Annotated in this window: 101 protein-coding genes and 3 pseudogenes (2 of these 104 only partly in view); 59 read left to right on the forward strand and 45 right to left on the reverse strand. The window is 58.6% G+C overall.

Annotation, left to right across the window (positions count from 1 at the left end; all coding sequences use genetic code 11):
- A protein-coding gene (locus ACA074_RS05055; RefSeq protein ID WP_497678207.1) for an IS3 family transposase occupies positions 1-927 on the forward strand; the annotation gives its coding sequence in 2 pieces (ribosomal slippage) (positions 1-68 and positions 68-927; 1212 coding nt in all); it begins 284 nt to the left of the window's first position.
- A gap of 47 nt (positions 928-974) precedes the next feature.
- Here ACA074_RS05055 and ACA074_RS05060 read toward each other — a convergent pair.
- The 4 genes from ACA074_RS05060 to ACA074_RS05075 all read right to left on the reverse strand — a co-directional run bounded on the left by ACA074_RS05060 (position 975) and on the right by ACA074_RS05075 (position 6407).
- Positions 975-3821 (reverse strand): valine--tRNA ligase, encoded by a 2847-nt coding sequence (locus tag ACA074_RS05060; protein ID WP_497678546.1) that lies wholly within the window; start codon positions 3819-3821, stop codon positions 975-977.
- A gap of 202 nt (positions 3822-4023) precedes the next feature.
- Positions 4024-4419: a DNA polymerase III subunit chi gene (locus tag ACA074_RS05065; RefSeq protein ID WP_187680038.1), complete on the reverse strand. Its 396-nt coding sequence runs from the start codon at positions 4417-4419 to the stop codon at positions 4024-4026.
- An 8-nt stretch (positions 4420-4427) separates the two neighbouring features.
- A complete protein-coding gene (locus tag ACA074_RS05070) occupies positions 4428-4856 on the reverse strand; it encodes a DNA polymerase III subunit chi (RefSeq protein WP_489879174.1) in 429 nt (142 codons plus the stop codon).
- Positions 4857-4916: 60 nt separating this feature from the next.
- Complete coding sequence (locus ACA074_RS05075; protein ID WP_187680036.1) at positions 4917-6407, reverse strand: leucyl aminopeptidase; 1491 nt, start codon at positions 6405-6407, stop codon at positions 4917-4919.
- 576 nt (positions 6408-6983) lie between these two features.
- Here ACA074_RS05075 and lptF (ACA074_RS05080) point away from each other — a divergent pair.
- From lptF (ACA074_RS05080) to pdxJ, 8 genes are all read left to right on the forward strand, one after another.
- Complete coding sequence (lptF, locus tag ACA074_RS05080; RefSeq protein ID WP_401271857.1) at positions 6984-8105, forward strand: LPS export ABC transporter permease LptF; 1122 nt, start codon at positions 6984-6986, stop codon at positions 8103-8105.
- Positions 8098-9159: an LPS export ABC transporter permease LptG gene (gene lptG / locus ACA074_RS05085; protein ID WP_187680034.1), complete on the forward strand. Its 1062-nt coding sequence runs from the start codon at positions 8098-8100 to the stop codon at positions 9157-9159. Before lptF (ACA074_RS05080) ends, lptG begins: the two co-directional genes overlap by 8 nt.
- A gap of 172 nt (positions 9160-9331) precedes the next feature.
- The gene (gene lepA / locus ACA074_RS05090; RefSeq protein WP_187680033.1) at positions 9332-11131 is read left to right on the forward strand and encodes a translation elongation factor 4; all 1800 of its coding nucleotides are present in this window, start codon (positions 9332-9334) and stop codon (positions 11129-11131) included.
- Between the two features lie 5 nt (positions 11132-11136).
- Positions 11137-11991, forward strand: coding sequence for a signal peptidase I (gene lepB / locus ACA074_RS05095; protein ID WP_187680032.1), 855 nt, complete (start codon positions 11137-11139; stop codon positions 11989-11991).
- Between the two features lie 181 nt (positions 11992-12172).
- Positions 12173-12862 (forward strand): ribonuclease III, encoded by a 690-nt coding sequence (gene rnc, locus ACA074_RS05100; protein WP_187680031.1) that lies wholly within the window; start codon positions 12173-12175, stop codon positions 12860-12862.
- A complete protein-coding gene (gene era / locus ACA074_RS05105) occupies positions 12855-13757 on the forward strand; it encodes a GTPase Era (protein WP_489879172.1) in 903 nt (300 codons plus the stop codon). Before rnc ends, era begins: the two co-directional genes overlap by 8 nt.
- 119 nt (positions 13758-13876) lie before the next feature.
- Positions 13877-14566 (forward strand): DNA repair protein RecO, encoded by a 690-nt coding sequence (gene recO, locus ACA074_RS05110; RefSeq protein WP_489879171.1) that lies wholly within the window; start codon positions 13877-13879, stop codon positions 14564-14566.
- A 47-nt stretch (positions 14567-14613) separates the two neighbouring features.
- A complete protein-coding gene (gene pdxJ / locus ACA074_RS05115; protein WP_489879170.1) occupies positions 14614-15360 on the forward strand; it encodes a pyridoxine 5'-phosphate synthase in 747 nt (248 codons plus the stop codon).
- 114 nt (positions 15361-15474) lie between these two features.
- On the opposite strand, the gene mltF is transcribed toward pdxJ, so the two are convergent.
- Positions 15475-16935, reverse strand: a complete 1461-nt coding sequence (gene mltF / locus ACA074_RS05120; RefSeq protein WP_489879169.1) for a membrane-bound lytic murein transglycosylase MltF — start codon at positions 16933-16935, stop codon at positions 15475-15477.
- Positions 16936-17220: 285 nt separating this feature from the next.
- Between mltF and purL the strand changes: the two genes are divergently transcribed.
- Complete coding sequence (purL, locus tag ACA074_RS05125) at positions 17221-21117, forward strand: phosphoribosylformylglycinamidine synthase (protein WP_497678547.1); 3897 nt, start codon at positions 17221-17223, stop codon at positions 21115-21117.
- 5 nt (positions 21118-21122) lie between these two features.
- Positions 21123-21434 carry a YqfO family protein gene (locus ACA074_RS05130; protein ID WP_102356444.1) on the forward strand — a complete coding sequence of 104 codons (312 nt, stop codon included), beginning with the start codon at positions 21123-21125 and terminating at the stop codon, positions 21432-21434.
- Positions 21435-21993: 559 nt separating this feature from the next.
- Here the strand turns inward: ACA074_RS05130 and ACA074_RS05135 are convergent.
- Positions 21994-22212, reverse strand: coding sequence for an EF-hand domain-containing protein (locus ACA074_RS05135; protein ID WP_489879167.1), 219 nt, complete (start codon positions 22210-22212; stop codon positions 21994-21996).
- A gap of 610 nt (positions 22213-22822) precedes the next feature.
- On the opposite strand from ACA074_RS05135, the gene ACA074_RS05140 reads away from it, so the two are divergent.
- A complete protein-coding gene (locus tag ACA074_RS05140) occupies positions 22823-23182 on the forward strand; it encodes a DUF6124 family protein (protein WP_489879166.1) in 360 nt (119 codons plus the stop codon).
- 106 nt (positions 23183-23288) lie between these two features.
- On the opposite strand, the gene nagE is transcribed toward ACA074_RS05140, so the two are convergent.
- From nagE to ACA074_RS05175, 7 genes are all read right to left on the reverse strand, one after another.
- Positions 23289-25004: an N-acetylglucosamine-specific PTS transporter subunit IIBC gene (gene nagE, locus ACA074_RS05145; RefSeq protein WP_489879165.1), complete on the reverse strand. Its 1716-nt coding sequence runs from the start codon at positions 25002-25004 to the stop codon at positions 23289-23291.
- 37 nt (positions 25005-25041) lie between these two features.
- A complete protein-coding gene (ptsP, locus tag ACA074_RS05150) occupies positions 25042-27555 on the reverse strand; it encodes a phosphoenolpyruvate--protein phosphotransferase (RefSeq protein ID WP_497678548.1) in 2514 nt (837 codons plus the stop codon).
- A gap of 136 nt (positions 27556-27691) precedes the next feature.
- A complete protein-coding gene (locus ACA074_RS05155; RefSeq protein ID WP_187680019.1) occupies positions 27692-28714 on the reverse strand; it encodes an SIS domain-containing protein in 1023 nt (340 codons plus the stop codon).
- Positions 28695-29801: an N-acetylglucosamine-6-phosphate deacetylase gene (gene nagA, locus ACA074_RS05160; protein WP_187680018.1), complete on the reverse strand. Its 1107-nt coding sequence runs from the start codon at positions 29799-29801 to the stop codon at positions 28695-28697. Before nagA ends, ACA074_RS05155 begins: the two co-directional genes overlap by 20 nt.
- Before the next feature lie 32 nt (positions 29802-29833).
- Positions 29834-30565 carry a GntR family transcriptional regulator gene (locus tag ACA074_RS05165; RefSeq protein WP_370872606.1) on the reverse strand — a complete coding sequence of 244 codons (732 nt, stop codon included), beginning with the start codon at positions 30563-30565 and terminating at the stop codon, positions 29834-29836.
- A 283-nt stretch (positions 30566-30848) separates the two neighbouring features.
- Entirely contained in the window at positions 30849-31364 is a 516-nt protein-coding gene (locus ACA074_RS05170) for a L,D-transpeptidase family protein (protein ID WP_187680016.1), read from the reverse strand.
- A 49-nt stretch (positions 31365-31413) separates the two neighbouring features.
- The gene (locus ACA074_RS05175) at positions 31414-31965 is read right to left on the reverse strand and encodes an NUDIX hydrolase (RefSeq protein ID WP_497678549.1); all 552 of its coding nucleotides are present in this window, start codon (positions 31963-31965) and stop codon (positions 31414-31416) included.
- 147 nt (positions 31966-32112) lie between these two features.
- On the opposite strand from ACA074_RS05175, the gene ACA074_RS05180 reads away from it, so the two are divergent.
- From ACA074_RS05180 to purT, 5 genes are all read left to right on the forward strand, one after another.
- The gene (locus ACA074_RS05180) at positions 32113-32712 is read left to right on the forward strand and encodes a CoA pyrophosphatase (RefSeq protein ID WP_187680014.1); all 600 of its coding nucleotides are present in this window, start codon (positions 32113-32115) and stop codon (positions 32710-32712) included.
- A gap of 48 nt (positions 32713-32760) precedes the next feature.
- On the forward strand, positions 32761-33285 hold the full coding sequence (locus ACA074_RS05185) for a gamma carbonic anhydrase family protein (RefSeq protein WP_034154816.1): 525 nt from the start codon (positions 32761-32763) through the stop codon (positions 33283-33285).
- Positions 33282-33500 (forward strand): DUF1289 domain-containing protein, encoded by a 219-nt coding sequence (locus tag ACA074_RS05190; RefSeq protein ID WP_497678550.1) that lies wholly within the window; start codon positions 33282-33284, stop codon positions 33498-33500. The genes ACA074_RS05185 and ACA074_RS05190 overlap by 4 nt, the downstream gene beginning before the upstream one ends.
- 219 nt (positions 33501-33719) lie before the next feature.
- On the forward strand, positions 33720-34187 hold the full coding sequence (locus ACA074_RS05195; protein WP_187680012.1) for a preQ0 transporter: 468 nt from the start codon (positions 33720-33722) through the stop codon (positions 34185-34187).
- A 100-nt stretch (positions 34188-34287) separates the two neighbouring features.
- Positions 34288-35469, forward strand: coding sequence for a formate-dependent phosphoribosylglycinamide formyltransferase (gene purT, locus ACA074_RS05200; RefSeq protein WP_187680011.1), 1182 nt, complete (start codon positions 34288-34290; stop codon positions 35467-35469).
- A gap of 94 nt (positions 35470-35563) precedes the next feature.
- On the opposite strand, the gene ACA074_RS05205 is transcribed toward purT, so the two are convergent.
- From ACA074_RS05205 to ACA074_RS05215, 3 genes are all read right to left on the reverse strand, one after another.
- Positions 35564-36880, reverse strand: coding sequence for an MFS transporter (locus ACA074_RS05205; RefSeq protein ID WP_497678551.1), 1317 nt, complete (start codon positions 36878-36880; stop codon positions 35564-35566).
- A 310-nt stretch (positions 36881-37190) separates the two neighbouring features.
- Positions 37191-38432: a transporter associated domain-containing protein gene (locus ACA074_RS05210; RefSeq protein ID WP_489879158.1), complete on the reverse strand. Its 1242-nt coding sequence runs from the start codon at positions 38430-38432 to the stop codon at positions 37191-37193.
- Positions 38433-38445: 13 nt separating this feature from the next.
- Positions 38446-39258, reverse strand: coding sequence for a cytochrome C assembly family protein (locus ACA074_RS05215; RefSeq protein ID WP_187680008.1), 813 nt, complete (start codon positions 39256-39258; stop codon positions 38446-38448).
- Between the two features lie 195 nt (positions 39259-39453).
- On the opposite strand from ACA074_RS05215, the gene ffh reads away from it, so the two are divergent.
- The 13 genes from ffh (at position 39454) to ACA074_RS05280 (ending at position 50822) form a co-directional block, all read left to right on the forward strand.
- The gene (ffh, locus tag ACA074_RS05220) at positions 39454-40830 is read left to right on the forward strand and encodes a signal recognition particle protein (protein ID WP_008081630.1); all 1377 of its coding nucleotides are present in this window, start codon (positions 39454-39456) and stop codon (positions 40828-40830) included.
- 249 nt (positions 40831-41079) lie between these two features.
- Positions 41080-41331 (forward strand): 30S ribosomal protein S16, encoded by a 252-nt coding sequence (rpsP, locus tag ACA074_RS05225; protein WP_016986371.1) that lies wholly within the window; start codon positions 41080-41082, stop codon positions 41329-41331.
- 5 nt (positions 41332-41336) lie between these two features.
- The gene (gene rimM, locus ACA074_RS05230) at positions 41337-41873 is read left to right on the forward strand and encodes a ribosome maturation factor RimM (RefSeq protein ID WP_497678552.1); all 537 of its coding nucleotides are present in this window, start codon (positions 41337-41339) and stop codon (positions 41871-41873) included.
- Positions 41874-41875: 2 nt separating this feature from the next.
- Entirely contained in the window at positions 41876-42628 is a 753-nt protein-coding gene (gene trmD / locus ACA074_RS05235; RefSeq protein WP_187680007.1) for a tRNA (guanosine(37)-N1)-methyltransferase TrmD, read from the forward strand.
- A 45-nt stretch (positions 42629-42673) separates the two neighbouring features.
- Entirely contained in the window at positions 42674-43024 is a 351-nt protein-coding gene (gene rplS / locus ACA074_RS05240; RefSeq protein ID WP_003175895.1) for a 50S ribosomal protein L19, read from the forward strand.
- Positions 43025-43172: 148 nt separating this feature from the next.
- A complete protein-coding gene (locus ACA074_RS05245) occupies positions 43173-43586 on the forward strand; it encodes an acyl-CoA thioesterase (RefSeq protein WP_187680006.1) in 414 nt (137 codons plus the stop codon).
- A 67-nt stretch (positions 43587-43653) separates the two neighbouring features.
- The gene (gene xerD, locus ACA074_RS05250) at positions 43654-44550 is read left to right on the forward strand and encodes a site-specific tyrosine recombinase XerD (protein WP_497678553.1); all 897 of its coding nucleotides are present in this window, start codon (positions 43654-43656) and stop codon (positions 44548-44550) included.
- A 163-nt stretch (positions 44551-44713) separates the two neighbouring features.
- The gene (dsbC, locus tag ACA074_RS05255) at positions 44714-45445 is read left to right on the forward strand and encodes a bifunctional protein-disulfide isomerase/oxidoreductase DsbC (RefSeq protein ID WP_489879157.1); all 732 of its coding nucleotides are present in this window, start codon (positions 44714-44716) and stop codon (positions 45443-45445) included.
- Between the two features lie 131 nt (positions 45446-45576).
- On the forward strand, positions 45577-46881 hold the full coding sequence (locus ACA074_RS05260; RefSeq protein WP_489879156.1) for a homoserine dehydrogenase: 1305 nt from the start codon (positions 45577-45579) through the stop codon (positions 46879-46881).
- Between the two features lie 66 nt (positions 46882-46947).
- Complete coding sequence (gene thrC / locus ACA074_RS05265; protein WP_187680002.1) at positions 46948-48357, forward strand: threonine synthase; 1410 nt, start codon at positions 46948-46950, stop codon at positions 48355-48357.
- A gap of 120 nt (positions 48358-48477) precedes the next feature.
- Positions 48478-49851, forward strand: a complete 1374-nt coding sequence (locus tag ACA074_RS05270) for a transporter substrate-binding domain-containing protein (RefSeq protein ID WP_187680001.1) — start codon at positions 48478-48480, stop codon at positions 49849-49851.
- A gap of 117 nt (positions 49852-49968) precedes the next feature.
- On the forward strand, positions 49969-50376 hold the full coding sequence (locus ACA074_RS05275; RefSeq protein WP_187680000.1) for a response regulator: 408 nt from the start codon (positions 49969-49971) through the stop codon (positions 50374-50376).
- A gap of 164 nt (positions 50377-50540) precedes the next feature.
- Positions 50541-50822, forward strand: coding sequence for a DUF3509 domain-containing protein (locus tag ACA074_RS05280; protein WP_401270681.1), 282 nt, complete (start codon positions 50541-50543; stop codon positions 50820-50822).
- A gap of 178 nt (positions 50823-51000) precedes the next feature.
- On the opposite strand, the gene ACA074_RS05285 is transcribed toward ACA074_RS05280, so the two are convergent.
- Together ACA074_RS05285 and ACA074_RS05290 are read right to left on the reverse strand one after the other, a co-directional pair.
- On the reverse strand, positions 51001-51960 hold the full coding sequence (locus tag ACA074_RS05285; RefSeq protein ID WP_497678554.1) for a TIGR02285 family protein: 960 nt from the start codon (positions 51958-51960) through the stop codon (positions 51001-51003).
- Entirely contained in the window at positions 51908-53107 is a 1200-nt protein-coding gene (locus ACA074_RS05290) for a CaiB/BaiF CoA transferase family protein (RefSeq protein WP_401270686.1), read from the reverse strand. The genes ACA074_RS05285 and ACA074_RS05290 overlap by 53 nt, the downstream gene beginning before the upstream one ends.
- A 146-nt stretch (positions 53108-53253) precedes the next feature.
- Here ACA074_RS05290 and ACA074_RS05295 point away from each other — a divergent pair, with 146 nt between their 5' ends.
- The 3 genes from ACA074_RS05295 (at position 53254) to ACA074_RS05305 (ending at position 56936) form a co-directional block, all read left to right on the forward strand.
- Positions 53254-53796: a YaeQ family protein gene (locus tag ACA074_RS05295; protein WP_007908961.1), complete on the forward strand. Its 543-nt coding sequence runs from the start codon at positions 53254-53256 to the stop codon at positions 53794-53796.
- A gap of 55 nt (positions 53797-53851) precedes the next feature.
- On the forward strand, positions 53852-55561 hold the full coding sequence (recJ, locus tag ACA074_RS05300; RefSeq protein ID WP_187679996.1) for a single-stranded-DNA-specific exonuclease RecJ: 1710 nt from the start codon (positions 53852-53854) through the stop codon (positions 55559-55561).
- A gap of 268 nt (positions 55562-55829) precedes the next feature.
- A complete protein-coding gene (locus ACA074_RS05305) occupies positions 55830-56936 on the forward strand; it encodes an NADH:flavin oxidoreductase/NADH oxidase (protein WP_489879151.1) in 1107 nt (368 codons plus the stop codon).
- Positions 56937-57071: 135 nt separating this feature from the next.
- Here the strand turns inward: ACA074_RS05305 and ACA074_RS05310 are convergent, their stop codons facing one another.
- Entirely contained in the window at positions 57072-58700 is a 1629-nt protein-coding gene (locus ACA074_RS05310) for a glucan biosynthesis protein D (protein WP_497678555.1), read from the reverse strand.
- 403 nt (positions 58701-59103) lie between these two features.
- Between ACA074_RS05310 and ACA074_RS05315 the strand changes: the two genes are divergently transcribed.
- The gene (locus tag ACA074_RS05315) at positions 59104-59289 is read left to right on the forward strand and encodes a hypothetical protein (RefSeq protein WP_102357616.1); all 186 of its coding nucleotides are present in this window, start codon (positions 59104-59106) and stop codon (positions 59287-59289) included.
- Here ACA074_RS05315 and ACA074_RS05320 read toward each other — a convergent pair.
- Both ACA074_RS05320 and ACA074_RS05325 read right to left on the reverse strand, forming a co-directional pair.
- The gene (locus ACA074_RS05320; RefSeq protein ID WP_497658730.1) at positions 59286-59492 is read right to left on the reverse strand and encodes a hypothetical protein; all 207 of its coding nucleotides are present in this window, start codon (positions 59490-59492) and stop codon (positions 59286-59288) included. The two genes, ACA074_RS05315 and ACA074_RS05320, sit on opposite strands and share 4 nt — an antisense overlap.
- Before the next feature lie 88 nt (positions 59493-59580).
- On the reverse strand, positions 59581-60093 hold the full coding sequence (locus ACA074_RS05325) for a BRO-N domain-containing protein (RefSeq protein WP_497678556.1): 513 nt from the start codon (positions 60091-60093) through the stop codon (positions 59581-59583).
- A gap of 374 nt (positions 60094-60467) precedes the next feature.
- Here ACA074_RS05325 and ACA074_RS05330 point away from each other — a divergent pair.
- A pseudogene (locus tag ACA074_RS05330) lies at positions 60468-60611 on the forward strand (RloB family protein); the annotation flags it as partial.
- Between the two features lie 44 nt (positions 60612-60655).
- On the opposite strand, the gene ACA074_RS05335 reads toward ACA074_RS05330, so the two are convergent.
- The 8 genes from ACA074_RS05335 to ACA074_RS05370 form a co-directional block, all read right to left on the reverse strand.
- Positions 60656-62140, reverse strand: a complete 1485-nt coding sequence (locus tag ACA074_RS05335) for an APC family permease (RefSeq protein ID WP_497678557.1) — start codon at positions 62138-62140, stop codon at positions 60656-60658.
- 158 nt (positions 62141-62298) lie between these two features.
- A complete protein-coding gene (locus ACA074_RS05340) occupies positions 62299-63723 on the reverse strand; it encodes a gamma-aminobutyraldehyde dehydrogenase (protein ID WP_497658733.1) in 1425 nt (474 codons plus the stop codon).
- A gap of 147 nt (positions 63724-63870) precedes the next feature.
- On the reverse strand, positions 63871-64695 hold the full coding sequence (locus ACA074_RS05345) for an ABC transporter permease (RefSeq protein WP_497616621.1): 825 nt from the start codon (positions 64693-64695) through the stop codon (positions 63871-63873).
- Positions 64685-65620: an ABC transporter permease gene (locus tag ACA074_RS05350; RefSeq protein ID WP_497678558.1), complete on the reverse strand. Its 936-nt coding sequence runs from the start codon at positions 65618-65620 to the stop codon at positions 64685-64687. Before ACA074_RS05350 ends, ACA074_RS05345 begins: the two co-directional genes overlap by 11 nt.
- A 1-nt stretch (position 65621) precedes the next feature.
- Positions 65622-66659, reverse strand: a complete 1038-nt coding sequence (locus tag ACA074_RS05355) for an ABC transporter ATP-binding protein (RefSeq protein WP_497678559.1) — start codon at positions 66657-66659, stop codon at positions 65622-65624.
- Between the two features lie 168 nt (positions 66660-66827).
- On the reverse strand, positions 66828-67979 hold the full coding sequence (gene ydcS / locus ACA074_RS05360) for a putative ABC transporter substrate-binding protein YdcS (RefSeq protein WP_497678560.1): 1152 nt from the start codon (positions 67977-67979) through the stop codon (positions 66828-66830).
- An 83-nt stretch (positions 67980-68062) separates the two neighbouring features.
- On the reverse strand, positions 68063-69520 hold the full coding sequence (locus ACA074_RS05365) for a gamma-aminobutyraldehyde dehydrogenase (protein WP_401270739.1): 1458 nt from the start codon (positions 69518-69520) through the stop codon (positions 68063-68065).
- Between the two features lie 132 nt (positions 69521-69652).
- Positions 69653-70567 (reverse strand): LysR family transcriptional regulator, encoded by a 915-nt coding sequence (locus ACA074_RS05370; RefSeq protein WP_497678561.1) that lies wholly within the window; start codon positions 70565-70567, stop codon positions 69653-69655.
- Positions 70568-70742: 175 nt separating this feature from the next.
- On the opposite strand from ACA074_RS05370, the gene ACA074_RS05375 reads away from it, so the two are divergent.
- Both ACA074_RS05375 and ACA074_RS05380 read left to right on the forward strand, forming a co-directional pair.
- A complete protein-coding gene (locus ACA074_RS05375; protein WP_497678562.1) occupies positions 70743-71465 on the forward strand; it encodes a tellurite resistance TerB family protein in 723 nt (240 codons plus the stop codon).
- Positions 71466-71970: 505 nt separating this feature from the next.
- Positions 71971-73164: pseudogene (locus tag ACA074_RS05380) on the forward strand (IS4 family transposase).
- Between the two features lie 212 nt (positions 73165-73376).
- Here the strand turns inward: ACA074_RS05380 and ACA074_RS05385 are convergent.
- From ACA074_RS05385 to ACA074_RS05440, 12 genes and pseudogenes are all read right to left on the reverse strand, one after another.
- Positions 73377-73592 (reverse strand): hypothetical protein, encoded by a 216-nt coding sequence (locus tag ACA074_RS05385; protein WP_497678563.1) that lies wholly within the window; start codon positions 73590-73592, stop codon positions 73377-73379.
- Between the two features lie 496 nt (positions 73593-74088).
- Positions 74089-74448, reverse strand: coding sequence for a hypothetical protein (locus ACA074_RS05390; protein WP_497678564.1), 360 nt, complete (start codon positions 74446-74448; stop codon positions 74089-74091).
- 267 nt (positions 74449-74715) lie between these two features.
- On the reverse strand, positions 74716-75342 hold the full coding sequence (locus tag ACA074_RS05395; RefSeq protein ID WP_497678565.1) for a DUF2247 family protein: 627 nt from the start codon (positions 75340-75342) through the stop codon (positions 74716-74718).
- Positions 75343-75555: 213 nt separating this feature from the next.
- On the reverse strand, positions 75556-75999 hold the full coding sequence (locus tag ACA074_RS05400) for a hypothetical protein (protein ID WP_497678566.1): 444 nt from the start codon (positions 75997-75999) through the stop codon (positions 75556-75558).
- Positions 75996-78512, reverse strand: a pseudogene (locus tag ACA074_RS05405) (RHS repeat-associated core domain-containing protein); the annotation flags it as partial. The gene ACA074_RS05400 and the pseudogene ACA074_RS05405, both read right to left, overlap by 4 nt.
- A gap of 270 nt (positions 78513-78782) precedes the next feature.
- Complete coding sequence (locus ACA074_RS05410; protein ID WP_497678567.1) at positions 78783-79229, reverse strand: SMI1/KNR4 family protein; 447 nt, start codon at positions 79227-79229, stop codon at positions 78783-78785.
- A gap of 199 nt (positions 79230-79428) precedes the next feature.
- On the reverse strand, positions 79429-79740 hold the full coding sequence (locus ACA074_RS05415; RefSeq protein WP_497658738.1) for a hypothetical protein: 312 nt from the start codon (positions 79738-79740) through the stop codon (positions 79429-79431).
- Positions 79741-80205: 465 nt separating this feature from the next.
- Positions 80206-80529 carry a DUF7716 domain-containing protein gene (locus tag ACA074_RS05420; protein WP_497658739.1) on the reverse strand — a complete coding sequence of 108 codons (324 nt, stop codon included), beginning with the start codon at positions 80527-80529 and terminating at the stop codon, positions 80206-80208.
- A gap of 12 nt (positions 80530-80541) precedes the next feature.
- Positions 80542-85398 (reverse strand): RHS repeat-associated core domain-containing protein, encoded by a 4857-nt coding sequence (locus tag ACA074_RS05425; protein WP_497678568.1) that lies wholly within the window; start codon positions 85396-85398, stop codon positions 80542-80544.
- Positions 85395-86135 (reverse strand): DUF4123 domain-containing protein, encoded by a 741-nt coding sequence (locus ACA074_RS05430; RefSeq protein ID WP_497678569.1) that lies wholly within the window; start codon positions 86133-86135, stop codon positions 85395-85397. The genes ACA074_RS05425 and ACA074_RS05430 overlap by 4 nt, the downstream gene beginning before the upstream one ends.
- Entirely contained in the window at positions 86125-88167 is a 2043-nt protein-coding gene (locus ACA074_RS05435; RefSeq protein ID WP_497678570.1) for a type VI secretion system Vgr family protein, read from the reverse strand. The genes ACA074_RS05430 and ACA074_RS05435 overlap by 11 nt, the downstream gene beginning before the upstream one ends.
- Positions 88168-88299: 132 nt before the next feature.
- Entirely contained in the window at positions 88300-88815 is a 516-nt protein-coding gene (locus tag ACA074_RS05440) for an Hcp family type VI secretion system effector (protein ID WP_007919523.1), read from the reverse strand.
- Positions 88816-89341: 526 nt separating this feature from the next.
- Between ACA074_RS05440 and ACA074_RS05445 the strand changes: the two genes are divergently transcribed.
- The 14 genes from ACA074_RS05445 (at position 89342) to ACA074_RS05510 (ending at position 104653) form a co-directional block, all read left to right on the forward strand.
- The gene (locus ACA074_RS05445; RefSeq protein ID WP_497678571.1) at positions 89342-90964 is read left to right on the forward strand and encodes a methyl-accepting chemotaxis protein; all 1623 of its coding nucleotides are present in this window, start codon (positions 89342-89344) and stop codon (positions 90962-90964) included.
- Positions 90964-91500, forward strand: coding sequence for a chemotaxis protein CheW (locus ACA074_RS05450; protein WP_497678572.1), 537 nt, complete (start codon positions 90964-90966; stop codon positions 91498-91500). The genes ACA074_RS05445 and ACA074_RS05450 overlap by 1 nt, the downstream gene beginning before the upstream one ends.
- Positions 91497-92768, forward strand: a complete 1272-nt coding sequence (locus ACA074_RS05455; RefSeq protein WP_497678573.1) for a CheR family methyltransferase — start codon at positions 91497-91499, stop codon at positions 92766-92768. Before ACA074_RS05450 ends, ACA074_RS05455 begins: the two co-directional genes overlap by 4 nt.
- Positions 92765-93448: a chemotaxis protein CheW gene (locus tag ACA074_RS05460; protein WP_305441605.1), complete on the forward strand. Its 684-nt coding sequence runs from the start codon at positions 92765-92767 to the stop codon at positions 93446-93448. The genes ACA074_RS05455 and ACA074_RS05460 overlap by 4 nt, the downstream gene beginning before the upstream one ends.
- Positions 93445-95721, forward strand: a complete 2277-nt coding sequence (locus tag ACA074_RS05465; RefSeq protein ID WP_497678574.1) for a hybrid sensor histidine kinase/response regulator — start codon at positions 93445-93447, stop codon at positions 95719-95721. Before ACA074_RS05460 ends, ACA074_RS05465 begins: the two co-directional genes overlap by 4 nt.
- The gene (locus ACA074_RS05470) at positions 95718-96728 is read left to right on the forward strand and encodes a chemotaxis response regulator protein-glutamate methylesterase (protein WP_401272107.1); all 1011 of its coding nucleotides are present in this window, start codon (positions 95718-95720) and stop codon (positions 96726-96728) included. Before ACA074_RS05465 ends, ACA074_RS05470 begins: the two co-directional genes overlap by 4 nt.
- Before the next feature lie 48 nt (positions 96729-96776).
- Positions 96777-97778: a diguanylate cyclase domain-containing protein gene (locus ACA074_RS05475; RefSeq protein WP_497658749.1), complete on the forward strand. Its 1002-nt coding sequence runs from the start codon at positions 96777-96779 to the stop codon at positions 97776-97778.
- Between the two features lie 140 nt (positions 97779-97918).
- Positions 97919-99014 (forward strand): peptide chain release factor 2 gene (prfB, locus tag ACA074_RS05480; protein ID WP_099758102.1). Its coding sequence is split into 2 segments (ribosomal slippage): positions 97919-97990 and positions 97992-99014, totalling 1095 coding nucleotides; the frame shifts between segments, so codons are not numbered across the junction.
- Positions 99015-99085: 71 nt separating this feature from the next.
- Positions 99086-100588, forward strand: a complete 1503-nt coding sequence (gene lysS / locus ACA074_RS05485; RefSeq protein WP_489880849.1) for a lysine--tRNA ligase — start codon at positions 99086-99088, stop codon at positions 100586-100588.
- Positions 100589-100693: 105 nt separating this feature from the next.
- Entirely contained in the window at positions 100694-101407 is a 714-nt protein-coding gene (locus tag ACA074_RS05490; protein ID WP_187680886.1) for a TetR/AcrR family transcriptional regulator, read from the forward strand.
- Positions 101408-101489: 82 nt separating this feature from the next.
- Positions 101490-102044 (forward strand): hypothetical protein, encoded by a 555-nt coding sequence (locus tag ACA074_RS05495; protein ID WP_489880850.1) that lies wholly within the window; start codon positions 101490-101492, stop codon positions 102042-102044.
- Between the two features lie 33 nt (positions 102045-102077).
- Complete coding sequence (locus ACA074_RS05500) at positions 102078-103355, forward strand: flavohemoglobin expression-modulating QEGLA motif protein (protein ID WP_187680881.1); 1278 nt, start codon at positions 102078-102080, stop codon at positions 103353-103355.
- 66 nt (positions 103356-103421) lie between these two features.
- Positions 103422-104327: an alpha/beta hydrolase gene (locus ACA074_RS05505; protein WP_497678575.1), complete on the forward strand. Its 906-nt coding sequence runs from the start codon at positions 103422-103424 to the stop codon at positions 104325-104327.
- Positions 104324-104653: a PA3694 family proteiin gene (locus ACA074_RS05510; protein WP_187680879.1), complete on the forward strand. Its 330-nt coding sequence runs from the start codon at positions 104324-104326 to the stop codon at positions 104651-104653. Before ACA074_RS05505 ends, ACA074_RS05510 begins: the two co-directional genes overlap by 4 nt.
- A 138-nt stretch (positions 104654-104791) precedes the next feature.
- Here ACA074_RS05510 and lptF (ACA074_RS05515) read toward each other — a convergent pair whose 3' ends face one another.
- From lptF (ACA074_RS05515) to ACA074_RS05525, 3 genes are all read right to left on the reverse strand, one after another.
- Positions 104792-105580 carry a lipotoxin F family OmpA-related lipoprotein LptF gene (gene lptF / locus ACA074_RS05515; protein ID WP_497678576.1) on the reverse strand — a complete coding sequence of 263 codons (789 nt, stop codon included), beginning with the start codon at positions 105578-105580 and terminating at the stop codon, positions 104792-104794.
- A 55-nt stretch (positions 105581-105635) separates the two neighbouring features.
- The gene (locus ACA074_RS05520; RefSeq protein WP_187680877.1) at positions 105636-106040 is read right to left on the reverse strand and encodes a DUF4398 domain-containing protein; all 405 of its coding nucleotides are present in this window, start codon (positions 106038-106040) and stop codon (positions 105636-105638) included.
- 365 nt (positions 106041-106405) lie between these two features.
- Positions 106406-106750, reverse strand: a complete 345-nt coding sequence (locus ACA074_RS05525) for a pilin assembly protein (RefSeq protein ID WP_187680876.1) — start codon at positions 106748-106750, stop codon at positions 106406-106408.
- A 213-nt stretch (positions 106751-106963) separates the two neighbouring features.
- On the opposite strand from ACA074_RS05525, the gene ppc reads away from it, so the two are divergent.
- The 7 genes from ppc to ACA074_RS05560 all read left to right on the forward strand — a co-directional run bounded on the left by ppc (position 106964) and on the right by ACA074_RS05560 (position 114352).
- The gene (ppc, locus tag ACA074_RS05530; protein WP_401270612.1) at positions 106964-109594 is read left to right on the forward strand and encodes a phosphoenolpyruvate carboxylase; all 2631 of its coding nucleotides are present in this window, start codon (positions 106964-106966) and stop codon (positions 109592-109594) included.
- A 301-nt stretch (positions 109595-109895) separates the two neighbouring features.
- The gene (adk, locus tag ACA074_RS05535) at positions 109896-110543 is read left to right on the forward strand and encodes an adenylate kinase (RefSeq protein WP_497678577.1); all 648 of its coding nucleotides are present in this window, start codon (positions 109896-109898) and stop codon (positions 110541-110543) included.
- A 93-nt stretch (positions 110544-110636) separates the two neighbouring features.
- Complete coding sequence (gene tsaB, locus ACA074_RS05540) at positions 110637-111311, forward strand: tRNA (adenosine(37)-N6)-threonylcarbamoyltransferase complex dimerization subunit type 1 TsaB (protein WP_305441618.1); 675 nt, start codon at positions 110637-110639, stop codon at positions 111309-111311.
- Between the two features lie 307 nt (positions 111312-111618).
- Positions 111619-111927 (forward strand): hypothetical protein, encoded by a 309-nt coding sequence (locus ACA074_RS05545; RefSeq protein WP_007908889.1) that lies wholly within the window; start codon positions 111619-111621, stop codon positions 111925-111927.
- The gene (locus ACA074_RS05550; protein ID WP_497678578.1) at positions 111927-112787 is read left to right on the forward strand and encodes a DUF72 domain-containing protein; all 861 of its coding nucleotides are present in this window, start codon (positions 111927-111929) and stop codon (positions 112785-112787) included. Before ACA074_RS05545 ends, ACA074_RS05550 begins: the two co-directional genes overlap by 1 nt.
- 33 nt (positions 112788-112820) lie before the next feature.
- On the forward strand, positions 112821-113657 hold the full coding sequence (locus tag ACA074_RS05555; protein ID WP_489880854.1) for an isocitrate lyase/PEP mutase family protein: 837 nt from the start codon (positions 112821-112823) through the stop codon (positions 113655-113657).
- Between the two features lie 2 nt (positions 113658-113659).
- The gene (locus tag ACA074_RS05560) at positions 113660-114352 is read left to right on the forward strand and encodes an extensin-like domain-containing protein (RefSeq protein ID WP_401270623.1); all 693 of its coding nucleotides are present in this window, start codon (positions 113660-113662) and stop codon (positions 114350-114352) included.
- Between the two features lie 3 nt (positions 114353-114355).
- On the opposite strand, the gene ACA074_RS05565 is transcribed toward ACA074_RS05560, so the two are convergent.
- The gene (locus tag ACA074_RS05565; protein ID WP_305443882.1) at positions 114356-114976 is read right to left on the reverse strand and encodes an energy transducer TonB; all 621 of its coding nucleotides are present in this window, start codon (positions 114974-114976) and stop codon (positions 114356-114358) included.
- Between the two features lie 93 nt (positions 114977-115069).
- On the opposite strand from ACA074_RS05565, the gene ACA074_RS05570 reads away from it, so the two are divergent.
- Positions 115070-115343: the 5' portion of a class I SAM-dependent methyltransferase gene (locus ACA074_RS05570; RefSeq protein ID WP_222944280.1), read on the forward strand. It continues 509 nt past the right edge of the window; only the first 274 of its 783 coding nucleotides appear in the window; its start codon is at positions 115070-115072; its stop codon lies beyond the right edge, outside the window.

Raw genomic sequence — 115343 nt, forward strand, 5'->3', positions numbered from 1 at the left:
CAACCAGAAAGCTCAGTTTTTCGAGGCCGTCGTTGACGTTTTGAAGAACGACTTCGGTGTTTCTGTCGTAAAAAAGCGATCCGGCAAGTCCTCTCCCAAGGGCAGATCCAAGGCCTGAGCATCAGTAGGGCTTGCCAGTTCATTCAGGCGTATTACAAGCGCAACCGGGCGTGTGATGCCCGGGCCCGTCATGCCCAGGAAGTGATGGGATTCGTGAGGGAAAAGCGACTTAGGCAACCGCGCCTTGGCACCCGAAAACTTCACAATCTAATGCGCACTGAGCCAGAAGTGTCCGTAAAGGTTGGTCGAGACCGTTTATTCGATATCTTGCGAGATCGGCGCGAACTGGTTCCCCGCAGACGGGCCTATCACAAAACGACAGACAGCCATCATCGCTTTCGCCGGCATCCAAACCTGCTCAAAGATGGACCGATTCAGGTAGTCGCCAAGGCGCCAGAGCAAGTATGGGTTGCGGACATCACCTACTTACCGACGCAAACGGGTGTGGCTTATCTGAGTTTGGTCACCGATGCGTACTCCCGAAAAATCGTGGGGCACCATGTCCATGAAAGCTTGCACACCGAATCGGTGATCCAGGCGTTCAACAAAGCCCTCAGGCAGCGGAAAACGGAGCAACGCCTGGTGCATCACTCGGATAGAGGCGTCCAATACTGCTCCGAGCTTTATCAGCGGCTGCATGCCAAATACGGCATCACCTGCTCAATGACCGATGGCTACGACTGCTACCAAAATGCGTTGGCTGAGCGTGTGAACGGGATTTTGAAAAACGAGTTATTGCTGCATCGCCCCAAAGATTTTGCAGAGGCCATCCGGATGGTGGACGAGTCGGTGCAGATCTATAACAACGAGCGGCCTCATCTGTCGCTGAAATACAAAACGCCCGATGCGGTGCATCGGGCGTTTTGAGGCTGAAACAGGTGTAAACCTATTTCAGGACTAGACACGGCTTGCCCTTACAGGCTGGAAATCCGCGCGTGCTGCTCGGCCAGTTTGCCCAGGGCCTGTTCAGCCTCGGCCAGTTTGGCGCGTTCCTTCTCGATGACTTCGGCCGGGGCCTTGTCAACGAAACCGGCGTTGGACAGCTTGCCGCCAACACGCTGGACTTCGCCTTGCAGACGCAGGATTTCCTTGTCCAGACGCGCCAGTTCGGCGCCCTTGTCGATCAGACCGGCCATCGGCACCAGCACTTCCATCTCGCCAACCAGTGCGGTGGCGGACAGCGGTGCTTCTTCGCCAGCAGCCAGCACGGTGATCGATTCCAGGCGCGCCAGCTTCTTCAGCAGTGCTTCGTTCTCGGTCAGGCGACGCTGGTCTTCCGCGCTGACGTTCTTCAGGTAGATCGGCAGGGGCTTGCCCGGGCCAATGTTCATTTCGCCACGAATGTTACGCGTGCCGAGCATCAGCTCTTTGAGCCATTCGATGTCGTCTTCGGCGGCCGGATCGATGCGCTCTTCGTTGGCCACTGGCCAAGGTTGCAGCATGATCGTCTTGCCCTGAATGCCGGCCAGCGGCGCGATGCGCTGCCAGATTTCTTCAGTGATGAACGGCATGAACGGATGCGCCAGACGCAACGCCACTTCCAGTACGCGAACCAGCGTGCGACGGGTGCCGCGCTGACGTTCAACCGGGGCGTTTTCGTCCCACAGCACAGGCTTGGACAGCTCCAGGTACCAGTCGCAGTACTGGTTCCAGATGAACTCGTACAGCGCTTGCGCGGCGAGGTCGAAACGGAACTGATCCAGTTGACGGGTCACTTCGGCTTCGGTGCGTTGCAGTTGCGAGATGATCCAGCGATCCGCCAGCGACAGCTCGTAGGCTTCGCCGTTCTGGCCGCAGTCTTCGCCCTTGTCCAGAACATAACGCGCAGCGTTCCAGATCTTGTTGCAGAAGTTGCGATAGCCTTCGACGCGGCCCATGTCGAACTTGATGTCGCGACCGGTGGACGCCAGCGAGCAGAAGGTGAAGCGCAGGGCGTCGGTGCCATAGCTGGCGATACCGTCGGCGAATTCGTCGCGGGTCTGCTTCTCGATCTTCTTCGCCAGTTTCGGCTGCATCATGCCGGAGGTGCGTTTTTGCACCAGTTCTTCCAGCTCGATGCCGTCGATGATGTCCAGCGGGTCAAGGACGTTGCCCTTGGACTTGGACATCTTCTGGCCCTGGCCATCACGTACCAGACCGTGCACATAAACAGTCTTGAACGGAACCTGCGGCGTGCCATCCTCGTTCTTGATCAGGTGCATCGTCAGCATGATCATCCGGGCAACCCAGAAGAAGATGATGTCGAAACCGGTCACCAGCACGTCGGTGGAGTGGAATTTCTTCAGGAACTCGGTCTGCTCAGGCCAGCCGAGGGTGGAGAACGTCCACAGACCGGAACTGAACCAGGTGTCGAGTACGTCGTTGTCCTGTTGCAGTGCAACGTCCGGGCCGAGGTTGTGCTTGGCACGTACTTCGGCTTCATCACGGCCGACATAGACCTTGCCCGACTCGTCGTACCAGGCCGGAATCCGGTGGCCCCACCAGAGTTGACGGCTGATGCACCAATCCTGGATGTCGCGCATCCACGAGAAGTACATGTTTTCGTACTGTTTCGGCACGAACTGGATGCGGCCATCTTCAACGGCAGCAATCGCAGGTTCAGCCAACGGCTTGGTGGAGACGTACCATTGGTCGGTCAGCCACGGCTCGATGATGGTGCCGGAGCGATCGCCTTTCGGCACTTTCAGGTTGTGATCGTCAACGCTGACCAGCAGGCCGGCAGCGTCGAACGCAGCGACGATCTGCTTGCGTGCTTCGAAGCGCTCAAGGCCGGCGTACTCGGCCGGGATCTTGCCGTCGATGCTGTCGTTCAGCGTGCCGTCGAGGTTGAACACCTGAGCGGCAGGCAGCACGTTGGCGTTCTTGTCGAAGATGTTCAGCAGCGGCAGGTTGTGGCGCTTGCCGACTTCGTAGTCGTTGAAATCGTGGGCCGGGGTGATTTTCACGCAACCGGTGCCGAATTCAGGATCGCAGTAATCGTCGGCGATGATCGGGATGCGACGGCCAACCAGTGGCAGCTCGACAAACTTGCCGATCAGGGCTTTGTAGCGTTCGTCGTTCGGGTTTACCGCGACGGCGGAGTCGCCGAGCATGGTTTCCGGACGGGTGGTCGCGACGATCAGGAAATCGTTACCTTCAGCGGTTTTCGCGCCGTCAGCCAGCGGGTACTTCAGGTTCCACAGGAAACCCTTCTCGTCGTGGTTTTCCACTTCGAGGTCGGAAATCGCCGTGTGCAGCTTGGTGTCCCAGTTGACCAGACGCTTGCCGCGATAGATCAGGCCGTCCTCGTGCAGACGCACGAAGGCTTCTTTAACGGCTTCCGAGAGGCCGTCGTCCATGGTGAAGCGCTCGCGGCTCCAGTCTACGGACGAGCCGAGGCGGCGGATCTGACGGCTGATGTTGCCACCGGACTGATCCTTCCATTCCCAGACTTTTTCGAGGAATTTTTCGCGGCCCAGATCGTGGCGATTCTGGCCCTGGGCTTCAAGTTGACGCTCCACCAGCATCTGCGTAGCGATACCGGCGTGGTCGGTACCTGGCTGCCACAGGGTGTTGCGACCCTGCATGCGGCGGAAACGGATCAGGGCGTCCATGATCGCGTTGTTGAAACCGTGACCCATGTGCAGGCTGCCGGTGACGTTCGGCGGCGGGATCATGATGGTGTAGGAATCGCCCGCGCCTTGCGGTGCGAAATAGTTCTCGGACTCCCAGGTGTTGTACCAGGAAGTTTCAATGGCGTGCGGCTGGTAGGTCTTATCCATGCGCGGCGGGACCCTATTGGCATTTATTCAGGAAAAGCCGGGAAGTATAGCGGGGCATGGGGCCGAGGGCGAGCGGGGGAGGGGCGGGTGGACGCAAGCTTTCTGTAGGAGCTGCCGAAGGCTGCGATCTTTTGACTTTGTTTTTTAAGGTCAAGATCAACAGATTGCAGCCTGCGGCAGCTCCTGCAGGGGATCGTGGGGGTTATTCGTACTGGCTGAGCAACCGTTCCATCCGCGCATCGAGGCGGCGTTTGATTTCAGTTTCGATGTGCGGCGCGAAGTCGTCAATCACGTCTTGCATGATCAATTGCGCGGCGGCGCGCAGTTCGCTGTCCAGGTGCAGCAGGGCGTCCGGGCCTTTATCGACGGTCGCAGCAGGTTGCGCGGCAGGCGTCGGGGGCGGAGCCGGTGGCGGCTCGACGGCAGGCGCCTCGGCGCCGACCGAATCGAACAACATCGGAATCTGTTCCTGTTCACCGTCATCGACCGTGTCGGTCAGCAGTGGCGGTTGCAGGTTGTCATCGCCGAGCAACTGGCGGATCGATTCGAGATCGTCCAGCAGGTGTGCGGACTTTTGCTGCGGTTTCGGAGTGTCCATTGGAGTGCTCAGAGTCGCTGTAAACGGTGATCTTGCAGAGGATAGCCCTGTTCGCGGTAGAAACGGAAACTCTCCCGCGCAGCCGCGCGAATGGTCGGATCTTCCACCACCACTTCCGCCACACGGGCGAATTTGTTGGCGAAGCCCGGGACTTTCAGGTCGAGATTGACCAGTAAGTCCTGATGCTGACCGCAGTCATCGCCCACCCCCAACACAATCAACCCCTCGGGTTCACTGTCGGCGGGGCCGTGGGGCACGAAGCTTTCGCCCTTGAACGCCCACAGCCGAGCATCGAGATCTTCGCGCTGAGCGGCATCGCTGCAATGCAGGTAGATGCGGTGGCCCATGCGCCAGGCTTTCTCGGTGAGCTTGCAGGCAAAGTCCAGGCGTGCCGAGGGATCGGCGCTGGGCAGGATATAGAAGTCGACTTTGGTCATTGCGGTTCCTGAGCTGAAAGCGGCGCCTCAAAAAAGAAGCGCCGCCCGCAGTCATCGGTTTCAGGCTTTGGCGCGATCCAGCAGGTATTGGGTCAGCAGTGGCACCGGACGGCCAGTGGCGCCCTTGTCCTTGCCGCCGCTGGTCCACGCGGTGCCCGCGATGTCCAGGTGCGCCCAGTTGAGGTTCTTGGTGAAGCGCGACAGGAAGCATGCGGCGGTGATGGTGCCGGCCTTCGGCCCGCCAATGTTGGCGATATCGGCGAACGGGCTGTCCAGCTGTTCCTGGTACTCATCGAACAGCGGCAGTTGCCAGGCGCGGTCATCAGCAGCCTTGCCGGCGCTGAGCAGTTGGCCGATCAGTTCGTCGTTGTTACCCAGCAGGCCCGAGGTGTGGGCGCCCAGTGCTACGACGCAAGCGCCGGTCAGGGTGGCGATATCGATCACCGCTTGTGGCTTGAAACGCTCGGAGTAGGTCAGGGCATCGCACAGCACCAGACGGCCTTCGGCGTCGGTGTTGAGGATTTCCACGGTCTGGCCACTCATGGTGGTGACGATGTCGCCCGGACGGGTCGCATTGCCGCTCGGCATGTTTTCGGCGCAGGCGAGGATACACACCAGGTTGATCGGCAGCTTCAGTTCGAGGACCGCACGCAGGGTGCCGAACACACTGGCAGCGCCGCCCATGTCGTACTTCATTTCGTCCATGCCGGCGCCCGGCTTCAGGCTGATGCCGCCGGTGTCGAAGGTGATGCCTTTGCCAACCAGTGCGTATGGCTTCTCGGATTTCTTGCCACCGTTGTATTGCATGACGATCAGGCGCGGCGGTTGTTCGCTGCCCTGGCCAACGGCGTAGAAGGAGCCCATGCCCAGCGACTTGATCTTCTTCTCGTCGAGCACTTCGACTTTCAGATCCTTGAACTCTTTGCCGAGGTTCTTGGCTTGTTCGCCAAGGAAAGTCGGGTGGCAGATGTTCGGCGGCAGGTTGCCCAGATCACGGGTGAAGGCCATGCCATTGGCAATCGCGGTAGCGTGATTCACGGCGCGCTGAACTTCGGCTTGTGCAGCCTTGATGGTCAGCAGGGTGATTTTCTTCAGGGCGCGCGGTTCGGCCTTCTGGCTCTTGAACTGGTCGAAGGTGTATTCGCCGTCCACCAGGGTTTCCGCCAGCAGGCGGGTCTTGCCGTAACTGTCGCGGCCCTTGACGATGACTTCGTCGAGCGCCAGCACGGCATCGCTGCCGCCCAGGCCTTTGAGGGTGTTGAGGATGCCGGCAACGATTTTGCGGAACGGACGGTCGCCCAGTTCCTCGTCCTTGCCCACGCCGACCAGCAGCACGCGCTCGGCTTTGAGGTTTGGCAGGCTGTGCAGCAGCAGGCTTTGACCAACCTTGCCGGCCAGATCGCCACGCTTGAGTACGGCGCTGATCGCGCCACCGCTCAGCTCGTCGACCTGTTTGGCGGCGACACCGAGTTTGCGGCCTTCGCCGACGGCAACCACCAGGGTGGCGGTTTTCAACGTTTCTGGGCTAACGCTTTTTACAACCAGTTCCATGTCCGGATCCCTGAATGAATGGTCAACACGCAGGCGTTCGACGGTGTCCGCAGTCGCCTGCTTATAGATAGAAGAGGCGCAGGCCAAAGCCTGCGACAAGGGCCGCAGTTTGAACCTCGCTCCCCGCGCCTGACAACCCTAGGGAGCATTCTCAATTAGTTTTCACACAGCGTTGTCGCCTTAAAGCCAGCCAGGCAAGGCGCAGGCCGCTGGGAATGGTTGTTCCCTTTCCAAGGCCTGCAACGCAGACTGGCCGGCTTTAAGGCACAACCCGAAGGGCCGGGCCTGCTGTTGTGCAGGGCTGCGTTGCTCGAAGCTTATTTGGAATGACCAAACCACGCTTCTCGCGCCTTGCCCTGCGCAACAGCAGACCCGGCGCGGTGTGAAAACTAATTGAGAACGCCCCCTAGGTTGTACGATCTTCAACGGATTGCGTGCGAGGATGAGTGTGCGCAGTGACAGGCGCTCTCAATCACAGGATAATGCCGCATCTTTTTTCGACGGCTCTGCGTTGCGGGCCGGTCGATGTGTTTGCTTGTTTGGCCGCCTTAGCCTGACAATCCTGGAGTGTCTGGTTTGATCGTCTTCCGTTATCTGTCCCGCGAAGTCCTGTTGACCCTCAGCGCCGTGAGTGCGGTGTTGCTGGTCATCATCATGAGCGGTCGCTTCATCAAATACCTCGCTCAGGCCGCTGCCGGCCAGCTCGATCCGGGTTCGCTGTTCCTGATCATGGGCTTTCGTCTGCCGGGCTTCCTGCAACTGATTCTGCCGCTGGGTCTGTTCCTCGGGATCCTGCTGGCCTACGGTCGCCTGTACCTGGAAAGCGAAATGACCGTGCTCTCGGCCACCGGCATGAGTCAGCAGAAGCTGTTTCGCATGACCCTGTTCCCGGCAACGCTGGTGGCACTGGTCGTGGCATGGCTGAGCCTGGGCCTGGCCCCGCAGGGTGCCAATCAGTTCCAGTTGCTGCTGAACAAGCAAGACGCCCTGACCGAGTTCGATACCCTCGAACCGGGTCGCTTCCAGGCCCTGCGTGACGGCACCCGAGTGACCTACACCGAAACGTTGAGCGACGATCGCGTCAACCTGGGCGGCGTGTTCATCTCGCAGAAGAACCTCGGCGCCGATCAGAAGGATCGCGGGATTTCCGTGCTTGTGGCCGAAAAGGGCCGTCAGGAAGTCCGCCCCGACGGCAATCGCTACCTGATTCTCGACAATGGTTATCGCTATGACGGCAGTCCGGGTCAGGCGGATTACCGCGCCATTCACTACGAAAACTATGGTGTGCTGCTGCCCAAACCGGACGTCAGCGAAGAAGTCACCGATCGTGACGCCATGCCGACTTCGTCTCTGCTGGGCAGTGACGACATCCGCTCCAAAACCGAACTGCAATGGCGTCTGTCCCTGCCGTTGCTGGTGTTCATCGTGACCCTGATGGCGGTGCCGCTGTCGCGAGTCAATCCGCGTCAAGGGCGTTTCCTCAAGCTGCTGCCGGCGATTCTTCTTTATATGGCTTACCTGACCATCCTGATTGCCGCCCGCGGCGCCCTTGAAAAAGGCAAGATTCCACCGGCGCTCGGCTTGTGGTGGGTGCATGCGATCTTCCTGGTCATCGGCCTCGGCCTGCTGTATTGGGAGCCGCTGCGTCTGAAGATGGCCAGCCGTCGCGCTGCTGCGCTGGAGGTGGCCCGTGGTTAAACTCGACCGCTACATCGGCAGCAGCGTGTTCATGGCTATCATTGCCGTGCTGGCAATCATTCTCGGTCTGGCGACCCTGTTCGCCTTTATCGATGAGATGGGTGACGTCAGCGAAACCTACACATTGGTAGACGTGCTGAGTTTCGTCCTGCTGACCGCGCCGCGCCGGCTCTACGAAATGTTGCCGATGGCCGCGTTGATTGGCTGCCTGATCGGCCTCGGCAGTCTGGCCAGCAGCAGCGAACTGACCGTCATGCGCGCCGCTGGCGTGTCGATCGGCCGGATCGTCTGGGCGGTGATGAAGCCGATGCTGGTGCTGATGCTCGCAGGCGTGCTGATTGGCGAATACGTCGCCCCGGCCACCGAAAGCATGGCCCAGGCCAATCGCTCTCTGGCTCAGGGCAGCGGCGACGCGCAAAGCGCCAAGCACGGTATGTGGCACCGTCAGGGTGAAGAATTCATCCACATCAACGCCGTGCAACCCAACGGCCTGTTGTATGGCGTGACTCGCTATCACTTCGACAAGGAACGCCACCTGCTGAGCTCCAGCTTCGCCAAGAAGGCCGAGTTCGATGGCACTCAATGGCAACTGACCGACGTGGCCACCACCTTGTTCCATGAGCGCAGCACCGAAGTCGTTAACACGCCGAGCGAACGTTGGGACGTGGCCTTGAGCCCGCAACTGCTGAGCACTGTGGTGATGGCCCCGGAATCACTGTCGATCAGCGGACTTTGGGGCTACATCCACTATCTGTCGGAGCAGGGCCTGAGCAACGGCCGTTACTGGCTGGCATTTTGGGTCAAGGTGTTGCAGCCGTTGGTGACAGCCGCGCTGGTGTTGATGGCGATTTCCTTCATCTTCGGCCCGCTGCGTTCGGTAACCCTCGGCCAGCGTGTGTTCACCGGTGTGCTGGTCGGCTTCACCTTCCGCATCGTCCAGGATTTGCTCGGTCCGTCGAGCCTGGTGTTCGGTTTCTCGCCGCTGTTTGCGGTGCTGGTGCCGGCCGGTGTCTGCGCGCTGGCAGGTGTCTGGCTGCTTAGGCGAGCCGGTTGATGAACAAGCTTTCATCCTCTGCTTAGCCCCGGAAACGCCTCGATCAACCGATCGGGGCGTTTTTGCATGGAATCCGGGTGACAGGCGAACGTGACGCTTGCGCCGTGTATCAGGTACAATTCCCGGCTATTTTTCGGCGGGCCATGCCTGCAGCCTTTTTGAGTGTTGATCCGTGAGTGATTTGAGTCATATCCGCAATTTCTCCATCATCGCCCACATTGACCATGGCAAGTCGACGCTGGCCGATCGCTTCATCCAGATGTGCGGCGGCCTGGCCGAGCGTGAAATGGAAGCCCAGGTACTGGATTCCATGGATCTTGAGCGTGAGCGCGGGATCACCATCAAGGCCCACAGCGTTACCCTTTATTACAAAGCCAAAGATGGCGTCACCTACCAGCTGAACTTCATTGACACCCCGGGCCACGTAGACTTCACCTATGAAGTCAGCCGTTCCCTGGCCGCGTGTGAAGGTGCCTTGCTGGTGGTCGACGCCGGTCAGGGCGTCGAAGCCCAGTCCGTGGCCAACTGCTACACCGCGATTGAGCAGGGCCTTGAGGTCATGCCGGTCCTGAACAAGATCGACCTGCCACAGGCTGATCCTGATCGCGTCAAAGACGAAATCGAAAAGATCATTGGCATTGACGCCACTGACGCCGTCACCTGCAGTGCCAAGACCGGCCTGGGTGTCGACGAAGTGCTTGAGCGTCTGGTGCACACTATTCCTGCGCCAACCGGCAACATCGAAGATCCGCTGCAAGCGTTGATCATCGATTCCTGGTTCGACAACTACCTGGGCGTTGTCTCCCTGGTGCGCGTGCGTCACGGCCGCGTGAAGAAGGGTGACAAGATCCTGGTGAAATCCACCGGCAAGATCCATCTGGTCGACAGCGTCGGTGTTTTCAATCCGAAACACACCGCCACCGTAGACCTCAAGGCCGGCGAAGTGGGCTTCATCATCGCCAGCATCAAGGACATTCACGGTGCGCCGGTCGGTGACACCCTGACCCTGAGCTCGACCCCGGATGTTCCGGTACTGCCGGGTTTCAAACGCATCCAGCCACAGGTTTACGCCGGTCTGTTCCCGGTCAGCTCCGACGACTTCGAAGATTTCCGCGAAGCGCTGCAGAAGCTGACACTGAACGACTCGTCGCTGCAGTACACCCCGGAAAGTTCCGACGCCTTGGGCTTCGGCTTCCGTTGCGGCTTCCTCGGCATGCTGCACATGGAAATCATCCAGGAGCGCCTCGAGCGCGAGTACGATCTGGATCTGATCACCACGGCGCCGACGGTAATCTTCGAACTGGTGCTGAAAACCGGTGAAACGATTTACGTCGATAACCCGTCCAAGCTTCCGGATGTCTCGGCCGTCGAAGACATGCGCGAGCCGATCGTGCGCGCCAATATCCTGGTGCCGCAAGAACACTTGGGCAACGTCATCACCCTGTGCATCGAGAAACGCGGCGTTCAAGTCGACATGCTGTTCCTCGGCAATCAGGTGCAAGTCACTTACGACTTGCCGATGAACGAAGTGGTTCTGGACTTCTTCGACCGTCTCAAATCCACCAGCCGCGGCTATGCTTCGCTGGACTACCATTTCGATCGTTACCAATCGGCTAATCTGGTGAAACTGGACGTGCTGATCAACGGCGACAAGGTCGATGCCCTGGCGTTGATCGTGCACCGTGACAACTCGCACTTCAAAGGTCGCCAGTTGACCGAGAAGATGAAAGAACTGATTCCTCGTCAGATGTTCGACGTGGCCATCCAGGCCGCCATTGGCGGTCAGATTGTCGCCCGGACAACCGTCAAGGCTCTCAGAAAGAACGTATTGGCCAAATGCTACGGTGGTGACGTCAGCCGTAAGAAGAAACTGCTCGAGAAGCAAAAGGCCGGTAAGAAACGCATGAAGCAGGTCGGCAACGTGGAAATTCCACAAGAAGCCTTCCTTGCAGTGCTCAGGTTGGATAGTTAGGTCCTATGTCGCTAAATTTCCCGCTGTTGCTGGTCATCGCCGTGTTCGTCTGCGGCCTGTTGGCGTTGCTCGATCTGCTGATTCTGGCGCCCCGCCGGCGTGCTGCCATTGCCTCTTATCAAGGCAGTGTCAGCCAGCCCGACGTCGTGGTGGTCGAGAAGCTGAACAAAGAGCCGCTGCTGGTCGAATACGGCAAGTCGTTCTTCCCGGTGTTGTTCATCGTGCTGGTGCTGCGTTCGTTCCTGGTGGAGCCGTTCCAGATTCCGTCCGGCTCGATGAAACCGACCCTGGACGTCGGCGACTTCATTCTGGTGAACAAGTTTTCTTACGGGATCCGCTTGCCGGTGATCGACAAGAAAATCATCGAAGTCGGTGATCCGCAGCGCGGCGATGTGATGGTGTTCCGCTACCCGAGCGACCCGAACGTCAACTACATCAAGCGTGTGGTCGGTCTGCCGGGCGACACGGTGCGTTACACCGCTGACAAGCGTCTGTTCGTCAACGGTGAGTCGATTGCCGAGCAAATGGTCGGTTCCGAGCCGGGCACGCTGGGCAGCGCAGAGCTCTACAAGGAAAAACTCGGCGCTGCCGAACACCTGATCCGCAAGGAAATGAGCCGTTACCGCGCCACGCCGGACCATACCTGGACCGTGCCAGCCGGGCACTTCTTCATGATGGGCGACAACCGCGACAACTCGAACGACAGTCGCTACTGGGATGATCCGAACATTCCCAAGGATCTGCTGGGCATGGTTCCCGACCGGAATATCGTCGGCAAGGCCTTCGCGGTCTGGATGAGCTGGCCGGAACCGAAACTCAGCCACCTGCCGAATTTCTCGCGGGTTGGCCTGATCAAGTAATCACCACGGCGCTGTTGAACACAGCGCCGAATGCATTTCTGGAGTCGCTACAATCGACACCAGGGCATGAAGCCACGATATTCAGGACGTAATTTTTGAACACAGCGTTAATTGTCCCAGGCCTGCGCCGTATCCCGGCGATGGCGGTGGAATCCAGCTTTGATCTCAGCGTGGGTAAACCGTGAGCGCCTCTTTAAGCCGTCTCGAGCGTCAGCTCGGTTACACCTTCAAGGATCAGGAACTCATGGTCCTGGCCCTCACGCACCGCAGTTTTGCCGGGCGCAACAACGAACGCCTGGAATTTCTCGGCGATGCCATCCTCAACTTCGTCGCTGGCGAGGCGTTGTTCGATCGCTTCCCGCTGGCTCGCGAAGGCCAGTTGTCGCGTTTGCGCGCACGCCTGGTGAAAGGTGAGACCCTGGCCGTACTGGCGCGTGGTTTCGACCTGGGTGATTACCTGCGTCTGGGTTCCGGTGAACTGAAAAGCGGCGGTTTCCGTCGCGAGTCGATTCTGGCCGATGCCCTTGAGGCGTTGATCGGTGCGATCTACCTCGACGCGGGCATGGACATGGCCCGCGAGCGCGTCCTGGCCTGGCTGGCCGGCGAGTTCGAAGGCCTGACGCTGGTGGACACCAACAAGGATCCCAAGACCCGTCTGCAGGAACATCTGCAATCGCGCGGTTGCGAGCTGCCTCGTTACGAGGTGGTAGATATCCAGGGCGAGCCGCACTGCCGAACCTTCTTCGTCGAGTGCGAAGTTGTCTTACTGAATGAAAAAAGCCGAGGTCAGGGTGTGAGTCGTCGTATTGCCGAACAGGTAGCGGCCGCCGCAGCACTGATTGCCCTGGGCGTGGAGAATGGCAATGACTGATACAAACGCAACTCGCTGTGGCTACGTTGCCATCGTCGGCCGTCCCAACGTGGGCAAGTCCACGCTGCTGAACCATATCCTCGGTCAGAAACTGGCGATCACCTCGCGCAAGCCGCAGACCACCCGTCACAACATGCTCGGGATCAAGACCGAGGGTGACGTACAGGCGATCTACGTCGACACCCCCGGCATGCACAAGGGTGGCGAAAAGGCTCTCAACCGTTACATGAACAAGACCGCTTCGGCGGCGTTGAAAGACGTCGACGTCGTGATCTTCGTGGTCGATCGCACCAAGTGGACCGAAGAAGACCAGATGGTGTTGGAGCGCGTGCAGTACGTGACCGGCCCGCTGATCGTCGCACTGAACAAGACCGACCGCATCGAAGACAAAGCTGAACTGATGCCGCACCTGAGCTGGTTGCAGGAACAGCTGCCGAACGCGCAGATCATCCCTATCTCCGCGCAGCACGGGCACAACCTTGAGGCGCTGGAAAAGGTGATTGCCAATCACCTGCCGGAAAACGATCACTTCTTCCCGGAAGACCAGATCACCGACCGCAGCAGCCGTTTCCTCGCCGCTGAACTGGTGCGCGAAAAAATCATGCGCCAGATGGGCGCCGAGTTGCCGTACCAGATCACCGTCGAGATCGAAGAGTTCAAGCAGCAGGGCAAAACCCTGCATATCCATGCGCTGATTCTCGTCGAACGTGATGGCCAGAAGAAGATCATCATTGGCGACAAGGGCGAGCGCATCAAACGCATCGGCACCGAAGCGCGCAAGGACATGGAGCTGCTGTTCGACTCCAAGATCATGCTCAACCTGTGGGTCAAGGTGAAGGGCGGTTGGTCCGACGACGAGCGTGCATTGCGTTCGCTGGGTTACGGCGACCTGTAAGCGGTACCAAGATCAAAAGATCGCAGCCTTCGGCAGCTCCTACAGAGTTTTGTGTATACCTGTAGGAGCTGCCGAAGGCTGCGATCTTTTTTGTAATCTCCGACCGGGAAACAGCTCTCATGTCGCAAAACCCGCCTCCCGCCCAACCCGCCTACGTTCTCCACTCTCGCGCCTACCGCGAAACCAGCGCGTTGGTGGACTTCCTCACGCCGCAAGGTCGGCTGCGGGCGGTGTTGCGCAGTGCGCGGGGCAAGGCCGGAACGTTGGCGCGGCCATTCGTGCCGCTGGAAGTCGAGTTTCGCGGCAAGGGCGAGTTGAAGAATGTCGGGCGCATGGAAAGTGCCGGTAACTCGACGTGGATGGTCGGCGAGGCGTTGTTCAGCGGTCTCTACCTCAATGAGCTGTTGATCCGTTTGCTGCCTGCCGAAGATCCGCACCCGGCGGTGTTCGATCACTACGCCGCGACCTTGCTGGCCTTGGCCGAAGGTCGGCCGCTGGAGCCCTTGTTGCGCTCCTTCGAATGGCGCCTGCTGGATGATCTCGGTTATGGCTTCTCCATGAGCACCGACATCCACGGCGAAGCGGTGGCACCGGACGGTCTCTATCGTCTGCAAGTGGACGCTGGCCTTGAGCGCGTTTACCTGCTGCAACCTGGCCTGTTCAACGGTGTTGAATTGTTGGCCATGGCCGAAGCTGACTGGTCAGCCCCCGGCGCACTCTCAGCCGCCAAACGTCTGATGCGTCAAGCATTGGCTGTTCACTTGGGCGGTCGTCCGCTTGTCAGTCGCGAACTGTTTCGCAAGCCCTGATCACCCCGTATGCTGTGCGCCGAATCTCTAAATTCAGGAGCGCATCCGTGACCACCAGCAATCGCATTCTTCTTGGCGTGAACATCGACCACGTCGCCACCCTGCGTCAGGCCCGTGGCACGCGCTACCCGGATCCGGTCAAGGCGGCGCTGGACGCGGAAGAGGCGGGCGCCGACGGCATCACCGTGCACCTGCGCGAGGACCGTCGACACATTCAGGAGCGCGACGTGCTCTTGCTCAAGGATGTGCTGCAAACCCGCATGAACTTCGAAATGGGCGTCACCGAAGAAATGATGGCGTTCGCCGAGCTCATCCGTCCGGCGCACATCTGCCTGGTCCCGGAAACCCGTCAGGAACTGACTACCGAAGGCGGTCTGGATGTCGCGGGGCAGGAAGCGCGGATCAAGGCTGCGGTCGAGCGTCTGTCGAAGATCGGCAGCGAAGTGTCGCTGTTCATCGATGCCGACGAGCGCCAGATTGCTGCCTCGAAGCGTGTTGGTGCGCCGGCCATCGAACTGCACACCGGGCGTTATGCCGACGCCGAGACCCCGACCGAAGTCGCTGAAGAATTGAAGCGTGTGGCGGACGGTGTAGCGTTTGGTCTGGCTCAGGGGCTGATCATCAACGCCGGCCATGGTCTGCATTACCACAACGTCGAAGCCGTCGCGGCGATCAAGGGCATCAACGAACTGAACATCGGTCATGCGCTGGTGGCGCATGCGTTGTTCGTGGGTTTCAAGTCTGCAGTGTCTGAGATGAAGGCGCTGATTCTGGCGGCTGCCTTGAAGGGCTGAAGATCAAAAGATCGCAGCCTGCGGCAGCTCCTACAGGGGGATCATGCTAACCCCGCAATTTTGCGGCGCATGTGATCACCTGTAGGAGCTGCCGAAGGCTGCGATCTTTTGCTTTTAAAGCGGAGCAGGCTCTTGGGTCGGCTTGGACTTGTCGATCGCCGGCACATGCAGATTGCCCTCGGCCACTTGATCGCCTTCAAGCTGCGGTTGGGTTACCCAAGTGAGGATGTCGTAATAACGACGGATGTTCGCCACGAAATGCACCGGCTCGCCGCCCCGGGCGTAGCCGTAGCGGGTCTTGCTGTACCACTGCTTCTGCGACAGGCGCGGCAGGATCTTCTTCACGTCCAGCCACTTGTCCGGGTTCAACCCTTCCTTGGCGGTCAGTTTGCGCGCGTCGTCCAGATGGCCGCTGCCGACGTTATAGGCGGCCAGAGCAAACCAGGTGCGATCTGGCTCCTTGATCGAATCGTCGAGCTGATCCTTCATATAGGCCAGGTACTTGGCGCCGCCCATGATGCTCTGCTTCGGATCGAGGCGATTGGACACGCCCATCGCCCGAGCGGTGTTCTGGGTCAGCATCATCAAGCCGCGCACGCCGGTTTTCGAGGTGACTGTCGGTTGCCACAACGATTCCTGATAACCGATGGCAGCCAGTAGACGCCAGTCGACTTTCTCTTTCTTGGCGTAACTCTTGAAGTGTTGTTCGTACTTGGGCAGGCGCTGCTGCAAGTGCTGGGCGAACGTGGTGGCGCCCATGTAGCCGAGAACGTCGACGTGCCCGTAATAGCGGTCTTTGAGGCGTTGCAGGGTGCCATTCTTCTGCACCTTGTCGAGATAGCTGTTGATCTCGTTGAGAAGGCTGTTGTCTTCGCCCGGGCCCACCGCCCAGCTCTGGCTGCGCGCATCGCCGAGGTCGAAGGCCACGCGAATGTTGGTGAAGTACACCTGGTTCATCGCCACTTCGTTGGAGTCGACCAGCGTCAGGTCGATCTGGCCTTCGTCGACCATGCGCAGCAAGTCGACCACCTCAACGGCGTCAGATTCTTCGTACTCGATGCCCGGGTTTTTCTTTTTCAGCTCGGCCAGTTGCTCGGCATGGGTGCTGCCCTTGAGCACCATGATCTTCTTGCCGACCAGATCACCAGCGTCGGTCGGCCGTGACTGGCCATTGCGATAGATGATCTGCGGGGTGACTTCGAGGTAGGAGTGGGAGAAACGCACCTGCGTCTTGCGTTGTTCGCTGCTGACCAGACCTGCGGCTGCCAATACCGGGCCGTTCGGCTTGCCAATCTGGTTGAAGAGATCGTCGAGGTTGTCGGCAGTTTCGATTTTCAGTTCGACGCCCAAATCGTCGGCGAAGCGCTTCACCAGCTCGTATTCGAAGCCGGTTTCACCGCTGCGATCCTGAAAGTAGGTGGCGGGGCTGTTTCGGGTAATCACCCGCAGCACACCATCCTCCTTTACGCGCTCGAGTGTGTTGGGTTTATCAACACAGCCACCGAGCATCAGGAAGAGTCCGGTTGCGATCAGCCATTTGGCGTACCGCGGACGCAAAGCCGTTGGGAAAAACATTTGCGCAGTATACGCAAAGGACTGCGGGCGCCATATCTCGACAGCGCAGGGCAGGTCTGCTAGAGATCACAAAACCGGACAAAACCCCGCAGAAATGGGGCCGAAGGGTATTTTGTTACAGTAAAAATAAGCCGTCTTCACAGGCCGGTTAAATTTGACTCACGAATCAGAAACACAGATCGACATGCGAGTGCAACCGTGCGTAGCGTTTCGGGTGATGTTGAAGGCGGTTTAGGCTAGAATGCACGGCCTCAAAGCACACCCCTTCCCGAGGCTGTCCCGAAGATGTTGATCCTGCGCGGCGCTCCTGCCCTTTCTGCCTTTCGCCACAGCAAACTCCTTGAGCAACTGAGCCAGAAGGTTCCGGCTGTCAGTGGCTTGTATGCTGAATTCGCTCACTTCGCCGAAGTCACCGGCGTCCTGACCGGCGACGAACAGCAGGTGCTTGCGCGCCTTCTGAAGTACGGTCCAAGCGTTCCGGTACAAGAGCCGACCGGCCGTCTGTTCCTGGTGTTGCCGCGTTTCGGCACCATCTCGCCATGGTCGAGCAAGGCCAGCGACATCGCCCGCAACTGCGGCCTGAGCAAGATCCAGCGTCTGGAGCGCGGCATCGCGTTCTACGTGGCCGGTCAGTTCAGCGAAGCCGAAGCGCAGCAGATTGCCGATGTCCTGCATGACCGCATGACCCAGATCGTTCTGGCCAACCTCGAACAGGCTGCCGGTCTGTTCAGCCACGCCGAACCGAAGCCGCTGACCGCGATCGACATCCTCGGCGGCGGTCGCGCCGCGCTGGAAAAGGCCAACACCGAGCTGGGCCTGGCCCTGGCCGAAGACGAGATCGACTATCTGGTCGATGCCTTCAATGGCCTCAAGCGTAATCCGCACGACATCGAACTGATGATGTTCGCTCAGGCCAACTCCGAGCACTGCCGCCACAAGATCTTCAACGCCAGTTGGGATATTGATGGTGAGAACCAGGAAAAAAGCCTGTTCGGCATGATCAAGAACACCTACGTGATGCACAGCGAAGGCGTTCTGTCGGCTTATAAGGACAACGCCTCGGTGATCGTCGGCAACGTTGCCGGCCGTTTCTTCCCGAACCCTGAAACCCGCCAGTACGGCGCGGTGCAGGAGCCGGTGCACATCCTGATGAAGGTTGAAACCCACAACCACCCGACCGCGATTGCCCCGTTCCCGGGCGCATCCACCGGTTCCGGTGGCGAGATCCGCGACGAAGGTGCAACCGGTCGTGGCGCCAAGCCAAAGGCTGGCCTGACCGGTTTCACCGTGTCTAACCTGCAAATCCCTGGCTTCGAACAGCCGTGGGAAGTGCCGTACGGCAAGCCTGAGCGCATCGTCACTGCGCTGGACATCATGATCGAAGGTCCGCTGGGCGGTGCCGCGTTCAACAACGAATTCGGTCGTCCGGCCCTGACCGGCTACTTCCGTACCTTCGAACAATCGATCACCACCCCGCACGGTGACGAAGTTCGCGGTTACCACAAGCCGATCATGTTGGCCGGCGGCATGGGCAACATCCGCGAAGAACACGTCAAGAAAGGCGAGATCGTCGTTGGCTCCAAGCTGATCGTGCTCGGTGGCCCGGCGATGCTGATCGGCCTGGGTGGCGGCGCCGCTTCCTCCATGGCCACCGGCACCAGCTCGGCGGATCTGGACTTCGCTTCCGTGCAGCGTGAAAACCCTGAAATGGAGCGTCGTTGCCAGGAAGTCATCGACCGTTGCTGGCAACTGGGTGACAAGAACCCGATCAGCTTCATCCACGACGTTGGCGCGGGCGGTCTGTCCAACGCCTTCCCGGAACTGGTCAACGACGGCGACCGCGGTGGTCGTTTCGAACTGCGCAACATTCCAAACGACGAGCCGGGCATGGCCCCGCACGAAATCTGGTCCAACGAATCCCAGGAACGTTACGTGCTGGCCGTTGGCCCGGAAGACTTCGAGCGCTTCCAGGCGATCTGCGAACGTGAGCGTTGCCCGTTTGCCGTCGTCGGTGAAGCCACCGCCGAACCGCAGCTTACTGTCACGGATAGCCACTTCGGCAACAACCCGGTGGACATGCCACTGGAAGTGTTGCTGGGCAAGGCGCCACGCATGCACCGTTCGGTGGTTCGTGAAGCCGAGCTGGGCGATGACTTCGATCCGTCCAACCTCGACATCACTGAAAGCATCGAGCGCGTTTTGCATCACCCGGCCGTGGCGAGCAAGAGCTTCCTGATCACCATTGGCGACCGCACCATCACCGGCCTTGTGGCCCGTGACCAAATGGTCGGCCCATGGCAGGTTCCGGTGGCCGACGTTGCCGTGACCGCCACCAGTTTCGACGTTTACACCGGTGAAGCGATGGCGATGGGCGAGCGTACTCCGCTGGCTCTGCTGGACGCCCCGGCGTCGGGCCGCATGGCCATCGGCGAAACCCTGACCAACATTGCCGCTTCGCGCATCAACAAGCTCTCCGACATCAAACTGTCGGCGAACTGGATGTCTGCTGCCGGCCACCCGGGCGAAGACGCGCGTCTGTACGACACCGTGAAAGCGGTCGGCATGGAGCTGTGCCCTGAGCTGGGCATTACCATTCCGGTCGGCAAGGACTCGATGTCCATGGCCACTCGCTGGAACGATGACGGCGAAGAAAAAACCGTGACCTCGCCGATGTCGCTGATCGTGACCGGTTTCGCGCCAGTGGCTGACATCCGTCAGACCCTGACCCCGGAGCTGCGCATGGACAAGGGCACCACCGACCTGATCCTGATCGACCTCGGTCGCGGTCAGAACCGGATGGGCGCCTCGATCCTTGCTCAGGTTCACGGCAAGCTCGGCAAGCACGCGCCGGACGTCGATGACGCCGAAGACTTGAAAGCCTTCTTCGCGGTGATCCAGGGGCTCAACGCCGACGGTCACCTGCTGGCTTACCACGACCGTTCCGACGGTGGTCTGCTGACCTCCGTGGTGGAAATGGCCTTCGCCGGCCACTGCGGTCTGAGCCTGAACCTCGACAGCGTTGCCGAATCCTCGGCCGAAATCGCCGCCATCCTGTTCAACGAAGAACTGGGTGCGGTGATTCAGGTTCGTCAGGACGCCACGCCAGACATCCTCGCGCAGTTCAGCGCTGCCGGTCTGGGCGACTGTGTTTCCGTGATCGGTCAGCCGATGAACAATGGCCAGATCAACATCACCTTCAACGGTGACACCGTGTTCGAAGGTCAGCGTCGTCTGCTGCAACGTCAGTGGGCTGAAACCAGCTACCAGATCCAGCGTCTGCGCGATAACGCCGACTGCGCCGAGCAAGAGTTCGACGTGCTGCTGGAAGAAGACAATCCGGGCCTGAGCGTCAAGCTCAGCTACGACGTCAACCAGGACGTCGCCGCGCCTTACATCAAGAAAGGCATTCGCCCACAGGTTGCCGTGCTGCGTGAGCAGGGCGTCAACGGTCAGGTGGAAATGGCGGCCGCGTTCGACCGCGCCGGTTTCAACGCGATCGACGTGCACATGAGCGATATTCTGGCCGGCCGTGTCGATCTGAACGAGTTCAAAGGTCTGGTGGCGTGCGGTGGTTTCTCCTACGGCGACGTACTCGGCGCCGGTGAAGGCTGGGCCAAGTCGGCGCTGTTCAACAGCCGCGCTCGCGATGCGTTCCAGGGCTTCTTCGAACGTAACGACAGCTTCACCCTCGGCGTGTGCAACGGTTGCCAGATGATGTCCAACCTGCACGAGCTGATTCCGGGCAGCGAGTTCTGGCCGCACTTCGTGCGCAACCGCTCCGAGCAGTTCGAAGCGCGTGTGGCGATGGTTCAGGTTCAGGAGTCGAACTCGATCTTCCTGCAGGGCATGGCCGGTTCGCGTATGCCGATCGCCATCGCTCACGGTGAAGGTCATGCCGAGTTCTCCAGCGAAGAAGCATTGCTGGAAGCGGATCTGTCGGGTTGTGTGGCGATGCGTTTTGTCGACAACCATGGCAAGGTCACTGAATCGTATCCGGCCAACCCGAACGGTTCGCCGCGCGGGATTACCGGTCTCACCAGCCGTGATGGCCGTGTGACGATCATGATGCCGCACCCGGAGCGTGTGTTCCGCGCCGTGCAGAACTCGTGGCGTTCGGAAGACTGGAACGAAGACGCACCTTGGATGCGTATGTTCCGTAATGCTCGTGTGTGGGTTAACTAAGCGTCGTGTACAAGCTTGGGTTTTTTGTTCCTGACAGTCATGTCGAGGTGGTCAAAGGGGCCGTGTTCGCTGCCGGTGGTGGGCGGATCGGTGACTATGACCACTGTGCCTGGCAGGTGCTTGGGTCTGGCCAGTTTCGGCCTTTGGATGGCAGTCAGCCGTTTATTGGTGAGGCGGGGCAGGTCGAGCGGGTTGAGGAATGGAAGGTTGAGCTTGTGGTGGCGGATGAGTTGATCGTGGCTGTTGTGGCGGCGTTGAAGCTCAGTCATCCGTATGAGACGCCGGCTTATGAAGTGTGGCGGCTGGAAGATTTCTGATCTTTCTGCCGCTGGAATGAAAAACCCGCTGAGAGTGATTTCAGCGGGTTTTTTGTTGCCCCCGATTTGAGGGGTTAGCTCATTCAAATGTGGGAGCCAGCCTGCTGGCGATGGCGCCCTGACAGGCGACCATGTTCTGGCTGACTGGGTGAATATCCATTTCTTCGGGTGCTGCCGCTGGCGGTTTCGCTCTTACAGCGAGTCACTTTGGCAAACGCCCCAAAGTAACCAAAGGTCTGTGCCCCAACGTTCGGCCCACTCGCTAACGCTCGGGGTTCCTTCGCTCCGGGTTTCATCCGGGGGCATCGCCTCCGGTTTGCTTCGCTGCACCTCCTCTCGATGTGTTCGACTTCGTCGAACGGCGCTGCGCGCCTACCCCCCGGATGAATCCCTCCACTCAGCCTGCCGACGGGGCCCGTGAAGCAAGATCAAGAGCTGCAGCCGAGCTAACGCTCATCCTGTTGAGTGGGGCGGCTTTGCCGCATGGTTTGTGCGCAAATCAAAACTGTGGGAGCTTGCCAGCGATGACCGCCTGGTAGTGACGAAACTATTTAGCAGGTTATGGGTTTTGGCTGGCCAGGTACTCTTCCAGGGTCAAGTCTTTGTCCCCGTCCTTGTTGTACTCATTCCAAACAAACTCTCTCATCGTTTTGGCATAGCCTTCGGTGCCTTTGGCGAACTCTTCGATAGTAAGGATTCCGTCCTTGTTTGCGTCCAGATTTTTGTAGGTTTCTTTCAGATGCTCGAGTTGTTCTGCGTCCGTCATTTTCTTTGCCATGTCGCAGCCATCCTTTATGAATTAAGTGCAGGGTTATCGAGGCTACGACATAAAAACTGCCTGATTCAGTCAACGTAATAACGTCGGTCGAGGCGGTCAACTGTCAGACCTGACAGTTGACAGTGCCGACAATGTGGGGGCGATTTCATTCCTGAATGCACCGGCTCACGTGTAGGAGCTGCCGAAGGCTGCGATCTGTTGATCCTGCTTTTGATGTTGAAACGTCAAAGTCAAAAGATCGCAGCCTTCGGCAGCTCCTACACGAGGGAGGCGATTCGCGTTGTTTAACTGGATGTGAGATCACCAGAACCTTCCCACAAGGTTTTCAGGTTGTCCGTCGGACGTCGGATCTCTAGTCTTTGGCTGTCACCGCAAATCGGTGATCGGGTGTGAGAACCCGGTAAGAGGTTTTAATCAAACGTCAGTAGCACCATAATCGCCGCCAGCTTATTTGCTGCCGGCAATGTTCTATGGCGGCTGTGTGCGGGCGGACTTCGGTTCGGCCGGGTTGATCTCTTACCGGTTTCTCACTCCGCACATAGCTGCCACCTCTTCGTCGCGTGAGAAACGACCAGTGATGGCTTCAATCATTTGATTAGAGATCATTGCAATGACCAAGCCCGTACCCGATCCACCCGAAACCAAAACCCCACTCGAAGAAGCCCTCCGTGCCGAAGACCAGGCCCGAAACCGCGAAGCCATCAAACGCGCTCTCGACTTCTACCTGTGCCCCGAACCCGCAAAGCCGCGCCGACCGAGCTCCATGTTCATGGTCTGCCCCCAGGTGGACACCGAAAGCCTGCTCGCCCATGCCTGTGAGTCATTAGCCTCGGCAAGCACCGCCGCCAGCAACTTTGCCAATGAGCTAAGCGGTTCTCAGCGCAGCACGGTATTAGGCATCCAGCAAATCGTCATGCTCGCCGAACTGGCGGTAAACCGAGCACTGGATCGAGTCGACCCACAAACCTGACGACCGCGTCATCGTTCATTGCCAGCAGGCTGGCTCCCACAGTTGAAACGCACTCCCTTGTGGGAGCTAGCCTGCTAGCGATGAGGCCAGCCCAGACACCAGACTTTTAAACCTTGGCACTGACCTCACTGCGATTGACCAGCGCCTCAAGTGCGCCACTCAAACCCGCAGCCTTATCCCCCACCAGCAAATGCCAAACCCCACCTTCCAACTGGCTGACACCCTGACAACCCAGCTCTTTCAACTGCGCCTCGGACAGCGCCTTGCCATCCGCCAGCAGCAAGCGAATCCGGCTCATGGCGATGCAATCGAGTTGCAGCACGTTGTCGCCGCCGCCCAGCGCATTCAGCCATTGCTGAGCTTCCGAACCCGCGACCACAACCGCTTTCGGTTCATCGGCAACCGCCACAGGCTCGGCAAGAACCGCACGCCCCAACGCCGGCATCGCCAGGCGAATCTCATCTGCAATGCTGTCAGCCATCGGCCCGACCACCACCTGCAAACTGCCACCCTTGCCCGGGCGCACGACTGCCATTGCGCCGAGCGCTTTCAGATCTGCATCGGATGCTTTGTTGCGATCGACCATCTCCAGTCGCAGACGGGTAGTGCAAGCGCCAACGGTCAGCAGATTCTCCGCACCACCGAGGGCTTTGATGTAAGCCCCGGCTCGTTGGTTTTCGGTGAGGACGGCTTTCTCAGCGGTCGCCACATCCTCACGCCCCGGCGTTTTCAGATTGAAGCGACGAATACAGAAATCAAACACCACGTAATACACAACCGCGTACGCCAGCCCGACAGGGACCACCAGCCAGCCATTGGTGGACTTGCCCCAGCCAAGCACCATGTCGATAAACCCACCAGAAAACGTAAAGCCCAAATGGATGTTCAGCGCATTGGTAATCGCCATCGACAACCCGGTCAGCAGCGCGTGCAGCAGGAACAGCAGTGGCGCCAGAAACATGAAGGCGAATTCGATTGGCTCGGTCACGCCGGTCAGGAATGAAGTCAGGGCCATCGACAGGAAGATCCCGCCCATGACCTTGCGCCGCTCCGGCAGGGCGTTGCGGTACATCGCCAGGCATGCGGCAGGCAGGCCGAAGATCATCATCGGGAACATGCCGGTCATGAACTGGCCGCCTTTCGGATCGCCAGCGAAGTAGCGCGACAGGTCGCCGGTCACCAGTGCGCCTGTAGTCGGATCGGTGAAGTTACCGAACACGAACCACGCCATGTTGTTGAGGATGTGGTGCAGGCCGGTGACGATCAACAAGCGGTTGAACACGCCGAAGACGAAGGCACCGAGGCTGCCGCTTTCCATCATCAGGCTGCCGAAGCTGTTGATGCCGTGCTGGATCGGCGGCCAGATGTAGCCGAATACCACGCCCAGACCGACTGCAGCGAAACCCGTGACAATCGGCACAAACCGCCGGCCACCGAAGAACGCCAGATACTCCGGCAGTTTGATGTCCTTGAAGCGGTTGTACAGCGCGCCGGCCATCAGGCCGCTGACAATGCCGGCGAGCATGCCCATGTTGATGCTCGCGTCGAGCACTTTGAGGGTGGAGATCATCACCAGATAACCGATCACCCCGGCCAGGCCTGCGGTGCCGTTGTTGTCCTTGGCGAACCCGACGGCGATGCCGATGGCGAAGATCATCGCCAGGTTGGCGAAGATCACTTGGCCGGCATCGTGGATGATCGCGATGTTCAGCAGGTCGGTGTCACCCAGACGCAGCAGCAGACCGGCAATCGGCAGGATCGCGATCGGCAGCATCAGCGCGCGGCCGAGGCGTTGCAGGCCTTCGATGAAGAGTTGGTACATGGTGGTTCTCCCTGCTCTTTTATAGAGCGCTTTTTTGTTAGCGCAGAGGCCAATGTTGATGGCAGGCGTGACGCACCGCCGCAGCGCTGCTCAGCTTGAGCAGGTCACGGGCGAGGCGTTGGCATTCGGCTTCGTGCAACTGGCGCACGCGATCTTTGATTTCACCGATCTGCACCGGGCTGACCGACAGTTCGGTTACGCCGAGGCCGATCAATACCGGCGTTGCCAGTGGATCAGAGGCCAACGCACCGCACACGCCGACCCACCGTTTGTGCACCGCCGCGCCTTCGCAGGTCATGGCGATCAGGCGCAGCAGCGCCGGGTGCAAAGCGTCGACTCGTGCGGCGAGGCCGGCGTGGTCGCGATCCATGGCGAGGGTGTATTGGGAGAGATCGTTGGTGCCGATCGACAGGAAGTCTGCGTGCTCAGCCAGTTGTTCGGCTTGCAGTGCGGCGGCCGGGACTTCGATCATCACGCCGATTTCCGGGCGTTGCGTGATGTTCAGTTCCAGGCACAACGCATCGACGCGTTCGCGAATGTGCAGCAATTCGTCGACTTCGGTGACCATCGGCAACAGGATTCGGCAACGCTGCAACGGGCTGACTTGCAGCAGCGCGCGCAGTTGCTGATCGAGGATTTCCGGGCGGGCCTGAGCCAGACGAATACCGCGCAGGCCGAGCACCGGGTTGGCTTCGGCGGGCAGTGGCAGGTAGTCGAGTTGTTTGTCGCCGCCAACGTCGATGGTGCGGATGATCACTGACTTGTCGCCCATCGCATCGATGACGGCTTGATAGGCGGCGCGCTGTTCTTCGACGTCTGGCGCGGTCTGGCGATCGACGAACAGGAATTCGGTGCGTAGCAGACCGACGCCGTCGGCACCGTTGGCAAAGGCGTCCGTTGCTTCAGCGCTGGAGGCGACGTTGGCGACCACTTCGATGGCCACGCCATTGCGTGTTTCGGCCGGCAGGTGCGCCTTGGCTTGTTGCGCGTCGCGGCGTTGTTGACGGTCGATTTGCGCTTGTTGAACTTCGGCCAGTCGTTCTGCATTGGGTGTCAGTTCAAGGCGACCGTTATCGGCGTCGAGCACCACCGCTTGGCCTTGTGGTTGATCAAGCAATGCCGACCCCAAAGCAACCATGCACGGCAAACCTTTGCCCCGCGCCAGAATCGCCACGTGCGACGTCGCGCCGCCCTCGGCCATGCACAACCCGGCGACACTTTGCGCGCTGAGTTGCAGCAGATCCGACGGGGTCAGTTCATGCGCGGCGACAATGGCGCCGGCCGGCACGTCGTAATGCCAGGCTTCGCCGAGCAGGGCACGCAGCACGCGTTGCTTGAGGTCGCGCAGGTCGTTGGCGCGTTCGGCCAGCAGCGCGCTGCCGGTTTGCTGGAGCACTTCGCACTGCACATCAATCGACTGGCTCCAGGCGTGAGTCGCGGCAGAGCCTTGCTCGATGGATTGTTGCGCAGCGTCGAGCAGAGCCGGGTCTTCCAGCAGCGCCATGTGTGCGGCGAAGATTGCTTCTTCGTCGGTGTTCTTGTGCTTTTTCGCCTGAGCGAGGGTGCCGTCGATTTCGCTGCGCACCTGATTCAACGCGGCTTCAAGTTTCTCCAGTTGCTCAAGCGAATCATGATTGCCTGCATCCGCCGGCAAGTTGATCGCGTTCAAGCGAAACAGCGGCCCACCGATCAATCCCGGCGCAGCACAAACACCGTGTAACACCCCAGCCTCGGCCGGACGTTTGCGTGGTGCAACACTGACCGGCGCAGCGGCGTGATGATCATCCGGTAGCGCAGTGGCCAAAGCCGTGAGCAAGGCTTGCAGCGCAGCTTCGGCGTCCGGGCCCTGACAACTGACTTGCACTTCGTCCTGCTCGCCGACCGCCAGCCCCATCAACCCGATCAGGCTGTTGCACGGCGCCGTTTTGCCGGCGAAGTGCAGGTGCGACTGGCTCTTGAAACCTTGTGCGGTCTGGCGAATCAGTGCGGCGGGGCGCGCATGCAGACCGCCGCGATGCGCGACCCGCACATGCCCGTGAACCTTAGGCCCGCCGATTTCTTCTGCATTGGTCGCCGCACTGTGGCGCGCGATGATGTGCAACAACGGCTCGCCAACCTTCACCGCTTTGAGGGTGATTGGCCGCACTTGAAAATCCTGGCTGTTGGTCAGGATCAACAGGCTGACCAGGCTTTTGCACTGCCGGCCGACCTTGTCCAGGTCGTAGCGCAACAGCGGCTGACCCTGGGTGACGCGCAAACCTTCCTTGACCAGCATCGAGAAGCCTTCGCCGTTCAATTCAACGGTGTCGAGACCCAGGTGCAGGAGGATTTCCGCGCCATTGTCGGCACGCACGGTGAGGGCGTGTCCGGTGCGCGCGACATGGATGATCACCCCGGCACACGGTGAATACAGGGTGTCGTTCAACGGGTCGATGGCAATGCCATCGCCCATCGCGCCGCTGGCGAACACCGCGTCCGGGACTTTGGCGAGCGTGAGCACCGGGCCGCTGAGCGGGGCGCTGAGGGTCAGCTCTTTATTGTTGTTGTGCATGGCTCGGTCTCATCAGGAAATTCGCTGGCCCCTGTAGGAGCTGCCGAAGGCTGCGATCTTTTGATCTTGTTTTTCGGTACGTCAAAATCAAAAGATCGCAGCCTGCGGCAGCTCCTACAGAGTTGTGTATCTGTGGTTAATGCGTGCGGGTCACTTTGCTCAAGTGGCGCGGCTGATCCGGGTCCATGCCTCGGGCTACGGCGAGTCCGGCAGCCATCACGTAGAAACTCTGGATCGCCAGAATCGGGTCGAGGACCGGGTGTTCGGCGCGGCTCAGGGTCAGGTCGCGTTCGCTGACGTCGTCCGGCGCGGCCAGCAAGACGCGGGCGCCGCGTTGGCGCATTTCTGCCGCCAGACTCAAGAGCCCGGCCTGTTCGGCGCCGCGTGGTGCGAAGACCAGCAGCGGGTAGTGTTCGTCGATCAGCGCCATCGGGCCGTGACGGACTTCGGCGCTGCTGAAGGCTTCGGCCTGGATCGCCGAGGTTTCTTTGAACTTCAGCGCCGCTTCCTGAGCGATGGCAAAACCGGCACCGCGACCGATCACCATCAGGCGTTCGCAATCGCGCAGGGCATCAATGGCCACGCTCCAGTCCTGTTGCGCCGCTTCGCGCAGGCCTTCGGGCAGTGCGTTGTGGGCTTGCAGCAATTCGTTGTCCTCTTTCCAGTGCGCGATCAAACGAGCGCTGGCGCTGAGGGTGGCGATAAAACTCTTGGTCGCGGCGACGCTGCTTTCGGTACCGGCGAGCAGCGGCACGCTGAATTCACACGCGGCTTCCAGCGGCGAATCGGCGGCGTTGACCATGGAAACGCTGAGCGCCCCACGCTTGCGCAGCAGACGCAGACTGTTGACCAGATCCGGGCTCTGACCGGACTGCGAGAACGCGAAGGCGACCTGTCCGCTAACCTTCAGCGGCGCCTGCTGCATGGTCACCACCGACATCGGCAACGACGCCACCGGCACGCCCAATTGTTGCATGGTCAGGTAGGCGAAGTAGCTCGCCGCGTGGTCTGAACTGCCGCGCGCGACAGTCATCGCCACTTGCGGCGGCTGACGGCGCAGACGCCCGGCGATCTCGATCAGTTGCGGGTCGAGTTGTTGCAGTTGGGCCTGCACGGCCTCGAACGAGGACAGCGCCTCTTCAAGCATTTTTGAAGTCAATGTCTTCTCCTTCGACCATGACGGCGGTCAGTGTGAGTGAGCGATCCAGCCGCACGCAGTCGGCCCAGGCGCCTGGTTCAAGGCGCCCGCGTTCGGTGATGCCGAGGTAGTCGGCGGGGAATTGCGAAAGTCGTTGCGAGGCTTCGGCGATGGGCAAACCGATCTTCACCAGGTTGCGCAGGGCCTGATCCATGGTCAGGGTGCTGCCGGCCAGCGTGCCGTCGGGCAGGCGCACGCCGCCCAGGCATTTGGTCACGGTGTGGCTGCCGAGCTTGTATTCACCGTCGGGCATGCCAGCGGCGGCGGTCGAGTCGGTGACGCAGTACAGGCACGGGATCGAGCGCAGGGCCACGCGGATGGCGCCGGGGTGTACGTGGAGCAAATCCGGAATCAGCTCGGCGTACTTGGCATGGGCCAGTGCCGCGCCGACGATCCCCGGCTCGCGGTGATGCAGCGGGCTCATGGCGTTGTACAAATGGGTGAAACTGGTGGCGCCGGCGTCGAGCGCGGCGACACCTTCCTCGTAACTGCCGAGGGTGTGGCCGATCTGCATGCGGATGCCACGGCGGCTGAGTTCACGGATCAAAGCGTCGTGGCCGGCGATTTCCGGGGCGATGGTGATGACCCGGATCGGCGCCAGCGCCAGATATTCTTCGACTTCGGCCATCAACGCGGTGTGGGCGAAGTTTGGTTGCGCGCCGAGTTTGCCGGGGTTGATGTAGGGGCCTTCGAGGTGGACGCCCAGGACTCGGGCACTGTTGGCCGGGCGCTGTTCGCAGAATTCGCCGACTGCCTTGAGTACGCTGGAGATCTCGGCACTCGGTGCGGTCATGGTGGTGGCCAGCAGCGAAGTGGTGCCGAAGCGCACGTGGGTTCTGGTGATGGTCTCGAAAGCGCTGGCGCCTTCCATGATGTCTTTGCCGCCACCGCCGTGAACGTGCAGGTCGATGAAGCCCGGCAGCAGATAAGGCAGATCGTTGTCCGCCGGATCGCAAGGCACGCCTTCGATCGACACGACTTTGCCGTGTTCGTGAATCAGCCGGCCGCGAACCCAGCCGTGAGCGGTGAGGATGTTGTCTTCAGACATTTCGGTTCTCGCTGTTTGACGTCTGCGCCCGGTTAGCGGCGCAGCTCTGCAACAAAGTCGTAGTAGTCGTTGCGGCAATAGGTGTCGGTGACTTCGATCGGCGTGTTGTCTTCCAGATAGCCGACCCGGGTCATCAGCAGCATGGCGGTGCCGGGGGCGATGCCGACCAGCGCGGCGAACTCGTCCGAGGCGTTGATCGCCTGGATGTGCTGCAAGGCGCGGACGATCGGTTTGCCGATGCCGTCGAGGTATTCGTAGAGCGAATCGCCCACCGCTTGCGGTTTGGGCATGATCGAGGCGGGCAGGGTGCTCATCTCGATGGCCATCACGGTGTCGTCGGCTTTGCGCAGGCGCTTCATGCGCGCGACCTTGTCGTTCGGCGACAGGCTCAGGCGAATCAGTTCTTCGTGGGTCGGCAGGGTGATTTCCCGCTCCAGCCATTGCGAGCTGGGCACGAAGCCCTTGAGGCGGAGCATTTCACTGAAGCCTGAGAGGCGGGAGAGGGGTTGCTCCAGACGTGGGGTGATGAAGGTGCCGGAACCTTGCAAACGACGGATCAAACCTTGATCGAGCAGAACTTCCAGTGCCTTGCGCGCTGTCACCCGGGAGATGCCCAACTGTTCGCTGAGATTGCGCTCGGATGGCATCGCCTGTTCGGCTTTCCACTGCCCGGCATGAATGGCCGCTTCCAGGTTGCGCGCCAGTTGCAGGTACAGCGGCGTCGGCTGGGAATCGTCTGGGCGTAGGACGTGTAGGTCATTCATGTAGGTCATTTCCGGCGCGAGTATAGGATTGTTGTGGCGCGCTTGTGAGGCGGAAATTAATACCACTTGAATACCATGTCAACGCGGGGAAATGGCCGTTGGCCCAATGAAATGGCGGGTTTTAGGGGGAGTGGTTTTAAGTGGTATTAGTGGGTGGCTTTAAAAAGCAAAAGATCGCAGCCTGCGGCAGCTCCTACAGTGGGAAGTGGTATCAACCCTGTAGGCGCTGACGCAGTCTGCGATCTTTTGATTTATTTTTTCGAGAGCGACCAAAGGTCGGTCGTTAAGGGCGAATCTCGATCATCGTGCCGTCCGGCACCAAGCCCCAGACTTCGCGCATGTCCATGTTGCGCATGGCGATGCAGCCGTCGGTCCAGTCCAGGGTGTGGAACAGATCTTCGGGCGTTTCTTCCGAGTCCGGCGTGCCGTGGATCATGATCATGCCGCCAGGCTCGACGCCTTCACGCCGGGCACGCGCCGAATCGCTGATATTCGGGTAAGAAATGTGCATCGACAGATTGAATTTTTCGCTGGTCTTGCGCCAGTCGATCCAATAGAAGCCTTCAGGTGTGCGCTTGTCGCCTTCAATCAGTTTCGGACCTTTTTTTGCTCCCTTGCCCAGAGAGATGCGATAGGTCTTGAGTGGCTTGCCGTCGACGATCAACTGCAGTTGATGAGCCGATTTGAGCACCAGTACTTTTTCGATGAGAGGCGTATTCGACGGCGTCACGGTGGTCACGAATGACGCTTGCGAGACCGTGACGAACGACAGGCAAAACAGGGCAAGCAACCAGCGCATTGAAACGATTCCCCAAGGAGTGACGCAGATATTTTATTTATAGAGGCTTTTAGGTGATGGCAGGCTGGGCCAGCGGCGGAATCGATTCGGAACGAACCGGATAGATCTCGGCGCGCCGGTCAGCGAAGAAGCATTCTAGGGTACGGCCCACCGTGCGGAAAGCCAGTTCGTCCCAGGGGATGTCGGCTTCGTCGAATAGTTGTACTTCCAGGCTTTCGGGGCCGGCGGCAAAATCCAGATCGACCAGTTCGGCGCGGAAGAACACATGCACCTGGCTGATGTGCGGCACATCGATCAGGGTATAGATGCTCAGGTTACGCACCCGGGCGCAGGCTTCCTCGGCGGTTTCGCGGGTCGCGGCTTGCTCGATCGTTTCGCCGTTCTCCATGAATCCGGCGGGCAACGTCCAGTAACCGAGGCGCGGTTCGATGGCGCGGCGGCAGAGCAACACTTGAGTGCCCCAGGTCGCGACGCAACCGGCAACGATATTGGGGTTCTGATAGTGAATGGTCTGACAGCTATCGCAGACAAATCGCAGCCGCGAGTCGCCTTCGGGAATGCGCTGTGTCACCGGGTTACCGCACTGGCTGCAAAATTTCATGCTGGGGTTCCTGAATGCTGCGCCTATCTTGGCGTGCAGCGGTGCCGGTCGGCAAGTTGTCGTTTCGCGACACGGCAAGATTCAGGGGCTTGGGCGGTCGCAATGATTGGTGCATGATGCAGGGCAAGGCACAGATCGAGAACACTCATGCTGGACGAGCTACTGCATCGGGTAAGCAACCACACACCGCGCACGCTGGAGACCGACACACGTTTCCCCGAGGCCGCCGTTCTGGTGCCGATCACCCGCAGTGACGAGCCGGAACTGGTATTGACCCTGCGCGCCAGCGGTCTCTCGACTCACGGCGGCGAAGTCGCCTTCCCCGGTGGACGCCGCGATCCCGAAGACCCCGATCTGATTTTCACTGCCCTGCGCGAAGCCGAAGAAGAGATCGGCCTGCCGCCGGGACTGGTCGAAGTGATCGGCCCGCTCAGTCCGCTGATCTCCCTGCACGGTATAAAGGTCACGCCTTATGTCGGCGTGATCCCCGATTTTGTCGAATATCTGGCCAACGATGCGGAAATCGCTGCCGTATTCAGTGTGCCACTGGAATTCTTCCGCAAAGACCCTCGCGAACACACCCATCGCATCGACTATCAGGGGCGCAGTTGGTATGTGCCGAGCTATCGGTACGGTGAATTCAAGATCTGGGGGCTGACAGCGATCATGATCGTCGAGTTGATCAATCTGCTCTATGACGCGAAAATCAGCCTGCATCAGCCGCCTAAAAGCTTTATCAACACCTGAAAGCCATCGCTCGAATGGCCCTTCATCGTGAGCCCTGAGGAAAACAAGATGAAATACCGCTTGGGCGACGCCCGTGTCGAAACCCATCCACAGAGCTGGGTCGCCCCCAACGCCGTGCTGGTGGGCAAGGTCAAGCTGGAAGAGGGCGCCAACGTCTGGTTCAACGCCGTGCTGCGCGGCGACAACGAACTGATCCTGATCGGCAAGAACAGCAACGTCCAGGACGGTACGGTGATGCACACCGACATGGGTTTTCCGCTGACCATCGGCACCGGCGTGACCATTGGCCACAACGCCATGCTGCATGGCTGCACAGTCGGCGATTACAGCCTGATCGGCATTAACGCGGTGATTCTCAACGGCGCGAAGATCGGCAAAAACTGCATCATTGGCGCGAACTCGCTGATCGGTGAAGGCAAGGAAATTCCCGACGGTTCGCTGGTCATGGGTTCGCCGGGCAAGGTCGTGCGAGAACTGACCGAGCCACAGAAGAAGATGCTCGAGGCCAGCGCCGCACACTATGTGCATAACTCCCAGCGTTATGCGCGTGATCTGGTTGAGCAGGAAGAATGAACACGCCTGAAAGACCTGTGAAATCACCCTGCGTGAACATCTGCGCACTGGATGAGGATGATATTTGCACGGGCTGCCAGCGGACGGTCGAGGAGATTACCCGTTGGAGCCGGATGAGCAATGAAGAGCGGCGGGCAGTGTTGGGGTCGTGTCATGAGCGGGCGAAGGCCAGCGGGTTGCTTTGGATGATGCCTTCAAAATCTTCATCGACTTGAAAATGCCCTCACCCTAACCCTCTCCCAGAGGGAGAGGGGACTGACCGAGGTGTCTTTCGCTATACGCCGACTTGGCATACCGAGTCGAACTCAGGTTTCGAAACGCACCCGATCTGCTCCCTTTCCCCCTCGCCCCCTTGGGGGAGAGGGCTGGGGTGAGGGGGTGGCTCTTGATCTGCCGGTCAAGTAACCTGTGCGCCAATCTGCCAGGTCGCCCCCATGATTTTCCTCATCGCCTATATCAGCAGCGTCGTGCTGATCAACTTCGCCTTCTCCACCGCGCCCCACCTGGACATCATCTGGTCGGCCTGGGGTGGTTTGGTGTTCGTGCTGCGCGACATGGTGCAAACCCGCTTTGGTCATGGCGCCATCGTTGCGATGCTGGCGGCGCTGGTGTTGTCTTACGTCACATCCGATCCGTCCATTGCCCTGGCCAGCGCCACGGCGTTCGCGGTCTCCGAGTGCATCGACTGGCTGGTGTTCAGCATCACCAAGCGGCCGTTGCGCGACCGTTTGTGGATCAGTTCGGCGCTGAGCATTCCCCTCGATACCTTCATCTTTTTCGGCATGATCGACCTGCTGACGCCACCCGTGATCATCACCGCGCTGGCCTCGAAATTTGCCGGCGTCACCGCCGTCTGGCTGATCATGGCCTGGCGTGATCGCAAACAGGCCGTCGCCAGCTGAAGCCAAACCCTCGGGTTCATGTAAAATGCCGCGCTTTCTCCCCATGGAAAGCGCGCCAGGCGTTGCTTTCCTCGATGATCCGCTTCTTTGAGGACCTGAGATGACCCGTATCGGAACTCCATTGTCGCCAACCGCGACCCGCGTATTGCTGTGTGGCTGTGGTGAGTTGGGCAAGGAAGTGGTGATCGAGCTGCAACGCTTGGGCGTTGAAGTGATTGCCGTCGACCGTTACGCCAACGCGCCGGCCATGCAAGTCGCCCATCGCAGCCACGTGATCAACATGCTCGACGGCGCGGCCCTGCGTGCAGTCATCGAGGCCGAGAAACCGCACTTCATCGTGCCGGAAATCGAAGCCATCGCCACCGCCACTCTGGTCGAACTGGAAGCTGAAGGCTTCACCGTGATCCCGACCGCTCGCGCTGCGCAATTGACCATGAACCGCGAAGGCATCCGTCGTCTGGCCGCTGAAGAGCTGGACCTGCCGACCTCGCCGTACCACTTTGCCGACACCTTCGAGGACTACAGCAAAGCCGTTCAGGACTTGGGTTTCCCATGTGTCGTGAAACCGGTGATGAGTTCGTCGGGCAAAGGCCAAAGCCTGCTGCGCAGCAACGATGACGTGCAGAAGGCCTGGGACTACGCTCAAGAGGGCGGCCGCGCGGGCAAGGGTCGGGTGATCATCGAAGGCTTTATCGATTTCGACTACGAAATCACTCTGCTGACCGTGCGCCATATGGGTGGCACCACGTTCTGCGCGCCAGTGGGTCACCGCCAGGAGAAGGGCGATTACCAGGAATCCTGGCAGCCACAGGCCATGAGCCCGATTGCGCTGGCGGAATCCGAGCGCGTTGCCAAAGCCGTGACCGAGGCGTTGGGCGGCCGTGGTCTGTTTGGCGTCGAGCTGTTCATCAAAGGTGATCAGGTGTGGTTCAGCGAAGTGTCGCCGCGCCCGCATGATACCGGTCTGGTCACACTGATTTCCCAGGATCTGTCGCAGTTCGCCTTGCACGCTCGGGCCATTCTCGGCCTGCCAGTGCCGCTGATCCGTCAGTTCGGGCCATCGGCTTCGGCGGTTATTCTGGTGGAAGGTCAGTCGACCCAGACGGCATTCGCCAACCTTGGCGCTGCGCTGAGCGAGCCGGATACCGCGCTGCGTCTGTTCGGCAAGCCTGAGGTCAATGGTCAGCGCCGCATGGGCGTGGCATTGGCGCGGGATGAGTCGATCGAGGCCGCTCGTGCCAAGGCGACCCGTGCGGCTCAGGCTGTTGTCGTAGAACTCTAAACCGAGGCGCGGCATTCGCGAGCAGGCTCGCTCCCACTGGGAAATGCATTCCAAATGTGGGAGCGAGCCTGCTCGCGAAGCTTTTGATCTTCTGTCAGGCAATCTGATTCAGATCGTTGCCACGCGTTTCCTTCAGGCACAACACGGCGATCAAACTCAGCACCGCCGCTGCCGACACATACCCGCCGACATAACTCAAACCACCCATCGCCACCAGTTTCTGCGCAAAGAACGGCGCCGCCGAGGCTCCGACAATGCCGCCGAGGTTGTAGGCTGCCGATGCGCCGGTATAACGCACGTGAGTCGGAAACAGCTCCGGCAACAGCGCACCCATCGGGGCGAATGTCACGCCCATCAAGAAAAGCTCGATGCACAGGAACAGCGCCACGCCCCAGGTCGAGCCTTGAGTCAGCAGCGGTTCCATCAGGAATCCGGACAGAATCGCCAGCACGCCGCCGATGATCAGCACCGGTTTGCGCCCGTAACGGTCACTGGCCCAGGCCGACAGCGGTGTCGCGGCCGCCATGAACAGCACGGCAAAGCACAGCAGGCCAAGGAACGTCTCACGGCTGTAACCGAGGGTGGACACGCCGTAGCTCAGGGAAAACACCGTCGAGATATAGAACAGCGCGTAGCAGACAACCATCGCCGCCGCGCCCAGCAGCGTCGGTACCCAATACTGGCTGAACAGCTCGACCAGCGGCACTTTCACTCGCTCCTGACGGGCGATGGCATTGGCGAATACCGGGGTTTCGTGGAGTTTCAGGCGTACGTACAGGCCGACCATCACCAGTGCCGCGCTGAGCAGGAAAGGAATCCGCCAGCCCCAACTGCGGAACTGCTCGTCGCTCAGCGTCATGGCCAATGTCAGGAACAGACCGTTAGCCGCGAGAAAGCCAATCGAAGGGCCGAGCTGCGGGAACATGCCGAACCACGCGCGCTTGCCCTTCGGCGCGTTTTCCGTGGCCAGCAATGCGGCTCCGCCCCATTCGCCGCCCAATCCCAGGCCCTGACCGAAACGCAGCACGCACAACAGAATCGGTGCCCAGGCCCCGATGCTGGCGTAACCCGGCAGCACGCCAATCAGCGTTGTACAAACCCCCATCAACAGCAGCGAAGCGACCAGCGTCGATTTGCGTCCGATGCGATCACCGAAATGGCCGAACAGCGCCGAGCCTAGCGGGCGGGCAAGGAAGGCAATGCCGAAGGTGAGAAACGCCGAGAGCATCTGCGCGGTGCCGGAGGTCTGCGGAAAGAACACCGGTCCGATCACCAGTGCGGCGGCCGTGGCGTAAACGTAGAAGTCGTAGAACTCGATGGCCGTGCCGATGAAGCTCGCCGTGGCCACGCGGGTGGCGGAGTTGGTCGGCTGGGCAGGCGCGGTGTCGCTGTAAGCGGTACTGGTCGTCATGCGGTGATCCCTGACAGTCATATGCTCCGTTGGAGCGAATTATTATGGTGGAGTACCCAGGGATGTGGGATGAGGCGCGAGCGCTGTTTCGAGTAGGAACAGTCGTCGGTGTGATGCGGAAACAGTCGAGACCTGTTTAGTGCTGGGTAAGCACAGGGTCGGCGGCGCTTGGGTAAGCGCCTCGATTATAGGAAGGTGGCTAACGATTGAACAAGCGCAAAAGATCCCAGCCTTCGGCAGGTCCTGCAGGCGCATTCCACATGTAGGAGCTGCCGAAGGTTCCGGCCGCGTTCGGACGATCTTTTGATCTTTACCTGGCAGGCACCAGAGCGGGCACCGAACTCGTATGCCAGATCAGTACCCTGCTTACCCGGTTCTCCTCGGTCTCGAGAATCTCCAGGCGATATCGACCGATCTTCAGGCAAACCGCACTCTCTGGAATGGTTTCCAGCGCCTCGGTCACCAACCCGTTGAGGGTTTTCGGTCCATCGCTGGGCAAATGCCAACCCAGGCATTTGTTCAATTCGCGAATCGAGGCGGTGCCGTCAATCACCATGCGGCCATCGGGCTGCGGATGAATGTGCGGATTATCGAGGCTGTGCTCGCTTTCGAATTCGCCGACGATCTCTTCGAGAATGTCTTCCAGAGTGACGATACCGAGCACTTCGCCGTACTCGTCCACCACCATGCCCAAACGCCGCTGCTGCTTATGGAAATTCAGCAGTTGCAGTTGCAGGGGCGTGCTTTCCGGGACGAAGTAAGGCTCGTAACTGGCGGCCAGCAGCGCTTCGCGGGTCAGGCTATCGTCGTTCAACAGGTGGCGGATCTGGCGGGTATTGAGCACCGCTTCGACCTGATTGATGTCGCTGTGGAACACCGGCAGGCGCGTGCGCTTGGTGTTGCGCAGTTGTTCGATGATGTCTTCTATCGGGTCGTCGAGATTGATGCCGTCGACGTCACTGCGCGGTACCAAAATGTCATTGACCGTAATGTTGTCCAGCGCGTGAATGCCCGAGACCGGGTGCAGGCGAATCGGGTGTTCGGGATCGTCATGTCGATCAGCCTGCACATCGTCTTCGCTTTGCTGCACTACTTGGGCTTTGCGCGCAAACGGGCGCATCAGCAAAGCGCTGATCCGGCTGAACAGCCAGGCAAGCGGATAAATGATCTTGAGCGGCACGGCCAGCAGGGTATTGCCGAATGCCAGTACGGCGTCGGGATAACGCTGGGCGAGGGTGCGCGGAAAGTAATCGGTGAACACCAGCAGTATTGCGCCGGCACCCAGGGACGCCGCCCAAGGACCGTTTTCTTCACAGAGGAAAATCGCCAGCAGCGTCGCAATCACCACGGCGAGCGCACGGCACAGGGTGTTGCACAGGATCAGGCTGTCGAGCGGGAAGCTCAGCTTCGCCAGCGGTTTATCGCTGGCGCGCGAGGCGGTGCGTTGCGCGAGCAGATGCTGCTGCGCGATTTCGACGGCGGTAAACAGCCCCGACCATAAAATCAGCAGGACAAATACCGCGAGCATCGGCCCTATGGGCAAACCGTCCATTTATTGCCGCCCGTCAGATATGCAGGATGTATTCACGAACCAATTTGCTGCCGAAGTACGCCAACATCAGCAGGCAGAAACCGGCGAGAGTCCAGCGAATCGCCTTGTGGCCGCGCCAACCGAGACGATTACGACCCCACAGCAGCACGCTGAAGACGATCCAGGCCAGGCACGCCAGTAAGGTTTTGTGGACCAGATGCTGGGCGAACAGGTTCTCGACGAACAACCAGCCGGAGATCAACGACAGCGACAACAGCGTCCAGCCGGCCCAGAGGAAACCGAATAGCAGGCTTTCCATGGTTTGCAGCGGCGGGAAGTTCTTGATCAGCCCGGACGGGTGCTTGTGCTTGAGTTGGTGGTCTTGCACCAGCAGCAACAAGGCCTGGAACACCGCTATGGTGAACATGCCGTAGGCGAGGATCGACAACAGGATGTGGGCGAGGATGCCCGGCTCTTCATCGATGATCTGTACGGTGCCGGCCGGGGCAAACTGCGCGAGCAGCACGGTGGCCGCGCCCAGCGGGAACAGCAGTACCAGCAGGTTTTCCACCGGAATTCGCGAGCACGCCAGCAATGTCAGGGCAATCACGGCGGCGGCAATCAGGCTGGCGGCGCTGAAAAAGTCCAGGCCCAGACCGATCGGCGTCAGCAGGTGGGTGAGCAGGCTGGCGCTGTGGGCCAGCACGGCGAGGACGCCGAGCGAAACCAGCAGGCGCTTGTTCGCCTTGGCGCCGGTGGCCAGACGAGTGCCTTGATAAAGGGTCGCAGCGGCATATAGAAGGGCGGCGGCGAGTGTGGTCAGCAAACTGGGTGACAAGGGGAGCATAAATCCTGTTAGGCAAGCCCGAAAGGCGCTGAGTTTGGCATAGAACCGCCACACCACGAAAGTGCGAGGTGTCCGCCCGGCGCAGTCTTCGCTATAATCCGCGACCTGCCCACGCCGCAGGCTCGCCGAGCACATGTTGATTCCGGTCTGGGCCGCCATTATCCCGGTCTACACAGGGCCTGAAAGGATCGCGCAATGTTTGAAAACTTAACCGACCGTCTCTCGCAGACGCTGCGCCATGTCACCGGCAAGGCGAAGCTGACCGAAGACAATATCAAAGACACCCTGCGTGAAGTGCGCATGGCGTTGCTCGAAGCCGACGTCGCCCTGCCGGTGGTCAAGGACTTCGTCAATTCGGTCAAGGAGCGCGCTGTCGGCACCGAGGTGTCGCGCAGCCTGACGCCGGGCCAGGCGTTCGTGAAGATCGTCCAGGCCGAACTCGAAAGCCTGATGGGCGCGGCCAACGAAGACTTGAACCTGAGCGCCGTGCCACCCGCCGTGATTCTGATGGCCGGTTTGCAGGGCGCCGGTAAAACCACCACCGCCGGCAAACTTGCGCGCTTCCTTAAAGAGCGCAAGAAGAAGTCGGTCATGGTCGTGTCTGCGGACGTCTACCGTCCCGCGGCTATTAAACAGCTGGAAACCCTGGCCAACGACATCGGCGTGACGTTCTTCCCGTCCGACCTGAGCCAGAAGCCGGTCGACATCGCCACCGCGGCTATAAAAGAAGCAAAGCTCAAGTTTATTGATGTGGTCATCGTCGATACCGCCGGTCGTCTGCACATCGACGAAGAGATGATGGGCGAGATCAAGGCGCTGCACGCCGCGATCAACCCGGTAGAAACCCTCTTCGTGGTCGACGCCATGACCGGTCAGGACGCGGCCAATACGGCCAAGGCCTTCGGTGATGCACTGCCGCTGACCGGTGTGATCCTGACCAAGGTCGACGGCGATGCCCGTGGCGGTGCTGCCCTGTCGGTGCGCGCCATCACCGGCAAGCCGATCAAGTTCATCGGTATGGGCGAGAAGAGCGAAGCGCTCGATCCGTTCCACCCTGAGCGTATCGCTTCGCGGATTCTCGGCATGGGCGACGTGCTCAGCCTGATCGAACAGGCCGAAGCGACCCTCGACAAGGACAAGGCCGACAAACTGGCCAAGAAGCTGAAGAAGGGCAAGGGCTTCGATCTCGAAGACTTCCGCGATCAGTTGCAACAGATGAAGAACATGGGCGGCCTCGGTGGCCTCATGGACAAACTGCCGAGCATCGGCGGCGTCAACCTGTCGCAGATGGGCAATGCCCAGAATGCCGCAGAGAAGCAGTTCAAGCAGATGGAAGCCATCATCAACTCCATGACCCCGGCCGAGCGCCGCGACCCTGAGCTGATCAGCGGTTCGCGCAAGCGCCGGATCGCCATGGGTTCCGGCACTCAGGTGCAGGACATCGGTCGCTTGATCAAGCAGCACAAGCAGATGCAGAAGATGATGAAGAAATTCACCGCCAAAGGCGGAATGGCGAAAATGATGCGCGGCATGGGCGGTATGTTGCCCGGCGGCGGGATGCCAAAAATGTAAATAACTGGCCGGTCGTCGCACCGGCGCAGGCCCCGCAAGGATGCGGGATCAACAGCAAACCCGCACTCGGCGGGAGCTGACTGGCCGTTTTCATCGACGGCTCTATATGCAAATCTGCACGGCATGCCATAGGCGCCGGAAAAAGTCATTTGCAAAAGTCCGGATATTCCTTAGAATATGCGGCCTTTCGGGCACCCATGCCCGCTGTGCATTTAGATTTGCAGCACCGACTACAGGAACGATGTTCACATGCTAACAATCCGTCTTGCCCTTGGCGGCTCCAAAAAGCGCCCGTTTTACCACCTGACCGTAACCGACTCGCGCAACCCGCGTGACGGTTCCCACAAAGAACAGGTTGGTTTCTTCAACCCTGTTGCCCGTGGTCAGGAAACCCGTCTGTCCGTGAACCAAGAGCGCGTTGCCTACTGGCTGAGCGTTGGTGCACAACCTTCTGAGCGCGTTGCTCAGTTGTTGAAGGAATCTGCCAAGGCTGCGGCCTGAGCAATATGAACGCGACGCCTGCTGTTGCCGATGATTTGATCGTTATTGGCAAAATTTATTCTGTTCATGGCGTTCGCGGCGAAGTGAAGGTTTATTCCTTTACTGATCCGACTGAAAACCTGTTGCAGTACAAAACCTGGACGCTCAAGCGTGAAGGCAATGTCAAACAGGTCGAGCTGGTCAGTGGACGCGGGAGCGACAAGTTCCTGGTCGCAAAGCTCAAGGGTCTTGATGATCGTGAAGAAGCTCGTCTTCTGGCCGGTTACGAGATCTGCGTGCCGCGCAACCTGTTCGCTGAATTGACCGAAGGCGAGTACTACTGGTACCAGCTGGAAGGTCTGAAGGTCATTGATCACCTGGGGCAATTGCTCGGGAAAATCGATCATCTTCTGGAAACCGGCGCCAATGATGTATTGGTCGTCAAGCCTTGCGCTGGCAGCCTGGATGATCGCGAACGCCTGTTGCCCTATACGGAGCAATGCGTGTTGGCAGTCGACCTCGCAGCGGGCGAGATGAAGGTGGATTGGGACGCGGACTTCTAAGCGTGGCTAACTTGCGCGTAGAAGTGATCAGTTTGTTTCCCGAGATGTTTTCCGCCATCGGCGACTACGGCATCACCAGTCGTGCGGTCAAACAGGGGCTCTTGCAGCTGACCTGTTGGAATCCGCGGAACTACACGACGGATCGGCATCACACTGTGGACGATCGCCCGTTTGGCGGTGGTCCGGGCATGGTGATGAAGATCAAGCCCCTGGAAGATGCTCTGGTTCAGGCCAAAGCAGCAGCCGGGGAGGCGGCGAAGGTGATTTACCTGTCCCCCCAAGGCCGTCAACTGACTCAGTCGGCGGTACGCGAGTTGGCAAAATCGGATGCATTGATCCTGATTGCCGGCCGCTATGAAGGCATTGACGAGCGCTTTATTGAGGCTCATGTCGATGAAGAGTGGTCGATTGGCGACTATGTACTGTCTGGCGGCGAGCTGCCGGCCATGGTCCTGATCGATGCGGTTACACGACTGCTGCCTGGAGCTTTAGGGCATGCGGACTCCGCCGAGGAAGATTCCTTTACGGATGGTCTGCTGGATTGCCCGCACTACACCCGACCTGAGGTGTATGCGGATCAGCGTGTACCCGACGTGTTGCTGAGTGGCAACCACGCGCATATCCGGCGTTGGCGTTTACAGCAGTCCCTTGGTAGGACCTATGAACGACGCGCCGATCTTCTGGAAAGCCGCTCGCTTTCTGGAGAAGAGAAGAAGCTGCTCGAGGAATACATCCGCGAGCGGGACGATAGTTAACAACGTATCGATGGTAGATCAGTTGATTTACCTTAGGAGCACAGCATGACCAACAAAATCATCCTTGCACTCGAAGCAGAGCAGATGACCAAAGAAATCCCTACCTTTGCCCCAGGCGACACCATCGTCGTTCAGGTAAAAGTGAAGGAAGGTGATCGTTCCCGTCTGCAAGCGTTCGAAGGCGTTGTAATCGCCAAGCGTAACCGCGGCGTGAACAGTGCATTCACCGTTCGTAAGATCTCCAACGGTGTCGGCGTAGAGCGTACTTTCCAGACCTACTCCCCGCAGATCGACAGCATGGCTGTTAAACGTCGCGGTGACGTACGCAAAGCCAAGCTGTACTACCTGCGCGACCTGTCGGGTAAAGCAGCTCGCATCAAGGAAAAACTGGCTTAAGTCCAGCTTCCGATGCAGAAAAAAGCAGCCTACGGGCTGCTTTTTTGTTGCCTGCAATAAACTGCCCCCATCCTGTAGGAGCTGCCGAAGGCTGCGATCTTTTGATCTTGCTTTCGATTTGCAGTCTACTTTTTACGAGTCATCTCACATGTCTATCCGTGACCAGGAAATCGAACGCCGCACCGAACTCTCGGTGACACGCGTAACCAAAGCCGTCTTTCCGCCGACCACCAACCACCACAACACCCTGTTCGGCGGCACTGCGCTGGCGTGGATGGACGAAGTGTCGTTCATCACTGCCACACGTTTCTGCCGTTTGCCGCTGGTGACCGTGTCCACCGACCGTATCGACTTCAACCACGCGATCCCGGCCGGTTCCATCGTCGAACTGGTCGGGCGGGTGATCAAGGTCGGTAACACCAGCCTCAAGGTCGAGGTGGAAGTGTTTGTTGAAAGCATGAGCTGCGATGGTCGCGAGAAGGCGATTCATGGCCAGTTCAGCTTTGTCGCGATTGATGATGACAAGCGTCCAGTGCCGGTGTTGCCAGGGTTTTCCGCCTGAGTGTTTCGTGATCGGGTGCGCTGTGAAAAACTGTCCCCCCAGCTGTTGCTGCCTGACTTGAGCCTCTATGTCCGCCATTGACCATCCACTGATTGACCAATTCCTCGACGCCTTGTGGTTGGAGAAAGGCCTGTCCGACAACACGCGTGGCGCCTATCGCAGCGATCTGGCGCTGTTCAACGGCTGGCTGCAGGAGAAGAACCTTGAGCTGATCAACGCCGGCCGCGAGCTGATCCTCGATCACCTGGCCTGGCGTCTGGAGCAGAACTACAAGCCGCGCTCCACGGCGAGATTTCTTTCCGGTGTGCGTGGCTTTTATCGGTATCTGCTGCGGGAAAAGCTGATCACCGTCGACCCGACGTTGCGCGTCGATATGCCGCAACTGGGTAGGCCGCTGCCCAAATCGCTGTCAGAAGCTGATGTCGAAGCACTGCTCAAGGCGCCCGACCTGAGCGAAGCCATCGGCCAGCGCGACCGCGCCATGCTGGAAGTCTTGTACGCCTGCGGTTTGCGCGTGACCGAGCTGGTCAGCCTGACGCTGGAACAGGTCAACCTGCGCCAGGGCGTATTGCGGGTGATGGGCAAGGGCAGCAAGGAGCGTCTGGTGCCGATGGGCGAAGAGGCAATAGTCTGGATCGAGCGCTACATGCGTGACGGCCGTAGCGAGTTGCTTGGCGGGCGCCCCAGCGATGTGCTGTTCCCCAGCCAGCGTGGTGAACAGATGACCCGCCAGACCTTCTGGCACCGGATCAAGCATCAGGCCAAGGTCGCCGGGATCGGCAAGTCGCTGTCACCGCACACCTTGCGACATGCATTTGCCACGCATCTGCTCAACCATGGCGCTGACTTGCGCGTGGTGCAGATGCTGCTCGGGCATAGCGATCTGTCGACCACGCAGATCTACACCCACGTCGCCCGGGCGCGGTTGCAGGATCTGCATGCCAAACATCACCCGCGTGGCTGAACAAAGATCATGCAGGAAGAGGGTGTGGTCTCTTGCGACAGGCGCATTCGGCCACCGTGACCTTATGTGTTAGGCTTTGCCGGTTTGCACGATGGACGGTTATGACCCGGTGTTCCGGCACGGGCGTTCTGATCGATCCATTTGTCCGCCTTCAGGAGTTCTCATGCGTCTGACCCAGATTTTCGCCGCCGCAGCCATTGCGTTGGTCAGTACCTTTGCCGTCGCCGATGACGCGGCCGACAAAGCGATTCGTCAAAGCCTGGAAAAACTCGAACTCGAGGTTCCGGTAGAAAGTATCAGTGCCAGCCCGTTGCCAGGCATGTATGAAGTCAAGCTCAAGGGCAGCCGCGTGCTGTACGCCAGCGCCGACGGCCAGTACATCGTTCAGGGTTACCTGTTCCAGCTCAAGGACGGCAAACCGGTCAATCTGACCGAGAAGACCGAGCGTCTGGGCATCTCCAAACTGGTCAACGCCATCCCGGTGGCCGAAACCGTGGTTTACCCGGCCGTGGGCGAGACCAAATCGCACATCACCGTGTTCACCGACACCACCTGCCCGTACTGCCACAAGCTGCATGCCGAAGTGCCGGAGCTGAACAAGCGTGGCATCGAAGTGCGTTATGTTGCGTTTCCGCGCCAGGGCCTCGGCTCGCCGGGTGACGAGCAACTGCAAGCGGTGTGGTGCTCGAAAGACAAGAAAGCGGCCATGGACAAAATGGTCGATGGCAAGGAAATCAAGGCCGCCAAGTGCGATAACCCGGTTTCCAGACAATTCGCTCTGGGGCAGTCGATTGGTGTGAACGGTACACCGGCCATCGTTTTGGCCGACGGACAAGTCATTCCGGGCTACCAGCCTGCGCCACAAGTCGCCAAACTGGCGCTGGGCGCCAAGTAATTCGCATCGTCACGGTCAGGCTTTGACGATCATGGTCCGGTAGCAACATCGCCGGGCCATTAATAGAGAGCCGCGAGCACGCGGTTGTTTTCCGGCCGACCCTGAGTCGGCCGTTTTATGGGGAGTTCACAGTGAATCCGGTCAAAGTAGGCATCTGTGGGTTAGGGACCGTCGGTGGCGGTACCTTCAACGTACTTCAGCGCAACGCCGAGGAAATTGCTCGTCGTGCCGGGCGTGGGATCGAAGTGGCACAAATTGCCACGCGCACGCCAAAGCCTCAGTTCCAGACGACCGGTATTGCGATTACCAACGATGTCTTCGAAGTGGCCACGAACCCTGAGATCGATATCGTCATAGAGCTGGTGGGCGGCTATACCGTTGCCCGCGAGCTGGTACTCAAGGCCATCGAGAATGGCAAGCATGTGGTCACCGCGAACAAGGCTCTGATTGCCGTTCACGGTAATGAAATTTTCGCCAAGGCACGCGAGAAAGGCGTGATCGTGGCGTTCGAAGCGGCTGTGGCCGGTGGCATTCCGGTGATCAAGGCGATCCGTGAAGGCCTGTCCGCCAACCGCATCAACTGGGTCGCCGGGATCATCAACGGCACCGGCAACTTCATCCTCACCGAAATGCGCGAGAAGGGTCGCACCTTCGAAGACGTGTTGGCCGAGGCTCAGGCTCTGGGTTACGCCGAAGCCGATCCGACCTTCGACGTCGAAGGCATCGATGCGGCGCACAAGCTGACGATTCTGGCTTCGATCGCGTTCGGCATTCCGCTGCAATTCGACAAGGCTTACACCGAAGGCATCACCAAGCTGACTACAGCTGACGTCAACTACGCCGAAGCGCTCGGTTATCGCATCAAGCACCTCGGTGTGGCGCGCATCACTGATGCCGGCATCGAGTTGCGCGTACACCCGACGCTGATTCCGGCCGATCGTTTGATCGCCAACGTCAACGGTGTGATGAACGCGGTGATGGTCAACGGTGACGCTGCCGGTTCGACCCTGTTCTACGGCGCCGGTGCCGGTATGGAGCCGACAGCTTCGTCGGTGATCGCCGATCTGGTGGACGTGGTTCGCGCCATGACCTCCGATCCGGAAAACCGCGTACCGCATCTGGCTTTCCAGCCGGACTCGCTGTCGGCCCATCCGATCCTGCCGATCGAAGCCTGCGAAAGCGCTTACTACCTGCGCATCCAGGCCAAGGACCATCCGGGCGTACTGGCTCAGGTGGCGAGCATCCTCTCGGAGCGCGGCATCAACATCGAGTCGATCATGCAGAAGGAAGTCGAGGAACACGACGGTCTGGTGCCGATGATCTTGCTGACCCACCGTGTAGTGGAACAGCGCATCAACGATGCAATCGCCGCCCTCGAAGCTCTGGCCGGCGTGAACGGTCCGGTTGTACGGATCCGCGTCGAGCACCTGAACTAAGCCGCTATTGTTCACCGGGCCCGTGCACGGGCCCGGCTTTGCGAACACTCTCCATTGGAGTCAGTCATGCGTTACATCAGTACCCGCGGCCAGGCACCGGCCCTGAATTTCGAAGATGTCCTGCTGGCCGGTCTTGCCTCCGACGGCGGTCTGTACGTCCCGGAAGTGCTGCCACGTTTCACTCAGGAGGAAATCGCTTCCTGGGCCGGCCTGCCGTATCACGAGTTGGCCTTCCGAGTGATGCGCCCGTTTGTAACCGGCAGCATTCCCGATGCCGATTTCAAGAAGATCCTTGAAGAAACCTACGGTGTGTTCTCGCACAGCGCCGTGGCGCCGCTGCGTCAACTGAACGGCAATGAATGGGTGCTGGAGCTGTTCCACGGCCCGACCCTGGCGTTCAAGGACTTCGCCCTGCAACTGCTCGGTCGTCTGCTCGACTACGTGCTGGAAAAGCGCGGCGAGCGCGTGGTGATTGTCGGTGCTACCTCCGGTGATACCGGTTCGGCCGCCATCGAAGGCTGCAAACATTGCGAAAACGTCGACATCTTCATCTTGCACCCGCACAACCGTGTGTCCGAAGTGCAGCGTCGCCAGATGACCACGATTTTCGGCGAGAACATCCATAACATTGCCATCGAAGGCAACTTCGATGACTGCCAGGAAATGGTCAAGAACAGCTTCGCCGACCAGAGCTTCCTCAAAGGCACGCGTCTGGTGGCGGTGAACTCGATCAACTGGGCGCGAATCATGGCCCAGATCGTTTACTACTTCCACGCAGCCCTGCAGTTGGGCGGTCCGGCGCGTTCGGTGTCGTTCTCGGTGCCTACCGGCAACTTCGGTGACATCTTCGCCGGTTACCTGGCGCGCAACATGGGCCTGCCGATCAATCAACTGATCGTCGCCACCAACCGCAACGACATCCTGCACCGCTTCATGAGCGGCAACCAGTACGTCAAGGAAACCCTGCACGCCACGCTGTCGCCGTCGATGGACATCATGGTCTCGTCGAACTTCGAGCGCCTGCTCTTCGACCTGCACGGTCGCAATGGTGCAGCGATTGCCGGTCTGATGGATTCGTTCAAACAGGGCGGCGGCTTCAGCGTCGAGCAAGAACGCTGGACCGAAGCGCGCAAACTGTTCGACTCGCTGGCCGTGGATGACGCGCAAACCTGTGAAACCATCGCCGACGTCTTTGCACAGACCGGTGAAGTACTCGACCCGCACACGGCTATCGGCGTCAGAGCCGCGCGCGAATGCCGTCGCAGCCTGGACATCCCGATGGTGATTCTGGGCACTGCACACCCGGTGAAATTCCCGGATGCAGTGGAAAAGGCCGGTGTAGGAAAAGCTCTCGCACTACCTGCACATCTTTCTGATTTGTTTGAGCGAAACGAGCGCTGCACCGTTCTGCCAAATGAGCTGAAAGCCGTACAAGCCTTTGTCAGTCAGCATGGCAACCGCGGCAAGCCGCTTTAAGACGCTAAAAGCTGTCACATTTTGAAGCCCGTCTCCTGACGGGCTTTTTTGTTTCTGCTGCCACACTGCTGGGGTTTTCACCCATGAAGGACGGGTGAGTCGATCACGAAGGAAGTGGCAATGCTGTTTTATAGAGGTTTGAAACCGGCACTGGGCTGGTTGTTTGTGTTCGGGTTGCTGGCATGGATGCGCGGCAGTGTGGCGGCGCAACTGGCGCTGCATGAGGAAGGGGTGGCACTCAATGTCCAGTCCGTGGAACTGAACGCGCACGAGCGCCAATGGATTCGCGATAACCCCAAGGTGACGGTGGCGTCGGTGCAGTACCCGTTGTATCTGTTCAAGGACGAACATGGGCAGTGGAGCGGTTTGAACAACGATGTGCTCAAGCGCCTCACCGCGATGACCGGGTTGCAATTTGTGCATCAGGAATCTTTTTCCACCGATCATATGCTGGAGCGCCTTGAGAGCGGGGCGGCGGACATCAGTACTACCCTAGCCGTGAGTGATGAGCGCAAGGTTTTTCTGGATTTTAGCCACGCATTCGGTGGCGCCGGATGGGTGTTTGTCGGTCGCGCCGGATCGCCGCAGGTGGAGTCTTTCGAGCAATTGGCCAAGCGCGTGGTTGTGCTGCCGGCCCGCCATGCGCTGGAGGATGTGATTCGGCGTGACTTCCCGGCGATCGAGATACGTTCGGTCAAGACCTATGCCGAGGCCCGGGCTCTGGTCGAGAGCGGCGAAGCCTACGCGACCATTGAAAACGAGATTGGTGCACAGCTTTATCCTTTGGGGTTGCTCAAGGTGGGCGGCCTGGTGGAAGGCAAGTGGGAAGCCGATAACCTGGCCGTGCGCAAAGGCATGCCGGAGCTGCTGAGCATTCTCAACAAGGCGCTGGAGGCGTTTCCGGCCGCCGAGTTGCGGGCCATTCGCCTGAAATGGCTTGAAGGCATTTCACCGGCGCCTGTGCCGTCCATGTGGCAGCGCATGATCGAATGGGGCTGCTGGATGATGGGCGGGCTCGGCGTGTTCGGTTTGTTGTCGCTGATATGGAATCGGCGACTGACGGCGGTGATCAAGTTGCGGCGCGAGGCGGAAAAGGATCTTGGCGATCAACTGGCGTTTCAGCACGCACTGATCGATTCCATGCCCGATCCGGTGTTCGTCCGCGATCTGCAAGGGCGTCTGATTATGTGCAACCGCAGCTATGAAGAGGCGCTTTCGGTTCGACTGGATCAGGTTCAGGGGCGGCAGTTGATCGAGGTCGGTGCGTTACCTGAAGCGACGGCGTTGATGTTGCACGACGAGTTCATGATGCAACTGCGCACGCGCAAGTCGCGTTTCAGCAAGCGGCAATTGCAGTTCAAGAACGGCCCGCGCGAGGTCTATCAGTGGACGGTGCCTTTTTACAGTGCTGACGGCCAATTGCGTGGTCTGCTGGGCGGCTGGACGGACATCACTCAGCGCCGGACGGAGAGCGGGTGCAGATGTCCGCATTGAAGTTGGGAAATGTCCTATACGACGTGACTACTTTTCTGATGGGAGGCTTAAGACGGCTGCCCTAGAGTGAACGACAACTGCGGTGAGAGTCCGCGATTGTCGCCTCAGAGGTCGCCCATGCGCTCGCTTAAAGTCCTGATTCTTGAACCCAATCCGTTCCAGTTGATGGCATTGCATCAAATGCTCAATGCCATTGGCATCTACGACGTACTGACGGCGCCGTCGCTGGCATCGGCCCTGTGTTCACTGGGGCATCGCGGCGCTGTCGACATCGCTATTTGCGATCCGCAACTCAAAGGGGGCGATGGCCTGGCGCTGATCCAGCATCTGGCGGAGCAGCAAGAAGCGCGTGCGCTGATCCTTTTGGGCGCAGTCGCGCCGAGTCTGCTGAACGATCTGGACTCATTGCTGCGCGAGCATCGGTTGCGACTGCTGGGGCGTCTGCAAACACCGGTCTCGGCGGTGCTGATGAGAGGTTTGCTGGACAGCTACCTGATCGCCCATACGCAGCCTGTCGGCGTTTGAGGGGCGTGGTTATTTTTCTGTCATCTTCGCCGTGCATGCTCTGACAGACCGGTGGCGCTGCAGTGCTTGCAACCGAAATGCAGAACTTTCTTCTCGGGCCGGTGGTCATTTACAGTGGACACGCCCCAGACACAATGTTTTCGGACTATTGAGTGGAGATCGAGATGGAAAGTATCAGTCTATTGCTCGGTGAGGCTCTGAGCCCGTATCAGGTTTCGTTGTCCTCAAGTGGTGCCCAGGGTGAATGCCTGGTGACCTTGAAGAACAGCAGCGGCGCCATTGTGGTTGAACGCCAATTCAATCAGGCGCAGTTGACCGACAAGCGTCAACTGACCGATGTCGTTGATGGTTTGCACCGTGACATCCTGATTGCCGAAGGGCGCCTGGAGCCCTGCGTGATCGCAGCATTGCGCAATGCAGCCCTGGACAAGCGTCCGGCGCTTTGAAAAATGAAATGTTTTTTGTGGGAACCTTCCTGCATCCCCGTCAGTCAGACCCCGTAACAGCAGGATCAAGCATTGTGCTCCGGTGCTTGTCGCTTGCTGCTACTGGTCTTTTTTACAGGCCACGTTTAACCCCGAGTCGTCTCCCCACTTCTCGGGGTTTCTTTTGTCTGCAATTTGCTCACTGCGCCGCCTGCTGTTCGAAGAACGTCCGGGCCTGTTCGAGGTAACCCTCACGCCTGTCGGGATCGAGCCAGTCGGCATAGCGCTGGTTCAACTGATCGTGGGGCAGGGTACGCAGCAGTTGGTTGATCTCGGTGATCGCCTGGCGACCTTGTGGTGTGTCGGAACATCCGATGTAACCCGACAGGTATTTAGCGTTGCCCCGAAACGGATAAAACAGCAGCTCGTCTTCGGCAATTTTTGCCAGATGAGCCTGGTAGCGGATTTCCGGCCAATAACCCAGAACTACCTGTAACCGTCCGAGACGCTGCATCATCAGCAGGCTGTTAAGGGCGTCGTTGCCGTAATGCGGTGTGAGTGCGTCTTTTGGTGCCTGGCGCAGCAGGTTGTCGACGAGCTCACCGTAACTGCGCTCCGCGACGATGCCGACCTTTTCCTTGCCATCGGCCAAAAGCGCCGCCAGATCGACTTCACCGTCCACCAGAAACCGCGCCAATACGTCGCGATCTTTCTGGCGCACCACCAGCCCGTTGCTGACAGCGCGAAACGCAGGAATGGAAAAAGCGATCCATTGCGTGCGCTCTTTGCTCCAGATTAACGATGGGTCGCAGGTGAACGAGGCTTCGTGAAGCATCTGCATGCCGCGGGCGCGATTAACCCGCATCAGTGTGTGTTCGTATTGCGGCATGCCGGCGATCAGCATCGGCATCAGGTGATCGATGACGCCCTGGCCCTTTTTAGGACCTTCGAAAATCGTCAGCGGCGGCATGTCGCGCAGTAACCAGATCAGCGTCGGTTTCGCCTGTGCCCAAGCCGGCAAACCCAGCAGAAACAGCAAGCCGAACAGGCGCCACGTCCACCAGTGATGGGCGCGGTTGGCGGCTGATGTCTGTCGGTTTTTCAGTTCAAATGGCTCCGTCTTCGCGCAGTCGAGTGATCTGCTGTTCGTCGTAGCCAAGATCGTGGAGTACCTGCGCATTGTGTTCACCGAGCTGCGGCCCGACCCATTCGGACGAGCCCGGTGTCTCAGAGAGTTTCGGCACGATGCCCGGCATCTTGAAGGGCTTGCCGTCCGGCAACTTCGCGTGCAGGAACATTTCCCGGGCCAGGTATTGCGGATCGGTGAGCATGTCCTCGGCGCTGAAGATCCGGCTGACCGGCACGTCGGCCTGATTGAGCAGGTCAAGCACGGTTTGCAGCGGCAGCGAATTGACCCAGCGATCAATTACGCCATACAACTCGTCACGGCGGCTGTCGCGCCCATCGTTGCTGGCCAGCGTCGGATCGTTGGCCAGATCGTCGCGGCCCATCACCTGCATGAAACGTTTGAAAATCGCATCGCCATTGGCGCCGATCTGCACATGCTTGCCGTCAGCGCTGGTGTGGATCGAGGAGGGCGTGATGCCGGGCATGATGTTGCCGGTGCGCTCGCGAATAAAACCGAACACGTCGAACTCCGGCACCATGCTTTCCATCATGGCGAAGATGGCTTCATACAACGCCACATCGACCACTTGGCCCAAGCCGCCGTTGACCTCGCGATGACGCAGCGCCATCAACGCGCCAATCACGCCCCACAGCGCGGCAATCGAATCGCCGATGGAAATTCCGGTGCGCACCGGCGGTCGATCCTCGAAACCGGTGATGTAGCGCAGGCCGCCCATGGATTCGCCGACCGCACCGAAACCGGGTTGGTCCTTCATCGGCCCGGTCTGACCGAAACCAGAGAGGCGCACCATCACCAGTTTCGGGTTCAAGGCGTGCAGGGTTTCCCAGCTCAGACCGAGTTTCTCCAGGACGCCGGGTCGGAAGTTCTCGATCAGGATATCGGCTTCAGCGAGCAGTTTTTTCAGGATTGCCAAACCCTCGGGGTGTTTGAGGTTCAGCGTCAGCGATTTCTTGTTGCGCGCCTGAACGAACCACCACAGCGAAGTGCCTTCGTACAACTTACGCCACTTGCGCAAGGGATCACCGCCGTCCGGCGATTCGATCTTGATCACTTCGGCGCCGAACTCGCCGCAAATGCGCGAGGCAAACGGCCCGGCAATCAACGTACCCAATTCAATGACTTTCACACCGCTGAGCGGCTTGTTGGCGAACGGCATACTGAATCCTGTAGGACAAGGTTATGCGGATACAGCGTTTTAACATAGCCGGCTGTCAGGCGCGCAAAGTTGATCGCCATCAATTCGATGATTGCCTACGGCATCGGTTAGACTTGCCGACTTTCCTTGTATCAAGAAGCCCGTTCATGGCCCAGCCGTCCACTACGTATAAATTCGAACTGAACCTCACCGACCTCGACCGCAGCGTCTACGAGAGCGTCAAGCAGACTATCGCCCGTCACCCTTCGGAGACCGAAGAGCGCATGACCGTGCGGCTGTTGGCCTACGCCCTCTGGTACAACGAGCAGTTGTCGTTTGGCCGTGGTCTGTCGGACGTGGATGAGCCGGCGCTGTGGGAAAAAAGCCTGGACGACCGTGTCCTGCACTGGATCGAAGTCGGCCAGCCAGACGCCGATCGTCTGACCTGGTGCTCACGCCGCACCGAACGCACCAGCCTGCTGGCCTACGGCAGCCTGCGCGTCTGGGAAACCAAGGTCATCCCGGCGATCAAAAACCTGAAAAACGTCAACATCGCTGCGGTCCCGCAAGAAGTGTTGGAAACCCTGGCCAAAGACATGCCCCGCGTCATCAAGTGGGACGTGATGATCAGCGAAGGGACGATCTTCGTCACCGACGACCGTGGTCAGCACGAAGTCCAGTTGCAATGGCTGCAAGGTGAGCGCGGCTGATCCTGCGCTTTCACCGAATTAATCCCACGTATTCAAGAGAAGCCTCCGTCACCCCATGCGTATCGAACCTCGCCAACTGCCTGCCACTCTGCCATTTCTCGGTGATCTGCCACCGCTGCTGACCCGTTTGTACGCGGCGCGGGGCGTGCAGTCCGAGGCGGAGCTGGACAAGAGCCTGGCGCGCTTGATTCCGTTCCAGCAACTCAAGGGCATTGATGCGGCAGTAGATCTGCTGGTGACGGCGCTGGAGCAACGTCAGCGCATCCTCATCGTCGGTGACTTTGACGCGGACGGCGCCACCGCCAGTACGGTCGGCATGCTCGGTCTGCGTCTGTTGGGTGCGGCGCACGTCGACTATCTGGTACCGAACCGCTTTGAATACGGCTACGGCCTGACCCCGGAAATCGTCGAAGTCGCCATGACCCGCGAGCCGCAGTTGCTGATCACCGTCGACAACGGCATCTCCAGCGTCGAAGGCGTTGCCGCCGCGAAGCGCCATGGGCTCAAAGTACTGATCACCGATCACCACTTGCCTGGCGACGAACTGCCGGCGGCCGATGCGCTGGTCAATCCGAACCAACCGGGCTGTGAGTTTCCGAGCAAGGCGCTGGCCGGGGTCGGGGTGATTTTCTATGTGTTGATGGCCTTGCGTGCGCGCCTGCGCAGCCTCGGCTGGTACGAGAGCAAACCGCAACCGAACATCGGCGAGCTGCTTGATCTGGTGGCATTGGGCAGCGTGGCTGACGTAGTGCCGCTCGACGCCAACAATCGGATTTTGGTGCACCAAGGTCTTGAGCGGATTCGTGCCGGGCGCGCGCGGCCGGGGATCAAGGCGATTCTTGAAGTGGCAAAGCGTGACGCGGCGCGGATAACCTCCACGGATCTCGGCTTTATCGTCGGCCCGCGGCTCAATGCCGCCGGGCGTCTGGATGACATGAGTCTGGGTATCGAATGCCTGCTCACCGCCGACGCCAATATGGCCCAGGAAATGGCCGCGCAACTGGACGGCATGAACCAGGATCGCAAATCCATCGAGCAGGGCATGCAGCGTGAAGCGCTGGCCCAGCTCAAGGATTTGCCCGTCGAGTCGATGCCATATGGTTTGTGCCTGTTCGATCCGGAGTGGCACCAGGGTGTTATCGGGATCCTCGCCTCGCGCATGAAAGAGCGTTATTTCCGTCCGACCATTGCCTTCGCCGATGCCGGTGATGGCCTGCTAAAAGGCTCGGGGCGATCGGTGCAGGGCTTCCATATTCGTGATGCCTTGAGCGTGGTTGCGGCGCAACATCCGAACCTGATCGCCAAGTACGGTGGCCACGCGATGGCGGCCGGCCTGACCTTGCCGCAAGAGAATTTTCCGTTATTCGCCGAGGCATTTGACGCCGAAGTGCGTAGGCAACTTCGCGAAGAAGACCTCACCGGGCGTTTGCTCTCGGACGGCACGCTGGCGGTTGAAGAGTTTCACCTCGAACTGGCCCGCGCCCTGCGCCACGCCGGACCGTGGGGGCAGCACTTTCCGGAACCGCTGTTCCACGGCGTGTTCCAGTTGGTCGAGCAGCGCGTGGTTGGCGAGCGTCATTTGAAAGTGGTGCTGAAAAGCGAGTGCGGTTCGGTGAAACTCGACGGCATCGCGTTCGGCATCGACCGCGACATTTGGCCGAACCCGACCATCAAGTGGGTCGAGCTGGCCTACAAACTCGACGTCAACGAGTTTCGGGGCAACGAGACCGTGCAACTGATGATTGCCCACATCGAACCGCGTTGACCCCATTCGCGAGCAGGCTCGCTTCCACAGGCCCGGTGTTGTCCCTGTGGGAGCGAGCTTGCTCGCGAAGGCGGACTTTCACACACAGAATCACTCTGAACCCTCCCGCCCCCCCGGTTGTCGACTAGGCTCTAAGCACTGCTTGATTGGCCTTGTGACGTCTTGTCGAATTTTTTGCCCGCGGGGGCGGGTGCTGTACCTTTTCCTGTCACTCGTCGACTTTTCAAACAGAACCCTGGAGCCTGCCCACTGATTTGAGAGGTGCCCCATGAGTCTGCTGCTTGAACCCTTTACCCTGCGCCAACTGACCCTGCCCAATCGCATCGCCGTGTCGCCCATGTGCCAGTACTCCAGCGTCGATGGCCTGGCCAACGACTGGCATCTGGTGCATCTCGGCAGCCGCGCGGTGGGCGGCGCCGGCCTGGTCTTCACCGAAGCCACGGCGGTCACAGCCGACGGGCGGATCACCGCCGAAGACCTTGGTTTGTGGAACGACGAACAGATTGAACCGCTACAACGCATCACTCGTTTCATCACCGCCAATGGAGCGGTGGCCGGCATTCAACTGGCCCACGCCGGGCGCAAGGCCAGCACCCATCGGCCGTGGATCGGCAAGCATGGCAGCGTCAAACCGGACGATGGCGGCTGGACCCCGGTCGGGCCTTCACCGATTGCCTTCGACCCGCAACACACACAACCCAAACAGCTTGATGAAGGGCAGATCGCCGACGTGATACAGGCCTTTGTCGATGCCGCCAAGCGCGCATTGACGGCGGGGTTCAGTGTGGTTGAAGTCCACGCAGCTCATGGTTATCTGCTGCACCAGTTTCTTTCGCCATTGAGTAATCAACGGCGGGATCAATACGGCGGTTCGTTTGAAAACCGGATTCGGCTGGTGTTGCAAGTGACCGAAGCGGTGCGCGCGGTCTGGCCGGAAGAGTTGCCGGTGTTTGTCCGCGTGTCGGCCACTGACTGGGTCGAGGACGGCTGGAATCCTGATGAAACCGTAGAGCTGGCGCGACGCCTGCACACGCTTGGCGTTGATCTGATCGACGTGTCATCGGGCGGGACAGCGGCCAACGCGGAGATTCCCGTTGGGCCGGGCTATCAGACTCGCTTCGCTGAACGTGTACGCAAGGAGTCAGGCATCGCCACCGGCACTGTCGGAATGATTACCGAGCCGGCGCAGGCCGAGCACATTTTGCGAACCTGTCAGGCCGACATCATCTTCCTCGCCCGTGAACTGCTGCGTGATCCGTACTGGCCGTTGCACGCCGACGATGATCTGGGCGGACGCCAAGCCGTGTGGCCGGCGCAGTATCAGCGTGCGACCCATCGAGACCAGCCGATTCATGAGTCTGATCTGCGTGATTGAGTGAACTGCTGAAATGCAAAAAGCCCCGGCCAGTGATGGTCGGGGCTTTGTTTTTATTCCTCAGTACTTTATCGCCGGTGCTGCCGTCATCGCTGGCTTGCCAGCGATGGGGCCCAATCAGACACTACATAACCCTCAAGGATACTTACGCTTATCCGGCGCCGGCGGGAAGTACTGGTACAACCAGGTTTCACTCAGCGTGCGGTCATTGGTGCGGATGAACAAACGCAGCTCCACCGGTTCAACGCTGTCATTGGTCGGGTACCAGTCAAACAGGATCCGATAACCCTTGATGTCATCCAGCACCAGCACGCTGAAGTCCTGCACCTTGCCGTTCGAGCACGTCACCACCGGTTCGATCCCGGTGCCCTGCGGCAGGCGATCGAGACCGCCTCCGTTGAAGTCCACGGCGAAACGACGCGCCCAGACTGGTGGATAATGCTCGCCGGGTGCCCAGCCTTCGACGAAGCCGCCCATACCGGAGCGTGTGGCGTGCACTCGCGCCAACGGCGTACTCACCGGCGGCAGGGCGCTCCAGTACAGCTTGTAGCCGTAATTCAGCGAATCCCCGGCCGCGACCGGTTTTTTCGGTGTCCAGAACGCCACGATGTTGTCGAGGGTCTCGCCGGTTGTAGGAATTTCCAACAGATCGATAGAGCCTTCGCCCCACGCGGTTGTAGGTTCTACCCACAGGCTTGGGCGTTTGCTGTACCAGTCGACAGTGTCCTGATAGTTGGCGAATTCATGATCGGTCTGCACCAGACCGAAGCCCTTCGGATCGGTGTCGGCAAACGCGTTGAATTGCAGGGTGGCCGGGTTGTTCAACGGACGGCAGATCCACTCGCCGTTGCCGCGCCACATCGCCAGACGATCCGAGTCGTGTATCTGCGGGTGAATGGTGTCGCACATGCGGCGCTCGTGGGTGCCGCAGCTGAACATGCTGGTCATCGGCGAGATGCCCAGTTGTTCGATGGCCGTGCGCGCGTTGATGTGTGCGTCGACCTCCATCACCACGCGCTCGGCCTGGCAATCAATGTCGAAGCGATACGCGCCAGTGGCACTCGGCGAATCGAGCAGGGCGTACACCACAAAACGCGTGGCGTTCTTGTCCGGCGTCTCGAACCAGAACTTGGTGAAGTCAGGGAATTCTTCGCGTTTCTTCGCGTAAGTATCGATCGCCAGACCGCGCGCCGAGAGGCCATATTGGCCAGTCGCATCTACCGCACGGAAATAGCTGGCGCCGAGGAACGACAACACGTCGTGACGATCAAGTTCCGGTGCCTTGAACAGCTTGAACCCGGCAAAACCCAAGTCGCCCTTGAGCTGCTGGGTGTCGACCGAAGTATTTTCATAGTTGAACAGCGCCGGGCGGAAATGCACCTCGCGGGCGGTGCGGGTCTTGGCGTCGACGCTGTACATGCGCACCGGCTGGCGGAAACCCATACCGACGTGGAAGAACTGCACGTCCAGCTGACCCTTGTTCTCTTTCCACAACGAATGTTCGCCGTCGTAGCGGATCGCGTTGAAATTTTGCGGGGTCATGGTCGCCAGCGTCGGCGGCAGCACCTGTTTGGTGTCCTGATACGCGCTGCCGGCCAGTTGCTTGGCCTGACGCTTCAGCGCTTCGAAGTCGAAGGCCTGAGCCTCGCCATCGGCGGCGCCGCCATTGGCAGCCCAGGCGCGGCTGGCCAGCAGGCCGGTAGCCGAAAGACCGGTGTAAGCCGCAATGGCCATGGACGCTTTGAGCAAATTCCTGCGGTGCATAAATACAACCTGTCGTGTGCAATCCCGCGCCCTTCCTGGCACGTGCTGGATCAGAAATAACGGTTCGGACATGCCTTGGCCAAACGCAACGGACTATAAACAGATGCCGGCTAGCTTAAACCGTTCGATTGTCGTGCAGAAATGATTGATTACAAGGCTCAGTGTGGCAATGAAACAAGACATGTCAGTATTTTTTCCGACAGTGCTTTCTGATTTACACGGCATATCTGCTTTTTTCGACTAATTACTCTAAATACCCCTTTTCAGCGCCGTTTAAATTTCTATTCTATGGACATGACCGGTCGCGAACCTTCAGACCGGCTGGGCACACGACGCTGCTGAAAGGGGCAGGGCGATGTGGTGGTTAAGCAGTTCTTTGACGTATTAGAGAAGGACATCGTCCATGGCAAAAATACAAGGTATCACCGACATGTTGGGCATCTTTCCCTGCCTCGGCAGCGGGCGCAGAAGGCGTAGGCTTAGCTCCGATGAGCTGAAACTGGTTGAGCGTTATCGGGAGCTTTCGGAGAGCGACCGGATTGCGATGCGCTATCTGGTGGATGCGATGAGGAGTGTTTCGCGGTTTTAACCCTGGGATTGCGACAGTGAAAGCCATTTGGCTTTTACGGTCGCCAAGTCAATTAACCTGCCTGCGTCGGCATCAGCGATGCCGACTTTTATTGCTTCCTGGTGCTTGGTTAGGCTGATTTGCTTTAGGTAACACTCTGCGAAGAACTCATCGCTTGGGATGACTTCCAGAACGTAGGGCATTTCAACGATTGGCGCTTTCATCTGCAAACAACTCGGTTAGAGGTTTGAAACGCGGAACCTGTGGCGAGGGAGCAAGCTCCCTCGCCACAGGTTTTTTGCTGGATGGACTTCAGCTACAGGTTCCCAAAACCGGATACGGCTGCTGGCCGTGCATCAACTCCGGCACGTCTCGCCATTTGACCCACGCCTGCTGCTGCCAGTGCAGCAGAGGGACGGTGACCCCAGCCCAGTTCACCGAACTCAGGCTCGGGCAGTTATCCACAGGTACCGCGTTGGTTTCGCGCAACATCGGAATCACTTCATGGCTCAACCATTGGCGCAAGTTGCGGTTTTCCGGCACGAAGTGATGGACGAGCAGGGCGTACAGACCGGACTCGCTGACCATCGCGCAATCGACGATTTCGCCGTCCTTACGCATGAGGACATTTCGACGCTGATCGGGATCGAGTTTCAGGGTGAGGCGTTCGTTCAGCGGATAGCCCATCAGACGACCAAGATCCTGGACGCAGAACCAGGCTTCGTGGTCTTGCATGAACGCGTGGAGGAAGCGGTTGTGGCGGGTGAAGACGGTGGGGGTGAAGTAAGGAAAGTTTTCAGAGGTGTTTTTGATGTGTTTAGGCATTTGTCGACTCCAGTATTGAGAATAGAGCCGCCACTCAAATGAGCGCGGTTGCGCCACGTTGATTTTGTTCCGGCTTCGACACCGGGCTGCTGACTTCACAGCCGGAAAGAAGACTATCTCCGGGATGCTCTCCGCGCAAAGTCTGCTCCATCGACACTAACTGTAGGAATCGGGACTATTTTAAGAAGGCTGTGTCTGTAGGAAATTACTGTTTTTGCACTCGCTGCAGTCTGTCTGCATCTGAAGCGTGTTTTTTCATTTATGTATGAAAACCCAAGCAATGAACTGCAGGTGTTCTCCATGTTGATCGAATTCTCGGTATCCAATTACCGCTCATTTCGGGACAGGCAAACCCTGTCCATGGCGGCGAGCCACTCGGAAAGCCATTTCAGCAGGCAAGAGCGCTGGCCCCCAAAGTTCTTGAGGATGTCGCCCTCAGTGGCGAACACAACCCAAGCACTGAAATTCACTTATTGATGGATGAGTTCGAAACCCTTTCAAAGTCTCAACTGATCTAGCATCACAAACCGTGCCCGAATTTCTGCGGGCAGGTTATTTCGCTCTAGCGACTCACCTTCCAAGCATCCCCAGCCGGCGCCTTCCCATGGTCATACGGCTTGCCAATCCACATATAAACCAAGCCCAACCCAATCACGATCGCGGTGCTCAACACCATCGCATAGTTCACGTACCACGCCGCATCCGGCGTGCGTGGCCAGGCCATGTTGATGATTGCGCCAACGCCATACACCAGCGCGCCAATGTTCACTGGCCAGCCCCACGCGCCGAGGGTGAATTTGCCGCTGGGTTTCCAGCCTTTCATCCGCGCATACAGTGCCGCCAGCACGATCATCTGGAACGCGAGGTAGATGCCGATCGCGGCGAAACTGACGATGGTCGCGACGGCGTCTTGCAGGAAAAATCCGAGGGCGATGATCAGCGCCGGCAGGACGCCGGACACGAACAGCGCGGCAACCGGCACCTGAGTCGTAGGAGAAATCTTTTTAAGCAGTTGGCTGCCGATGACCATTTCATCGCGGGCGTAGGAGTAGAGCAGACGACTCGCTGCGGCCTGTAGGCTGATGACGCAGGAGATGAAGGAAATCATCACCACGCCCATCACCACTTTCGAGCCGACCGGGCCGAAGGCGTTGTTGAGGATGGTGGTGACCGGGTCTTTGTCGGTGCCGTTGATCACCGCTTGCATGTCCGGTACGGCGAGGATCAGCGCCAGGCAGGCGAACATCGCCGCGATGCCGCCGATGTAGATGGTCATGCGCATGGCTACCGGGATTTTTGCGCTCGGGTTCGGGGTTTCTTCGGCGACGTCGCCGCAGGCCTCGAAGCCGTAGTAGAGGAACATCCCCGCCAGCGAGGCGGTGAGGAATGCCGGCAGGTAGGAGCCGTCGACGCTGATGTCGAAGGTGTTGAACAGCACGCTCAGCGGCTGGTGACGTTCGAAGATCAGCAGGTACACGCCGACGATCACTGCGCCGACCAGTTCGCAAAGGAAGCCGAACATGGCGATGCGCGCCAACACTTTGGTGCCGCTGAGGTTGACCAGCGTGGCGAACAAGGTCAGCACCAGGGCGATGACGATGTTGGTGTTGTTGCTCGGCTCAAATCCCAGCATCGCGGCCAGGTACGGGCCAGCGCCGACTGCGACGGCCGCGATGGTGACGCACAGGGCGATGGAGTAGATCCAGCCGACCATCCACGCCCATTTCTTGCCGACCAGTCGGCGCGCCCATGGGTAAACGCCGCCAGAAATCGGGAACTGCGAAACCACTTCGCCGAAGATCAGGCACACCAGCAACTGGCCGCAACCAACCAGCAAATAGGCCCAGAACATCGGTGGGCCGCCAGCGGCGAGGCACAGGCCGAACAGGGTATAAACCCCTACGACCGGTGACAGATAGGTGAAGCCCAGGGCGAAGTTTTCCCACAGGCTCATGCTGCGATTGAAGTTGGAGGTGTAGCCCAGTTTGCGCAGTTGTTCGGCATCGCTGTCGGCGACGGCGGCTGAGAGATCGGGTGATGCACTCATGTGTGTTTGCTCCGTGAAATCGGCAGATTTCGGATGGCCGAGGCCGTGGCGGGGCTTTGGGAGCGCCGCCCGGTTCGGTAGTTATTGTTTTGGTTTCGTTGAAGCCTGGTGGTGAGTCGCCGACATCGTCCGTGTGTCGTGGAAAAGATCGCAGCCTGTTAATGCTTGAACATCACATGCCGAACCGTGGTGTAGTCCTCCAGCCCATACATGGACATGTCCTTGCCGTAACCGGACAGTTTCTGACCGCCATGCGGCATTTCGCTGACCAGCATGAAGTGCGTGTTCACCCAGGTGCAGCCGTATTGCAACCGTGCCGACATCCGATGCGCGCGTCCTACGTCAGCTGTCCAAACGGAGGACGCCAGGCCGTAGTCCGAATCGTTGGCCCACTCCAGCGCCTGCGCTTCATCGGTGAACTTGGTCACCGACACCACCGGCCCGAACACTTCACGGCGGACGATTTCATCGTCCTGTTGCGCGTCAGCCAACACGGTCGGCTCGAAGAAGAAACCATTGCCGTCCACAGCCTTGCCGCCCGTGATCAAACGAATGTGCGGTTGCGCCACGGCGCGTTCGACGAACGCTGCGACACGATCACGATGCTGCGCAGTAATCAGCGGTCCCAGTTCGGTAGAAGGATCATCCTGCAAGCCGTACTTGATGCTGCTGACCGCCGCGCCAAGCTTCTCGACGAATTTTTCGTAAATGCCTTGCTGCGCGTAGATCCTGCAAGCTGCCGTGCAGTCCTGCCCGGCGTTGTAGAAGCCGAATGTACGAATGCCTTCAACCGCTGCATCAATATCAGCATCGTCAAAGATGATCACCGGCGCCTTGCCGCCCAGTTCCATGTGCATGCGTTTGACGCTGTCGGCGGTGCTGGAAATGATGTTCGAACCGGTCGCGATTGAGCCGGTCAGCGAGACCATGCGCACTTTCGGATGAGTCACCAACGGGCTGCCAACGGTAGGCCCACGACCAAACACCAGATTGAGTACGCCGGCCGGGAAGATTTCCGATGCCAGTTCGGCCAGACGCAACGCGGTCAGTGGGGTTTGTTCCGACGGCTTGAGCACCACGGTATTACCGGCGGCCAGTGCCGGGGCGATTTTCCAGGCGACCATCATCAACGGGTAATTCCACGGCGCGATGGAGGCGATCACGCCGACCGGGTCGCGGCGGATCATCGAGGTGTGGCCGGGCAGGTATTCACCGCCGGCCGAACCGCTCATGCAACGGCTGGCGCCGGCGAAGAAACGGAACACGTCAGCAATTGCCGGGATCTCGTCGTTGAGCGCGGCGCTGTAGGGTTTACCGCAATTGTCGGACTCGAGTTTGGCTAATTCTTCGCCGTGGGCTTCGATAGCGTCGGCGAGTTTGAGCAGCAGCAGGGAGCGGTCTTTCGGCGCGGTTTGCGACCACTCGGCGAAGGCGCTATCGGCTGCTCGCACGGCGGCATCGACCTGGGCTTCTGTGGCTTCGTTGATTTCCACCAGCACTTCGCCGAGCGCCGGGTTGAGCACCGGTTGGGCGGGGCCTTCGCCGTTGACCAATTGGCCGTTGATCAAGAGTTTGGTTTGCATGCTTTTGTCCTCTTCGAATCCATTGTTTTATCTGTGGAAACCGGATCCTGTGTAGGAGCTGCCGCAGGCTGCGATCTTTTGATCTTGATTTTCAAAAGCAACATCAACAGATCGCAGCCTTCGGCAGCTCCTACAGGGGGATTTCAATTATTTTCCGCCACTGCCGGCGACGCTCTCACCACCCCGAGTCAGGTAGTACGCGCCAAGGATCGGCAGCATGGTCACCATCATCACCAGCATGGCGACGACGTTGGTCACCGGCACATCCCGTGGGCGGCTGAGCTGGTTGAGCAGCCACAGCGGCAACGTGCGTTCATGGCCTGCGGTAAATGTGGTGACGATGATTTCGTCGAACGACAGCGCAAACGCGAGCATGCCGCCGGCCAGCAACGCCGAGCCGAGATTGGGCAGCATGATGTAGCGGAAGGTCTGCCAGCCATCGGCGCCCAGGTCCATCGAAGCCTCGATCAAACTGTGCGAAGTGCGGCGCAGGCGGGCGATGACGTTGTTGTAGACGATCACCACGCAGAAGGTCGCGTGGCCGACGATGATGGTGAACATTCCCGGCTCGATCCCCAGCGTCTTGAACGTCGCCAGCAGCGCGATCCCGGTGATGATCCCCGGCAGCGCGATCGGCAGGATCAGCATCAACGAAATGCCCTGTTTGCCGAAGAAATCCCGGCGGTACAAAGCCGCCGAGGCGAGCGTGCCGAGCACCATCGCGATCAACGTGGCGATGGCTGCAATTTGCAGCGACAGCTTGATCGATTCCAGAACGTCCGGCCGCGAAAACGCCACGCTGAACCAGTGCAACGTAAAGCCCTTCGGCGGAAAGCTGAACGCGGCCTCTTCGGTGTTGAAGGCGTAGAGGAAGATGATCAGGATCGGGAAGTGCAGAAACACCAACCCGCCCCAAGCTGCGATTCGCAGACCTATAGACGCATGCCCTTGTGATGAAGAGTCAGAGTGCATCGAAGGCCCCCAGTCGTTTAACGATGGACAGGTAGATGGCGATCAACACAATCGGCACCAGCGTAAACGCGGCGGCCATCGGCATGTTGCCGATCGCACCCTGCTGCGCATAAACCATGCTGCCGACAAAGTAGCCCGGTGGGCCGACCAGTTGCGGCACGATGAAGTCGCCCAGGGTCAGGGAAAACGTGAAGATCGATCCGGCAGCAATTCCCGGAATCGACAGCGGCAAAATCACCTGCATAAAGGTCTGACGCGGCTTGGCGCCAAGGTCGGCGGAGGCTTGCAACAGCGACGGCGGCAGACGTTCCAGCGAAGCCTGAATCGGCAGGATCATGAACGGCAGCCAGATGTAGACAAACACCATGAAACGGCCGAGATGCGAGGTCGACAAGGTGCTGCCACCGACGCCGGGAATCCCCAGAATGAACTGCAACACCGGCTCCAGCCCCAAGTGCTGAACGAACCACTGTGCCACGCCGCCCTTGGCCAGGAGCAACGTCCATGCGTAAGCCTTGACGATGTAGCTGGCCCACATTGGCATCATCACCGCGATGTAGAAAAACGCCTTGGTCTTGCCCGTGGTGTAACGGGCCATGTAGTAGGCAATCGGGAACGCCACAATGGCGCTGGCAATCGATACGACGATGGCCATGCTCAGCGTGCGCAGGATGATGTCGAAGTTCGATGGCTGAAACAGTGCGGCAAAATTCGCCAGGGTCAGGTCAGGGGTGACCGCCATGGTGAAGTCGTCGAAGGTGTAGAAACCTTGCCACAACAGCACCAGCAGCGAGCCAAGATAGATCGCGCCGAACCACAGCAGTGGCGGCACCAGCAGCATCGACAAATACAAATTCGGCTTGCGGTAGAGCAGGTTGGAAAACCTGCGCAGCGGCGGCGATTGAATCATCGCGAGCGTGCTCATCTCAGACCCCGCTCGTCACGGTGTCGTGCAGCGGGATCATCGCCTCCCGCGCCCAGCGTGCGCTCAGGCGCTGGCCGGTCTGATGCTGTGCGCTGCTGTCGAGCCACTGGTTGTTGGCGTGGCTGATGCTCAGGGTCTGGCCGTTTTCCAGGGTCAGTTCATAGCGCGTGGCGCTGCCCTGATACTGGATGTCGTGGAGCAGACCGCTGACTTCGATTTCATGGCTGGCCAATGGGCCTTCAGCAAAGCGCACGTGCTCCGGACGGATTGAAAACGGCTGCGGATGACCACTGAGCTGGCGTGCCAGTTCGCCACGAATCACGTTCGAGGTGCCGACGAATTCGGCGACGAACGTGGTGGTCGGCTTCATGTACAGATTGCGCGGGGTATCGACCTGCTCGATGCGGCCCTTGTTGAACACGGCGACGCGGTCGGACATCGACAGCGCTTCGGTTTGATCGTGGGTGACGAAGATGAAAGTGATACCGAGTTGGCGTTGCAGTTTCTTCAATTCGCTTTGCATTTGCTCGCGCAGCTTCAGGTCGAGTGCGCCCAAAGGCTCATCGAGCAGCAGCACGCGGGGTCGATTGACCAAGGCGCGGGCGAGGGCGACACGCTGGCGCTGGCCGCCGGACAATTGCACCGGTTTACGTGCGCCGTAGCCGCCGAGGGCGACCATGTCCAATGCTTCTTCTGCGCGTTTGTGGCGTTCGTTTTTGCCCACGCCTTTGACTTTCAAGCCGTAGGCGACGTTGTCGAGCACGTTCATGTGCGGGAACAGCGCGTAATCCTGAAACACAGTGTTTACGTCACGTTGATACGGCGGCAAACCCGCCGCTTCGGCGCCGTGGATGCGGATCGAGCCGGCGCTCGGTTGTTCGAATCCGGCGATCAGGCGCAGGCACGTGGTTTTGCCCGAGCCGGAAGGGCCGAGCATGGAAAAGAACTCGCCGTCCTGGATATCGATGGAAACCCGGTCAACGGCTTTCACTTCGCCAAACTGCCGGGAAACGTTGGTGAACTGGACTGCAAGCGTCATGGTGCGGTGCTCCGGTAAAGCAGGCTTTCAAAGAATGATCAGGTGTTGCGTCGAAAAGATCGCAGCCTTCGGCAGCTCCTACAGGATGTGTGCCGGACGCTGAATTTTCGGTGCTCGCGGTCGGTGTAGGAGCTGCCGAAGGCTGCGATCTTTTGATCTTGAAGGGGCTTACCTACCGCCCATGATCGCTATGTAGTCCTGCGTCCAGCGGCTGTACGGCACAAACTTGCCGCCCTCAGCCTGTGGAGTTTTCCAGAAGGCGATCTTGTCGAACTGGTCGAAACCGTTGGTCTTGCAACCCTCGGCGCCGAGCAACTCACTGCCTTGGCAAGCCGTCGGCACGGCCGGTAACGAGCCGAACCACGCCGCCACGTCACCCTGGACTTTCGGTTGCAGCGACCAATCCATCCACTTGTACGCGCAGTTCGGATGCTTGGCTTCGGCGTGCAACATGGTGGTGTCGGCCCAGCCGGTAGCGCCTTCTTTCGGGATGGTCGACGCGATTGGCTGCTTCTCGTTGATCAGGCCGTTGACCTGATATGGCCAGGCGCTGGAGGCGACCACGCCTTCGTTTTTGAAGTCGCTCATCTGCACCGTGGTGTCGTGCCAGTAGCGGTGGATCAGCGGCTGCTGCGCGCGCAACAGATCGAGCACGGCTTTGTACTGTGCTTCGGTGAGTTGATACGGATCGCTGATACCTAATTCAGGCTTGGCGGACTTGAGATACAGCGCCGCATCGGCGATGTAGATCGGTCCGTCATACGCCTGCACACGGCCCTTGTTCGCTTTGCCGTCCGGCAGGTTCTGCGCGTCGAACAGCACATTCCAACTGGTCGGTGCAGTCTTGAACACGTTGGTGTTGTACATCAGCACGTTCGGCCCCCACTGGTACGGGGTGCCGTAAGTCTGATTGTTGACCACGTACCAAGGCGCATCTTTCAGGCGTGGGTCGAGGGTTTTCCAGTTAGGGATCAACGCGGTGTTGATCGGTTGCACACGCTTGCCGACGATCAACCGCAGCGACGCATCGCCCGACGCGGTGACCAGGTCGTAACCGCCCTTGGCCATCAGGCTGACCATTTCGTCAGAGGTCGCGGCGGTTTTCACGTTGACCTTGCAGCCGGTTTCTTTCTCGAAACCGCTCACCCAGTCGTACGCCTTGTCGCTCTCGCCACGTTCGATGTAGCCCGGCCAGGCGACGATATCCAGCTGACCTTCACCAGCGCCGACAGCCTTCAGCGGTTCTGCCGCTTGCAGGCTGGCGCTGGCCAGCAAGGCCGTGGTGATTGCACTGAACAGTGCGGTCTTGTGCACGAACATGGTTGAACCCTCTTCTTTAAATTATGGTCGAGGCAGTTGTGAACGCGGTGAAGCATGCCGTTGGCGGCTTGTTATTAGCGTAGTCAGAGATGCTGGCCGTGGCGGGCCATGATGTGCCGCACCACGCTGTAGTCCTGAAGCGAATCGCTGGATAAGTCTTTGCCATAACCTGAACGTTTCAGCCCGCCGTGGGGCATTTCGCTGACCAGCATGAAATGGCTGTTGATCCAGGTGCAGCCGTATTGCAGGCGGGCGGCGACTTGCATCGCCTTGTCCAGATTCTGCGTCCACACCGACGAGGCGAGGCCGTATTCGGAGTCGTTGGCCCAGTCCACGGCTTGGGCGAGTTCATCGAAACGGGTCACGGTCACCACCGGGCCGAACACTTCGCGCTGGACGATTTCATCGCTCTGCTTGCAACCGGCTAGCAGCGTTGGTTGGTAGTAGAAACCGGCGCCGGAATGCACCGCCGCGCCGGTCACCCGCTCGATGTGCGGCTGACCGAGGGCGCGTTCAACGAAACTGGCCACGCGGTCGCGCTGGCGGGTGCTGATCAGCGGGCCGATTTCGTTGTCGGCATCTCGCTTGCCAGCGAAGCGCAGACTGCTGACAGCGGCACCGAGTTCAGCGACCAATTTGTCGTGAATGCCGGCCTGGGCGTAGATCCGGCAGGCGGCGGTGCAGTCTTGCCCGGCGTTGTAGTAACCGTAAGTGCGCACGCCTTCGACGACAGCTTGAATGTCCGCGTCGTTGCAGACGATTACCGGGGCTTTGCCGCCGAGTTCAAGGTGTGTGCGTTTCAGGGTTTTCGCCGCGGCCTGAAGGATTTTCTGCCCGGTGACGATATCGCCGGTCAGCGAGACCATGCGGATTTTCGGGTGACTGACCAAATGGCTGCCTACGCCTTCGCCACCGCCGCAGATGATGTTGATCACCCCACGCGGCAGGATTTCGGCGAGCGCAGGAGCCAGCGCGAGGATCGACAGCGGCGTGTGCTCGGACGGCTTGAACACCAGTGTGTTGCCGGCGGCGAGGGCCGGGGCGATTTTCCACGCGGCCATCATGATCGGGTAGTTCCACGGCGCAATCGAGGCGACGACGCCAATCGGATCGCGGCGCACCATGCTGGTGTAACCCGGCAGGTATTCGCCGCTGAGCTGGCCGGTCTGGCAGCGCACGGCTCCGGCGAAGAAACGGAACACGTCGACGGTCGCAGTCAAATCGTCCTGACGGGCCAGATGCAACGGCTTGCCGCAGTTCAGCGATTCGAGGCGGGCGAGGTGGTCGGCGTGTTTTTCGACCGCGTTGGCGATCTCCAGCAGCAGGTTGGAGCGTTGCTGCGGCGTGGTGCGCGACCATTCGGCAAAGGCGCGGTGGGCGGCGAGGATGGCAGCTTCGACCTGCTCGGTGCTGGCCTCGGCGATGTGCGTGAGCACTTCACCGGTGGCCGGGTTGAGGATCGGCTCGACAAAGCCTTCGCCGGCGACCAGTTCACCGTCGATCAACAACGCGGTACACATCGGGGTCTGCGCGCCAGCCATTTTGCGAGTTCTCTTTTCTTGTATGGCCATTGGTGCTCCCTGTGCACCGGGAGCCGACCGTCTTATAGATGCAGCAAGACTAGTGCGCGGCTCCGGGGGCGACAAATTCTAAATACTGAAGGTGGCATTCGATTAAATAGATGGCTTGCGTCCGCCGTGGGGTTGTTCGCGGGCCACGGTCAGAAATGGATCAACCAGCGCCGGCCGCGCGGTGCCACGACGCCAGGCCAGCCCGACATCGAGGGTCTGGTTGAGGTCAGCAATTGGCCGCGCTTCGATGATGTCGCCTTCCAGCGACCATGGGCGGTAGGTCATGTCCGGCTGGATCGACAAGCCCAGACCCGCCGCTACAAGGCTTCGCACCGCTTCGGTTGAAGCGGTTCTCAGCGTGATCTTTGGTTGCAGTCCCGCACCGCGCCACAGGCGTTGAGCATTGCGATCCATCTCGTCGACGTTGAGTTGAATCAACGGTTCGCGGGCGACATCGGCGAGGTTGATGCTGTCGTGCTCCAAAAGCGGATGCTGTGCTGGCAGCCACAAACGGTGTGGCGAATGGGTCAGAACCTCAGTCTGCAAGGCGTGGCGATCTTCGAGGTTGGAGAGGATCAACACGCCTACGTCGATCTCACCACTGACCAGCAGATGCTCGATGTAGGGGCGTTCGTCCTCCATCACCCGTATCTCGACATTGGGATAAGCACGCTGAAACCGGGTGACCAAATCCGCGAGGTAGTAACCCGCGACAAGGCTGGTCACGCCGATGATCAACTGCCCGGCAACCTGATCGGTGCTCTGTTGCAGGCTGCGTTTGGCGTTATCGACTGTCGCCAGAATCAGGTGCGCCTGGCGTAGGAATTGATGACCCTGATGCGTCAGCGTCATGCCTTTGGCGTGTCGGCTGAACAAGCTGACGCCGATTTCTTCTTCCAGTTGCTGGATCGCCAGGGTCAGTGTCGATTGGGAAATGAACGCCGTTTGCGCAGCAGCGGAGATCGAGCCGGTCTCGGCCACGGCGATGAAGTGACGGATCTGACGCAGGGTCATCATGAGAGGGGTACCCAGTGGGCGGTTTTTATAGATTGGCTGGAGTGTATATCTATTTTCACGAAGGGCAGTCCGGTGCCAAGCAACATCTGGAAGCACACTCGTGAGCAGGGCAGGGGCACTTTCAAACTAGGCTGAGGGCCTTATAGATCCGGATAACCCTGTTTGGAGGCGGAACATGAACACCCGTGGATTGCTCGATCAACTACTCAAATCCGGCCAGGATCTGTTGCAGAACAAGGCTGGCGGGTCGCAGAACAAATCGGCTGGCGGCGGGCTGGGCGGCTTGCTTGGTGGGTCTTCCGGCGGCAGTGGCCTCGGCGGTCTGCTGTCAGGTGCCGGCGGTGGCGCACTGGCGGCGGGCGCCATGGGTCTGCTGCTCGGCAATAAGAAAGTGCGCAACGTCGGCGGCAAAGTCGCCCTCTACGGCGGCCTCGCCGCACTCGGCGTGCTCGCATATAAAGCCTACGGCAACTACAACGCCCAAAAAGGCATTGCTCCGCAACGTGAACCGCAAACCCTGGATCGCCTGCCACCCGCGCAAGCCGAACAACACAGCCAGGCGATCCTCAAGGCACTCGTTGCGGCCGCCAAAGCTGACGGCCATATCGACGACCGCGAACGCCAACTGATCGAAGGCGAATTCACCAAACTCGACAACGATCAGGAGCTGCAACACTGGCTTCACGCCGAACTCAACAAACCCCTTGACCCAACAGACGTTGCCCGCGCGGCAAGCACCCCGGAAATGGCGGCAGAGATGTACATCGCCAGCGTGATGCTGGTGGACGAGGAGAACTTCATGGAGAAGAGCTATCTGGATGAACTGGCGCGGCAGTTGAAACTGGAGCCGGGGTTGAAGGTGGAGTTGGAGAAGCAGGTGCGGTTGGCTGCAGTTTAATTATTCGAGCCTGCAAGGCTTGGGGGGGCAGGCAGTCGGTTAAACCCCCCCGATTGTTTTGCAGGCTTAGATATTTCGATTCTGAGAGCTACCACTTTCAGTCTTTTTCCGTTAGGACTGCGTCTCTGGGTTTCAGACATGGGTTTCAGGGACAGACCACGTTTAGAAATCGAGAAAACGGAGATTATTGTCAGGGGCAGACTGCATCTAGAAAACAAGGGAACTTAAAATACAGAAAAGGGATAGCGCCGGATTCTTCTTGCCGGGTGATCTGCTGACCCAACGCTTCGTAACGATACTTGCGTTGGCCGCCATGGGATGGGATCAATGGGGGATCAATGGGGACAGATTTATTTTCAATGCCTTTTTGCTCAAGTATGGAAAATAGATCTGTCCCTGAGAAATCCCCGCTTTTTCCTACGAGAAATCAAGAAGTTGGGAATTGAAGAGACCTGCATGGGTCGGCAGCTTGTATTGCACCACACAAAAACAAGATCCCGATCCCATGCAGGCAATCCGATTCTTACACAGCGCGCTCGCTCAAGCACTTCCCACTGTCCATTCCCATCGTCTGAAAACGCTGATGTGTTGTGTCAGTTCATTACTGAAAGGCCGTCGTCTGACGCTGACAGGACTGGGTCGATTCATGTCTGGCAAGGCCTATCCCAAACATGCCATCAAACGGGTGGATCGACTTCTCGGTAATCGCCATCTGCAAACGGAGCGTTCGCTGTTTTATTGGGTCATGTTGCGGGCCTTGCTGGGGTCGTTGAAACATCCCTTGATTCTGGTCGACTGGTCACCGATCGATGCGGCGGGAGAGTTCTTTTTGTTACGCGCCGCCATCCCGTTGGCTGGGCGCTCGTTTCCTATTTACGAGAGCGTTCACGAGCGCGAAGGATGTCCTAAATATCAAAAGCGATTGCTGCAAACGCTGGCCGAAATGCTTCCCAAAGACTGTGTGCCGATCCTTGTGGCCGATGCGGGTTTTCGACGGCCCTGGATCAAGGTTGTCGAGGCGCAAGGCTGGTATTACGTGGCTCGGGTGCGCAATCGTGATCTTTACCGCGGTGATTCGAACACCTGGCTGCCAGTGAAAAACCTGTACGCTTTGGCGTCTTCTTCACCGAAGTCTCTGGGCCGGATCGAGATGACCCAAAGCGCTCCGCATTTCATCCAGTTGTACTGCGTCAAGCACCGAGCCAAGGGGCGAAAGCATCAGCGCGTCACCGGCTCAATCGCCAAAAACAAGCTCAGCAGGCAATCGGCCAATCGTGAACGAGAGCCGTGGTTGCTGGCCAGTAATCTGCCGGAGGAGCTATGGAATCCATCGAAAATCGTGGCGATTTACAAACAACGGATGCAGATAGAAGAAGGCTTCCGGGATGTAAAAAGCGAGTACTTCGGTGTTGGCGTGACTCGTCATCGAAGTCACTGCCCACGCCGAATTGAAGTGCTATTACTGATCGCGGCTTTGGCCAACTACATCATCTGTTTGACCGGCTTACAGGCCCGCGAGGCGGGCCACGAACATCGCTTTCAAAGCAATAGTCTTAAACACTGACGAGTGTTATCGCTGTGGCGACTGGGGCTTGAATACTGGCGTAGCGGACGCGGCTCAAAGTCTGGAAGAACCTTGGAGAGACTTGAGCACGCGTTAAGAAACGAGGTGCGTCAACAGGCGCAGAGTCTGGAGTAGATTTGTGGGGATCTAGATCTGTCCCCTTTGTGGTCGTTTTTTTTAAATATTTGTGGGGTGAAGTGAGGACTTTTTTGAAACGATATCTACAAATAATGGAAGGTCGTGATTTTTGTTCTTAATCGAGATTAGTGAAATGGAGTTGCCAATTTTTAATACCCCGCAATCATCTTCTTCGATAGTGATTAACTCAGCTGTAATATAGGTTTTACCTAGGTCGAAGTGAATTGAGGTGGCATTTTTTTTGATGGTGTTAAATTCTCTCCCCATAAGAAATCATCGTCAATATTAAACTCGACGTCGTAGCTTTGATTCTCTTCGGGTGTTGAACCTGTGAATTCTGATACGCCGTTCCCGTAGGCGGTTGAGTACTCAACAAATATCTTGTCAGCACTGTTTTTTATGATGCTTTTTATCGTAATGTTCATCTATTTTGTTCCTAGCGGGACTCGTATTACGGTGTTGTCGACATTCATTGCGTTGTTAATAAGATCTAAAGTCCAGGTTTCTTCATGGTAATGATGCTTGTTCGGCTTGCTATTCATTTCGTGAGCGCCATATCTAATGCTTCTCTTGCCGTCGGCAGATACGATTCTATCGTTGTCTGGTAACCCAGTCCTCGGATGAATATTCGTATACGGCCCTTCACCTAAGAAATCTTATGCCCAAAGGGGACAGATTTATTTTCAATGCCTTTTTACTCAAGTATGGAAAATAGATCTGTCCCCTTTGTGGTCGGTCCCCTTTGTGGTCCCTTTGTAGTCGATTTAAGCGTTGCTGAGCCTGATTTCCTATATGCTTCATCTCCTCCAGGGAATAATTTTTAGCTGAGAATGTCAAGGTTTCGGGGGGCAAAGGATATACGTCTAATTTTTTGTTAACTTTGAATTTGTTATTTATGCGGCGTAGCGGAATTTTCGATGTTTAGTTGAATTTTTCCTTCAGGTTTTCTAGTGTGGCATCCAATTTAAGTTGTCTTGCTTGTATGTTATTTTTACACCAATCAATAATTATGGTAATTGCATCTTTAAATGGAAGCACGACGTGATCATCCATAAATTCAAATGCGATACCGTCTTTTAGGTATTCTGGAATATTTTCTTGGTCATCGTCTGTGCTAATGTAAATTCCAGACATTTCGATACCGAAACCTTGTGATTTGAGGAGGCTGTTTAGAGCATTCGGCAGAAAACTAGCATTTTTTAATGACGATAACTCCAAGAGGTCTAGAAGGCAGTTGTTAATTATGCTGCTTTGTTTGTTGCTCAGTTTTTGGATGCTCATGGCTTACTTCATTGTGGGGTGGAGGTTAGTGACAGTTGTTAATGTTTCATCTAGGTAGATTCTGAATGTTATTCCCTCGTGCGAAGCGCTGTATGCTCGGTTACCACTTGCTCGCGCTTGATGATATCCGGAGGCAGTCGCTTCTCTACCGGAGAAAAGGGGACAGATTTATTTTCAGTTTTTAGAAAATAAATCTGTCCCCTTTTTAATGTGTCCCCTTTTTAATGTGTCCCCTTTTTAATGTATGCATGGATTGCTCCATAATCTTTATGTTGTCGTTGGCGGAATACAATCTCTTTCACAGGAGAAAAGAGCTTTGTATTCTAAAATTGCGAGCCTCCAGTTTTTATATAGTCGCTCTTCGGACCCTTCGGCACCATCAGGTATAGGCATATATCTAACTATCGGCGAGACTTCTCCTGGGTAGTCAAAGTCTGCATATAGTTCTTCAATAACTTCAAGGGGGTCCGATAGCGAGTCTTTGTTTTCTAAAAAATAGGAGAGAAGTAAATAAATCCAAGGCTTGGATATTTCTTTTTCGGTTTGCGGATTTTTGCTCGTTAGAGACTGAAGAAGGTCGCTTGTCAAATAAAGTTCGTGAGGCTCTAACGAAGCAAGCTCATAAGCCTTCTCTGAAGAGGCGGTTGTTAATGTGTTGCATGCGAAGTGCGAAATGCCTTTTTCATCGATGTAACCTCGTTGAAATCCAAATAAAAGTTCGTCCCAGCTTAACCAGGGCGTCTTGGAGAATATATAGTTTCCGTCAAGCGGTAATAAGGGCATTTTTTCTACTTTGGAAGTCTTGATGGGATTTGGTTGGCAAGTAAAAGGGGACGGATTTATTTTTAACCCTTTTGGATTGGAAGGAAAAATAGATTTATCACCATTTTGCAATGATCACCTTTTGCAATGTTGTTTTTTTTGTTTCAAGGATTGATATTTTCCCGAAGCCAAGGCTCCTGTAAATGACTGTGTTTAGGTTGGTTTCATCGCCCGCTGATCTAAAACTCATGGAGTTTCTCTCGGTGGTATTAGGCTAATCGTATCATCCTCTTTAAGCGTTATTAATGCCTAGTAAAAAACCTAGTCTGCCCTGGTTTGACGTTTTTAATCGATTTGTTTAGTGGGTTGGAAAGGGAATGTTTCTCCAGAAATAATTAGGCTGGAATGTACTAAGGTAATGTTTTGAATGCTGTTAATTACAAGCTTTAAGTTTTCGGAGTAGGGGAATAGTGACTCTAATAAGTCAAAATATAAATAATCTTTTATCAGGGTTGCGGCCAATGCAGGGTGGTGTTTGAATAATTTTGAATAATTTGGATAGCATAAGTGCTCCAGCTCAGGTATATCCGAAATCTCTTGCTGTTTGTCATCCGCTTCGCATTGTTGGATAAAAGCGTCGGCGTGGTTTAGGAAGAGCTCTGGGATCTCGCTAAGACTTATTGTGAGTTCGAATGTTTTTGTTTCAAGGCTAATGCTCTCCCCAAAGCCAAGGCTCCTATAACCAACAAGGCGTGGGTCAGTAAGCTCTCCTGATGATTTAAATATCATGGTGTTGTTCCTGGTGGTAGCAGAGTAATTGTTCCATCTTTTTCAAGTGTGATGGAGCCAGAAGGTTTGTATTCTTGTCCTGCTTTTGGATCAAGGCCGGAACGAGTTCCTGAACGTTGGAAAAATTCTTCGGGAGATTTTATTTCTTCAATGTTTGCAGTTTTGTTTCCCGGAACAATTCTTGTCTTTTCAAGCGATAAGAATCCATCTTGACCCTCAAATTTACTCTCAAGCGCTTTTACATGTTTACCCGCTTGGTTTGCATTGAGGTGCCCGAATCCGACATCAAGATCGCTGCCAGGAAGATGGTCACCTCTCACTCTGCTCCCTCCAATCACTACTGAGGTACCTTTCTTATAGGAGTCCTCAAGTATCATCCGAGCCTGCTCCTTCGGCAGACCTGGAAGATGCTCTTGTAAAAATGCAGCTTGCTCTTCTGGGCCGGAAGTTTTTATTACCGTTTTTTCAGGATATTTATTAAATACTGATTTTTCAGTCCATTTTTTCGGTGGTTCCGCATCTGGACATTGTCCAGGTACGCAATTTAATCCCAATGGATCCACCCACCCGGTAGGGTTGGGCACGTACTGGTAGTTATTCAACCCACCCGCAAGTTTGATCGGATCCGGTGTCAAAAACCGTCCTGTTCCCGGATTGTAGTAGCGGTGCCGGTTGTAATGTAACCCCGTCTCGGCATCGAAATACTGGCCCTGGAAGCGCAGCGGATTATCGATTTCGCTGACGTCCAACGCCGCAAGGTTTCCGTAGGCCCGATATTTCGCCGACCACATGATCTCGCCGCTGTAATCAGTGAGTTCCTGCGGCGTGCCGAGGTGGTCGAGTTGGTAGTAAAACGGCGTGGCCTTGCGCGGGCCTTCGCCATCGAGCATCGCAAGCGGGCGGAAGCTGCCGGGCTCGTAAATGTAGCTGCGATAGCGATTGTCGGCGCTTTCCGCGATCAATCGTTCGCCCTGCCACAGAAATTCGGTGGTATGGCCGTCTACGGTTTTTTCGATTCGGCGTCCGAAGGCGTCGTACTTGTAGCTGGCGGTACTGCCGCCGGGCAGGCTGACGCCGATGAGGCGGTGCTGGCAGTCGTAGCGGTATTCGGTGACGAGTTTTTGGCCGGAGCCGCGACGTTCACGGATCAGGTTGCCATAAGCGTCATAGTCGTAATGGCGGTCACCCTGCATCAGCAGGCGGTTGCCTTTGACGTTCGCGAGGTTGGCTGTGCCTTCGTTGTTCTGGCCCAGCAGATTTCCCGCCGGGTCATGGGCAAAGCTTTCTGGTGTGGCGCCGCGAACGCTGATCAGCCGATCCAATGGATCGTAGTGATAGCTGCGGTTGCCTTTACGACTGTCGTCAATGCCGGCCAGGTTGCCGTTGGCATCGTAGTTGTAGCGGCGATGGAACAGGTTTTTGTCCCGCTGGCCTACGCTGTGCGCTTGCAGTCGGCCCTGTTCGTCGTACTGATATTGGCTGAGCAGCAGGCCTTGCTGGCGTTGCTGTTCGCGACCGGCGCTGAACTGGTGAGAGGTCAGGCGTGAACCGTTAAGGTCGATGCTGCTCAGACGTCCGCCGGACAGGTGACGGTAATCGAGCGTACTGCCATCCGGTAGGCGGCAGTGGCTCAATTGGCCGACGCTATCGTATTCATAACGCGTCGTACCCCAGCCTTGGTGCTCGGTGATCAACCGGTCCTGCACGTCATATTCGTAAGCAAGCGGCCAGTGACCGTCGTCGACGTTGACCAGGCGACCTAGGGCGTCGTAGCTGTAGTGGATTTCCTCGCCGTCGGGCAGGGTCTTCACCAGCAGGCGACCAGAGTCATCGCGCTGGTACTCGCTGATCAGTTCGCTGCCGTCGTCGCCGAACTCGGTTTTCTTCAGCAGTTGACCGTTGAGGTCGTACTCGTAGGCGGTGCGGCGACCGTCGAAACCGGTTTCCTGCTGGATCAGTCCGTTCGAGTAGTAGTCGAGCTGATAGCGTTCGCCGCGCTCGTTCTCAATCTCGGTGAGGTTGAGTTGTGAGTTCTCGTAGCGGTAGCGCAGTTGGCTGCCGTCCGGATTGATGCGGCGGCTGACCAGGTGAAGGTTGTCGGCGTACTCATAGCGAGTGATGCGTCCGAGTTCGTCGCGTTCGGCGGTGACCCGGCCATACGGGTTATAGGTGAAAGCACGGGTGGCGCCGCCGGGCAGGGTGACTTGGGTCAGACGATCAGCAGCGTCCCATTGGTAATGAGTGATGGCGCCGAATTCGTCCTGCCGGGTGATTTGCCGGCCGAGTGCATCGTAGCGGTACTTGCGCTGACCACCGTCCGGCAGGCGTTCTTCGAGCAATTGACCAAGGTTGTTCCAACCCAGTTGATGGCGGCTGCCGTCGGGGTAACGAATTTCCAGCAGTCGGCCCTGACGGTCATAGCTGTAGTAGGTTTCGTTGCCGTCCGGGTCGGTTTGTTGGGTGATGTCACCCTGACGGTTGCGCTCATATTTCCAGCGCGCCTTGCCACGATGTTTGCGGGAGCTACTTTTTCAACAGAATCCGCCTTACACCATCTAACGGGTCAAGAAGGTACTAAGCTTCAACGGAAAAATAAATTTTTTTCATCTAAATGGAATTGTTGCGCCCCACCATCGTCGTACTTTTACGGTTCGGCTAAGGTTGCTTGGTAAATATGCAAAGTTTGGAGGCGGAGAAACAGAAAGCTGTTCGGGGATAGACCGCAATTAGACAATAGAATGTGGAATGCCCCCGGGGCTTATCAGGCAACTCATGGTTGAAAGTTAGGTTATAAGTTCGACGTATTCTTCAAAGAATGAATAGAAATTTTCCGCTATTTTCTTAGACGGTTTGCGCTTAAGCAGATCGTAGCTAATGACCTGTCCATTTCCCGTGGGACCGCAATCAATTGCCCAGCATACTTCGTCATCTTTTAAATAAATTGCGGCAAAATGACTAGGTAATTCAAACTCTGAACGGCAGTACATGGTGCTGTAATTTACAGTTCCGCCGTTATCTAGAGTTGCATCATTATTCTCAATTCCGCATATTTCTGAGTCTGCTGCGCCACCACCACCGCATACACTCAAGAAGTCAACGAAATCTTCAGGCAGCTTTATGCCTAGAATATTCTCGAGTTTTTTAATTTGCTCGGCAGTGGCGGGGCCGAGCCAAAATGTTACTTCGTCGGAGTTATCGAGTTTCGTTATCAAGTCTTGGTATTTATGCATGGTTCTGTTCACTCAAGGAGAAAATAAATCTGTCCCTTTTCTGAACTTCAGAAAAAGAAAACGTGGTCTGTCCGCCGCTTACGCATTGGTAGGCGTTGGCAGGTTTCACGTAGACACGATTGTTTTCCTGCTTGGATTACACCATCACTTCGATGCCAGTTGAGCCCTGCCTGCTGGTGTAATACCGAACTCGAGTTGGTCAAAATATTATTGTATCTACGTTGCCAATGTGTGCTGTTAATTTTTCACGGAAATCCGTTTCGCTGGTAAAGTTAGTATTGTCAATCATGTTAAGGAACCAAGTCGCGTCTAAAGCTGTGAATATTTCAAGCCATTCTGGTCTTTTAGCTTTCGATTCAGGCATGTCGTTCGCGGCAAAGCCGTGGCCTTTGCCTTCGGATAAATAAAAATAGTTATCTGCGAAGGAGTAGCCTATAACCTTTGGCCAGTTTGAGCTATGCGGGAGATTTGGCTCCATATCCTTACTAGCAATCACATAAAAAGTTCTCATTTTTTTTCCGGAAGTACGTCGAGTTTGTCGAAGTTTACTTTTTGCCCATCTAGATGGAGTTGTTGTGCTCCGCCATCGCCATATTTTTTATATGCCTCAGCTAAAGGCTCTAATTGGGATTTGTCAGTATCACCCTTCCAGAACGGAACTCGTGCTCTCGGCTTCCCATCAGTGTAGAGTTGCAAGGTATCAAACTCTGCCCTAATGCGCGCATCACTCCATGAGCCAGGCCCGTTTTCGTCCGGCCCATGCTCAGGCCCTTTAACCTGAAACGCATTCCGTGCCTCTTTCCCCGTTTCATGTTTTTCGAAGCCGAAGTAGGTTACCCCCTGACTCTTTGTTTCTATTGCATCCTGACCCCATTTATTGCGCTATCAAGAGAAGGTTTCCAGCATTTCCGCAGCCCTTACGCATAAAGCTCTGAAAATGAAATGGTGCTTTGATTAATTTTATATTTTTAATATTTTAGCTCAGCTTAATAAAGCTGTCGTTATTAAAGTAGAAGACAAATGCTTTGTAAGCAGTATCAATGTCATATGATGCGGACTGTTCCTTTAGATTTTTTATGATAGATGATAGGTCATCGCAAAGTAGGACGTAGCGGTAATTTATTTTTGACATTTCTGTCGGATTGTCATCGGAGTCGTAGCTTTCGAAGTTATCTGGATTTTCGATGATTGCTTCGCAGTTTAAACTCCACTCCTCTTTGTTTTTTGGTAAATACAATGCGTCTTCCCAGTCTAGGTTTTCTGCATCAGAGAGAACATTAGCAAATTTTATCTTTTTCATTTGATTCACCATTTATTTTCGACCGCCTCCCCAAAGCTCCATCCCACCTTTCTGTCCTGGATGCAGAACATCAGCAACCGCCCCTCCAGATCTATGCTGCGCCGTAGGGATGAGCTGCAAAATTCCTTCTCGATAGGCGTCATGATGCCAGGTTAGTAAAGGATGTGGCTTAGACCTTGCGTGAGCGCCTTTCGGGCCTGGGCTGACTTTGTCATAGATACCAGGATACAAACTTTCCATATGATCTTTGTAGACAGGATCATTACTCATAGTGTTGTAGAGCTGTTTATTACCCTCTTGAAAGTGGGAAAGATCACTTCTTCCAGGATAGTGAACGTCTTTTTCCAACGTAGCCTCATAAGCGACGCTGTAGTGAGGACTGGATTTGGGGCGGCCACTTGCATCCGTCGCAGGAGGTTCACACTCAATAGCCGTTAATCCCAACGGATCCACCCACCCCGTAGGGTTAGGCACGTACTGGTAGTTATTCAACCCCCCAGCAAGCTTGATCGGATCCGGTGTCAAAAACCGCCCTGTGCTGGGATTGTAGTAGCGGTGCCGGTTGTAATGTAACCCCGTCTCCGTATCGAAATACTGACCCTGAAAGCGCAGAGGGTTGTCTATTTCGGCGATGTCCAAGGTGGCGAGGTTGCCATAGGCACGGTATTTCGCCGACCACATGATCTCGCCGCTGTAGTCGGTGAGTTCTTGAGGTGTGCCTAGGTGGTCGAGTTGGTAATAGAACGGCGTGGCCTTTAGTGGACCCTCGCCGTCGAGCATCGCCAAGGGGCGGAAGCTGCCAGGCTCGTAGATGTAGGTGCGGTAGCGATTTTCAGCGCTCTCGGCAATCAGGCGTTCGCCTTGCCACAGAAATTCAGTGGTGTGTCCATCGACGGTTTTTTCGATACGACGGCCAAACGCGTCGTAGTTGTAGCTTGCGGTGCTGCCACCGGGCAGGCTGACGCCAATCAAACGATGCTGGCAATCATAGCGATATTCGGTGACCAGTTGCTGGCCGGTACCACGGCGTTCGCGACTAAGGTTGCCGTAGGCGTCGTAGTCGTAATGCCGGTCGCCTTGCATAAGCAGGCGATTGCCTTTGACGTTGGCGAGGTTCGCAGTTGGCAGATCGCTTTGGCCGAGCAAGTTGCCGGCCGGGTCATGAGCGAAGGTTTCGGGGGTGGCGCCGCGAACACTGACCAGGCGATCAAGAGGATCGTAATGGTAGCTGCGGTTTCCTTTGCGGCTGTCATCGATGCCGGCCAGGTTGCCGTTTGCATCGTAGGCGTAGCGGCGCTGGAACAGGTTGCGATCCTGCTGACCTACGGTGTGCGCCTGAAGTCTTCCCTGTTCGTCGTATTGATATTGGCTAAGCAGCACACCTTGTTGACGCTGCTGTTCGCGGCCAGCGTCGAACTGGTGCGTAGTCAGGCGCGAGCCGTTGAGGTCGATGCTGCTCAGGCGACCGCCGGACAAGTGGCGGTAATCGAGTGTGCTGCCATCCGGCAGGCGGCAGTGATTGAGTTGGCCGACGCTGTCGTACTCGTAACGCGTAGTGCCCCAGCCTTGGTGCTCAGTGATCAGGCGATCTTGTACGTCGTACTCATAGGCGAGGGGCCAGTGGCCGTCGTCAACGTTTACCAGGCGACCCAAAGCATCGTAGCTGTAATGGATTTCTTCGCCATCAGCGAGGGTTTTCACCAGCAAGCGGCCAGAGGCATCGCGCTGATACTCGGTCACGAGCTCACTGCCGTCGTCACCAAACTCGGTTTTCTTCAACAGTTTGCCGTTGAGGTCGTACTCATACGCGGTACGACGCCCGTCAAAACCAGTTTCCTGCTGGATCAGCCCATTTGAGTAGTAATCGAGTTGATAGTGTTCGCCGCTTTCGTTTTCGATATCGGTGAGCAGCAGGCGTGCGTTGTCGTAGCGATAACGTAGCTGGCTGCCGTCCGGATTGATACGACGGCTGACCAGATGAAGATTGTCGGCGTACTCATAGCGGGTAATGCGCCCCAGTTCGTCGCGTTCTGCAGTGACGCGGCCGTATGGGTTGTAAGTGAACGCACGGGTAGCGCCGCCGGGCAGAGTGATCTGTGCCAGTCGATTTGCAGCATCCCACTGGTAGTGGGTGATTGCACCGGTTTCAGCCTGACGTGTGATTTGTCTGCCGAGCGCATCGTAGCGGTACTTGCGCTGGCCGCCATCGGGCAGACGCTCCTCCAGTAATTGGCCGAGGTTGTTCCAATCCAGTTGGTGACGGCTGCCGTCGGGATGGCGGATCTCCAGCAGGCGTCCTTGGCGATCATAGGTGTAATGCGTCGAGTTGCCGTCCGGGTCGACTTGCTCAGTGATGTCACCCTGGTCGTTACGCCAGTAGATCCATTTGGCGGTACCGCGATTCACCACACGGACAAAGCCCTTGTAGTACTCGTAGGTGGTCGGCGCGTCTTCTGGTGGTATCACCGCGATCAATCGACCAGCTTCGTTGTACTGATACTCCGTAACCGCCCCCATCGGGTCTTTTTCGGCGATCAGTCGGCCTTTGTCGTCATAGGCCTTTAAGTGCTCGGCACCGTCCGGATCAACTTTGGCGACGAGTCGGGCCTTGTCGTCGTGGGTATAGACCTCTTCGCTGCCATCGGCGTTGGTAACGGTGACGCTGCCTTTGTCATCCCACGCGTAGTGAGCATCCATCTGAGAGAAACTGGCCCAGTGATGGATGCAGCGTGCGGACTTGCCTTCCTTTTCCCACTCCCAGTAAAAGCTTGCGCCTCCGGCGAGTTGCCGCTCAAGAATGACGTTTTGCTCGTTGTAGGCATAACGCTCGGAATCTCCGAGAGCGTTGGTGGCTTTGATCAATCGATGTTGAGCATCGTATTCATAGGTGGTCAGCGTCTGGACGTTGTTCCAGGCGTCTTCGAGATTGTCCGCCGGTAGGAACTGCTGATAGTCGATGGCGACAATGTGCTTGCGGTCGTATCGGACAAGCAGGGCACGACCAGCGCCGTTATCCACGCGCTTGATGCGCCCATGTATGTCACGAGTGATGTGCAGGCGATTGTCGTAGTTGTCGCTGATGGCGATCAACGTCGCGCCTTTGCTGTTGAAGCGGAAGTGATAGAACAGCGGCTTTTCGCCGGCCTGAGTCAGTACGAGTTCGGACGGATCGTCGCCAATGAAGATGGCCGCTTCCGAAAGGCTATTGGTGATTGCCGGGCGCTGTTCGCTCGGCATCGGAAAAGTGGTGACCCGGTTTTCGTGATCGGTCCACACGACCTCGTCGCCGTTGATGTCCACCCGCTGAGCGAGGGCGTGACTCCATCCATAACCTAGACCGCAGTCAATTTCGGCTGCGCTAGTTCGGTAGAGACGAGTCCAGATGAACGGCAGCAGGCCACCGAGTTCACCGTCGGTAATGGTTAGCAGTTCTTCACCGGTGACCATCGATACGGGGCAATTGTTAGTACAGGTTTCCTTTGCACTGGTTGCACTTTTATCGTCCGGGGTTTTCGACTGCGTAGATACGTCGTCGACTTTTTCCTCCGGCTGAAGCGTATGTTTGTTTTGTTTCTTGTCTCGCGGAAACGAGGAGGCATCCTTAACCTCCTGCTTCGGAGTGTCCGCCGTTTTAGGCAACGGACTCTGAGCAGGTTTTTGCGCCACCTGACTACGCGGTGCCTCCTTCGGTGCTTGCGGTTTAGGTGCTTCAGCGACGGCTTCATCGATCTTCAATGCGGCCGTTTTAGCCGGCTTCATCGGCACGTTTTTCGCGCTGGCGATAATTGGCTTCGACACTTCTGCATGCGCGGGCAGGGCGTGCTTGTTGCTGAGTGTCATCAGGGTAGAGGCAAGATCGTCCAGGTACTTGATTGCTTCACCCGATTTGACCGTGTCGATGACTTTTGTCCCGGCTCTTACAGCCAATCCAGCGCCACCTGTCAGGCAGATACCCAACAATACGTTGATCAGAAACTCCGAAGCGATCGCCGTCATAACGTCGACGATGACCTGCGGCGGGAGCATGCCGACCCAAGCCACGATCGCCGATACATAGATGAACATCAGAGGTTCGTCGCTAAGGATCAGCAACCCTGAAGCGATGGACTCTTTCGATGCGGCGTATAGCTTGTCGATTTCGACGTCCGACAGGTACTTTTTCAGCTTTGCGTAATTTTTCCTCGGATTGGCGAGCAGCTCGAATAGGCTTTTGATGTCATCCCATAGACGAAGCAGAGCCTGCTCAAAACCGTCTAGGGCCCGTTTGAGCAGAATAACTGAGCGCCCGGCACGATCCGCCGTCGAGTAACTCGCCCATTGCGGCTGAAACTTGCTCGACCATTCGCTCTGCAGCCAGCCATCAAGCTTGCCGATAACGCCTTGATAGGAGTCATAAAGCGCCTTGACGTCGCTCTTGGATACGTTGGGGAAAAAAGTGATGCGATAGGTCTGGCCTTTCTTGGCACCTTCAATCACTTTTATACCGCTCGGGCCGATCATGGTTTCGATGACGGGTCCGGTAACGTCGTCGTAAAAGGTGCCTTTGGTGACCGGCTCCAGCTTCACCGGGGTATTGCCTATCGGCACGAATCGCGCCGACTCGAACATGTGAATCAGCGTGAAGTCACCCACCAGAGGGCAGGTCGCATAGGTTTCCACAGCACCTGTTTTGGTTTTGCGTTTAGTGACGCTGACCTCGTTGCCGACCTTGAAGGTCTGGTCGACGTCCAGTGCCCAGCCACTCCAGAAGCCGTCTGCCCATTCCTTGTAATCGCTGAGGCAGTTTTTGAAGTCTTTGAGAATCAGGCTCACGTCAGGCGCTTTGGCGTCCAGCACACGCAGGACCAGGGTACCAATCGGGGTATTCATGACGTGACTTCCTTTGTCAGCTGTGCGGCGAGACGCTCTGCCATATCTTCTGTGTTTGGGTTCTGGCGCACAAAGCGCTCGACCTTTATGCGCAAGTTCGCTTCGGGGAACTCGAAGTACAACTCGGGACAATCTTCTGATAGCCACTGCATCAGGTTCTCGACAACGGTGGTGTGATCCTTTTTCGCGAGGGCATCCAATAGCGTTTGGGGAATCTCCCACCAAGGCCACTCTTTTGCGGGTGGTACCGCTCTTCGGCCGACTTCGAGAATTTGGCCGTTAATCAGGTACCGCTGGAACACTGGCAGCAGTTCACCTGCTGAGGCACCTAACCCTTCGATGATCGGATGAAAATGTCGACCATCCCAGAACCTGAAAAACACTTCAGTCGCGTCCGGCATTTTTACCTGAGTCAGGCTGCGCAAATGCTCAAGTACCGTTTCCGGCGCGCTGGTGGATACCGCTAGCCAACCCCAATCCAATGCATCAGTTTCGGTAATCCATTGCAGAAAACTGGCATTGGGACTGATTTCGGCGAGATACGGCATTACGGGAAGCCAATCGGCGTAAGGCGTTCCACTCCAAATAGGCTGCAGTTGTGGTGCGGCATCCTGTTGATAGAAAGGCTTGAGCGGCTCGGCGTCGCTCGCCGCACTGATAACCAGATACAAACGCTCGCCAGTCTGCAGCGGCTGTTGTGCCAGCCAATCCTTGGGCGTAATTCGATCAGATGGCACAGGCACCTGCCTTACATTTTTCGCATTCTTCGCAGAATGGTGCGTTGCGTTTGAGGGTGTTGATCTGGGCCGGGGTCAGGATCTGTCCGGCATTGTCGGCGTCGGCCTGCTTCAGCACGCCGGGCATCAGCGGGGCCGCGCCCGTGCCGCTGCCGGGGCTGCCGCCGGAGTTCATGTTGATCACCGGGCCGCTCATGGTCACGCCGCCGGCATCGATCTTGATGAAACTCCCACCGCCGACTAGCGTCAGTTCCGCGCCGGCTTCCATCACCACTTTCATGCCGCTGCTCAGGTGGATTTCCTGACCCGCGTCGATGAATTGGCCGGTGCCGATCTTGATGTGCTGATTGACGCCCACGGTGAGGTGATCATTGGCCCGTGCCTCGACTTTACGATCGGCATAAACCGTGTGGTGCTCTTCGGCCTTGAATTCCGTGTAGCTGTTCTTTTCAACGGTGTCGTGACGTTCGTTGCCGACGCGGATTTTCTGGTCGTGCTCGACGTTCTCGTCCCAGTCGCGCTGGGCGTGCAGATAAATCTGCTCCTGACCTTTTTTATCTTCGATGCGCAGTTCGTTGTAACCGCCGCCACCCATCGAGCTGAGGGTCTTGAAGGTGCTGCGGGTCTTGTTCGCGGGCAGGGCGTACGGGACGGTGTTTTCCTTGTGGTACAGGCAGCCGCTGATCAGCGGTTGGTCGGGATCGCCTTCAAGGAAGGTGACGAGCACTTCCATGCCGATGCGCGGGATGGCGATGCCGCCGTATTGGGCGCCGGCCCAGGCGCTGGATACACGCAGCCAGCAGCTGGTTTTGTCGTCGGCCTGGCCTTCGCGGTCCCAGTGGAATTGCACTTTGACGCGGCCGTACTGGTCGCAGTGGATCTCTTCGCCTTTCGGGCCGGTGACCACGGCGCTCTGGCTGCCGAGGATGCGCGGTTTCGGGTGGCGCAGCGGCGGGCGGTTCGGCACGTCCCAAGGGGTGGCCTGAAAGCGGTTGCGGTAGCCCTGGTGGAAATCGTCTTTCAGCGCGGTGGTGTCGCTGGTCACCGACTCTTCCAGTACTTGCGGCTGTTTGCCTTCGTGGAGGACTTCGGTCAGCAGCCAGAGGTCGTTCCACTTGGCTTTCGGGTGCGCGGTCAGCGCGAGGAAGTGGCCGCTGACCAGCAACGGCTGATCGCTCTTGCCTTCAGCCAGTTGGAAGTCGCTGCGGTGGCGTTCGAGGGCGCGTTTGGCCAGGTGCTTGCCGCGTTCGCGGTCGATGAAACGACCCGGATAATCGTAGTCTTCAAGATCGGGCAGGGCGTCGCCACGGTTTTCGCTTTCGAGGGTGATGCGTGGTTTTTCGAAGTCGTAGTCGCGGCGGGTGGTGCGGCTGGTGCGGGTTTCCAGGCGCAGGTCGAAGCGCTTGATCACCGGGTCGTTGGCGACCATGCCGGAGTCTTGCTGGTAGGCCACAGGCTGGAGTTTCGGGAACACCGTCTGGTCATCGCCGAATACCAGTTTGTGTGCCGTCGCCGTGTGCTGGAAGTGGTAGTGAATGCCTTCTTCTTCGCACAGGCGCTGGATGAAATGCAGATCCGACTCGTCGTACTGCACGCAGTAGACGCGCTCGGGGTAGATGGAGCCGGTCTGGAAATCGTAGGCGTTGCTCTGGATGCCGTGTTCTTCGAGGACCATGCCGATGATTTTAGGCACGGTGAGGTTCTGGAAGATGCGCTGGTTGACGCGGTGCGCCAGGTACGACAATTGCGGGCGCAGGGTCACCGAATAACGGGTCAGGCGTTTGCCGGAGTCACCTTGCGCGGCGCGATAAATCTGACCATGGATGCCGCTGCCGTCGGGCGACAGTTGCAGGAAGGCCGGTTTGTGCAGCAGGGTTTCGAGGTCCAGCGACGGCTGCTCACTGACCAGCTCCACCTCAAAGACAAAAGGCTGGCTGATGGCTTCCCGACCTTGCAGGGTAAACACCTGAAAATCAGCGGAAAGCCCTTCGATGGTCAGGGCAAAGTGGGTTTCATTGGCCGGCGCGAACATCCCTTGTTCCTCGTGCTGTACAGCGGCGCTCGTCGACGCCCGCAAAAGCGGGTCAACGTACGCGAAATTCTGGAGGGGCGTAAACAACATCGACCAGCAGAGCTGGCCGATGCTTGTAACGATCAGCCGTAATTAAACGACTGGAGCACGCCAGTCATCGGAACCCGAAGTACCGGATACTTCGTGGGTCCAGGTGATTTTACGGTAGGTGAACTGCACTTCTTCCAGGTGGGTGAAGTGCGAGTTGCCTGGATCCTGGCAGTTGTGCATTTTGTTGTTGATGGCGACGATGATCGCGTCTTCCAGTTTGGTGGTGTAGTAGTGCTCTTGAGTACCTTGAGCCGAAGTACGGAACCACTGGATAACGATTTCGCTCATGCGCTCGCCGGAGGTCAGAGCGGCTTGCAGCAGAGGCGAAGCCTTGTCGTAGACCTTAGTGATCACAACTGGCTTGTGAACGCGCTGACCGGTTGGCTGACCGGATTGTGGGTCACGCGGGATGATCACGTCGTGGCTGAAAGCCTGAACCATAACCTGGTCTTCGTGGCCTTCCTGGTAGGTGTTGCCAACGGAGTCGGCAGTGAAGGCGCCGGCAGTGATCAGGCCTTGTTTTTCGCCGGTAACCGACATGTACGCTGGTGTTGCCATGGGATGCTCTCCTTGCGGATAAATTTAGGGTGCCCGGGAGGCGAAATCGCCCGGTGGGTGCCTGACTGTTATCAAGGAGCGTGCCAGGTTTTGCGAAGCCCCCGGCATGTGGGGGTTAAGCGGATGTTGGAGGCTAAACGTAGGATGTTTGGCCGTGGTTTGGGGGCAAAAGTGCGCAAGAAGTTGCGCAGTACTGCGCAACTTCTTGCGCACTTGGCTGCAGGCCATGAATGGCGTGAGCTGTAGCGATTTTAAGGGCGAAATATTATGAGCATGTGCGCAACTTCTTGCGCATCATGGCTCATTGCCTTGACTGGGCAAAAGCCACCGGTTTGGCAAATGACCGATCCAGCGCCCCTTTCTGCCAATCCGTCACTGGTCAGCCGCACCCCGGCTGCGGGAAAGTCCCCAGCCAGAGCCTGCGTTACCGAGCTCAGACAGGCCAAAGGGTTAAAAAGCGTCTTATAAATGAAACAGCGCCCTCGGCTATACTCCCCGCATTTCGAATCAGGCACGAGGAATCACTGTGAAGAACTGGACGTTGCGCCAACGCATTTTGGCGAGCTTTGCGGTGATTATCGCCATCATGTTGCTGATGGTGGTCGTCTCGTATTCACGGCTGTTGAAGATCGAAGCCAGCGAAAACAGCGTGCGTGACGACGCGATTCCCGGCGTTTATTACAGCTCGATGATCCGTGGTGCATGGGTCGACAGTTACTTGCAGACCCAGGAACTGCTCGGGCTGAAGGAAGGGCAGGGCATCAGCAGCGAAGATGCGGCGGACTACAAATCATTCGAAAACCGCCTGCAGGAGCAGATGGCCAACTACCGCAAGACCATGGCCACCGACGAGGACCGTAGCGAGTTCGCGGCCTTCGAGAAGTACCACGATGTCTACATGCAGATTCAGGATCAGGTGCTGAGCCTGCACGGGCGCAATCTGGAGGCCGATGCGGTCAAGTTGTTCAACGAGAAACTGACTCCGGCCTGGTACAGCGGTCGGATGAAACTCAACGACATCATCGGTGAGAACAAGAAAGTCGCCGATCAGGCCATGGCCAACATCGATGATGCGGTGGCTGCGGCGAAGGTCAGCATGTTTATCTCGTTGCTGGTGGCCGTGCTGGCGGCCGGTGCCTGTGGTCTGCTGTTGATGCGCGCGATCATGGCGCCGATGAACCGCATCGTGGAAATCCTCGAAATCATGCGCACCGGCGACTTGAGCAGCCGTTTGAACCTCGACCGCAAGGACGAGTTCGGCGCCGTGGAAACCGGCTTCAACGACATGATGACCGAGCTGACCGCGCTGGTGTCCCAGGCACAGCGCTCGTCGGTGCAAGTGACAACCTCGGTGACCGAGATCGCCGCGACTTCCAAGCAACAGCAAGCCACCGCGACTGAAACCGCCGCCACCACCACCGAGATTGGCGCGACCTCCCGAGAGATTGCCGCCACTTCGCGGGATCTGGTGCGCACCATGACCGAAGTCTCCACCGCCGCCGATCAGGCTTCGGTGCTCGCCGGCTCCGGCCAGCAAGGCCTGGCGCGCATGGAAGACACCATGCACTCGGTGATGGGCGCCGCCGATCTGGTCAACGCCAAACTGGCGATCCTCAACGAGAAGGCCGGCAACATCAATCAGGTCGTGGTGACCATTGTTAAAGTGGCCGACCAGACCAACCTGCTGTCGCTCAACGCGGCGATCGAGGCCGAGAAGGCCGGTGAATATGGCCGTGGATTTGCCGTGGTCGCCACCGAAGTGCGGCGCCTGGCGGATCAGACCGCCGTCGCGACCTATGACATCGAACAAATGGTTCGCGAGATCCAGTCGGCCGTGTCGGCGGGCGTGATGGGCATGGATAAGTTCTCCGAAGAAGTGCGTCGCGGCATGTCCGAAGTGCAGCAGGTCGGCGAGCAGCTGTCGCAGATTATCCATCAAGTGCAGGCGCTGGCGCCGCGGGTGTTGATGGTCAACGAAGGCATGCAGGCACAGGCCACCGGCGCCGAGCAGATCAACCACGCGCTGGTGCAGTTGGGCGACGCCAGCAGCCAGACTGTCGAGTCGTTGCGTCAGGCCAGTTTCGCCATTGACGAACTGAGCCAGGTGGCCGTCGGGCTGCGCAGCGGCGTTTCGCGATTTAAAGTCTGATGAGCGAAATCATCGCCAAACGCAGCGTCGCGCAGGTGGCGAAGAGGGCGTTGTTCCTGCTGTTTCGCATCGGCAGCGAGCGCTACGCGTTGCGCGCCACCGAAGTGGCCGAGGTGCTGCCGCGTCTGCCGTTGAAACCGATTGCCCGTGCGCCGCATTGGGTTGCCGGAGTGTTTGCCTATCGTGGCGCGGTGGTGCCGGTGATTGATCTCAGCGCGCTGACGTTTGGCCAACCTGCCGAGGCACGCACCAGCACGCGTCTGGTGCTGGTTCACTATCGCCCGGACGAAGCACAACCGGCGCAATGGCTCGGGCTGATTCTTGAGCAGGCCACCGACACTTTGCGCTGCGATCCAGAAGATTTTCAGCCCTATGGCCTCGACAACCTTGAAGCACCGTACCTCGGCCCGGTGCGTGAAGATGCGCAAGGGCTGGTGCAATGGGTGCTTGTCAGTGACTTGCTCGATGATTCCGTGCGCGGGTTGCTGTTCCCGAATCCGCCACGGGATTCGGCGCAGCTTGAGGCGCAGTCATGAGCGGCGATCAGCGCTTTTTCGACTTCCTCAAGGAGCGTATCGGCCTCGATGTCACGTCGGTGGGGCCTGCGATCATCGAACGGGCGGTGCGTCAGCGCACCACACTTTCGCAGTCCGCCAATGCCGCCGAATACTGGCAACTGCTGCAAGGCTCGCTAGATGAGCAACAGGCACTGATCGAAGCGGTGATCGTCCCCGAGACCTGGTTTTTCCGTTACCCGGAATCTTTCGCCACGCTGGGCAAACTGGCGCGCAAGCGCCTCGGCGAGCTGAACAACATGCGCGCCTTGCGCATCCTCAGCCTGCCGTGTTCCACCGGCGAAGAGCCGTATTCAATTGCCATGGCGTTGCTTGATGCAGGTCTCAAACCGCATCAGTTCAAGGTCGACGGCATGGACGTCAGCCCGATCTCGGTGGAAAAGGCGCGACGCGCGCTGTACGGAAAAAACTCGTTTCGCGGCCAGGATCTGGACTTCCGCGAGCGGCATTTCACGCCTGAACAGGACGGCCATAGGGTCAACGAAAACGTTCGCGAGCAAGTGCGTTTGCAGGTTGGCAACGTGCTTGATCCCGCGTTGTTGGCCAACGAGCCAGCCTTTGATTTTGTGTTTTGCCGCAACCTGCTTATCTATTTCGATCAGCCGACTCAGAAGCAAGTCTTCGAAGTGCTCAAGCGCCTGACCCATGTTGACGGCGTGCTGTTTATCGGCCCGGCCGAGGGCAGTCTGCTCGGGCGGCTGGGCATGCGTTCGATCGGCATCCCGCAGTCGTTTGCGTTCAGTCGCCACAGCGAGCCTGTGCCTGAGCCGCTGCCAATCCCCAAACCCGTTCCGTTGCCCGTCAGCCAACCGCTGCGCAGTGCGCCGCCACCGCCGGTGCGCAATCGGCCGTTTGCCCCGGTGACACCATTGCCGACCACCAGCAAAAGCGAAAATCCCGACGCGGCAACGTTGTTGGCCAACATTGCTGCGCTGGCCAACGAAGGCAAAAGTGCCGAGGCCCGCGCCGCGTGCGAACAGTATTTGCGCAGCCACGAGCCGGTGGCGCAGGTGTTTTACTGGCTTGGCCTGCTCAGCGATGTCGCCGGCCTGACGCTGGAAGCCCAGGGTTTTTACCGCAAGGCGTTGTACCTCGAACCGCAACATCCCGAAGCGTTGATGCACCTGGCCGCCTTGCTGCAAGCCCAAGGTGACAGCGCCGGTGCCCGACGATTGCAGGAGCGTGCCGCGCGTAGCGGGCGCGCCGCCGACAGTGAGCGTAAACGATGATCCCGTCCGACACCTTGAACGTCACCCACGAAGACGCCCGGGCCATCGATGATTGCTGGAACCGCATCGGCATCCACGGCGACAAGTCGTGTCCATTGCTGGAAGAACACATCCATTGCCGCAACTGCTCGGTGTATTCCGCCGCCGCCACACGCCTGCTTGATCGTTATGCCTTGCAACAGGATGAGCGCGACCCGGTGGCGATCGCAGTCGAAACCGAGCTGAAAACCCGTTCGCTGCTGATGTTCCGCCTCGGCGAAGAATGGCTGGGACTGGCGACACGCAGTCTGGTTGAAGTCGCGCCGATGCAGGCGATTCATTCGTTGCCGCACCAGCGCTCGCGGGCCTTGCTTGGTGTGGCGAATGTGCGCGGCGCGCTGGTGGCGTGCCTGTCGCTGGTTGAACTGCTTGATCTGGATGGCAACGCGGCCCCGGCCAACGGCGGGCGGATCATGCCACGCATGCTGATCATCGCCGCCAATGGCGGGCCGGTGGTGGTGCCGGTCGATGAAGTCGACGGCATCCATGCGATTGACGAGCGAATTCTCGATGCCGCCTCGCAATCCGGTGCACAAGCCAGCGCCAAATACACCCGTGGCGTCCTGCAATATCGGGGTCGCAGCCTGCGTTGGCTGGATGAAGAGCAGTTGCTGTCCGCCGTGACCCGGAGCCTCACATGACCCCCGAGCAAATGCGCGACGCTTCGTTGCTGGAGCTGTTCAGCCTCGAGGCCGAAGCCCAGACCCAGGTGCTCAGCACAGGGCTGTTGGCGCTTGAGCGCAACCCGACCCAGGCCGATCACCTCGAATCGTGCATGCGCGCGGCGCACTCGCTCAAAGGCGCGGCGCGGATCGTCGGCATCGACAGCGGCGTCAGCGTCGCCCACGTCATGGAAGACTGTCTGGTCAGTGCGCAGGAAGGGCGGTTGTTGCTGCGCCCGGAACACATCGACGCGTTGTTGCAGGGCACCGATCTGCTGATGCGTATTGCCACGCCCGCGAACGCGCCGCAACCGGCAGACATTGAGGCTTATGTCGCGTTGATGGGGCAACTGCTCGATCCGTCGGCATCGCCAGCGCCGGTCGCCGCGCCAGTCATGGCCGAGTTGCAACTCGAAGCGCCGTCAGTGTCCGCGTCTTCTTTGGAAGTTGCGGTCGAGTCACCCGAGCCGGCGCCACGCAACAACAAACGCACCACCGAAGGCGGCGAGCGCGTGCTGCGCGTCACTGCCGAACGCCTGAACAGCCTGCTCGATCTGTCGAGCAAATCGCTGGTGGAAACCCAGCGCCTCAAGCCGCATCTGGCGACCATGCAACGCCTCAAACGCATGCAGAACAACGGTCTGCGCGCCCTGGAAAACCTCAACGTCCACCTCAAGGAACATGCGTTGAGCCTTGAGGCGCAGGAAGCGCTGGAGGATGCGCGGCGCTTGCTCGCCGAATCCCAGCAACTGCTGATGGAAAAGAACGCCGAACTCGACGAATTCGCCTGGCAGGCCAGCCAGCGCGCGCAAGTGCTCTACGACACTGCGCTGGCCTGTCGCATGCGGCCCTTTGCTGATGTGCTCAGCGGACAGGTGCGCATGGTCCGTGATCTGGGCCGCAGCCTCGGTAAGCAGGTTCGGCTGGAGATTGAAGGCGAGAAGACCCAAGTCGATCGCGACGTGCTGGAAAAACTCGAAGCGCCGCTCACCCATTTGCTGCGCAATGCGGTTGATCACGGTATCGAAACCCCGGAGCAGCGTGTGCTCAATGGCAAGCCCGAGGAAGGCTTGATCCGCCTGCGCGCTTCGCACCAGGCGGGGTTGCTGGTGCTGGAACTGAGCGATGACGGCAATGGCGTCGATCTGGAAAAGGTTCGCCGCAGCATCGTCGAGCGTCAGTTATCCCCCGCCGAAACAGCGGCGCAGTTGAGCGAAGAGGAACTGCTGACTTTTCTTTTCCTGCCCGGGTTCAGCCTGCGCGACAAGGTCACCGAAGTGTCCGGCCGTGGCGTCGGCCTCGATGCAGTGCAGCACATGGTGCGCCAATTGCGCGGTGCGGTGGTGCTGGAGCAGACGGCGGGCGAGGGCAGTCGGTTTCATCTGGAAGTGCCGCTGACGCTGTCGGTGGTGCGCAGTCTGGTAGTAGAAGTCGGCGAAGAGGCTTACGCCTTTCCGCTGGCGCATATCGAGCGCATGTGCGATCTGGCTCCCGAAGACATCGTGCAGGTCGAAGGTCGCCAGCATTTCTGGCACGAAGGCCGACACGTCGGGCTGGTCGCGGCCAGTCAATTACTCAACCGTCCGGCCAGCCAGAGCAGCGGGGAAACCCTGAAAGTCGTGGTGATTCGCGAGCGTGATGCGATTTACGGTGTGGCGGTCGAACGCTTCATTGGCGAACGCACGCTGGTGGTTTTGCCGCTGGACGAGCGTCTGGGCAAAGTGCAGGACATCTCCGCCGGCGCCCTGCTCGATGACGGCTCGGTGGTGCTGATCGTCGACGTCGAGGACATGCTGCGGTCGGTGGACAAACTGCTCAATACCGGGCGCCTGGAACGCATCGCCCGCCATGGCAATCAAGCGGCAGAAGTGGCGCGCAAACGGGTTCTGGTGGTCGATGACTCGCTGACCGTACGCGAACTGCAACGCAAACTCCTGCTCAATCGCGGCTACGACGTGGCCGTCGCGGTAGATGGCATGGACGGCTGGAACGCGCTGCGTTCGGAGGATTTCGATTTGCTGATCACCGACATCGACATGCCGCGCATGGATGGCATCGAGCTGGTCACGTTGCTGCGTCGTGACAACCGTCTGCAATCGCTGCCGGTGATGGTCGTGTCGTACAAGGATCGCGAAGAAGACCGGCGCCGTGGACTTGACGCCGGCGCCGACTATTATTTAGCCAAAGCCAGTTTTCATGACGACGCCCTGCTTGATGCAGTGGTCGAGCTGATCGGAGGAGCGCGGGCATGAAGATTGCGATCGTCAACGACATGCCCATGGCGGTGGAGGCCCTGCGCCGCGCGCTGGCCTTCGAGCCGGCGCATCAGGTGGTCTGGGTCGCTTACAACGGCGCCGAGGCGGTGCGTCTGTGCGCCGAAAATACTCCGGACCTGATTCTGATGGACCTGATCATGCCGGTGATGGACGGCGTCGAGGCTACGCGTCGGATCATGGCGGAAAGTCCATGCGCGATCGTGATCGTCACGGTCGATCGTCAGCAGAACGTGCACCGGGTCTTCGAAGCCATGGGCCACGGCGCGCTGGATGTGGTCGACACACCCGCACTCGGCGCCGGCAATGCTCAGGAAGCGGCAGCGCCACTGCTGCGCAAGATCCTCAACATCGGCTGGCTGATCGGCGAGAAGCCCACGCGATCGCGTCCGGCCCCGGCCCCCCAGCGCAGTTCGGCATCGTGCCAGCGGCTGGTGGCGATCGGTTCGTCCGCGGGCGGGCCGGCGGCGCTGGAAGTGCTGCTCAAAGGTTTGCCACGCAGTTTTTCTGCGGCCATCGTGCTGGTGCAACACGTTGACCAAGTGTTTGCCGCCGGCATGGCCGAATGGCTGGCCAGCGCCAGCGGCCTGGACGTGCGTCTGGCCCGCGAAGGCGAGCCGCCGCAGGCCGGCGCGGTGCTTCTGGCCGGCACCAATCACCATATTCGATTATTGAAAAACGGCACGCTGGCCTACACCGCCGAACCGGTCAACGAGATCTACCGACCGTCGATCGACGTGTTTTTCGAGAGTGTCGCCAGCTACTGGAACGGCGATGCGGTCGGGGTTTTATTGACCGGGATGGGGCGCGACGGAGCGCAAGGGCTTAAGCTCATGCGCCAACAGGGTTACTTGACCATCGCGCAGGACCAGCAAAGCAGTGCGGTGTACGGCATGCCCAAGGCAGCAGCGGCGATCGATGCCGCCGTAGAAATCCGTCCACTGGAAAAGATAGCGCCACGATTGCTGGAGATTTTCCCCAAATGAACCGATTTATCCGCAATCCTGGCCCCCGCAGTACTCAGGTGACCGCCCATGAATGACTTACAGATCGACGACATTAAAACCGACGAAAACGCCGCCATGGTGTTGTTGGTGGACGATCAGGCGATGATCGGCGAAGCCGTGCGCCGTGGGCTGTCGAACGAAGAGAACATCGACTTCCATTTCTGCTCCGACCCGCATCAGGCCATCGCGCAAGCGGTGCGGATCAAGCCGACAGTGATCCTTCAGGATCTGGTGATGCCCGGCCTCGATGGCCTCAGTCTGGTGCGTGAGTACCGCAATCACCCGGCGACCAAGGACATCCCGATCATCGTCCTGTCGACCAAGGAGGACCCGCTGATCAAAAGCGCGGCGTTCTCCGCTGGCGCCAACGACTATCTGGTGAAACTGCCGGACACCATCGAACTGGTGGCGCGCATCCGCTATCACTCGCGCTCCTACATGACCTTGTTGCAGCGTGACGCCGCATATCGCGCGTTGCGGGTCAGTCAGCAGCAGTTGCTCGACACCAACCTGGTGCTGCAACGGCTGATGAACTCCGACGGCCTGACCGGGCTGTCCAATCGCCGCCACTTTGACGAATACCTCGAACTGGAATGGCGCCGTTCGCTGCGTGATCAGAGCCAGTTGTCGTTGCTGATGATCGACGTCGACTATTTCAAGTCGTACAACGACACCTTCGGCCATGTCGAAGGCGATGAAGCGCTGCGCAAGGTCGCCACGGCGATCCGCGACGCCAGCGCGCGGCCGTCGGACTTGCCGGCGCGTTACGGCGGTGAGGAATTTGCCCTGGTGCTGCCGAACACCTCGCCGGGCGGTGCGCGGCTGGTGGCGGAGAAACTGCGCCAGACCGTGGCGGCGCTGAAGATTCCGCACAATACGCCGAGTGAAGGCGCGAGCCTGACGATCAGCATCGGCTTGGCGACGATGGTGCCCGAGTCGGGTAGCGATTGCCGGCTGCTGATTTCGGCGGCGGATCGCGGGTTGTATCTGGCGAAGAACAACGGGCGTAATCAGGTGGGGATCGAATAACTCCCGGGCACCGCATATCCCTGTGGGAGCGAGCCAATGTCAATCGATTCGGCTTAACAGCCGCCAGACGGGCTGCCGTGACAGCTTGATTACGTTATACTCGCCGGCTTTCAAAAGTTCGCCAACGAGTGCTGCCCGTCATGGAAATCAACCCGATCCTGAACACCATCAAGGACCTGTCCGAGCGCTCCGAAACTATTCGGGGGTATCTTTGACTACGATCAAAAGCATGAGCGTCTGACCGAGGTCAATCGCGAGCTTGAAGATCCGAGTGTCTGGAACAAACCTGAATACGCCCAGGAACTGGGCCGCGAGCGCGCTGCGCTGGCGCAGATCGTCGATACCCTCGACGAACTGAACGGCGGTCTGGCCGATTGCCGTGACCTGCTGGACATGGCCGTCGAAGAAAACGACGAAGGCGCAGTGGGCGATGTTGTCGCCGAGCTGGCCCGTCTCGAGGAAAACCTCGCCAAGCTTGAATTCCGTCGCATGTTCAGCCACGAGATGGACCCGAACAACGCGTACCTGGACATCCAGGCCGGCTCCGGCGGCACCGAAGCCCAGGACTGGGCCAACATCCTGCTGCGCATGTACCTGCGCTGGGCTGACAAGCGCGGTTTCGACGCGACCATCATGGAACTGTCCGCCGGTGAAGTCGCCGGGATCAAGGGCGCAACCGTGCACATCAAGGGCGAATACGCCTTTGGCTGGCTGCGGACCGAGATCGGCGTGCACCGTCTGGTGCGCAAGAGCCCGTTCGACTCCGGCAACCGTCGCCACACCTCGTTCTCCGCCGTTTTCGTCTCCCCAGAGATCGACGACAAGGTGGAAATCGAAATCAACCCGGCAGACCTGCGGATTGACACCTATCGTTCCTCCGGTGCCGGTGGTCAGCACGTAAACACCACCGACTCGGCCGTACGTATTACTCACGTACCGACCAACACCGTGGTCAGCTGCCAGAACGAACGTTCCCAGCACGCCAACAAAGACACCGCCATGAAAATGCTGCGGGCCAAGTTGTACGAGCAGGAAATGCAGAAACGCAACGCCGCGTCCCAGGCGCTGGAAGACACCAAGTCCGATATCGGCTGGGGTCACCAGATCCGCTCCTACGTGCTTGATGCCTCGCGCATCAAGGATTTGCGGACCAACATCGAACGCAGCGACTGCGACAAGGTGCTCGATGGCGACATCGATGAATACCTGGAAGCCAGCCTGAAATCGGGGCTGTAAAGCCGTCAGCCCGACCTTAAGTCCCCCGTCAGTGGCGGGGGCAACGAACCTGTGATGGAAAATTTAAAGACATGAGCGACCAACAACTCGATCCGCAAGCCCTGCAACAGGAAGAAAACTCCCTGATCGCCCTGCGCAAGGAAAAGCTTGCTGCCGAGCGCGCCAAGGGCAACGCCTTCCCGAACGACTTCCGCCGTGAAAACTACTGCGAAGAACTGCAGAAGAAATACGCGGACAAGACCAAGGAAGAGCTGGCAGAGGCTGCAATCCCGGTCAAGGTTGCCGGTCGCATCATGCTCAACCGTGGCTCGTTCATGGTGATTCAGGACATGACCGGTCGCATTCAGGTCTACGTCAACCGTAAAACCCTGTCCGAAGAAACTCTGGGCGCGGTGAAAACCTGGGACATGGGCGACATTATTGCCGCCGTTGGCACCCTGGCCCGTTCCGGCAAGGGCGACCTGTACGTTGAAATGACCGACGTGCGTCTGCTGACCAAGTCCCTGCGTCCACTGCCGGACAAGCACCACGGCCTGACCGACACCGAACAGCGCTACCGTCAGCGTTACGTTGACCTGATCGTTAACGAAGAAGTGCGCCAGACCTTCCGCGTGCGTTCGCAAGTGATCGCACACATCCGCAGCTTCCTGATGAAGCGCGACTTCCTCGAAGTCGAAACGCCGATGCTGCAGACCATTCCTGGCGGCGCCGCGGCCAAGCCGTTTGAAACCCACCACAACGCGCTGGACATGGAAATGTTCCTGCGTATCGCGCCAGAGCTGTACCTCAAGCGTCTGGTGGTTGGCGGCTTCGAAAAAGTGTTCGAGATCAACCGCAACTTCCGTAACGAAGGCGTTTCGACTCGTCACAACCCTGAATTCACCATGTTGGAGTTCTACCAGGCCTACGCCGACTACGAAGACAACATGGACCTGACCGAAGAACTGTTCCGTGAACTGGCGCAGCTGGTTCTGGGCAGCACCGACGTGCCTTATGGCGACAAGGTGTTCCACTTCGGCGAGCCGTTCGTGCGTCTGTCTGTATTCGACTCGATCCTCAAGTACAACCCTGAGCTGACGGCCGATGACCTGAACGACATCGACAAGGCGCGCGCCATCGCCAAGAAGGCTGGCGCCAAGGTGCTGGGCTTCGAAGGTCTGGGCAAGCTGCAGGTGATGATTTTCGAAGAACTGGTCGAGCACAAGCTGGAACAGCCGCACTTCATTACCCAGTACCCGTTTGAAGTGTCGCCATTGGCCCGTCGTAACGATGACAACCCGAACGTCACCGACCGTTTCGAGCTGTTCATCGGTGGCCGCGAAATCGCCAACGCCTACTCCGAGTTGAACGACGCGGAAGACCAGGCCGAGCGCTTCATGGCGCAGGTGGCCGACAAGGACGCCGGCGACGATGAAGCCATGCACTACGACGCCGACTTCGTTCGCGCGCTGGAGTACGGCATGCCGCCAACGGCCGGTGAAGGGATCGGCATCGACCGCCTGGTGATGTTGCTGACCAACTCGCCGTCGATCCGCGATGTGATCCTGTTCCCGCACATGCGACCGCAAGCGTAATCGTTTCAGTTAAAAAGCCGCCTAAAACAGGCGGCTTTTTATTGCCCGTCTGGTACAAATGTATCAATTGGTTAATTTTGAAATAGCAGAGGAAGTCCTGTCGTGATGGTTGCAATCGCTCAAGAAGGTGCAGCGGGTATCGCCACTGCGGTCGCTGAAAGTGTTCAGTACCAGGGCCGCAAGGCCAGCCGACAGGGAAGCGAACAGCGTCGCCAGGACATTCTCGACGCCGCGATGCGTATTGTCGTGCGTGACGGCGTGCGCGCTGTACGTCACCGTGCAGTAGCTGCGGAGGCCGGTGTGCCGCTGTCGGCCACCACGTATTACTTCAAGGACATCGATGACCTGCTCACCGATACCTTCGCCCAACATGTCGAACGCAGCGCCGCGTACATGGCCAAGCTGTGGATCAACAATGAAGGCCTGTTGCGCGAGATGGTGGTCAGTGGCGACGGCAGCCCGGAATCGCGCTCGCAACTGGCCGACGATATAGCCCGACTGATGGCCGACTACGTGCATCGGCAACTGGTCAACCGTCGCGAGCACTTGATGGCAGAGCAGGCCTTCCGTCAGGAAGCGCTGCTCAACCCGCGACTGGCGATTCTGGTGCGCTCCCATCAGCAGATTTTGCTGCAGGGCACCTGCCAGTTGTTTCAGGTCCTGGGCTCGCGTGAACCGCAGCAGGATGCCAAGGTGTTGACGGCGATTATCGGACGGATGGAATATCAGGGCCTGCTCAACGACGCCGAACCTTTGGCCGAAGAGGAGATGCTCGGCATTCTGACGCGGTATATGCATTTGGTATTGGCGTCGGTGTGATCCGCCGCGTTGATCGTTCCTCACGCTCTGCGTGGGAATGATCGATGCAGTCTTCATGGGATTGGTTCATAGGGAGTATTGAATGAAAGCCTGGCGTGGCGTGCTGATCGCCCTGTCGTTCCTGCTGCTCAGTGGCTGTCTGGTGACTTTCAAGGAGCCGCTGCCTGCCAGTGACCCTGCGCCCAAAGGCCTGCTCGGCAAATGGTCGGGCATCAATGCCTGGGGCGAGCCGATGAGCCTTGAGCTGACTCGCGTCGGCAACGACCGCTATCAGGCTGTCACCTACTTCAAGGCCAAACCCCGCGAGCGTGAGGCTTACCCGTTTACCGTCTCGCACCATGGCAGTCGCTGGTATCTGTCGGCGAAAGTGCCGGGGCGGTTCGGCGGCCACTACACCATTGCCGGGTTCGAACTCACCGACAAACGCGAACTGGTGGTGTACAACCTCGATCTCGAACAGATCAATCAAGCGATCCAGCATAAAGCCCTCGACGGTCAGGCCTTCCAGACCGACGATGGCGACGGCGTGCAGGTCGACAGCAACCTCGACAAGGTCTTTGCTTACCTCGACGATCCGGCCAATTCCGATGTCTTCGTCGAAGCGGTGCGCTATCAGCGCCAGAACAGCGCCAAATAATTCAGTACGTCAGATTTTCTACAGGAGTTTCGGGTGGACGATTACCAGCAGTCGATACGCATATTGTCCGATCGCATTGTGCTGGCGCAGACGCCGATCCGCGTGCTTGATGCGGTCAAGTGGGACGAGAACGTGCGCAAGGGCTTCCTCAAGGCCAAGGGCAAGGAAATGCCGGCGGTAGACCGCGACTACTACCTCAACCGGCCGCTGTCATTCGATTCGAGCAAGGTCAAACTGGAGTTTCAGAACATCGAGCGCGACATCACTCGTCAGCTCGGCCAGTTCAACCCGGTCGGTCAGATCATGCGGCGCATGTGCAAGGAATACCGCATGGTGGTGCGCATGCTTGAAGCGCGCGGCACCGAGGATTTCGGCCTGATTTCCCAAGAGCTTTACGGCGCCGCTTCCGATGCGTTTCACGCCGGTGACCCGACCTTGGCTGACCTCGGCCTGATGATGTCTGACTATCTGAACAACATCGATGGCCGTGGCGACCTGAAGGACGAGCCGAAAATCCTCACCGCCAAGGACGCCGTGCACCTGCTGCAAACGCGGCTGAACAAGGTGTTTGGCGAGGCCGAGGAAACTATCCGCGTCTTCGAGTCCGACGGCATTGTCGCCGACGCGGCGGCGGGCGCCGATTACATCAAGATCCGCACCGATGCGATGTTCAACGACCGCGACGTGCGTGCGCTGGAAGTCCATGAAGGTTTGGTACACGTAGGCACCACGCTGAACGGTTTGAACCAGCCGATCTGCACCTTCCTGTCCAAGGGCCCGCCCTCGTCGACGGTGACCCAGGAAGGCCTGGCGATCCTCATGGAAATCATCACGTTTGCCTCCTATCCGAGTCGTCTGCGCAAATTGACCAACCGCACCCGCGCCATTCACATGGTCGAGGAGGGCGCGGACTTCCTGCAGGTGTTCGAGTTCTTCCGCGAGCAGGGCTTCGAAATGGCGGAAAGCTACGGCAACGCCAGTCGGGTTTTCCGTGGATCGACGCCGACTGGTCTGCCATTCACCAAAGACTTGTCCTACCTCAAGGGCTTCATCATGGTTTACAACTACATTCAGTTGGCCGTGCGTAAAGGCAAGCTTGAGCAGATCCCGCTGTTGTTCTGTGGCAAGACCACTCTGGAGGACATGAGAACGCTGCGCCAGTTGGTGGATGAAGGATTGGTGGTGCCGCCCAAATATCTGCCAGACCAGTTCCGCGACTTGAACGCGTTGTCGGCGTGGATGTGCTTCTCCAACTTCCTCAACCATTTGAGCCTGGATCGGATCGAAGCGGATTATTCCAACATCCTCTAGGCGAGCGAAAATCTCCTACAGGTTTGATCTGTGTTCCAATCCGAATCTTTTGCGAGGTTTCACCGGATGAGAATCCTCGGCATCTTCTGCCTGCTTCTGAGCCTCGGTGGTTGCAGTTCGCTGTTGTTCTACCCCGAGCCGGGCCAGGTCTTCACCCCGGAAAAAGCCAAGCTCGAATACCGCACCGTCACGCTGATAACGGCGGACGGATTGAAGCTCAACGCCTGGTGGCTCCCGGCCGAACCGGGTGTGGAGGTCAAAGGCACGGTTCTGCACCTGCACGGCAACGGTGGCAACCTGCCGATGCACCTGGGCGGGAGTTGGTGGCTGCCGAAAAACGGCTATCAAGTGTTGCTGGTGGACTATCGCGGTTACGGATTGTCCGAAGGCGAACCGAGCCTGCCGGCGATCTATCAGGACATCGACGCCGCATTCGCCTGGCTGGACAAGGCGCCCGAAGTCAAAGGCAAGCCGCTGATCGTGCTCGGTCAGAGCCTCGGTGGTTCGATGGCCGTGCATTGGCTGGCGCAGCATCCGCAGCGGCAGAAACAACTCAAAGCCTTGGTGCTCGACGGTGTGCCCGCCAGTTACCGCAGCGTCGGCCAATATGCCCTCAGCACGTCGTGGCTGACCTGGCCCTTCCAGGTGCCGCTGTCGTGGCTGGTGCCGGATGGCGACAGCGCGATCAATTCGATGCCGCAGCTCAACGGCGTGCCGAAACTGATTTTCCACAGCATCGACGACCCGCTGGTGCCAATGTCCAACGGCATCCGTCTGTATCAAGCTGCGCCACCGCCGCGCGTCCTGCAACTGACCCGAGGCGGCCATGTGCAGACCTTCGGCGATCCGGTGTGGCGTCAAGTCATGCTGCGCTATCTCGACGACCCCGAGCATTTCAACGGCCTGCGCCGCCTCGGCGAAATCCCGAATTACCCGCAACCCCCGAATTCTGAAGATGAGAGTCCGCAATGACTGAAGAACGCAACGCCATCCCGCTGATCATCACTGGTATCTGCAGCATCCTCGGCACCGTCGGTGCCCTGTGGTACTACGGCTACCTGCACTTCGCCAAACCCGAGGATGCGTTGCTGCTCAACGAATTCACCATGCTCAAGACCGTGCCGGGGGAGGATTACAAAATCTCATTGAACCCTGCGCCGCAGGTGGCGCAGTGCATTGATGGCGTGCTGGTGCTGTTTGATACCGAGCAGAAGGGATTGACCGGTGTGTTGATCAACGCACAGAAGAAGGCTGTGCGGTGCATGGGCGAAGAGACGCCGCAGAAACTGGAACCTTAAAAGCAAAAAGATCGCAGCCTTCCGCAGCTCCTACAGGGAACGTATTCCAATGCAGGAACTGCCGAAGGCTGCGATCTTTTGATCTTAAAAAGCCCCGCCTGATCACTCAGGCGGGGCTTTTGCGTTACTGCCTACAGCTTAGTTCGAGCTGACAGCCGAACGTGGCATCACAGGCTGGTTGTCGTTGGAAATGGTCACTTCCACACGACGGTTCATCGCACGGCCCGAGACGCTGCCGTTATCGGCAACCGGGTATTCCTTGCCGTAACCCTGAACCACGATGCGCGAAGGATCTACGCCCATTTTGATCAGTGCTACCTGTACCGACGTCGCACGACGCTCGGACAGCGACTGGTTGTAGTTCGTTGCGCCAGTGCTGTCGGTATAGCCTTCGACGATCACTTTGCGATCAGGGTTTTCCTGAAGGAATTGCGCCAGTTTGTTGATGTTCACCAGACCGCTGGATTTCAGGTCAGCCTTGTTGGTGGCGAACAGCACGTCACCGAAAGTCACTAGCGTACCGCGATCGGTTTGCTTGGCATTCAGGCTGTTTTGCAGCTGTTTGATCTGCTGGTCGCGAGCATCCAGACGCGCCTGGGCACGTTGGGCTGCGGCGTTCTTCAGGTTGTTTTCAGCGGTACGCAGGGCGATGGTCTGCTTGGCCACTTCCACACGCTGGTTGGTCAGGTAAGCCAGTTGGTCAACCTTGGCCGCGTCTTGCTTGTCCAGGTAAGCCTTGTCGGCCTTGTCCAGATAATCGCTGGCGTCTTTGGTTTCCAGCGCTGCGACTTTGCTCGCCTGCGGGTTGGCTTGCAGGCCGGCGTAGTTGGTACGCGCCTGTTCCAGGTTCGGGTTAGGCGGGGTGGAGCAGGCAGCCAGGGCAACGCTTGCGGCCAGAAGAGCGGGGATCATCAGTTGCTTACGCATAATTTGTCGTCCTTTCAATCGATAAGAGTTTCAGCTTTGCGGTCGGGATGCGCGCTTATTGCACTGGGCGCTGACTTTCCTGACGCAGTTCCTGAACACCTTTCTGGGAATCCTTCACAGCCAGTTCGGCCTTGGCGGCTTGAGCCTTGCGTTCCGCTACACGAGCGTCCCATTCGGCTTGCTCGGACAGGCGACGAGCATCGTCATACTTCTTGTCGTGCATGGCGATTTCGGCTTCTTTCAGCTTGTCCTGCGCTTGCTTCATCTCAACGGCAGCGAACTCGGTACCGCCGGCGCTGACCGCGCTGTTGACCGCAGACTGGGTCACGGCGTACTGCTCGGTCGGTGGATTACCAGCGCAACCGGCCAGTACGAAGCTGGTGCCGATTGCCAGGGCGGCCAGTTTCAGACCGCGCAGGTGGGTAAACGAGGTTTGGTTTTTCATGGTCTTCAACTCCATTAGGCATCTCCTGAAAACAACTAAATCCATCCTGGTCGAGGAGCCGTAAGCGTCGTATGAAAGCGCGTTTTTGAAACGCTCGTTCCAGGCGTGGTTACAGGTTCCGACCGGCGGCGTTTTTCAAAAGTTCAGAAAAGATGGCCTATCGCCAAAAAAAACTTTGACCGAATGGACAATGGCTCTAAAGCGGGAACTTTGGCGGTGTGGAGTGGTACGCGCGGGGGAGTACGACGCAGTTCTGGAGGAAAAATACAGTCCCTGTGGTAGCGGGTTTGCCCGCGATGAGGCCGTCAAATTCAACACATCTGTAACTGAACTGACGCCATCGCGGGCAAGCCCGCTCCCACAGGTTTTTCCGTGCTCATTCAGTGTTTCTGCTTGCCTTCAGCAGACGACAAATCATGCAAATGCCGCCGCGACAGCGCAAGAAAACGCGGTGTCGGCCCGACGTCTTCATACAACGGATCACCTTCCTCATCCGTGGCCACCACGGTCGAGCCTTTCACATACGGCAGGCTCGCTTCGAACTCTTCAAGCGCGGCACCGATCAGTTCGCCGAGCAGTTCTTCGGCATGCCGCTTGGGGTACATCTCGGCAATCGCCGCCAGGCGCGCGGCGGCCTCGACGTCCAGATGAATCGTGTAGCCAGTGTCGGTCAGGCGACCTTTGGCGTTTTCTTCCCAATGCTGGGCGAGTTCACGGATTTTCATGATGACCTCATTTCGCGCCTGCGGGTGGCAGGCCTGGGTGAGTGTCCGGCGTAGCCGGCGGCAAGCCGTTGTACGGCTTACTGTTGAGACTAGCTTTCGCCCACAAGGTTTAAAGTCCCTTCGTCGCCTGCTTGTAAGAAGCGCCGTAGAGCGGCACTCTCTAGGTCATGCACTCGTTTCTAAGCCGCCCGGATGAACGCTGGAGAACCGCTGATGACCGATATTGATGCACGCTTGCGCGAGGATGTTCACCTGCTCGGAGAGCTGTTGGGCAACACCATTCGAGACCAGTACGGCGAAGGGTTTCTCGACAAGATCGAGCAAATCCGCAAGGGCGCCAAGGCCGACCGCCGTGGCTCGATGGACGCCGAACTGAGCGCCAGCCTCAATCAATTGAGTGAAGACGAATTGCTTCCGGTGGCGCGGGCGTTCAACCAGTTTCTCAACCTGGCGAATATCGCCGAGCAGTATCAGTTGATCCATCGTCGCGAGGCGTCGCAGCCCGCGCCGTTCGAATCCCGCGTGTTGCCGGAACTGCTGGCGCGCCTGCGCAACGAGGGCCACAGCGCCGAGTCGCTGGCGCGGCAACTGGCGCGGCTGGAAATCGAACTGGTACTGACCGCACATCCGACCGAAGTAGCCCGGCGCACGCTGATCCAGAAGTACGATGCCATCGCTGCGCAACTCGCGGCGCAAGATCATCGCGATCTGACCAGCGCCGAGCGCGAACAGATCCAGAGCACCCTGCAACGCCTGATCGCCGAAGCCTGGCACACCGAAGAAATCCGCCGCACCCGGCCAACTCCGGTCGATGAAGCCAAGTGGGGTTTCGCGGTGATCGAACATTCGCTTTGGCAGGCAATTCCCAATCACATGCGCAAGGCCGATCAGGCGCTACACGCCGCGACTGGTCTGCGTCTGCCGCTGGAAGCCGCGCCGATTCGCTTCGCCTCATGGATGGGCGGCGACCGTGACGGCAACCCCAACGTCACCGCCGCAGTGACCCGCGAAGTGTTGCTGCTGGCGCGCTGGATGGCTGCCGATTTGTACCTGCGCGATGTTGATCATCTGGCTGCCGAATTGTCGATGCAGCAGGCCAGCGACGCGCTCAAAGCAAAGGCCGGCGACAGCGCCGAACCTTATCGTGCGGTGCTCAAGCAATTGCGCGAACGCCTGCGCGCTACGCGCAATTGGGCGCATGCCTCCCTGACGGCCAGCACGCCAGCCCCTGCTGATGTACTCATCAACAATCGCGATCTGCTCGATCCGCTGGAGCTGTGCTTCAACTCGCTGCACGAATGCGGCATGGGCGTAATCGCTGATGGTCCGTTGCTCGATTGTCTGCGTCGGGCAGTGACGTTCGGCCTGTTTCTGGTACGCCTCGATGTGCGTCAGGATTCTTCGCGGCACAGCGCGGCGATGACGGAAATCACCGATTACCTGGGCCTCGGTCGCTATGAAGACTGGGATGAGGATGCGCGAATCGCTTTCCTGACCCGCGAACTGGCTAATCGTCGCCCGTTGTTGCCGGCGCATTTCAAGCCATCCGCCGACACCGCCGAAGTGCTCAACACCTGCAAGGAAATCGCCGCAGCCCCAGGCGCATCGCTGGGTTCCTACGTGATCTCCATGGCGGGCGCCGCTTCCGACGTGCTCGCGGTGCAACTGCTGCTTAAAGAGTGCGGTGTGTTGCGACCGATGCGGGTGGTGCCGCTGTTCGAAACCCTCGCCGACCTCGACAACGCCGGGCCGGTGATCGAGCGACTGTTGCTGCTGCCGGGTTACCGCGCACGGCTGCAAGGCCCGCAGGAAGTGATGATTGGCTACTCCGACTCGGCCAAGGACGCTGGCACCACGGCGGCAGCCTGGGCGCAATACCGCGCGCAGGAACGGCTGGTGGAAATCTGTCGCGAGCAGCAAGTCGAACTGCTGTTGTTCCATGGTCGCGGTGGCACCGTGGGCCGTGGCGGCGGCCCGGCTCACGCGGCGATTCTGTCGCAACCACCGGGCTCGGTGGCGGGACGTTTCCGCACTACCGAGCAAGGGGAAATGATTCGTTTCAAATTCGGCCTGCCGGACATCGCCGAGCAGAATCTCAATCTGTACCTCGCCGCTGTGCTTGAGGCGACGTTGTTGCCACCACCGCCACCGACGCCGGAGTGGCGTCATCTGATGGACGAATTGGCCGCTGACGGTGTCAGCGCTTACCGCCAAGTGGTGCGAGAAAACCCGCAATTCGTCGAGTATTTCCGCCAATCAACGCCGGAGCAGGAGTTGGGCCGTTTGCCACTGGGCAGCCGCCCGGCCAAGCGCCGTGCCGGTGGCATCGAAAGCCTGCGGGCGATCCCGTGGATTTTCGGCTGGACGCAAACCCGGTTGATGCTGCCGGCCTGGCTTGGTTGGGAATCGGCGTTGAGCAAGGCGCTGGAGCGTGGCGAAGGCGAGTTGCTGGGGCAGATGCGCGAGCAATGGCCGTTCTTCCGCACGCGCATCGACATGCTGGAAATGGTCCTGGCCAAAGCTGACGCTGACATCGCTTTGTCTTACGACGAGCGTTTGGTCGAACCAGACCTGCTGCCGTTGGGCGCGCACTTACGCGACCTATTGTCGCAGGCGTGCTCGGTGGTACTCGGCTTGACCGGTCAGTCGCAACTGCTGGCACATAGCCCGGACACCCTGGAATTCATTCGCCTGCGCAATACCTACCTCGACCCGCTTCATCTATTGCAGGCGGAACTGTTGGCCCGCTCGCGGCAGCAGAATGTCGAGCAGGGCAGCCCGGTGGAGCAGGCGCTGCTGGTGTCTGTGGCGGGGATTGCCGCCGGTTTGCGCAATACCGGCTAAAGTTTTCTGCGCGGTGTGTGGCATCCGGCGTGAGTGTCGGGTGCTGCTCGGCCAGACGGGGAAAAGTGTGGTCAGGCGACAGTTAATGATGGGGTTGCGACTTGGTGCACCGCGTCGCAAGGTCGCCGCTAGCGCGGGTTTCTCCGACTTTTGGCGTCTTGTGTGGGCGCAGCCTGCTGTGTATCTTGATCAGCCTTTGGCCGTTTCTGCGGCCACGACCCGTATTTTTCAGGATTCGTCCAAAGTGGCGAATCCTTTGTTTTGTAAAAGCTTTTTATAAAAAAATTGAGGAGCACATCTAATGCGCGTCATTCTGCTGGGAGCTCCCGGGGCCGGTAAAGGTACTCAGGCTAAGTTCATCACCGAAAAATTCGGCATTCCACAAATCTCCACCGGCGACATGCTGCGTGCAGCGGTCAAGGCCGGCACTCCGCTGGGCGTTCAAGCCAAGAGCATCATGGATGCCGGCGGCCTGGTGTCGGATGACCTGATCATCGCGCTGGTCAAGGATCGTATCGCGCAACCTGACTGCGCCAACGGCTTCCTGTTCGACGGCTTCCCGCGCACCATTCCGCAGGCTGAAGCGCTGGTTACTGCCGGTGTCGAACTGGACGCTGTAGTCGAGATCGCCGTTGACGACGAAGAAATCGTTCAGCGTATCGCCGGTCGCCGTGTTCACGAAGCCAGCGGCCGCGTTTACCACGTCGTCTACAACCCGCCGAAACTGGCCGGTAAAGACGACATCACCGGTGACGAACTGGTACAGCGCAAAGACGACACAGAAGAAACCGTGCGTCATCGCCTGTCGGTCTACCATTCGCAGACCAAGCCGCTGGTGGCTTTCTACGAGAAGCTCTCGGCTGCCAACGGCAAGCCGAAGTGCAGCCATATCCAAGGCGTTGGTTCGGTAGAAGCAATCACCGCCAAGGTGCTTGAAGCGCTGAGCTGAAAAGTCTGATCCGCTGCATCATCCTCGGCCCGCTTGCGGGCCGTAGTTGTTTATACTGACGCACTTTTTCCCCCACCTGTTTTGGAAACATCGATGAGCACCTTGCTGGCCCTGGACACCGCGACTGAAGCTTGCTCCGTTGCCTTGCTGCATGACGGCAAGGTCACGAGCCATTACGAGGTGATCCCGCGCCTGCACGCGCAAAAGCTGCTGCCGATGATCCAGCAACTGCTGGCTGACGCCGGCACCACGTTGCAAGCGGTGGATGCGATCGCGTTCGGTCGCGGGCCGGGGGCGTTTACCGGCGTGCGGATCGCCATCGGCGTGGTGCAGGGGTTGGCGTTCGCGCTGGATCGGCCGGTGTTGCCGGTGTCCAACCTGGCCGTGTTGGCGCAGCGTGCGTTTCGTGAGCATGGCGTGAGCCAAGTGGCAGCCGCCATCGATGCACGGATGGACGAGGTGTATTGGGGCTGCTACCGCGAGACAGCGGGGGAGATGCGCCTTGCCGGTGTCGAGGCGGTGCTGCCACCGGAAGTCGCGGCGCTGCCGGCCGATGCCAGCGGCGACTGGTTCGGTGCAGGCACCGGTTGGGGGTACGGCGAGCGCATCGCGGTCAATCTGACGGGTTCCGACGCCGGCATGCTGCCACATGCCGAAGACCTGCTGACCTTGGCGCGCTTCGCCTGGGAACGCGGTGAGTCGATCCCGGCCGATGATGCTCAGCCGGTTTACCTGCGTGACAAAGTGGCCACCCCCAAAGCCCGCTGACTTTTTATCAGGAGGGTTTTTTGTGGTGAGGGGATTTATCCCCGACCGGTTGCGCAGCAGCCGTAAATCCTGATCGTGCGGTTTCACTGGAAAAATGCAGAGGAGCGCTGCGCAATCAATCGGGGATAAATCCCCTCGCTACAAAGGCCTCTCCTGCTCAGCGGCTTATTCCAGACTCTGCCAATCGTCAGTTTCCAGCCCCCCGCTTTAAACCTTTTGCGCTTTATGTGTTCTAGTTATCACTCGGCAGTTTGCTAAGTCGGTCAAGTGCCGCTAAATTGCCATCATCGATACCGAGCATGAATTTATGCGTATAGACGGCCTTTCCTCTCAGTCCTACCCCATCAAGCGCAAGCCTCGCAAAGGCAATGTCGCGCTGGATGAATCCGTCGACGATATCGACGGCGAGCTGGAATTCCCGACCGAAGAGCAACTGGCTGCCCGCGCAGCCAAAGCCTCTGCACAACGCCTGAGCAACCTGCCTGCCCGTCAGCAAGACATGATCTACCACCGTGCGATGAAGAAGAGTGTGGCGATGGCGCTGGCCAGCTACCTCAGCACTGCCGGTTTTGTTGATTGGGATGCGGACGTGCTGGGCCTCGATCTGTATATCTGATGGCTCTGCCTTACTACCTCGGTTGCCCGTCCTGGAGCGAAAACGCCTGGCGCGATTATCTGTATCCGGTAGACGCCAAAACTTCTGACTTCCTCGGCCTCTACTGCCAGGTGTTCAACGCCGTGGAAGGCAACACGACCTTCTATGCCAGCCCTTCGCCTGCCACCGTGCAGCGTTGGGCCGAGATCATGCCTGCGCATTTTCGCTTCACTGCCAAGTTCCCCGGTGACATCAGCCATAGCGGTGACTTGCGCGAGCAACTGACCGCCGCCGAAACTTTCCTCCAGTTACTCAAACCCCTCGGCGAGCGTGTCGCGCCGCTGTGGCTGCAACTGTCGAAAAGCTTCACGCCGCATCGGTTGCCGGAACTGGCGGCGTTCATCGATGCGCTGGACTGCCCCCTGGCGGTGGAAGTGCGCCACGAACAGTTCTTTGCCAAGGGTGAGAGCGAGCGGCTGCTCAACCGGTTGTTGCTGGATCGAGGTGTCGAGCGCATCTGTCTCGACCCGCGTGCGCTGTTCAGCTGTCTGTCGACCGAGTCTTCGGTGATTCACGCGCAATCGAAAAAGCCTCGGGTGCCGACGCGTCCGGCGGCGTTCACGCAGTTCCCGCAAGTGCGCTTCATTGGCCATCCCGAGCTTGAGGCCAACGATTCGTTCCTCGTGCCATGGGTAGCGAAAATCGCCGAGTGGATCGAAGAGGGCCGCACCCCGTATATCTTCCTGCATACCGCCGACAACCTGCTGGCGGCGAAGCTGGCGCAACGTTTTCACGCACAACTGATGCAACGTTTGCCTGGCCTGCCATCTCTGCCTGAGCTATACAGAGAACCCGTCGCGGAGCAGCTTGGCTTGCTCTGACGCGCACTCGTTTTCCTGCATCGGAGCCTGTCAATGGATGCCCAAGCCCGCACAGAACAAGTCCGTAAAGCCCACGCCTTCAAAGCCCTGCATGAGCGTCCGGGAATCTTCGTTATCCCCAATCCGTGGGATGCAGGTTCCGCGAAGATGCTCGCCAGTCTGGGCTATCAGGCATTGGCGACCACCAGCGCCGGTTATGCGTTCTCCCAAGGCAAAGCCGACGGAGCCTTGAGCCTGGACGACACCCTGGCCAATGTCCGGTCGATTGTCGCGGCGACGGATTTGCCGGTGGCGGTGGATCTGGAAAATGGTTTTGCTGATGATCCGGCGGAATGCGCGAACAGTTTGCTGCGAGCGGCCGAGGCGGGCGCAGTGGGCGGTTCAATCGAGGACGCCACGGGCCGTGCAGACGCGCCGATCTATTGCTTCGAACACGCCGTGGCGCGCATCGAAGCCGCCGTCGCCGCTGTGCGTACCCTGCCATTTCCCTTCACCCTGACTGCCCGTGCGGAAAACTATCTGCACGGTAATCCCGACGTCAACGACACCATCCGCCGTTTGCAGGCCTTCGCCGAGGCCGGCGCCGACGTGCTGTATGCGCCGGGTTTACGCAGTGCCGAAGAAGTCCTTGCGGTGGTGCGCGCGGTAGCGCCGAAACCGGTGAATGTGTTGATGTCCGGCGGTTTGAAACTGACCGTGCAGCAACTCGAAGAGCTGGGCGTGCGCCGGATCAGTACCGGGTCTGCTTTGGCATTGGCGGCTTACGGCGAGTTCTTCCGCGCCGCTGAAGAGATCCAGCAGTCGGGCACCTTCGGCTTCACTTCGCAGTCGATGCCGTACGCCAAGGCCAACCAGTTTTTCAAAGGTTGAGCATGGGGCGTTCGTTTGCGCTGCTCGTATTGCTGATCATCGGCGGCGCTTTGATCAGTGTCTGGCGCGGTTGGCTGGACGTACCTTCCGAATGGAATCCGTGGGCGCCGCTGGATGTGAAAGCGACGCCCAACTGGCTGACCGGTTACAAGCTGATGCGCCTGCGCGGCGATCCTGAACTTTGCGCTCAGGCTCTGCGCAGCTCCGCTTTGCGCGTCACGCCGCAATCCGACAGCCCTGACGCCAAGTGCCCGTTGATTGGCGCCTTGCGCGTACAGGGCGGCGAGGTGGCGCTAAGCAGCAGTTTCCTCGCCAGTTGCCCGTTGGCGGTCGCCTACGCGATGTTCGAACGCCACACTCTGCAACCCGCCGCGCAGTCCGTTTACGGTCAGCAGGTCGCGCGTCTTGATCACCTTGGCAGCTTTGCTTGCCGCAATGTCTACAACCGCGAAAGCGGCGCGCTCAGCCGTCATGCCAGTGCCGATGCGCTGGACATCGCCGGGTTTCGTCTGGCGGACGGTCGCAGCATCAGCGTGCTCAAGGATTGGCCCAAGCAAAATCAGGACGCGCAGTTTTTACGCAGGGTGCGCGATAGCGCCTGCGAGGCGTTCAGTGTGGTGTTGAGTCCGGATTACAACGCCGCCCATCGCAATCACTTTCATGTCGATGTCGGGCGCTGGAGCGTGTGTCGCTGAGGATCAGGCGGCGATGCGCAGGTTCTGCAGAACGATAGGACGTGCCCAACCGTTATCGAAGTCCAGCGCTTTCTGCTGCTCGACGATTTCTTCCGGCGGGAATGGCGGGTAAGGCTTTTGCAGCAGATCCAGGTCGAATTCGGCAATCGGCAGGTAGAGCGGACGTTTCTGCGGCGCGGCGCCCGGCTCAGGAATCGGCTGACCGTTGTTGATCACGATCGGGCGAACCCAACTGCTGTCGAAGTCTTGCTGCGATTGCTGAGCCTTGAGTTCTTCCGGCGGGAACGGTGGGAACGGCTTGTCCAGCAGCTCCGTTTCGAACTCGGCGATCGGCAGGAACAGTGGCTCTGGTGGGCGTACTTCGGTTTCCACGACATTGCATTCACGCTGCTCGATGATGTGTGCGTGCAACTCGCTGCCGATAGTCGGTTCTTCAGTGCTGCTGAGGTCAACCGGGGGAAACGTGCCACACGCCGGCACCACTTCACTCGTCTGTTCGGCCATCGCCTGGGCAAAGAAATCCTGCCACAGGTGACTGACGCCGCTCAGTGCTTGAGTGTTTTGACGGCTGAAGTCGCCATGGGGCGAGATGTAGCCAATCGATGTGGGAAGAATGCCTGACATTTTTTTCGGTTGCCGCTCAGCTCTGGCAAAATGCGCGTTGATTGGTTTATCGGCCACTTTTTGCCGATCCTTAACTTTTTTGAGCGTGTTTTCATGATTGAGCAACCCGCGGCCTGCCGCATCCATGTCCAGGCCCTCGGCCCGACGTTTGAAGCGCAAGCCGAGCAGTGGGCCGAACGCCTGGGCCTGCCACTGCAGGTAGCCGACGGCGAGTTCGCCTTGCAGGTCGGCGAGCAGGGTTTGCAGCTGCAACAGCTAGGGCCAGACGCTCCGGGGCCGGTGCGGGTGGACTTCGTCGAGGGTGGCGCGGCGCATCGTCGTTTATACGGCGGTGGCAGCGGGCAGATGATCGCCAAGGCTGTCGGCA

This window comes from Pseudomonas sp. LBUM1655, assembly GCF_059716085.1.

Bases quoted from the DNA above. Each gene is read 5' to 3' on its own strand.
- ACA074_RS05175 (WP_497678549.1), bottom strand. From the start codon at position 31,965: ATGAAATTTTGCAGCCAGTGCGGTAACCCGGTGACACAGCGCATTCCC.
- lepB (WP_187680032.1), top strand. From the start codon at position 11,137: ATGTCGCTAAATTTCCCGCTGTTGCTGGTCATCGCCGTGTTCGTCTGC.
- ACA074_RS05310 (WP_497678555.1), bottom strand. From the start codon at position 58,700: ATGCACCGCAGGAATTTGCTCAAAGCGTCCATGGCCATTGCGGCTTAC.
- ACA074_RS05520 (WP_187680877.1), bottom strand. From the start codon at position 106,040: ATGGAGTTGAAGACCATGAAAAACCAAACCTCGTTTACCCACCTGCGC.
- ACA074_RS05525 (WP_187680876.1), bottom strand. From the start codon at position 106,750: ATGAAAATCCGTGAACTCGCCCAGCATTGGGAAGAAAACGCCAAAGGT.
- ACA074_RS05305 (WP_489879151.1), top strand. From the start codon at position 55,830: ATGAGTCTGCTGCTTGAACCCTTTACCCTGCGCCAACTGACCCTGCCC.
- ACA074_RS05060 (WP_497678546.1), bottom strand. From the start codon at position 3,821: ATGGATAAGACCTACCAGCCGCACGCCATTGAAACTTCCTGGTACAAC.
- ACA074_RS05490 (WP_187680886.1), top strand. From the start codon at position 100,694: ATGGTTGCAATCGCTCAAGAAGGTGCAGCGGGTATCGCCACTGCGGTC.
- ACA074_RS05410 (WP_497678567.1), bottom strand. From the start codon at position 79,229: ATGCATAAATACCAAGACTTGATAACGAAACTCGATAACTCCGACGAA.
- ACA074_RS05315 (WP_102357616.1), top strand. From the start codon at position 59,104: ATGGCAAAAATACAAGGTATCACCGACATGTTGGGCATCTTTCCCTGC.
- ACA074_RS05465 (WP_497678574.1), top strand. From the start codon at position 93,445: ATGACCCCCGAGCAAATGCGCGACGCTTCGTTGCTGGAGCTGTTCAGC.
- ACA074_RS05215 (WP_187680008.1), bottom strand. From the start codon at position 39,258: ATGCTCCCCTTGTCACCCAGTTTGCTGACCACACTCGCCGCCGCCCTT.
- ACA074_RS05295 (WP_007908961.1), top strand. From the start codon at position 53,254: ATGGCCCAGCCGTCCACTACGTATAAATTCGAACTGAACCTCACCGAC.
- ACA074_RS05385 (WP_497678563.1), bottom strand. From the start codon at position 73,592: ATGAACATTACGATAAAAAGCATCATAAAAAACAGTGCTGACAAGATA.
- ACA074_RS05370 (WP_497678561.1), bottom strand. From the start codon at position 70,567: ATGATGACCCTGCGTCAGATCCGTCACTTCATCGCCGTGGCCGAGACC.
- rplS (WP_003175895.1), top strand. From the start codon at position 42,674: ATGACCAACAAAATCATCCTTGCACTCGAAGCAGAGCAGATGACCAAA.
- ACA074_RS05180 (WP_187680014.1), top strand. From the start codon at position 32,113: ATGCTGGACGAGCTACTGCATCGGGTAAGCAACCACACACCGCGCACG.
- ACA074_RS05495 (WP_489880850.1), top strand. From the start codon at position 101,490: ATGAAAGCCTGGCGTGGCGTGCTGATCGCCCTGTCGTTCCTGCTGCTC.
- ACA074_RS05190 (WP_497678550.1), top strand. From the start codon at position 33,282: ATGAACACGCCTGAAAGACCTGTGAAATCACCCTGCGTGAACATCTGC.
- dsbC (WP_489879157.1), top strand. From the start codon at position 44,714: ATGCGTCTGACCCAGATTTTCGCCGCCGCAGCCATTGCGTTGGTCAGT.
- ACA074_RS05555 (WP_489880854.1), top strand. From the start codon at position 112,821: ATGGATGCCCAAGCCCGCACAGAACAAGTCCGTAAAGCCCACGCCTTC.
- xerD (WP_497678553.1), top strand. From the start codon at position 43,654: ATGTCCGCCATTGACCATCCACTGATTGACCAATTCCTCGACGCCTTG.
- purL (WP_497678547.1), top strand. From the start codon at position 17,221: ATGTTGATCCTGCGCGGCGCTCCTGCCCTTTCTGCCTTTCGCCACAGC.
- ydcS (WP_497678560.1), bottom strand. From the start codon at position 67,979: ATGTTCGTGCACAAGACCGCACTGTTCAGTGCAATCACCACGGCCTTG.
- ACA074_RS05560 (WP_401270623.1), top strand. From the start codon at position 113,660: ATGGGGCGTTCGTTTGCGCTGCTCGTATTGCTGATCATCGGCGGCGCT.
- ACA074_RS05565 (WP_305443882.1), bottom strand. From the start codon at position 114,976: ATGTCAGGCATTCTTCCCACATCGATTGGCTACATCTCGCCCCATGGC.
- ACA074_RS05545 (WP_007908889.1), top strand. From the start codon at position 111,619: ATGCGTATAGACGGCCTTTCCTCTCAGTCCTACCCCATCAAGCGCAAG.
- ptsP (WP_497678548.1), bottom strand. From the start codon at position 27,555: ATGCACAACAACAATAAAGAGCTGACCCTCAGCGCCCCGCTCAGCGGC.
- ACA074_RS05070 (WP_489879174.1), bottom strand. From the start codon at position 4,856: ATGACCAAAGTCGACTTCTATATCCTGCCCAGCGCCGATCCCTCGGCA.
- ACA074_RS05460 (WP_305441605.1), top strand. From the start codon at position 92,765: ATGATCCCGTCCGACACCTTGAACGTCACCCACGAAGACGCCCGGGCC.
- ACA074_RS05140 (WP_489879166.1), top strand. From the start codon at position 22,823: ATGACCAAGCCCGTACCCGATCCACCCGAAACCAAAACCCCACTCGAA.
- ACA074_RS05345 (WP_497616621.1), bottom strand. From the start codon at position 64,695: ATGCACTCTGACTCTTCATCACAAGGGCATGCGTCTATAGGTCTGCGA.
- ACA074_RS05425 (WP_497678568.1), bottom strand. From the start codon at position 85,398: ATGAATACCCCGATTGGTACCCTGGTCCTGCGTGTGCTGGACGCCAAA.
- ACA074_RS05075 (WP_187680036.1), bottom strand. From the start codon at position 6,407: ATGGAACTGGTTGTAAAAAGCGTTAGCCCAGAAACGTTGAAAACCGCC.
- ACA074_RS05290 (WP_401270686.1), bottom strand. From the start codon at position 53,107: ATGCCGTTCGCCAACAAGCCGCTCAGCGGTGTGAAAGTCATTGAATTG.
- mltF (WP_489879169.1), bottom strand. From the start codon at position 16,935: ATGTTTTTCCCAACGGCTTTGCGTCCGCGGTACGCCAAATGGCTGATC.
- rimM (WP_497678552.1), top strand. From the start codon at position 41,337: ATGAACGCGACGCCTGCTGTTGCCGATGATTTGATCGTTATTGGCAAA.
- nagE (WP_489879165.1), bottom strand. From the start codon at position 25,004: ATGTACCAACTCTTCATCGAAGGCCTGCAACGCCTCGGCCGCGCGCTG.
- ACA074_RS05335 (WP_497678557.1), bottom strand. From the start codon at position 62,140: ATGAGTGCATCACCCGATCTCTCAGCCGCCGTCGCCGACAGCGATGCC.
- lptF (WP_497678576.1), bottom strand. From the start codon at position 105,580: ATGCGTAAGCAACTGATGATCCCCGCTCTTCTGGCCGCAAGCGTTGCC.
- ACA074_RS05170 (WP_187680016.1), bottom strand. From the start codon at position 31,364: ATGCGCTGGTTGCTTGCCCTGTTTTGCCTGTCGTTCGTCACGGTCTCG.
- ACA074_RS05375 (WP_497678562.1), top strand. From the start codon at position 70,743: ATGAACACCCGTGGATTGCTCGATCAACTACTCAAATCCGGCCAGGAT.
- ACA074_RS05505 (WP_497678575.1), top strand. From the start codon at position 103,422: ATGAGAATCCTCGGCATCTTCTGCCTGCTTCTGAGCCTCGGTGGTTGC.
- ACA074_RS05350 (WP_497678558.1), bottom strand. From the start codon at position 65,620: ATGAGCACGCTCGCGATGATTCAATCGCCGCCGCTGCGCAGGTTTTCC.
- ACA074_RS05455 (WP_497678573.1), top strand. From the start codon at position 91,497: ATGAGCGGCGATCAGCGCTTTTTCGACTTCCTCAAGGAGCGTATCGGC.
- ACA074_RS05325 (WP_497678556.1), bottom strand. From the start codon at position 60,093: ATGCCTAAACACATCAAAAACACCTCTGAAAACTTTCCTTACTTCACC.
- ACA074_RS05355 (WP_497678559.1), bottom strand. From the start codon at position 66,659: ATGACGCTTGCAGTCCAGTTCACCAACGTTTCCCGGCAGTTTGGCGAA.
- ACA074_RS05270 (WP_187680001.1), top strand. From the start codon at position 48,478: ATGCTGTTTTATAGAGGTTTGAAACCGGCACTGGGCTGGTTGTTTGTG.
- recO (WP_489879171.1), top strand. From the start codon at position 13,877: ATGTCGCAAAACCCGCCTCCCGCCCAACCCGCCTACGTTCTCCACTCT.
- ACA074_RS05320 (WP_497658730.1), bottom strand. From the start codon at position 59,492: ATGAAAGCGCCAATCGTTGAAATGCCCTACGTTCTGGAAGTCATCCCA.
- ACA074_RS05415 (WP_497658738.1), bottom strand. From the start codon at position 79,740: ATGAGAACTTTTTATGTGATTGCTAGTAAGGATATGGAGCCAAATCTC.
- ACA074_RS05420 (WP_497658739.1), bottom strand. From the start codon at position 80,529: ATGAAAAAGATAAAATTTGCTAATGTTCTCTCTGATGCAGAAAACCTA.
- thrC (WP_187680002.1), top strand. From the start codon at position 46,948: ATGCGTTACATCAGTACCCGCGGCCAGGCACCGGCCCTGAATTTCGAA.
- ACA074_RS05280 (WP_401270681.1), top strand. From the start codon at position 50,541: ATGGAAAGTATCAGTCTATTGCTCGGTGAGGCTCTGAGCCCGTATCAG.
- ACA074_RS05510 (WP_187680879.1), top strand. From the start codon at position 104,324: ATGACTGAAGAACGCAACGCCATCCCGCTGATCATCACTGGTATCTGC.
- recJ (WP_187679996.1), top strand. From the start codon at position 53,852: ATGCGTATCGAACCTCGCCAACTGCCTGCCACTCTGCCATTTCTCGGT.
- ACA074_RS05065 (WP_187680038.1), bottom strand. From the start codon at position 4,419: ATGGACACTCCGAAACCGCAGCAAAAGTCCGCACACCTGCTGGACGAT.
- ACA074_RS05440 (WP_007919523.1), bottom strand. From the start codon at position 88,815: ATGGCAACACCAGCGTACATGTCGGTTACCGGCGAAAAACAAGGCCTG.
- purT (WP_187680011.1), top strand. From the start codon at position 34,288: ATGACCCGTATCGGAACTCCATTGTCGCCAACCGCGACCCGCGTATTG.
- ACA074_RS05165 (WP_370872606.1), bottom strand. From the start codon at position 30,565: ATGAATGACCTACACGTCCTACGCCCAGACGATTCCCAGCCGACGCCG.
- ACA074_RS05275 (WP_187680000.1), top strand. From the start codon at position 49,969: ATGCGCTCGCTTAAAGTCCTGATTCTTGAACCCAATCCGTTCCAGTTG.
- adk (WP_497678577.1), top strand. From the start codon at position 109,896: ATGCGCGTCATTCTGCTGGGAGCTCCCGGGGCCGGTAAAGGTACTCAG.
- ACA074_RS05365 (WP_401270739.1), bottom strand. From the start codon at position 69,520: ATGGCTGGCGCGCAGACCCCGATGTGTACCGCGTTGTTGATCGACGGT.
- ACA074_RS05205 (WP_497678551.1), bottom strand. From the start codon at position 36,880: ATGACGACCAGTACCGCTTACAGCGACACCGCGCCTGCCCAGCCGACC.
- rpsP (WP_016986371.1), top strand. From the start codon at position 41,080: ATGCTAACAATCCGTCTTGCCCTTGGCGGCTCCAAAAAGCGCCCGTTT.
- era (WP_489879172.1), top strand. From the start codon at position 12,855: ATGACTGATACAAACGCAACTCGCTGTGGCTACGTTGCCATCGTCGGC.
- ACA074_RS05195 (WP_187680012.1), top strand. From the start codon at position 33,720: ATGATTTTCCTCATCGCCTATATCAGCAGCGTCGTGCTGATCAACTTC.
- ACA074_RS05210 (WP_489879158.1), bottom strand. From the start codon at position 38,432: ATGGACGGTTTGCCCATAGGGCCGATGCTCGCGGTATTTGTCCTGCTG.
- nagA (WP_187680018.1), bottom strand. From the start codon at position 29,801: ATGTCTGAAGACAACATCCTCACCGCTCACGGCTGGGTTCGCGGCCGG.
- ACA074_RS05245 (WP_187680006.1), top strand. From the start codon at position 43,173: ATGTCTATCCGTGACCAGGAAATCGAACGCCGCACCGAACTCTCGGTG.
- ACA074_RS05400 (WP_497678566.1), bottom strand. From the start codon at position 75,999: ATGATATTTAAATCATCAGGAGAGCTTACTGACCCACGCCTTGTTGGT.
- ACA074_RS05340 (WP_497658733.1), bottom strand. From the start codon at position 63,723: ATGCAAACCAAACTCTTGATCAACGGCCAATTGGTCAACGGCGAAGGC.
- ACA074_RS05475 (WP_497658749.1), top strand. From the start codon at position 96,777: ATGAATGACTTACAGATCGACGACATTAAAACCGACGAAAACGCCGCC.
- ffh (WP_008081630.1), top strand. From the start codon at position 39,454: ATGTTTGAAAACTTAACCGACCGTCTCTCGCAGACGCTGCGCCATGTC.
- ACA074_RS05450 (WP_497678572.1), top strand. From the start codon at position 90,964: ATGAGCGAAATCATCGCCAAACGCAGCGTCGCGCAGGTGGCGAAGAGG.
- ACA074_RS05435 (WP_497678570.1), bottom strand. From the start codon at position 88,167: ATGTTCGCGCCGGCCAATGAAACCCACTTTGCCCTGACCATCGAAGGG.
- ACA074_RS05390 (WP_497678564.1), bottom strand. From the start codon at position 74,448: ATGAGCATCCAAAAACTGAGCAACAAACAAAGCAGCATAATTAACAAC.
- ppc (WP_401270612.1), top strand. From the start codon at position 106,964: ATGACCGATATTGATGCACGCTTGCGCGAGGATGTTCACCTGCTCGGA.
- ACA074_RS05470 (WP_401272107.1), top strand. From the start codon at position 95,718: ATGAAGATTGCGATCGTCAACGACATGCCCATGGCGGTGGAGGCCCTG.
- ACA074_RS05185 (WP_034154816.1), top strand. From the start codon at position 32,761: ATGAAATACCGCTTGGGCGACGCCCGTGTCGAAACCCATCCACAGAGC.
- lysS (WP_489880849.1), top strand. From the start codon at position 99,086: ATGAGCGACCAACAACTCGATCCGCAAGCCCTGCAACAGGAAGAAAAC.
- ACA074_RS05135 (WP_489879167.1), bottom strand. From the start codon at position 22,212: ATGGCAAAGAAAATGACGGACGCAGAACAACTCGAGCATCTGAAAGAA.
- tsaB (WP_305441618.1), top strand. From the start codon at position 110,637: ATGAGCACCTTGCTGGCCCTGGACACCGCGACTGAAGCTTGCTCCGTT.
- ACA074_RS05550 (WP_497678578.1), top strand. From the start codon at position 111,927: ATGGCTCTGCCTTACTACCTCGGTTGCCCGTCCTGGAGCGAAAACGCC.